Raw genomic sequence first — 115,343 nt, 5'->3', positions numbered from 1 at the left:
CAGGATGGTGCTGGACGTGCCATTCGAGTAGACCACCAACCCATCGTCGTTCGTTGTTCCATCCATATCGACGCTGTAGAGCGCATAGCCCGCATTGTTAAAGGCGGTCGTATGCGGGCCCGTACCGAAGTCCGCGATGAAGCGACCGGCCACGGGCGAGTCGCCTTCCTTGGCATACAAGGTCTCCGTCAGAGAAAGGCCGTTGACCTTGACCAGGGCGCGATCCACGGTGCTGGCGATGGCGGGATCGTCGATGCTGGCGACCATCAGGATGTCGTTGTTGTCGTTGATGTAGGTCTCAAACCAGCCGATGTAGGGCGTGCCCGCCGAGAAGCCCGGCGCCGTGGCGATGGTCCCTTCCTGAATGACGAGGTCGCCGTTGTAGTAGACGCCGGAGTCGTCCGTGGTGCCGGCCGTTCCATCCAGGAAGTTGTTGAAGCTGGCGTTGCCCAGGTTGTTGATGCGAATGGAGTCCCAGGAGTCAATCGAGGCGCCGGGCGGCGATGCGAGCGCCGCGCCCTCCTGCTGATAGAGGGAGAAGGCGCCGTGGCCGTTGCCTGACAGAATGACACCGTCGATGTTGGTATCGGCATTGTTCGTATCCGATTCCACCAGCCAATCGCCGCTGTTGTTGACCGCCATGTTTTCGCAGGCGCCAAACCCGCTGGAGATCGAACCGACGCCGCCGACGACGTCGCCTTCCTTTACGATCATGGTGATCGTGGGAGGGAAGGCGAGGGCCGGCGCCGATGTCAAAACAAGAACGACCAATAGAGCCGAGAAAAGAGAACGCATCTCACTACCTCCAAGACTCGCGCGCATCGACTCAAGCGGCGGTCGATGCCTCAGGTAAACCAAAACGCGCTAACTGACGGGGAACAAGGAACTTTGCAGCCCTTTCCCCTCCGATGATGACGTTATCATACCCGAAAATCCGCACTCATTGCAACGATCAGGACGGTCCATTTCACAAATTCGCTAAGGCCTGTTTTCACAAGCGGTTCCGGGGCGTGGCACGGACTGGCCGCGATGCGGAGAGGCCGTGCTGGCCAGGGCACCACGGCCTCGCTGCTGCGAGACCGTGCCATCCGCAGTGTCAATCGAATCGGATTGCTAGGGAACCAGTTCGTCGGTGAAGCCTTGTACGTCGAGACCGTCCACCTTGCCGTCGAGGTTCATGTCGGTCTCGCAGTTACCGTCGCCGGCGAGCAAGGCGGCCGCGAAGGGCTCGATGTCGTCGAAGTCAGCAGCCCCGCTGTGGTTGACGTCGCCCGGATCGCAAAACGCGCCATTCAAGGCGACGACCTGGTCGCAGCTATTTCCGCCGAGGTCGCTCACCCGGACGGTTCCCCTTCCGCAACCCTGCGGGTCGACGAGCGTGACCTCAAACAGCACGAGCTTGTCGCCGGGTGTGAACGGATCGACGCCCAGGGCGACGTTGCACGAGCCGGGCAGTAGTTCGATCGAGCCGATTCCGAGACCAAGCAATTCGGAGTCCGTGGCTTCGCCGGCAAAGCGCTCCGGGAATCCGGCGGAGCTGATGGTCAGCGACCAGCTTTCGAACGTGCCCACATTGAAGACCGCGTCATCGGCGACATGAAGGCTATACGAACCCGCCGCCGGGCCTCCGTCGAGGACGAAGAGGGCCGGGCCGCCGGCGGGCTGGTACCGGCCGGTGAACGGCGCTTCGGCCGAGGCGTCCGGAATCGGGAAGGGGGCTTCGTCGTCGATCGTCGTGTTGAAGAAATCGTTGCCCGTTAATCCAATGTCGCCGAACAGCGTGATGAACGTGGGGCTGGTCATGGAAAGATCGATGTCGCCGTCGAAGCCGTGCGTGATGTTGATGGTCACGTCGACGTCGCTGATCGGCGCCAGATCGGCGACCGCGATCGTCGAGGAGACACCGCCGGGATTGAGGTCCGGGATTGGCGCGGGCAGGTCGGTGCTGCGATAACGCTTGGAATTGCTGACGGCGCCGGAGCAAAGCGGATCGACGGCGTCAATGTGAATCAGGGCGTGGCGGCGATAGCCCGTGACATCGGTCACGCGGAGGTAGCCGCGACCGTTCACTCCGGGAGTAATCAGGCTCACAACGACGTCAACGCTTCCCGCGCCGGAGGGCGGATCGGGTTCGACCAGGGCGATTTGCAGGTTGTCGGAATAGGGGGCCAGCGTCACGGAGGCGATGCCCGAATCGCCGGGCTGGTTGTCCGTCGCGGCGCCTTCGAACTTCAGCGTCGCGGGATTCACCGCGCCGGTGATGATCGGGAGGTTCTGGTCGGCCAGGGCCGCGGCCAACGCGATTGGCACGACGGTGGTGTTTCCCGCGCAATCCGTGATTTCGACGGTCCCGCTGCCGGGTTGCGATGGGTCGACGAGACTGACGGCGTAGGAGGCTTCGCTGTCGCCCGCGGTGAAGTTGCTGGCGACGGACAGGTTGATGGAGCCGCCTCCCACGGTGATGGAGCAGATGCCGGATTCGGGATACGTATCTCTCGCGGTACCGACATACCGTTCGGGTGCGCCCGGGGCCAGGAGTCGCGCGGCCCAGCGGCGAAATTCCGAGTGGGCTCCGCTGGCGCCCTGCAATCGATTATCCGAAACATAGAGCGACCAGTCGCCGGCGGAATCCAGCCCCTCCAGGGCGAAGAGCATGTTGTCGCGATAGTCACTGGTAATTCCGTTGCCGACGAACTCGCCGCGGCCGTCGGGCTGATGGGCACCGAGGAACTCGATGGTCCCGAGCGCCGGCTCCTCGTGGGCGTCGTCGACCACCGGGGCATCGTCGTCCAGCGTGATCTCAATGTTGTCCTTCGTCAGGCCGACGCTGTCGCGCTCGTCCATGCCGACGCGGTTGATGAGTGATGCAAATGCTCCGCCGTGGCTGACGGTCGAGGCATTGCGGCCGACGTCGAGCGTATCCACCGTGATGTCGACTTCGACCTCGCCGACGACGACGCCATCGGGCACGCTGACGGTCGAGACGACGCCCGCGGGATTGGCCTGCGGAACAGTGGCGAGGACTTCTTGCGAGATTTCGATGTTTCGGCTGATGGCTCCGCTGTTGGCAGGTGGTGTGGAGTCCGTCAGGCCGTTCAAGTTGACGAGCGTCTGGCACTCGTTGTCCGACAAGTCCGTCGCGGTGATCGTACACGAGCCGGGCAGCGACGGATTGATGAGCGTCACGGTGTAGGTCGTCGTCAGATCGCCCGGGACAAAATCCGGATCGAGCGTAAAGGTGACATTCGTGTCCGCGCTCATGACGACCGAGGCGATTCCGCCGTTGACACCGGCGGTGTCGGTGACCGTGCCCTGGAATTCCTGTGGAGCAGCGAAACCGGCCTCGATATCGAGCGACCAGCGGACCAACCGGCAGCCGCCACCCGCGCTGGAGTCATCGTCGCGCACGTTGAGTTTCCACGTGCCCGCGGGGTTCTGCCCGTCGAAGACCGACATTCCTCCGACGCCGTCGGGCAGCCACGAGCCGGTGTAGGGGGCGTCATTACTGTCCGTCGACATCATTTCCGTCGCGTTGTTGGTAAAGGCGGCCAGAGTGATGTCGAAACCGCTGGTCCCGCCGCCGCGGTCCGTGACGATATCCTGGATCGTCCCCATCGGGCTTTCGAGAAAGACGTCGACATCCGCGGGGCGAATGGTCTCGATCGTGATCGTCACGGTGACATCAGTGATCGGCGAACCGGCCGGCACGTCGATGGTGCCGATGACGCCTGGCCCGGTCGGCTGGTTGTTGGGGGCGTGCAGCGGGGCGTGCGTGCTGTGGAAGGTACGGCGCGGCGCCGATCCGGCGCTGCCGCCGCAGACGGGATCATCGGCGTCGATCTGAATGTAGGCACAAGCCGTGTTGCCGGCGCAGTCGGTGACGATCAACTTGCCGTAGCCGCTCATGCCCGGCGTGATCAGTTCCACGTCGAAGGACACGGTCGAGTCGCCGGGCGTGAACGTCGCCGAAATTGCCAGGTTCACGGAATCGGGGGACAGGCTGAGCGCGCAGATGCCGGTATCGCCGCCGGCGTCGTCGGAAGCCACGACGGCGAGCGTGTCGGCACCGAAGTCGGGGGTGATGCTGTCAATAACGGGATCGACGCCCTCGGTCAGGCTGGGCGCGGCGTTGCCGCGGAAGATCGCCAGGCGATAGGTGCGCTCTGCGCCAAAGTCGCTCGCAGCGCCGCCGGAGACCTGCACCTTGTAAGTGCCAGTCGTCGGGGCGCGGAAGGCGAGGGCCTCGGCGGGATAGTCTGGAATCTGCCCCGCGCCGACGAGGTTGGGGTCATCGTGGTCGGTGATGAGTGCGTCGCCGACGGGATCGTAAACGACCAGCGCACCGTCAAGGGACTGCGGATCGTTGTCAGCGTCGCCGCCGCTGTCGCGCTCGGGATCGCCGTCCAGGGCGATAAAGACCTGGTCGCCCGCGGTCGCTTCGAAGGCGAAGTAGTCGACATCGCCGGACGCGGCGATGACGCCGCTGTAGTACGCCTTGCCGCTCCCATCGGCGGACGCGAGGGAGTTGTTCGGCTCGCACTCGGGGCTGGGCGCGCGGCTGCCGGGCTCGATGCCATAGTGGACAAAGTACCGGGCAATCGTATCGATCGCCGAGCCGGCATTGGCGCGGAGGAAATAGGTTCCGCCGGCCGGGAGGATCGCGCCGGCGATGGCCGCGCTGAAGGCGGAGCTGCGCTGCACCAGCGTATTGACGGACGCACTGGAACCCTCGCCATCGTCGTCGTCCAATTCCATGACGGTCGATCCATTGGTGTTGACGAGGCGCAGTTCGATGTCGATGGACGACAGGAACACGTTGCCGTTGTCCAGAAAGGCGTACAGGCGATCCTGTGCAGCGGCCGTGAAGGAATACAAGTCTACGTCATTGGCGCCGGCGATCTGGCCGCCATTGCGTTGTCCCGTGACCAGCGGGCTGGCGAACGCCGACGTGTCGTTCGGCTCAACTTCCGTGATGCCGTGACCTTCCGCTCGATCCACGAGCAGGACATATTTGCCATCGGTGGTACTCGCGGCCGCCGCGTCCACAACGACGTAATAGGTTTTATCAAAGTCCAGCGTGACGACGATTGTTTCGGATTGGCGCGTCGCGGACGAGGTATGGCTCGCCGCACCCAAACACCCCAAGGGAAGAAACGGCGGACAGGAATCGGCCAGGTAAATGTAGCCATTCCACGCCGCGCCTGCGGGCATAAGATTGAAGACGTATTCCCCGGCATCGGAGGGATCAGGGCCGGTGGTGAATTCATATACGTGATCCGGGCCGGCGCTGGCTAAGCCACTGGTGTTGGACACGTCGCAACGGCCGGACCCTTCACTAAAGGTCACGTCGTTGACCGCTCCGGTGAGCGTGCCTACCGCGGCGTAGGGGAGGTTGGCGGACGGGATGACGCCGATGTTGGTGCAATCCTCGGTCGGGCCGCTTGGCGCCTCGGCGACGACGAGCATGAATTCGAATTCGCTGATCCGTGTGATGTCGGATGTGCTGTCGATGACGATCTCGTATTCGACGCCACTGGTCAGCCCTGCTATGACCGTATCGACTTGATCGCGCGGATTGGCGTCGCTTCCGCCGATGAAGACGCCGTCGGATTTTCGGCGGACATAAAGGCAAAGATTCGGGGCCGGAACGGTCGCACCGGAACTTCCGTATACTGGAACCTGGTCCCATGGGATCATCATCAGCCAATAGGAACCGGTCAGTCCGGGAGTGAAACTATAAAAGACGTCCGGGCCCGGGACCGAGTCGAGTCCGCCGATGGTCGTTGCGCTTATGGAGTCGTTTCCGCGCACATTGGAGCCGTGGAGGATGGCGGGCAGCGCGCCGACGGTTTCCGCGGTCGCGGAGGTGTCGTTGGGAGGCGGGGGATATGCCGCGCGAACCTGAGACGCCCCGGCGACGACAAAAAGGCAAACGGTAGCGATGACAGTCCATGCCGCGCGATGGTTCTTCCGAATGGTCACGTGAATTACTCCCTTACCCCGAAACAACAGCCAGACACCCCCGCCGCGATTCCGGCAGGCAGGCGGAGTCGAGGCGATTCCCCTAGCATGTTAACGTTATATTGAATTTACCAGTTCGCGGCGTTACACTCAACGCTTGCGAGCCAAAAACTCAAAAAGTCCGCTCCTTCTGACCCCAAGAACTGAAGGACTGGACGGGGGGCCCGCCTTAATTGGTTCGTTTCTTGCCCCCTTGGTGGCGACCGGAGGTATTCCGTGAAGTTGAATTCCACTCCGCGATGGGCGTTTATCACTGCCTATGTTGCAATGACCTGTGCGTCCACGGTCGGCGCCGGCGAGCCGTCGCCGGTCGAGACTCCGGCCGCCGCAGCCTACTATTATGACGCGGGAGGGATTCATTTCGTCAACGTGGCGGAGAGCGAATTCCTGGTGAAACCCAGGATCTCGGCCCGGCGCGCAGCCGGGAGTCGCCCGAGTCAATGGCCGGCGAAGGTTGCACCCGCGAACGCCGAAGAATTCGTGGTCCGGATGGAAGAGCGCCTGGAGCGCCGCGATCTGCACGTTGTGCGCGGACTCTCCGCGGCGCAGATCGAACAACTGTCCGACGTGGAATACGCACTACCCGTCGTGTATCGCGCGGAGAGCGACGTCCCGCTTTATCAAACCAATCGGATCATCGCGCGCCTGCGCGACGGCGCGGATGAACGATCCCTGCGGGCGTTTGCCGACGCGAACGGCTGCGATATCCAGAAAGCCGCGCGCGGAGAGGGGCGGTATTACATTACGTTGCGAACGGCCCGCGCTGTACAACCATTGACCGTCGCGGCGGCGTTGCACGAGAAACAAGAGCTTGTCGTGTACGCTGAGCCCGACTTCTTCGCGCCGATGGTGACGTATTCGCCCCCCGTCATTAATGATCCGCTCTACCTATCGATGCAATGGCATTTGGACGGCGATGTCAGCAAGGGCGCTTTGGCCAACTCCGACATCAACGCCGAGGCGGCGTGGGACAGCGATCACGGGGCCGACGCCGAGGGCGTTTCCAGCGTTCGCGTATCAGTTCTGGACGAATGCGTGGAGAAATTGCACCCCGACCTGTTTCCCAATTGGGCGGCGGGTCTCGATCTCGACCCCGTCCCGCCGGACGACGATCCCAGCCCGGACGCCGGTCAGCGGCACGGAACGGCCTGCGCCGGCGTGGCGGTGGCGAAGGGCAACAGCATCGGCGTGCGCGGGGCGTGCCCGAACTGCGGCCTGATCGGCGTGAAGTTCTTCGGTGCGACGGTGTCGGAGACGGCGGACGGTTTCTACTTCAGCGTGGACCCCGACGACAACGGCGATCACAGCGACGGCGCTGCGATCATGTCCAACAGTTGGGGCTATGGGGACGGTGTCTTTCAACCGGCCGACGTCGTCGCCTCGATCAACTACGCGGCCACGAACGGGCGCAACGGGCTGGGCTGCCTGGTCCTCTTCGCGTCGGCCAACAGCGACCACACCGTCAACGGCGTTACCGCCATGGCCCAGCTTCCGACGGTCATGGCCGTCGGCGGCACGAACAGCAACGGCGTTCATACCGAGTTCAGCGACATCGGGCCTGAGGTCGGCATCGCTACGCCAACCAACGATCGCGGCGATGACGGCGTGCGCTTCAGTTGGATCGATATTACGACCGTCGATAACACCGGCACCAGTGGCTACAACGGTATCGCGGGCGAACCGGACTATACCAATGCGTTCGGCGGCACCAGCTCGGCTACGCCGCTCGCGGCCGGCGTGCTCGGCCTGATCATCTCGCAGGATCCGACGATGACCGCCGCGCAGGCCCGCGCGATCCTCCAGCACACTGCGGTCCGAATCGACGAGCCGTATGGCCGCTTCGACGGCGTCACCGGCCACAGCCATCGTCTGGGTTTTGGTCGGGCGGACGCGGGATTGGCCGTTGCCGCGGCGAACGCCGGGACGCGCTGGCCGGATCGCATCAAGACCATGTCGGCAACACCGATTGGCAGCGACATCACCTTGACCTGGAGCACGCCGCTCAACGACTACGCCGACAGCATCCTGGTCAAATCCGACAAGCCGTTCAACTGGATGCCCACGGACGGCGCGACGTACAACGTGAGCGATGTCGTGACACCGGTCGTGACGGTCGTGTACATCGGCGCGGCGGGCGTCTACGTTGACGCGGGCGCTGCCTCGGGGGCGTTCTTTTACGCCGCGTATCCGCGGAGCGCCCTCAACCGCTACGGCTTCGGGGCGAAGACGCACCTGATCCGCGACGGCATCGACCTGCTCTTCGACAACAGCGAGGGCGCCGATCCCGGCTGGACGCATGGCGGGACCAACGACGAGTGGCAGCGCGGCACGCCGACGGCCGTCAACGCCGCGTTCAGCCAGGCCGTCGCCGGGAGCGGGCCCATGGCCGGCACGCGCGGGGTTCGCGCCATCGGCGGAAACAAGTGCTGGGGCACCGATCTGACCTACACCTACGACGCCGGCACGGACGCCTACCTCCAGACGCCGCTCCTCAATCTCACGGGCGTTACGGCTCCGGTTATTCTCGATTACCACGACTGGTGTTTGCTCGAGACGTATTACGATTCCTGCCGGGTCGAAGTCGTCGATAGCGGCGGCAATCTCCTGGGACTCGTCGATGGCGATACGGGGGGCGACTACGACTGGACGCGGCGAGCGTATGACCTGACGCCCTTTGCAGGACGGCCGATTTACGTTCGCTTTCGGTTGACCAGCGACGGCATCTACCAGCGCGACGGATGGTTTATCGATGACGTGCGCATCACCGTCGCGGCGCAGGGGCCGCTCCCGCCCGTCGCGAAGGACCGATCGTTCGATACTGCCGAGAACGTCACGGCCGTCGTGACGCTGCTGGCGACCGATCCGAACCCGGCGACGACCTTGTCGATGGTCATCACGTCGCTGCCGTCGCACGGTCAACTGGTTGACCCTAATTCCGGCCCGATCGCCAGCGTGCCGCATACCGTCGCGAGCAACGGCAACATCCTCCAATACAACCCGGCGACGAATTACCAGGGACCGGATTCTTTCACATACAAGGCCAACGACGGTGCGCTCGATTCGAACACTGCCACGGTCAAGCTGACCATCGGTACGCCGGTTCCGATCTACAACTACCCGCTGGACGTCGACCCGGGCTGGATCGCCGAAGGGCAATGGGCCTTTGGGCAACCGGGCGGCGCGGACGGTGATCCGACGACCGGCTTCACCGGCCTGAGTGTCTATGGTTACAACCTCGCCGGGGCCTATCCGGACTTATTGCCGGCGCAGTACCTGACGATGCCGCCGCTCAATTGCACGGGTCTCACGCGCGTCACGCTCAAATTCGCCCGCTGGCTGGGCGTCGAGAACGCCGCATTCGACAAGGCCACCATTCAGGTCTCGACGGACGGCGACAACTGGACGACGGTCTTTACCAACGGCACGAGCGATCTTGAGGAGGCGGCGTGGAGCCAGCAGTCCTACATCATCGGCGCCGTCGCCGACGACGAGCCGTTCGTATTGGTCCGTTGGGGAATGGGACCTACTGACTCGAACACCAATTTCAGCGGCTGGAACATCGACGACGTGGCGATCTGGGCCATCGGCTCGATCCCGACTAACCAGCCGCCGTTCGCGCAGAACATCGTTGCCACCACGGCAACGGGCAATGCCGTTAATCTCGCACTGCCGGCGAGCGATCCCGAATTGGATCCTCTAGCGTACAGGATCGTCTCATTACCGGCCGATGGCTCGCTCAGCGATCCGAATGGCGGGGCGATTGTCAGCGTACCCTATACGCTTTTGGCAGGCGGCAACGTCGTCACCTATACGCCCGACATCAGCTTCGGCGGCGTGGATACGTTCCTGTTCCGCGCGGACGACGGGCAGATCGAATCGAACGCCGCAACGGCGAGCATTACGGTCCTGAACCCCGCCGCGTTCCCGTTCACGGAAGATTTCGAGGGCGGCTCGCCGCTGGTGAACCACTGGACGCTGAAATCGACCTCCACCGGGCGGATTCGCATTGCGACGTCGGACGGCCCGATCGGTACCTACCACGCGCTCCTGGATTCGGCGGCCAGTTCGTCGTTTGGGAACAATGAATTGACGCTGGTCGTCAATCTCACCGGACAGTCCAACGTCCTGCTCCAATACTCGTGGAAGGAATTCGGCGACGAGTCGAATACCCTTCCCGCGACCTTTACGACGTCGGCGAACGGCGACGGCGTGGCGATCAGCGCCGACGGCGTGGCGTGGCATCGGATCGCCCATCTCACCGAGGGAACGGGCACGTATCAGACGGTCTTGCTGGACCTGGACGCGGCGGCCGCCGGCGCTGGTATTGCGTACAACACGACTTTCCGCATTCGTTTCCAGCAGTACGACAACAATCCCGTCCCCACCGACGGCATCGCCCTCGACAACATCATGGTGCTTCAGGGAACCGGCGATCCGGAGATCACGACCGCCACGTTGCCGGACGGCGAACTCAAAGTGTCGTACGGGCCGGAGCAACTCGAAGCCGTTGGTGGAGACTTGCCCCTGACGTGGACATTGTTGGACGATGAGTACGGCGAAGAGTCGTTAGGCGCGAGCCAATTCGCCGCCGTCGGCACGGGCCAGGGCTGGCAGGCCGACGACGCCGCCTTTGACTATGTCTTGCCGTTTGCATTCCCCTTTTATGGGCAACCCTACACCAATGTGAAGATCGCGACGGACGGCTGGATCAACTTCGGCCCGTATGACGGGGCGACGTACACCAACAGCACTACCCTGCTCGCCGCGAACAAGCGCATCGCGGTCATGTGGGACGACCTCAAAACTAACGTGGTCGGCGGTGACATCTTCATTGACACGACGGTCACCGGCCAGGTGACGATCCGCTGGCAGGGGACGGTCCGGGCGGGCGGCGCGCCAGCCAATTGCAGCGCGATCCTTTTCGACGACGGCCGGATTCAGATGCACTATGGTGCCGGCAATACGGGCATGACCCCGACCGTCGGCGTATCGCTGGGCGACAACGCGACCTACACTCTGTTCAACTACGACGGTGATGCGGCCTTGACCAACGCGGACTCGGTCGAAGTACAACTCTCGGAACTGCCGCCGGGAATCTCGCTGAGCAGCAGCGGCCTCGTCTCCGGAACGCCGACGGCGACCGGGCTCTTCAAGCCGATCTTCCACATCGTGGATCAGTCCGCGCGGACGGATACGCGGAAGATTCCGCTCAACATCCCGGTCCTGATGTTCGGCGATTTCGACGGCGATTTCGATGTCGACGCGCCGGACTTCGATCAGTTCCGCCTGTGCTTCACCGGTCCGGAGGGCGTCATCGGACCGGAATGTGAGCGTGGAGACTCCGATGGCGACGGCGACGTGGATTGCGAAGACTGGCGGGAGTTTCGCGATGCGTTTTTCGCGAGTTCGGGCTATACGCCGGCGCTACCGATCGACGATTTCGTTGCGGTCCTCCTGGAGGACATGGACGCCACGGACGCGGATCGGTGTTTGGCCGACACGAACGACGACGACATCAATGATGGGGAGGATATTCAACCGCACACCGACGCGTTACTAAGTCAGCCCTAAGTACTCACCATGCGTCCCCAATTCCACACCTGCACTCTCTGTGGATGTTCCCTAGTCCCAGGCCTGTTAGGGGCTCCTATGCGACGCTTCAAGCCTTCCTTCTCATCGCTTTCTTAATCGCCCCCGCCGCCCGCTTCGCATCCCCCGCCGAGGAAAACGCGATGTAGCACACGTTCTTCTTCGCAATCGATCCTGACGACAGGCCACGGATGTTGATCCCCGCCGCCGAGATCCCCCGCGTGATCGCCGCGCCCAGCCCCGCTTTGTCCGGCCCGGTCACGCGGATCGCGTACATTCCCCTGGCCTTGGTCAGGCCGACATCGGCCGCGGCGCGAAGCTGCTTCGCTCCTTTCAGCGGCGCAACGAACACCCGCGAGGTGTTGTCGTTCACCTGCCGGGCGATGACGAAATCCAGGTTCGCCCCGCCCGCCGCCAGCGCCTCCAGCACGCGGGCCAACGTGCCCGGCCGGTTCATGATGTCCACCGCGTACACATCCACGCTCTTGATTGCCTGCGCCATGGGATTCTCCTGTTAGATGTAAAGCAGCCGCCCTCGGCTGCCAGACCTAATGGCATAACCGCCACATAGGTTACCACTGACCTGCCAAAGCGAAAGACAGGCAACTGCCCGACCGCGCGCAAGGGCATCAGCAAACAAGGGTTACGGCCGGTACGTTCCCCCCTGTCCTTTGGCGCCTCCGCACTTTTATGCGTTTTCCCAGTGTCCCCCGCATCTTGCATGTCTCCCCAATTTCCACTATCTTTTGGGGCTCGCCATGTGGCGCTGAAAACATCTACTGGAGCACCCGCTATGCCGAAAATGAAACGCCACAAAGGCCTCGCCAAGCGCGTCCGCGTCACGGCAAACGGCAAGGTCAAATACAAGCAAGGCAACGCCGGTCACCTGATGAGCGGCAAGTCGGGCAATCGCAAACAGAAGCTGCGCGGTCGGGCGACCCTCAACAACCCGCCGCTGGCGAAGAGGATCATTCGCGCTTTGCAGGCGTAGGAGCACCACCATGCCACGCACCAAGGGACACGTCGCACATAAAAAGAAGGTCAACCGCATCCTCAAGGCGGCCAAGGGCTACTACGGCGCGCGGAGCAAGCTGCTCAAGTCCGCCCGCGACACGGTTACCCGCGCCGGTGTCTATGCCTATCGCGACCGCCGCGCCCGCAAGCGAGACTTCCGCTCGCTGTGGATCACGCGGATTACCGCCGCCTGCCGCGCCCGCGACATCTCCTACAGCCGCTTCATCGCCGGTCTCAAGCAGGCCAGCGTGGATCTGAACCGCAAGATGCTCAGCGAGATCGCGATACATGACTCGGCCGCGTTCGACTCCCTCGTCGAAATGGCCCGCGGTGCCAAGGCCGCCCACGCCGCGTAGATTCCGGCTTCTATCTTTGCGGCACAGGCTCTTAGCCTGTGTCCGTACGCGCCGCGGCGGGTGCCACAAACCATGCCCCCCATTGGAATCATCTTCGACATGGACGGCGTGCTGGTCGATAGCGGGGCCGCGCACCTCGAAAGCTGGCAACGCCTTGCGCGGGAGATCGGCGCGGGCGACATCCCTGACGAACGCTTCACCGCCGTCTTCGGCCGCACCAGCGCCGATATCATCTCCGCGGTGCTCGGCCCCAAGACGCCCGACGAAATCAGACGCCTCGACGATCGCAAGGAGGCGATCTACCGCGATCTCATTCGCGGCCATGTCCCTGTCATGCCCGGCGCGCACGATGCCGTGCGCCGCCTGCATTCGGCCGGCATGCGCATCGCCGTCGGCTCCTCCGGACCGCGGGAGAATATCGAACTCGTCTGCGCGGAGATGGGATTGCATCCCTACCTCAGCGGAATCGTAACCGGTCGAGACGTGCAGCGCGGCAAGCCCGATCCGCAAGTCTTTCAACTTGCGGCCGAGCGAATGCACCTCGAGCCGTCGCGCTGCATCGTCATCGAAGACGCGCCATCAGGGATCGAGGCCGCGCACCGCGCGGGCATGTCCTGCATCGCCCTGACCGGCTCGCACCCCGCCGAGCGACTGGACCATGCCGACAAGGTTATCGAATCATTAAGCGCCCTCACCCCCGACGTCGTTCATGCCGTTAAGGTGCCCGATAATACTCACGACCGGTAACTTCACTAATCCGAGAAGAAAATTGGGGGATGTCTTGGGCAATTACTGGGTAACATTTACCGAAATGCCTTGGTAACAATTTTTTCGGGGTAATCTTAGGGACTTGGCCATTGAGCGTAAATATAGGTAATTAATGGCTTTATGGAAATGTGGCCTGCCTCCGATTCCAATTCGCCATGGCTGACGGCACAGTAATTGCCACCCGGGGGGGTGAAGGACTGCATAGTCCACGCTTGCCTGGGGGTTTGGATCGTCTTTTTCAATTACTACGACTAACGCGGGGCCCTCTCTTGGACGTGACCAACGAGCCCGGGTCCACTCCAGCGCGGGCCCCGCTCTTTTTTCCCCTTAACCTCTAAGATTCCTTCTTCAGTCTTCCTACAAAATCGAATGGCGCCTCCGACGCGGCATCCTCGCGCGGAACGCGAGTAGGTCTCCCAATCATCTCTGGTATTGGCAAACTGCCGGCCTGCGTTTATGTGAAAGTGACGAATACCTAATGACCGACGAATTGAAGGCTGGCATGATTCCAGGTGGATAAGCGTTGATCCATTAGGGCCCAGTGGAGTTTGGCCGTATGCGAACGCAGGCTCAACAATTCCCACGTACAGCAAGAAGGATATTGCTTCAGGCAGTCGCTGCCTCAATCGGAATGCTGTCCGCCGCGTGCAATCCGCCGCTGCCCTCTCCCCAACTCTTCGATCCCGCGGACCCCGCGGCCGATGTGCAACCATCCACCATCCACGCGGGTGATTACAACGGTGTTCTACCCTTTGAGGACGTCGACCGAACCTTCATCCTGCATGTTCCCCCACGGCACGATGGGCAAACGCCCCTGCCCCTGGTCATCATGTTGCACGGCGGTTTCGGCAGTGCGGTCAATGCGGCCCGCGACTACCACTGGCCCGCCAAGGCCGACGCGGAAGGCTTCTACGCCATCTTTCCTGACGGCCTCGGGACCGTACAGACTTGGCACGCGACGCACTGCTGCGGATTTGCCCTGCGCAATAACGTGAACGACGTGGAATTCATCCGGGCATTGGTCGCCGGGCTCAGGACCATCCTCCCCATCGATTCGCGGATGGTCTTCGCAACGGGAATGTCCAATGGGGCCATGCTCGCCCACCGTCTCGGCGCGGAGGCCGCCGACCTCTTTGCGGCGATTGCGCCGGTCGCCGGCGCCATCGGCGGCCCGGTGGACGCCAATTCACCCGTCGTCATGCCCGCCACGCCCGGCGGGCCGGTCTCAGTCATCATCTTTCACGGCACCGCGGACATGAGCGTGCTGTACGAGGGCGGCCCGAGTCAATCGCCGGTCGCCGACGGGCGAATCGATCTGGCGGTGGACGACGCCGTGCAATTCTGGGTAAGCGCGAATCAAACAGCAGCAACCCCGGTCACGACGACCAGCGGCAATGTCATCCAAAATCACTTCGCCCGCCAAGGGACATTTGCGGAGGTCGTGCTCTACACCATTGTCGACCAGGGCCACGCCTGGCCGGGCAGTCTCCAGCCGTTTGCCGGCGCCGACCCGCCGAGCACGGAAATTTCCGCGACGGACACGATCTGGGAATTCTTCCGAAATCACCCCAAGTCCTGAGCGCGGGCGCGTTTGGCGACGGGCGCGATCGCGACCTGCGGCGTCGTCGGATTGCCCCGACTTCTTGGAAGCACTCTTAGGTCACAAGTAGGGCGCGACCAGCATTCCCACTACTGCTATCCACACGAACAGGCTCGCAGTCTGGTAGCGTCGAAGTGTCCGCTGAGCGGGGGAGGGTAGGCTCTCCAACAACACGGGTAGCGGTGGCGAGTTAAACCATACCAGCCGAATGGTGTCACCCGTCAGGACCAAGGCGATAAAGGTCCCGACCGTCGGCAAAAGTGTCACGACCATCGCCGGCCCTATCAGCAAGACAGTGCGGAACAGGAGCCACCAGGCATCTTCGAGCCACGACCGATCGTTGGCAAACGCGCAGGCCTTCCGAATCATCCCCGCCACGCACAGTCCCAACATCACGGCGATGAAGATCGCGATCGGCGGGACATGCAGTTTCCAGCACACGGCGGACAGTGCCAATGAAATCGCATAGCCGCCGCGTACCAGCGCCGCCGCACGGGCCTGGTGCTGTGCGGCAAACTCGCTTTCGACGAAATCGAGCAGGGCCGGGCGATCGTAGCGGAACCCGCATTCCGGGCATCGTCGTGCCGGAATGCCGTAAAGGTTGTAGGCACAAGCAGGGCAGAAAAGGTCGAACTCCTCCGCCGGTCGGTGCGAGATCGGGTGTACCTGTTGGAGGGTCGCCATGCCGCCATGCTCCCTTGCCTCAGTTTGTACTCCGCAGATGGATGGCGGTGGCAGCACGAACGCGGACCGACTTGCCGAAGCTTAGTTTACAAGATCGCTTTCCGCGAACGGTCGCCTGCTATAACCTCTAGCCGATTAAAGCACGGGGCCCGTAGCTCAATGGTTAGAGCAGGGGACTCATAATCTCCTGGTTCTCGGTTCGAGTCCGAGCGGGCCCAGTACATCCCTTTGGCCGAGGCGATCGCCTGGATCGCTGCCGTTATGCCTTGTCGCTGAGATGACGAGTTGTTACAATCGCCCTTGGGCCGGATTTCTTGCGTCATCCATGAACAAGCGCCGATCATATTTGGAAGTCGATACCCATCGCAAATCAATATCACAACGCGCATTCATCATTGGCGTCATCGTATTTGTATTCTCCGACGCTCTTCAAGCTGAATGTCCTCCGCCGTGGTCGGATCAGTTTGGGTTTTCCATCGTGAGCGGCGGTGAAGTTCGCGCCATGGCCGTGTTTGATGAGGATGGAACCGGTCCTCTTCCCCCCATGCTGTTTGCTGGCGGGTCGTTCACGAACATGGGAGGCGTAAGCGCGAGCGGAATCGCACGATGGGATGGCAGAAAATGGTCACCTGTCGGCGGTGGAATCTCGGTGACACTCTTTCAAGCGGTCTATTGCCTTAAGGTATATGACGAAGACGGTGAGGGTCCGGGCCGCGCCAAACTCGTTGTCGGAGGAGGGTTCTTATCAGCCGGGGGCACGAATATCAAGTACCTCGCCCAATGGGACGGCGAGTCTTGGGCTCCCCTGGGGAACGGCCCAGAGGGCTTCGTCTATGCCCTCGAGATATTCGACGACGACGGCGACGGACCTAACAAACCGGCGCTGTTTGTTGGAGGATCGTTTACCGTGGTTGACGGCGAGCCCACTCTACGTGTCGCGAAATACTTCGCGGGCAACTGGGAGAGTCTGGGGGGCGGTGTCGGCGACACCGTGCGGGCCTTGGCGACGCATGATGAGGATGGCGATGGCCCCGTACCGCCCCGGCTTTTTGCAGGCGGTAGTTTTCACATGGCTGGCTCCGTTCCAGCGACAAAGATCGCCCGCTGGGACGGCACTGCTTGGTCGGCAGTCGGCAGCGGGTTAACCTCGTGGGTGTATTGCTTGACGGTCCACGACGACGATGGCGTGGGGCCGCATCGACCGGAACTTTATGCCGGCGGGGAGTTCAATTCCGGTTCATTGAGTCATATCGCCAAATGGAACGGCACCGCCTGGTCCGGAGTTGGAACGGGCACCAGCGGTCGTGTCAATGCGATGTTGTCATTTGACGCCGATGGAGTGGGTCCAGATCCGGCGACCCTCTATGTCACTGGATCATTCTCTGACGCAGGCGGGCTGAATGCATGGCACGTGGCTGAATGGGATGGACTGAATTGGTTATCGATTGGAAGTCCTTCCCGGCTCCGCGAGGGGTTTGCATGGGCGGAGTTTAAGGATCCCTACTGCCATTCCGAGCTGAGACCTTATTTGGGCGGGAGCTTCACCCAAGACCAATATAATTTCGGACCGGTCGCCCGATTGAATGGTCCGACCTGGGAGCCATTACGTGCCAGTATGAATGAATTCGTGAAATCGCTGATTACTCTGGATGCTGACGGGGACGGTCCCGCACCCCCGTCGCTCTACGCGGCTGGCCGCTTTTCTCTGGCCGGATCCGAGCCAGGGCAAGTTGCCCGCTGGGACGGACGCTGTTGGGAGGGCATGCCGGGACCGTTTAGCACGATTTGGATAAATGCCATGGCGGGATTTGACGAGGACGGTCCGGGGCCCGCGCCGACATCGCTCTTCGTCGGTGATCCGACAATCCTGGCAAGGTGGGATGGAAACACCTGGTCCACAGTGGATAATACGATAACGGGGGTTACCGCACTGTGCGTATTCGATGACGATGCGAATGGGCCGAACCGAGAGGCATTGTATATCGCCTGTTTTTCTTCGTCCTTGCGTTTTGCGAAATGGGATGGCGACTCGCTTACATCAGTGTCACATGTGTCGCCAGAGATTGACGCGCTATGCGTCTTCGATGAAGACGGATCCGGCCCCTTGCGGCCGGCCCTTTTTGTAGGAGGGGACTTCTCCGTTTATCAGGAAGGACCCGACGAAGACGGAGACGGCGAGCCAGATCTGGAGTATTTTCGATGCTTTGCAAAGTGGGATGGAACACGCTGGTCTGCACTTGGTGCCGCCCCAACCGGATCGTCGCCTCATATCCGGGCCATGATAGTTTTCGACCCTGATGGCATCGGACCCACCGTTCAGAGACTGATCGTTGCCGGTCAATTTACTGGCATAGGCGGTATTTCGGCTGCCAACATTGCCCAGTGGGATGGCCTTGAATGGTCACCCCTCGGAGCGGGCGCTAATGGGGAAGTGTATGCTCTTGCCGTCTTTGATCAGGATGATGATGGCCCGAACCCTCCCGTGCTCTATGCCGGGGGCCAATTCTCGGGTGCGGGCGGGCGGGCCGCGAACAGAATTGCAAAGTGGGATGGCGCCGCTTGGACTGCTCTTGGCTCAGGTTTAGACGGATTGGCGTACGCCGTATTGCCATTCGATGATGATGGTGACGGCCCGATTCCTCCTGCACTCTACGTGGGCGGTGGCTTCACGACCGCCGGTGGCCTATCCTCCGGCCGAATTGCCCGCTGGGACCCGCAGTACGAAGCACCGGCGTGGTATGAGGAACCGCTTGATCGAAGCGCTCCAGTCGGTAGCCGAGTCCTCTTTACGGGATCCGCCACGAGCGGTCAGGATCTGACGTATCGCTGGCGAAAGGACGGCGTCCCCCTTTCGGACGACGCACGCATCTATGGGACGAACACGCCGCTCCTGACTATTCAATCGGTCAGCGCGCTCGACGAAGGGGATTATGACCTAGAGACAAACAATGAATGCGCGTCGGTGATCAGCCAGTCGGCACACTTGACGGTGTGCGAAAACGACCCAAATGGGGACGTCAACGACGATGGAGTAATCGACGGCCGAGATATTCGAGTATTCGTCCAGCAAGCCTTCGCGGCCAACCCTTCATCCGCCGGAATTTGCGCGGGAGACGCCGATCGCGACGGAAGTCTCGATGCTGGCGACCTCTCGTATTTTGTAAGTACGCTGCTGGCCGACTAACGTCGGCGGCCCTTACGGCGTCAGAACTCCGCTCGTTTCAAGATACTCCGCCAGCTTCGCCACACACTCTTCCAGCTTGCACTCGGCGGTCTTCAGCACCATTTCCGGCTTGAGCGGCGCTTCGTAGGGGTCGGAAATGCCCGTGAAGTTCTTGATCTCCCCGGCCTTGGCCTTCTTGTACAGCCCCTTGGGGTCGCGCTTCTCGCACTCATCGACTGGCGTGTCGATGAAGACCTCGACGAACGGGACCTTCGCGTCGTCGTGCAGCTTGCGCACGATGTCGCGGTCGGCGCGATAGGGGCTCACAAACGACGTGATCGTGACGACGCCCGCGTCGGCGAAGAGCTTGGCGACCTCGCCGATGCGGCGGATGTTCTCCGCGCGATCTTCCGCCGAAAAGCCCAGGTTCTTGTTCAGGCCGTGACGGATGTTGTCCCCGTCGAGGACATAGGCCAGCCGCCCCTGCTGGATCAGCGCGTGCTCCAGCGAAAACCCGATCGTGCTTTTGCCGCTCGAAGGCAGCCCCGTCAACCAGATGGTGCAGCCCTTTTGTTTGAGCAGCTTTTCGCGCCCCTCGCGCGATACGTGCCCTTCGTGCCAGACAATGTTCGTCGCCTTTATGACAGTCATTCGTGTTTATCCAAACCTTTCGTTTCTTTCCCCGACGCGGCTCTTGCAAGTCCGCGTTCCAAAGTTTAGTCGCCGAGGCGACCATTCCAACTTCCCTCTTTATCCTTCCGCAAACATCGCCGAGCTGAGATACCGCTCGCCTGACGACGGAATAATCACAATGATCATCTTCCCCGCGCTGTCCGGCCGCTGGGCGACTTGGTTCGCGACGCACAGCGCCGCCCCGGACGAAATGCCCACGAGCAGCCCCTCCTCCTTCGCCGCGCGGCGGCCCCAGGCCATCGCGTCGGTCGAGTTCACGCGGATGATCTCGTCGTAGACCTTCGTGTTCAGGATCGACGGTACGAATCCCGCGCCGATGCCCTGAATCATGTGCTTACCGGGTTTGAGCGGTTGACCTTCCTTCGTCTGCGTCAGCACCGGCGATTCCTCCGGCTCGACGGCGATGACCTTGAAGCTCGGCTTCTTCGCCTTGATGACCTCGCCAACGCCGGTGATCGTCCCGCCGGTGCCGATTCCGGAAATCAGGATATCCGCCTTGCCGTCGGTGTCCTCCCAGATCTCCACGGCCGTCGTCTCGCGATGGATCTTTGGATTCGCCGGGTTGTCGAACTGCTGCGGCATGAACGACCCCGGTGTCTGCTCAACGAGTTCCTTCGCCTTGCGGATCGCCCCGGGCATCCCCTCCGTCGCGGGCGTCAGCACCAGCTTCGCCCCCAGCGCCTTGAGCAGACCGCGACGCTCCAGGCTCATCGACTCCGGCATGGTCAGCGTCAGCTTGTATCCCTTGGCCGCGCAGACGAACGCCAGGGCGATCCCCGTATTCCCGCTCGTCGGCTCGATGATCTCCGTATTCTTGTTGATCAGCCCGGCCGACTCGGCCGCCTCGATCATCGACATGCCGATGCGATCCTTCACGCTCGACAGCGGGTTGAAAAACTCGAGCTTGCCATAGACCTCCGCCTTGGACTGGATGATGCGGTTGATTCGGACGAGCGGGGTCCGACCGACGGTCTCCACGATGTTTTTGTACAAGCGCGCCATGTGAATTCTCCGTGCCAATACCGCAGGCGGCGGGCGAAAACCCGCCCTGCAACGCGATGGACAACTGATCCGGAACCGGACCCCATGATAATTGGCCGCCGTCGGGTTCGTCAAACCGGGAGGGGCATCCCAACACCCGCCGCGGACGGGTTTATTCGTATAAAATCCCCCTTTCGCCCGGGGGGCGGTCGGGAAACAGAATGGAACCCACGACAATCGAAATCAAGGGGGCGCGGGCTCACAACCTGCGTTCGGTCTCGCTCTCGCTGCCGAGGAACAAGCTGATCGTCTTCACCGGCGTCTCCGGCAGCGGCAAGAGTTCGCTGGCCTTCGACACGCTCTACGCCGAGGGGCAGCGCCGCTACATCGAATCGCTCTCGTCTTACGCGCGGCAGTTCATGGGCCAGCTCGAAAAGCCCGATTGCGACATGATCACGGGGCTCTCCCCCTCCATCGCCATCGAGCAGAAATCGACCGGCTGGAACCCCCGCTCGACCGTCGGCACGGTCACGGCGATCTACGATTTTTTGCGCGTGCTCTACGCGCGGATTGGTACCCAGCATTGTACAAAGTGCGGCCGGCCGATCTCGGCGCAGTCCCGCGAGCAAATCGTCGCGGGTATCCTCGCCGCGTTCGTCGCTCAGAGCCGCAACCGTAAGGGAGCGCCGAGTGGCTCTCGAGTTTTGGTCCTCGCCCCCGTCGCGCGCGGGCAGAAAGGCGAGTTCCGCGACCTCTTCGACGATCTCATGCGCGCCGGATATGTGCGCGCCCGCGTGGACGGCGAAATCGTCGAACTCCGGCAGGACCTCGCCCTTGTCAAAAACCAGCGGCACGACATCGAGGTGGTGATCGATCGGCTCATCGTCGACCCCAATGTGCGTTCACGGCTGGCGGAAGCGGTCGAAGGCGCACTTCGCGTAGGCGAGGGCACACTGATCATCTCGCCGGACCTGAGCGGTGAGCCGAGGAAGCGAACCGCGGGCGAAAAAGTCTTCTCCTCGAAATACGCCTGCACGAATTGCTCGATCTCCTTCGAACCGCCGACGCCGCAGCTCTTCTCTTTCAACTCGCCCCAGGGCATGTGCCTGAAATGCGACGGTCTGGGCGAGTTGATGGACTTCGACCCCGACCTGCTCATCCCCGACCCGTCACTGCCGTTCTACGCGCCGTGCGTCGCACCGATGCGGACCAAGGTCGGTCGCTGGAGGCGGCACATCTATGACGCCGTGGCCCGCACCGTCGGCTTCGACATCCGCAAGCCATGGAAAGAACTCCCGGAAAAAGCGCGGGCGGCGCTCTTGTACGGCACCGGCGACCGCCACATCACGTACGAATGGCGCTGGTCCGGCGGCGTGTGGAAGCACGGGGGGCCGTTCGCGGGCGTCATCGAGGAATTGCGCGACAAATATCGCAAGGCGAAGGCGAACTTCGTCCGCGAGTATTACGAGAAGTTCATGCGCCGGGGCGATTGCCCAGAGTGCCGCGGTGCAAGATTGAACCCGGCGGCACTGGGCGTGCGCTTGCCGGTGGATGGCCGCGCGCCTGGCCCGAACATCTGCGAACTCTGCGCGATGTCCATCGCCGACGCCCAAACGACGCTGGCGAAATTGAAACTGACACCCGTTCAGCAGATCGTCGCCGAGGAAGTGCTGAAGGAACTGCGGACGCGAATCGATTTCCTTCTCAAGGTCGGCCTGGAATACCTGACGCTCGACCGCACCGCCCCCACGCTCTCCGGCGGCGAGTTGCAGCGCATCCGCCTCGCCGGCCAGATCGGCGCCGGCCTCGTGGGTGTCCTTTACGTTTTGGACGAGCCGTCCATTGGCCTGCACGCCCGCGACAACGAAAAGCTCCTGGAAAGCCTCCTGGCCCTCCGCGACATGGGCAACACCGTCATCGTCGTCGAGCACGACGAGGCGACCATGCGCGCCGCGGACCACATCGTCGACTTCGGCCCCGGCCCCGGCGTCCGCGGCGGGGAGATCGTCGCCGCAGGCGATTTCGCGGATATTATGAAGTCCCAAGCGTCACTCACTGGACAGTACCTTGCAGGCCACAAGTCCATTGAGATACCAAAGCAACGTCGGCCGATTTCGAGGACCAACGAGCGAAACCGGAATCGAAAATGAACGCATCCACTGTTGAACAGGGTATCTCGGATCGTCTAGCTCGCCTGGATCGAATGACGAGCGATCTCCTGCAGAACGAGAGTCCGGCACAACGGGACCGTCGAGTGCAGCGGGACATGGCGAAGGCAACGAGCGTGCGAATCCGCCTGGAGCGAGTGGGCCAGCTCACGGATTTCATCATTGCAGCCCAAAGGGCCAATCGAGGCGAGATTCAATGAGTGAGCTTTTCGAATTGATTGAGTCCGTGTGCGATCTGCTTGAGCAGGCGAATGCTACGTATGCAATCACGGGTTCGGTGGCAAGCGCTGTTTATTCAGAACCGTACGCAAGCTGGGATGTTGATTTATGTTTGCAAGTATCGCCTGTCGTGCTCGATCGTTTTCTGAACTTGCTTCCGCCTCGGTACTATCGGGATGACGTTGCCGTTCGCGCGGCGGCGGCAGAGCATTCCATGATTAATCTGGTCGACAACAAGACGGGCCTTAAGATCGATCTGTCATTTCTGCCGCCCGGCGGTTATCTCGGAGGTGTTCTTGCCCGGCGGAAAAAAATCACATACGGAGAAAACAAGGCTTTTTGGACCGTCTCGCCGGAGGACGCGATCTTGATGAAGCTCCTTTGGAGGATGGAGACGGAATCGCAGAAGCAGTGGGACAACGCGCTGGCAGTTGTGCGGTTTCAGAACGTGCGCCTCGATTGGCCATATTTGCATCAATGGGCCGACCAGCTTGGCTTACGCAAGGACTTGGAGTTACTCAAACGAGACGCTGGAATCTGACGCCGATGGTCCGTGCTTCAATCGTAGCCCCAACTTCACTGAAAGTGCCCCGTCAGGATTGGCTCACTGTCCTCGGCGCGCGCCACAACAACCTCAAGAACATCGATGTCTCCATCCCCCTCGGCCGCTTCGTCTGCATCACCGGCGTCTCGGGCAGCGGCAAGAGTTCGCTCGTCAACGACATCCTTCGCGAAAAACTCGTCGTAGAGTTGAACGAAGCCGAGATCGCGCAGCCCGGCGCGCACGACCGCATCGACGGGACCGAGCATCTCGACAAAGTCATCGACATCGACCAGTCGCCCATCGGCCGCACGCCGCGGAGCAACCCCGCGACCTACATCAAGCTCTTCGACGAGATTCGCGACCTCTACGCCAAGCTGCCGGACAGCAAGGTCCGCGGCTATGCCCCCGGTCGCTTCTCCTTCAACGTCCCCAGCGGCGAAAAGGCAGGCGGTCGCTGCGAGGCCTGCGAGGGCAATGGCGCGAATCGCGTGGAGATGGATTTCCTCGCCGACGTCTGGGTGCAATGCCCCGTCTGTCAGGGCAAGCGCTTCAACCGCGAGACGCTGCAAATCCTCTACAAGGGCAATAGCATCCACGACGTGCTCGAAATGGACGTGCAGCAGGCCCTCGCGCACTTCGAGCCGATCCCGAAGGTTCGCACGATGCTCGCGACGCTGCACGACGTGGGGCTCGACTACCTCAAGCTCGGCCAATCCAGCACGACACTCTCCGGCGGAGAGGCGCAGCGGATCAAACTCGCCCGCGAATTGGTGAAACGCTCGACCGGCCGCACGCTTTACCTCCTCGACGAGCCCACCACCGGCCTGCACTTCGAGGACATCCGCCGCCTGCTCGCGGTCCTGCACGGCTTCGTCGACGTCGGCAACACCGTCCTCGTCGTCGAACACAACCTCGACGTCATCAAGACCGCCGACTGGATCATCGACCTCGGCCCCGAAGGTGGCGAAGCGGGCGGATACATCGTCGCGGAAGGCACGCCGGAACAAGTCGCGGCGTGCGACAATTCCTACACGGGGCAGTCCCTCCGCGCGGTGCTCGGAAATGGGTCGGGCAAAGTCAAAAAAAAGCGCAATAGCGAATGGCGAATAGCGAATAGCGAAAAACGGAAGCGGTCGCAGCATTTCGCTATTCGCTCTTCGCCATTCGACATTCCTGCTATCACCGTCGTCGGCGCAAAAGAACACAACCTGAAGGACATCACCGTCTCCATTCCGCGCGGCGCCATGACCGTCTGCTCCGGCGTCTCCGGCAGCGGCAAGACGAGCTTCGCCATCGACACCGTCTATACCGAAGGCCAGCGCCGCTACGTCGAGTCCCTCTCGGCATACGCCCGCCAGTTCCTCGGCCAGTTGCAGAAGCCCAAGGTCGATCACGTTCACGGCCTTTCGCCCGCCATCGCCATCGAGCAGCAGGCGGCCAGCAAGAGCCCGCGCTCGACGGTCGGCACGGTCACCGAGATCTACGACTACATGCGCGTCCTCTGGGCGCGCGTCGGCGAGCCCCATTGCCCGAAGTGCAATCTGCGGATCGGCACGCAGACCAGCGACGAAATCGTGGACCGCGTCATGGCGACGGGCGAAGGCTCGCGCTGGTCGCTCTGCGCCCCTGTGGAGCCTGCACAGGGCGAAACCTGGCCCGCGCTGCTCGCTCGAAGCAAGTCGCAGGGCTACATCCGCGCCCGCATCGACGGGGAGATCGTCGAGCTGACTGATAATGCGCGAATCGACGCCAAACGGCGCCATACCGTCGAACTCGTCGTCGATCGCATTGTCGTAAGCGCCAAGTCGCGCGGCCGCATTGCGGAATCGGTGGAGCATTGCCTGGCGCTGGGCCAGGGCGTCATGGTCGTCGCGGGCGAGAGCGACGGCACGCGAAAACAAGAACTGCGGTTCTCGCAACACCTCTCCTGCGAAAAGTGCGGCACCAGCTACGACGAACTGACGCCGCACCATTTCAGTTTCAACTCCCGTCTCGGCTGGTGTTCGCGTTGCGAAGGACTGGGCGTCCAGCGCGGCACCAGCGACCAGGCCGTCATCGTCAAACCCGGTGAGTCGATCCTGTCGGGCGCGATCGCGGGTTGGGACGCCGTAGACAAACGACCGCTCCTCCGTGCGATGTTGGTCGCCCTCGCCAACTCAATCGGCTTCGACGCTGATACGCCCGTTGCGAAGTTGACGGCCACGCACCGCCACGCGCTTTTGTGGGGCCTCGGGGAACGCTGGATCGATGTTGCAGAGCAGGGCCGCACCGATCAGAACCACGCCCGCAAGGGCGTGCCAAGTGCCGCGCCATTAGCCGCGCGGCGCAAGAATTCACGCGCGGTTACGCCAAGCCAGCTCCGCTTCCAATGGAAAGGCTTCTTCCCCGCCATCGACGAAGCTACGCGAATCTCCTGGCAATATCGCTACGGAATGGAAGAAATGGTGACCGATGTGCCCTGCCAGACCTGTGGCGGGGCGCGGATTCGACCGGAACCCGCTGCTGCGCGACTTTCCGGCCGCACCATCACGGATATCTGCGCCGCTTCACTAGCGGACGCGGCGGAGTACTTCGCCAACCTCAAACTTGGCCGGCGACAATCGAAGATCGCCGGCGAACTCCTCCACGAAATCCGCTCCCGCCTGCGCTTTCTTCTCGACGTCGGCCTCGGCTACCTCTCCCTCGGCCGGGCCGCGCCCACGCTTTCCGGCGGCGAGTCGCAGCGCATACGCCTCGCCTCGCAGATCGGCAGCGGCCTGACCGGCGTGCTCTATGTCCTCGACGAGCCGACGATTGGCCTCCACCCGCGCGACAACGACCGCCTCATCGCCGCGCTCCATCGCCTTCGCGACTTGGGGAATACGCTCTTGATGGTCGAGCACGATCGAGAGGTGATCGGTTCGGCGGACCACCTGATCGACTTCGGCCCCGGCGCGGGGGCCCATGGCGGCCACGTCGTCGCCGAGGGCGCGCCAAAACAGGTCCAGAAGAAAAGCGAATCGCTGACAGGGCAATATCTCTCCGGCAAAACAGCCATCCCCGTGCCGACCAACCGACGGAAAGCGGCAGCGAACGCTGAAGAGCGGCAACTCGTGGTCCACGGCGCACGCCAGAACAACCTCCAAGGCATCGACGCCGCCTTCCCTCTCAGCCGCTTCGTCTGTGTCACCGGCGTCTCCGGCTCCGGCAAATCGTCGCTGATTACGGAGATTCTCTATCCCGCCCTTGCCGCCCGCATCCACCGCGCGCGACTCACGCCCGGCGCGTACGACGAAATCCGCGGTCTCGACTTCGTCGACAAGGTCATCAACGTCGATCAGCAGCCCATTGGCAACTCTCCGCTCTCCAGCCCGGCGACCTACAGCGGCGTCTTCGATCTGGTCCGCGAGGTCTTCGCCAAACTGCCCGACAGCAAGATTCGCGGCTACACCGTCAACCGCTTCAGCTTCAACCGTCCCGGCGGCCGCTGCGACGACTGCGAGGGGCTGGGGCAAGTCTGCTACGAGATGCACTTCCTACCGGATGTGTGGGTGCCGTGCGAAACCTGCGGCGGCAAGCGCTATCAGCGCGAGACGCTCGACGTGCGTTACAAGGGCAAGAACATCGCCGAAATCCTGGAGATGCCGGTCAGCGAGGCGCTCGCGCATTTCATCAACGTGCCGAAGGTCCGGCGGCTTTTGCAAACGCTCGACGACGTCGGCCTCGGTTACCTCCCGCTCGGTCAAAGCGCCCCCACGCTCTCCGGCGGCGAGGCGCAGCGCCTGAAACTCGCCGCGGAACTGGGCCGCCCCTCGACGGGTAAGACGATCTACATCCTCGACGAGCCGACGACGGGCCTGCACTTCGACGACCTGCGCAAGCTCCTCGACGTCCTGCACCGCCTCGTCGACCTCGGCAACACCGTCATCTGCATCGAGCACAACTTCGATGTCATCAAAACCGCGGATTGGGTGATCGATCTCGGCCCGGAGGCGGGCGAAGAGGGCGGCCGGATCGTCGCTGAGGGAACACCCGAAGACATCGCCAAAGTCGCCGCCTCGCATACCGGCCGCTTGCTCGGCCCGATCCTCAAGGCGGGGCCGCATCAGGCGCGCACGGTGTTTGACCCGAAGAAAGCGGCCGCCGCAGCGCTGGCCCAGGCCTCAGTAGCGTCCCCCCTTCCAGCTGTAGCGTCCCCCCTTGTGGCGGACGAGCCCATCAAGATGCCCTGGCAGCGCGACGGCCTGCGCTGGCATACAAAAGACCGCCTGAGCCGCGACGGTAAACCCGTCGAGTGGGAAGGTGCCGCGCTCACTTTCATCGTCGATTACCTTGAGCGGAATGGCAGCGCCCGACTTCTGCCGACGGACTGGAACGACCGCGCCCGCGTGGAAATCACTGCGAAAGCGCCGCCCGGTCTCGCTCAAAGCGCCACACCGTGGCTGGCTCATTTCCTGACCGGCGGCCGCTGGCTTCTCGACGTCATCTTCCGGGTGCCGAATGGCACGTTCTCGGAGAAGACGCTGGCGTCCAGGCTCGCGCTCAAGACGCTTGACGACCGCGACGACATCGAGGCCTACGGCCAACGTGCCCGCGTGAGCATCCGTCCGGCGCAGCAGGGCATGGATCAAGTCCGCATCCTCGTCCACGACAAGAAGGAAATTTCCACGCCGGCATTCCGCGAATTCCTCGCCAGGGCCCTCGTCAACTATCTCCACCGTGTAGCGAACTTGGCCAGGGATGAATCGAAGGCGACGCCTTGGAAAACCGACGCCAAGGCGTGGCATCTGTCGCAGAAATCAATCCCCCTGACACAGAACAAACTGTGGCGCCCGCTGGAATTGATCGCGTTCCTCGGCCGCGCGGCCAAGGCCCTGCCCAAGCTCAAGGTCAACTGGGATGCGGGCAAAGTCTTCGTTGAACTCGCCACGAATAATAATAAGCGGATCGGCCGCATCATCACCCACCAGGGCGAGGCCCTCCGCGTCGATCTGCAAGTGCCGCCCGGCCGGTTCACGCCGACGCAGGTCGAGCATCTCGGCATGCAACAGGAATTCGGCAGACGGGGAAGCGACCGCGCGGAATTGACATTCTGGTTCCAATCGAACGACCAGGTCCACGCCGGTCAGTTGGCGGAAGTACTCAGGGCAGCGGCGGATTCCAACGCCTCATAACAACTGTGGTGGCCGTCAGCGTCCCTCCGCTGTTATAATAGAGAGAAGGTCACGAGGACGATTCGGCGTCCCTCAAGAGGATTCACGAGATGGATCGACTAGTTCCTGGAGTCTATCGCAACGGCAAGGTCGAGTTGCTGGAGCCGGCCCCCACCACGGCGGAAACGCCCGTGGTCGTGAGCTTCCCGGAGAATGGCAAATCGGCGGAGTTGGCGTCCCGTGGATTGACACCGGAACAGGCCGCCGATCTGCGCCGGCGGCTTGGTGCCTTCGTCGACGATTGGGACCGGGGGGACATGGACGTCTACGATGCCTTATAGCCGCGGCGAAGTCGTCTTGGTCTTGTTTCCTGACTCCAATCTCCGCACAGTCAAGCGCCGACCTGCCCTGATCGTTCAATCCGATCAACTGCATACGGGACTTCCCCAAACAATCGTCGCAATGATCACCAGCAACCTGCACCGCGCCGGCCCTCCGAGTAGAATTGTGGTTCAAATGGGATCGCCAATCGGGCGGCAGGCCGGATTGCTTACCGACTCGGTCATCGTTGCCGACAATCTTGCGACCGTGCTCAACAGTGAAATCGACCGCGCAATTGGACGAATAGACGATATGAAGGTCATTGACGGGGCCCTCCGCGCGACACTTGGCTTGTGACGGCAAAGCGAGACAACGCATATGGGACTTAACATGCCACAAGAGACTCGCATCGAAAAAGACTCCATGGGACCGATGACCGTGCCCGCGCATGCCCTCTGGGGCGCCTCCACGCAGCGGGCAGTCGAGAACTTCCCCATCTCCGGCTACCGCCTCGGCCGCCGCTTCATCAAGGCGATGGGGCTGATCAAACTCTGCGCCGCCGAGGTCAACGCCAGGCTCGGCGCCGTCCCGAAGGATAAGACCGACCTGATCGCCAGGGCGGCGGCGGAAGTCATCGACGGCAAGCTCGACGAGCACTTCGTCGTCGACGTCTTCCAGACCGGCTCGGGCACCTCCACAAACATGAACGCCAACGAAGTGATCGCCAACCGCGCGGCCCAGATCGCCGGCGGTCAGATCGGCTCAAAGGAATTGATCCATCCCAACGACCACGTCAATCAGTCGCAAAGCTCCAACGATGTGATCCCCACGGCGATGCACGTCTCGGCGGCGATGGCCCTCAAGGAAGAATTGATCCCCGCGCTCGAACACTTGGCGGGTAAGCTCGAAGAAAAGACCAGGGCCTTCGACAAGATCGTCAAGATCGGCCGAACGCACTTGCAGGACGCGACGCCGATCCGCCTCGGTCAGGAGTTCTCCGGCTACGCGGCGCAGATGCGCCAGTCAGCACAGCGCGCCAAAAAGGCGATCGCCGCCCTCCGCGAACTCGCCATCGGCGGCACGGCCGTCGGCACCGGCATCAACACGCACAAAGACTTCGGCCGCGAGGTCGCTGCCCTGCTCTCCAGGAAGACCGGAATCGAGTTCGTCGAGGCCGCCAACCACTTCGAGGCCCAGCATGCCAAGGATGGCTTCGTCGAGGCCTCGGGCTTCCTCCGCACGATCGCCGTCAGCCTCATCAAGGTCGCCAACGACATTCGCCACCTCGGCTCCGGACCGCGCTGCGGCATCGGCGAGGTCAGGCTCCCCGCTACCCAGCCCGGCAGCTCCATCATGCCGGGCAAGGTGAATCCTGTCATGTGCGAGATGGTCATGCAGTCGGCCGCGCACGCTATCGGCGCGGACGCGACGATCAATCAGGCCGCCGTCCTGCTCGGCAACTTCGACCTCCACGTCGGCATGCCCGTCATGATCCACCACTTCCTCGAAGCGACGCGGATCCTCTCCAACGCCGCGCGGGTCTTCGCCGACCGCTGCGTCGCGGGCATCGAGGCCGACGTCGAACGGGCCGAGGCCCTCGTGGAGCAAAGCCTGGCGATGTGTACGTCGCTTGCCCCGGTCATCGGCTACGATAAGGCGGCGGCCCTGGCGAAGAAGGCGTACGAGACGGGCAAGACCGTGCGGCAGATCGCGCTGGATGAAAAGGTGCTCCCCGCCGGCGACCTCGACAAACTCCTCAACCCGCGGGCGATGACCGAGCCCGGCGCGTCGGCCGGTCCCGCCAGTGCCTGACAACACGCAAAAACTGTGCAAGAGAACAGTCGCCGTCCTAACCCTCGACTGAACAGCCTTATAGCAACGGATTCTCTTTATAATTGCCGCCGTTCGTTCCTGTGGTATATTTGAATCTGCCGAGTGTTGCCCGGTTGATGGGCAGCAGCGGGGGAACCAAACGCGCCGTCGCTTTGTTGCGATGTCGCAGGGGCGAATTCACCGGATTCGGTGGACGCGGATTCAGCGCTCGCGAGCCCGTCAGCTAACCCCGTAGGCGTACGCTGGAGCCGTCAATGTCTCCTCCTTAACAGCAAACAATCTGCACAGCCGGAATATTTTCTGTGCAAGAGAGCGGCATTCCGTAAGAAGACCGCGCTCGATCCCATCGCCGGATCGCGCGACTTGCCATAGAGTAACCGAATAACGGGAGGTCAAAACATGTTTACATCAATTGCATCAGTATCGTTGATGGGCTACGTCATCGCCGCCGCGATCGCGGCATTTGTCATCCTGATCCTGGCCGGCATTCGCTACATCCCCAATAAGCGTGTCGGCATCGTCGAGAAGCGCTGGAGCCGCAAGGGCTCCGTGCCCCACGGCTTGATCGCCCTCCACGGCGAGGCGGGCTTTCAGCCGGACGTCCTGCGCGGCGGTCTGCACGTTCTGACGCCCCTGCAATTCAAGGTCCACAGCATTCCGCTCGTAACAATTCCGCAGGGAAAGGTCGGCTACGTCTTCGCCCGCGACGGCACCGCATTGCAGCCGATGCAGGCCCTGGCCTCAAACATGGAGGCGAGCACTTTCGAGGACGTGCGTCATTTCCTGACGAACGGCGGCCAACGCGGACCCCAGCGCAAGATCCTCCGCGAAGGAACCTACGCCATTAACCTCGCCCAATTCGTCGTCATCACCGAGGAACAGGTCTATTACCTCCCCTTGGAGGACGACGACGATATCAAATTCAAACGAATGGCGGAGCTGATCGACGAGCGTGACGGCTTTGAACCCCTGGTCATCAAGGGCTCCGACGACCTCTTGGGCATCGTGACGATTCACGACGGCCCCGGATTGGCCGACGGAGAGATCATCGCTCCGATCGTCGGAGGCGACCCGGCGAACAAAGACCTCTTCCACAATAGCTTTCAGGACCCCGAACGGTTTCTTCGGGCGGGCGGCCGCCGCGGCCGGCAACTTCAGGTGCTGGTCGAAGGTACCTACTACCTCAACCGCCTCTTCGCGACGATCGAGATGATTCCCAAGACGGTCGTCGAGGTCGGGCAGGTCGGCGTCGTCGTGTCCTACACCGGCGAGATCGGCGCGGACCTCTCTGGTACTGAGTACAAGCACGGCGAACTGGTCAAACAGGGCCAGCGCGGCGTATGGAACGTCGCCCTCCTGCCCGGCAAGTACGCCTTCAACACCTGTGCCGGCAAGATCATCATGGTCCCGACGACGAATTTCATCCTGAAATGGATTCGCAACGAAAGCGGGATGCACAAGTACGATGAAAACCTTACCGAAGTGTCGCTCATCACCAAGGACGCATTCGAGCCGACGCTGCCGCTGTCTGTCGTCGTGCACATCGACTATCGCAAGGCGCCGCTCGTCATTCAGCGCTTCGGGGACGTCAAGCGCCTCGTCGAGCAGACCCTCGACCCGATGGTCTCCGCCTATTTCAAGAACACGGCCCAGACGCGGACGATCATCCAGCTCATCCAGGACCGCGCGATGATCCAAAAACTCGCCGGCGAGGAAATGGCCGAGAAATTTGCCCATTACAATCTCGAACTGGAAGAAGTCTTGATCGGAACGCCCGGTTCCTCCGAAGGCGACAACAAGATCGAGAACATTCTTACGCAGCTTCGCACGCGGCAGATCGCCGAAGAGCAAATCGAGACGTATGCCCGCCAGGAAAAAGCTGCGGTCAAGGAGCGCGAACTGCGCGAGGCCGAGGCCCGTGCCAAGCAGCAGCAGAACCTGACCGAAAGCGAGGTCTCCATCACCGTGCAGAGCAACCAGGGTAAGGCCGACTACCAGCGGTCGCTGCAACAGGCGGCCCAGATTCGCGCCCTGGCTGAGGCGGAGGCCGAGAAGGCTGCCCGCATCGGCATCGCCACGGCGATCGCCATCGAGGAACAGGTCCGCGCGTACGGCGGCCCGCAGTTCCAGTTGACCAAGGAAGTAATGTCCCGTTTCGCCGAGGCCGTGCAACAGTCGAAGATCGACCTCGTGCCGAAGATCATGATGGGCGGCCAAAACGGCGGCGGGACCGGCAATGCGTTGGAAGCGCTGCTCGGAATGATGCTGTCCGAACGGTTGAGCAACGGGGATGGTATCTTGAAGGAACAGAAGGCCAACCCCGAAGCGCTGCGAATCCGCGAAGAGATTCGTGGCGCTCTGGTAGAGCGAAAGTCATGAGAACTGACGTACAACCCCTGACGCGATGCGGCTCCTGCGGCCTGGAGAGTGCGGCGGCGGCAAGATTTTGTGCCCGATGCGGGCAATCGTTGCCGCCGAGTGGCGGGCCGAACGCGGCCGACGAGGTGCTCCTTTGTTCCGCCACGCGGCTGACGCCGCTCCTGGCGCAATGGCGCAAATTGACGACGCGAATGACGCGCAAGGACGTTCGGCACACGCTCGGCGAGCCGCTCCGCCTGCAACGGACGGAGAATTCCGAACAGTGGGCGTATGTCTATGAAACCGTTTCCGACAAAGGCCAGGCCGTCGAAGGCATGGTGAAGTTCGATCCGTCAGACGGTCGAGTGCTGTCGTGGACGGAACCGGATTGGGAAGTGTTGAATCGGGCAGGAAACGGCGAATCGTGATTATTCGTGCGCTCGCCGCCGGCCTTCCAAATATAGCAGTACCACCGCGATATCCGCCGGGCTGATGCCGCTGATCCGCTGCGCCTGACCGATCGAGCGTGGGGCCACGCGGGTCAGCTTCTCGCGCGCCTCGTGGCGAAGCTGAGCAATCGACGAGTAATCAAAATCCTCGGGGATGCGCCGAGATTCCGCGCGGCGGTGTTTCTCCACCTCCCGCTCCTGCCGGCGAATGTAGCCGCCGTATTTGGCCTCGATTCGCATGGCCGTCAGTGATTCGTCCAGCAACGCCTCTCCGTAAACGGCCATTTCCGCCGGAAGCGCGCCGCGCCACTGACTCCAGTCGATCGTCGATTCGCCTTCCAGGTCCGTCCGCGCAAGCCACTCGGCCATCGACTGCCCATTGTGCCGCTGCGTGCGCGACCACTCGCCGAGCCGGCGGATCGCCTCCTGCTTTTGCGTAAACCGCCGCCACCGGGCGTCATCGACCAGACCGACGTCCCGGCCGATCGGCGTGAGTCGTGCGTCGGCGTTGTCGCTCCGCAACAGCAGCCGATACTCCGCCCGTGACGTAAACATCCGATAGGGCTCGATCGTTCCCTTTGTCACCAGATCGTCGATCATGACGGCGATGTAGCTCTGGTCGCGCCCCAGCACGACTGGATCGCGCCCCAGCACGCTGCACGCGGCGTTAATCCCCGCGATGACCCCCTGCCCTGCCGCCTCCTCATAACCGCTGGTGCCGTTGATCTGCCCGGCGAGGTACAGACCACCGATCCGCTTCGTATCCAGCGTCGGCTGCGTCTGGTGCGGCGGAACGTAGTCGTACTCCACGGCGTAGCCCCACTGCAATACTCGGGCCTTCTCCAGACCGGGGATGGCATGCAGCATGGGCTCCTGCACGTCCGGCGGCAGCGACGTGCTGATCCCGTTGCAGTAAATTCGTTCGCTGTCGTAGCCCTCCGGCTCCAGAAAAATCTGGTGCTTGTCCTTGTCCGCGAAACGCACGACCTTGTCCTCGATGCTCGGACAATAGCGCGGGCCTGTCGATGTAATCTGCCCGCTGTACATCGGCGCGCGGTGCAGATTCGCCCGGATCAATTCGTGCGATGCGGGATTCGTCCAGGTGATCCAGCAGTTTATCTGTCGCTGCGGGATTCGCTCGTTCATGAACGAAAACGGCGCGGGCACCTCATCCGCCGCCTGAATCTCCAGCCGGTCATAATCAATGGAATCTTTGTGTAACCGCGGAGGCGTGCCGGTCTTGAGGCGACCAAGCTCCAGCCCGAGCGACGCCAATGTCGCGCTCAATCCGACGGCGCTGCCCTCGCCGATCCGCCCTCCCTCAGTCTTCGCCTCGCCGCAATGCATGAGCGCGCGGAGAAAGGTGCCGGTTGTGACAATAACGCAGGAGCAGGGGACTATTCGGCCGTCCTTAAGGCGCACCGACTCGACTTCGGAGTGGTGGGCATGGCCCACCCTACGAGTTTCGATCGTCTCAACGACGCCCTCCGTGATCGTCAGATTCGGCGACTCTTCCAGCAGATCCCGCACTGCCGCCGCATAAAGATCGCGATCGCACTGTGCCCGCGGCGCCCAGACCGCCGGCCCCTTGCGGCGATTGAGCATCCGAAACTGAATCCCCGCCCGGTCTGTTGCCAAACCCATCAGCCCGCCGAGCGCGTCGATCTCGCGGACCATCTGCCCCTTGCCGATCCCGCCGATCGCCGGATTGCAGCTCATCCGCCCGATCGCCGCGCGGTCCATCGTGACCATCAGCGTCGGCACGCCCATCCGCGCCGCCGCCCAGGCCGCCTCCGCCCCGGCGTGGCCACCGCCGACAACGATGATTTCAAACCTTCGGTTCATTTCGTGATTCTGTTGCGCCCGCTTTTGCTCCCGGCGCGCCCCGTCGCCAGACTCACTCCTCAACTCCGCCGCCGAATCCTTCGAGCGACGATGAGCCCCACCACGGCCAACGGCATCAGCGGCGTCAATCCCGCGCCGCAGGCGCCGCAGGCGGGCGGCAGGCCGCCGCCGCCGGTGGCGTCGTAGCGGAGGACGCGGTTGTTCAGCCGGTCGGCCGCATACAAATTGCCCTCGTCATCCAACACAACGCCCGTCGGGCCGTTCACCGTATCGGCCATCGTGTCGCCGCCTTTGTTCGCCACGCCGGTGGTAAAGATGATCTGACCGAAGACGCGATCCGCCTCCGTGTCGCCCGCGACCGGGTCTTCATATTCCAGGATGCGATGATTGCCGGTGTCGGCGATGTACAGCCGGTCGGTCACGGGGTCGATCGCCGCGGCGATGGGACCGAAGAGGCTGGTCGCGCTCAGACTGCCGAAGTTGGGGAGTTCGGTGATGAAATTGGGCTGGCCGAAGACCTTGACGGCCTCCTCGTTGTTGACGAACGGCGGCGTGAAGAGCAGCACGCGGTTATTCCCCTGATCGCAGACGTACAGATTGCCCGCCGCGTCGACGGCCACGCCGACAGGGGTGTTGAAAGTTGTCTCCCCGGGGTCTCCCAGGCCGGCGTTTACGTCGTTGTTCGTGAAGTTCACCTGGCCAAGAACCGTGTCAGCGACCGTGTCATCCGCGGCCGGGGTGTTGAAGATGAGGACGCGATGGTTGGCGCCGTCGGCGAGGTACAGGTTGCCGATCGCATCGACGGCTACACCGTCCGCGCTGCCGATGCTCTCATCGCTGGGCCCGTTGAAGTTCTGCAGCGCCGTGCCGAAGTCGGGCTGGCCGAAGACCTGCACCGCGTCTTCGGCGGAGAGGATCGGCGGGTCGTAGCGAAGGATGCGGAAGTTGCCGGTATCGGCGACATAAAGCCGACCAGCCGCATCGAGGGCGAGTGTCTTGGGCGAGTTCAAGGTGTCGGCCAGTGGACCGGCCATGCCCTTGTTGGCCAGATTAGTAAAGAAGCCCTCCTGGCCGAGGACGATGTCGGCGGCCTCGCGATTGACGAATGACGCCGGGTCCGGCCAGGACAGGACGCGATGGTTCTCCCGGTCGGCGACCCAGAGGCGACCGTCGGACGGTGAAATGGCGACGCCGTACGGCTCATTGAGACTGAATTGCAGGGAGAGACCGCCTTGGTTGGGGACATTGTCGTCCAGGCGGAACTGGCCGAGGACGGCGTCGGCGATGGTATCGCCGGGGGCGGCGAAGGATGGCGTTGCGGCGACTGATGCACTGAGCAGCGCGAACGCAATGACACGAATGTCGTTGAACGGCATGTGTTGATCCTCTGATACGGCGACAAGGAGCCAACCTCGGCTGCAAACTTAGTCCGCGCCCGATCGTTTGCGTCGTACGCGCCGCCAGGCGGCCAGTCCCACCAGTGTCATCGGCATCATCGCCGCCATGCCCGGGCCCAGTTGACCGCAGGCGCCACACGCGTCAGCCGCAGGCGGCGGCGGCGGGGGCGGCGGCGGAGGTTCTGCCGGCGGCGGCGCGTCGTAGCGCAGTATTCTGTGATTGAGTCGATCGCCGGCATAGAGACGACCGGCGGCGTCGAAGGCCACGCCACCCACGTCGTTGAGCGTATCGGCTGAGGCCTGACCGGCCGGCGCGCCTTTGTTGGCGGTGCCGGTCGTGAAGTCACCGCCCTGGCCGAAGACGCGATCGGCGGTGCTGTCGTTTTTGGGATCGGCAAATTCGAGGATACGACTGTTCCCCGCGTCGGCGACGAAAAGATTTCCCGTGATCGGATCGATCGCGACGCCGACGGGCCCGCTCATACTGGTGGCGGTGAGTCCGCCCTGATTAGCACCGTTCGTGGAGAAGTTGGGCTGGCCGTAGACGCGCGTGGCGGACATGTCGGTGGCCAGCGGGGCCAGATAAAGGAGCACGCGATTGTTCTGGTTGTCCGCCACATACATGTTACCTTCAGCGTCGAAACAACTCGTCTCCGGGCGTTGAAGCGTCTTCTCCCCGGGATTGCCGCCTCTGTTGGCCATGCCGGACGTGAAGTTCGCCTGTCCGAAGACCGCGTCGGCGGTCGTGTCCTCGGTGGGCAGTGCGGGCTGATTGAAACCGAGGACGCGACTATTGAACAAGTCGGTGATGAACAGGTTGTCCTCGCCATCGACGGCGACGCCCTCAGCGTTGCCGAGATTGTCGGCGGTCGGGACGATTCCTTGATTCTTGGTGACAAAGCTGCCGGCCTGACCGAAGACCTGATCGGCGTCCATTTTGCTGACGATGGGAGGATCAAATCGCAGGACGCGATGGTTGCCGAAGTCCGCGACGTAGAGGCGGCCCGCCGAATCTACCGCGACGCTTCGCGGCTCGCAGAGGGTATTTCGGGCTGGGGGATCCAGGACGTTGGCGCTGCGATTGCAGAGGTTCAGAACGAAGTTCACCTGGCCGATTACGAGGTCGGCGTTTTTGCCGTTCGTGAACGACTCAGGAGTCTGCCAGCTCAGGACGCGATTATTGAGCGCATCGGCGACAAAAAGACGGCCGGTCACGGGATCAATGGCGACACCGCGGGGTTCGTTCAGCGTCACGTTGCTCGCCGCGGCGCCTCCCCGGTTAGCCAGTTTGCCGGCGAAATCCGCCTGGCCGACGACGGCGTCGGCTGTCGTATCGATGGGGGCGGCCGAAGCGGTGGGCGCAAAGGTGGCGAGAACGGTCGACAGGGTCATGCTGAGAGCGAACGAGCGCCGGATTTTCATGGCACGGGTCCTTAGATAAGCGAGGTGTCTGGTCGAACACGGGCGGGGGCAGGCCGCACACGGCGACGAGCCCCACGGCAGGTAATTATGCGATACGGCCGGAAAAAGGCAAATTGGGGTGATCTTTAGCTGGGTTTCGACGGGTAAAGCGGCAAAAAGGCGAAGGCGACGGCGGCGACGAGCAGGACGAAGGCGACCCAATGGTTCCAGCGCGGGGTTTCGTGAAGGTAGAAGAAGCAGAAGCCGCTGAAGACGAGCAGGGTAATGACCTCCTGCATGATCTTCAGCTCGGTCGCGGTCCAGCGGCCATGGCCCCAGCGATTGGCGGGGACTTGGAGGCAATATTCAAAGAAGGCGATTCCCCAGCTGATAAGCACGACCTTCCAGAGGGCGGAGGATTTGTACTTGAGGTGACCGTACCAGGCGATGGTCATGAAGAGGTTGGAGGCGGTGAGGAGGAGGATGGTGCGCATAGTTGGGTATGGAGGACGTCCGCCCTTGGCTGTTGATTCTCTCTGCTACTTGATCGCACAAATTGGGGTGCGGGCTTGAAAAGGTAAGCGTTCAATGAAGATGTTGTGTGAGGGCAACGCCTACGAGTAGCTCCTCCACCGTAGCTCCTTCTCCACGCCGTTCTCAAGTTCCTTTCCGGTAATGCCATGAAAGGTCAGCCAGGCACGGTCGGGCTCCACGTTGGCGGCCATCCAGCCCAATGAGGTGAGCGGTCGCAGGCGGAAGCCGATGGCGGGGAGGTTGACGAAATGCAGGCCGTCGGTCTGCCACGTGCGGAAGATATGCGTGTGACCGAAGAGGACGAGCTTGACCTGTCGGCGCGGCAGAACGAGGCGCTCGAACTCGTCGTAGTCGGTCAGGCCCACGGGCGAGAGGTCGGGGTTGTGGTGGAGGCAGAGGATCGTCGGCGTGTGCGGGTCGTCGTTGAGGCAGTTTTCGAGCCACGCGCGCTGGGCCGGGCCGAGGCTGCCGCGGACGGAGTGCGTCTCGTCGAGCGAGTCGAGGAAGAGCCAGCGATGATCGTTGATGCGCTGTGACGAGACGGCTTTTTCGCTGACCGCGACGTCGTGGGCGACGGGTAGCGATTGCACGAAGCGTCCGCGATGGTCGTGATTGCCGAGCGTCAGGTGGGTCGGGATGGCTCGCAGGGGCGAGACCAATTCGAGGAACGCGGCGTAGTCCTCGGTGCGACCGTGCATGTAGCCGATGTCGCCGTTGACGAGGAGCTGGTCGGGGGCGAGCGGGCCGACTTCGTCGACGACGCGGCGGAGGTTGTCGGCCATACAGGACAGGCCGAACTTGCGATCGAGCTTGCGGCTGATGTGCGGGTCGGCGAGCAGGGCCCATGTCTCGCCTCGGCGCTCGGGTTTCTTGGCGAGCGGTTCGGGAGCCATTGGCGGCACGCTCGGCAGCGCGGCCTGGCTGCAACCGGCCAGGCAGGCGGCGATGAAGGAGCGGCGGGAGAGTTTGGCGAGGTCGATGGGGCGATCAGCGGTATCGAGGGGACTGGTTGGCTGTGATTCGGTCGTGTTCTGGCCATTGAGATGAACGGGCATGGCTGACCCCGATTGTCTCTATCAGAACTGGCGACGTGTTCGCCTAGTCGTCAAACGGACCGGCGGGATCGCGCTCACGTCTGCAACGGCGATCTTCATCGCCTCCGATTCGATCGGCGCAGACTTTTTTCAAGGGAAGGTGCGAGCTTGATAGGACGGAAGAGCTGCTTGGGAAAGAGATAGTCTTCGCCGGATTCGTCCGTGACCCGAACCATTCCGATTCTCGCACCAGAAGGATCGGATAAAGATTGATAGACCTTCGCGCGTTCAAGGGATGCCGGGTAGCCCTTGTTGGAGATGCAGATAACCCATCCAGCCCGGTTCTTCAACCTCCTTTTCATTGATAGCGGCCTAATCGACATCACAAGTGCATTTCTTCGTGTCGCATCCAATCCGGTTGAACTTGCTCGGCCACAGTACGCGTTGCCAGAGTCGCGTCAAACATTGAGCGCGTGCGGTGATCTTTCCTGCTCGTCCAGTTCCGATCCATGTATAATGATATATTCGTCCGGAGACCTTAGTCCTGAATCGAGGACATACATGCTTTCCTAAGCCATCCGGGCCTTCCTTGATACAACGATCAAGCAAGTCTCGCAGTTCGTGGAACTCTTCTGTAGGCACGTCGACGCGGCCCTGGCGAACTTCGAGTCCCGGCAACTGCCAGATTTCGGAACGACTGACTGATGATCGTTTGCCGGATCGACTCTTGAAACCAGATTGACGCACGATGTTTAGAAACGTTTTGCCATAATGTTTCACATGCGGCGGACCAGAAATGCAAATATTATCACCGTAAATAGTGATCTTTGCATCGATTTGCCTACAAAGTTCCCCGATCCGACGAGATGCATCGAGCAAAGCTACTACAGCCACTATGGGGCTCGTAGGCGCTCCCTGTGGCACATGACCTTTGATGGTTGTTAGTCGGGTCAGTAATCTAGCAACGTCAGGAGAGCATCCGAGTTCGCGGAACGCCCCATAGACTTGGGAGTAATGGATATTGTAGTAGTAATTGGTCAGGTCGATTTGTTCGAGTTGCTTCGCTCGAAGATGTGGAGACGCATTTGTTTTTACGTGTGTTCCCTCATAGCAGCCATGAAAAATATCTGGGAGTACGAGCTTTTGAAATAATCTGTTAAGCCGGCCTTGAATGTTCTTCAACTCGCCAAGCGGTTCTTCTATCAGCCTAGAGCCCTTCCCGGATCTTTTAGGTTCTCGCCACGAATGGTAGGGATAGTCCTTCTTACAGTTTTCGGCCGCAGAAACCAATTTGTTCGTTTCTATTCTTGTGGCCGCCCCGAGCGAAACAATGGTCTTAAACCCAAGGCTCTGTAGCTTTTCCCTTATGGGTCGCTCAAGGACTATCGCGCTCATCAGGCCTCCTTAGAACGTGTTGCGGTATCTTCAAGGATTCCGATCAAGAGGTTTCTTAGATCGGCGCCGATTTGATCATCTTCCTTTCCCTTACCAATGGCAGGCCCTTGCATTCCCGGTAATACCAACAAGTCGATGGAAACGCCAAGTACCTTGGCGAGAGCTAGAAGTAAAAGAATGCCCGGCTCACGTTTCCCCATTTCAACATTGCAAATGTGGTTTTGGCTCGCACCTACCTTGCGCGCAAGGTCGCCTTGGGTCCACCCTCGAATCGCTCGAACGGCCTTAATCGTCCTTCCGATTCGCTTGAGTGACTCTTTATCATCTAGCCCCGTACGGGACCTACCATTCCGGGTTGCGATGCGTGTTTCTTTTTTCATCGATAGCCTCCGCATTCGAATGAGTCGCTATGCGACTCATTCGAAAAAGCAGTCCTTAACAAACTTTGCAATCGTTCCCAGGCTGTTGAGGAGTTTGCCAATCTGGCCTTTGGCCGATTGGCGACGGCTCTCGCCGCTAATTCCTCTGCAAAGCTTGTCGAGTTCAGCTACCGCGTTTTCAAAGAGCACGTCATCGCGGGGGTTCAACTTCAATCGGGTTCTCACCTTTTTTAGAGATGAGCGAACCGAGCGAAGTTTCCGCAGAACGGTCTTTTCCTTCACGCAAACTCCTTAGTTCGGTGCCCCGAGATGCGGTTCCAAACCGTTCGGAACGGCATCGCAACCCGGCGTCCGTCTTCGCTCTGACGCGTGGGGGCAGTACCCCGGAAATCAATTCTGATTCCGAGGCGCCTCCCTAAGGAGGCTTCAGGGTCGCTTTCGCGACCTAGGGCTATCGCCCTGTTTCTAAGGAGTGAACGTGCGACCGTTCGACGTCCGATGTTGAAATAATATCACATTAACTGGAATAGTCAAATAAAATCTCCGTAAGAGATATTTTTAACCTCTTCAGTGGATAGCTGGCTTGCAAGTTAATGTAAATACGAAGCTTACGGGGGCCGCGATACTCGGCGATTATCTCGTCACGACCGTTAGCGGCAGGCTCCCATCCGCCCTTGGCAGCGGGTCAGGGGGTTTGATCGAGACCGTGCCGCCGCGAAGAGTGGCCTCGCCGCGTTCGACGCGCTGGGCGAAGGCTACGGATTCTTCGTAAAGCGCTTCGAGCATGTCGGCCTCGCTGACGGTCCGCTTCTGCTCGCCCTGGACGTAGATGATGCCCTTGCCCTTGCCGGCGAAGACCGCCACGTCGGCGCCTTCGGCCTCGCCGGGGCCGTTGACGACGCAGCCCATGACCGCAACCTTGACCGGCGTCTTGATCGTCGCGAGGCGCTGCCGCACCTCCTGCACGAGCTTGATCAGGTCGATCTCGATGCGACCACAGGTGGGGCAGGCGATCAACTCCGGCTCGACGCGGGCCCGCAGACCGAGGCAGCTCAGCATCTCCTTGGCGTCGTCGACCTCGAGCACGGGGTCGCTGGCGTAGCTGATCCGCACGGTGTCGCCGATGCCGTTGGACAGCAGCGTGCCGAGGGCGACGACACTGCGGATGCAGCCGGTCTCCTTCGGGCCGGCGTGGGTGACGCCGAGGTGCAGCGGGAAGTCGTAGCGCTCGCTGATCGCCGCGTAGGCCTTAATGCAGATCCGCGGGTCGATGGACTTGGCGGAGATGACCACATCGGCGAAGTCGTTCTCCTCGAAGATGCGGAGGTACTCGGCGAGCTTGTCGAGCATGATGCCGACGAGCTGGTCTTCGTAGTTCTGCTCCAGGCGGCCCATCTCCTCGGCCCGCTTGGACTTGTCCTTGCGCTCGACGATCCCGCCTTCGTTGACGCCGACGCGGATGGGGATGCCGCGCTCGCGGCAGGCGCGGATGACGCGATCGACTTGTTTACGGTCCTGGAGGTTGCCGGGGTTCAGGCGGATCTTGTGGACGCCGGCCTCGACGGACTCGAGGGCCCGCTGGAAGTGAAAGTGCACGTCGGCGACGATGGGGACGGGAACTTGAGGGAGGATGTGCTTCAGCGCTTCCGTGTCGCGCGGCTCGGGCACGGCGACGCGGACGATGTCGCAACCGGCCTGGGCGAGGGCGTGAATCTGCGCAACGGTCTTGTCGATCTCGTAGGTGTATGTGCTCGTCATCGACTGGATCGAGACAGGCGCATCGCCGCCGATGAGGACGGGGCCGACACGGACCTGGCGGGTTTTACGGCGGGGGGGCAAGAATCGCTCCGTTTGATTACGGAGGCATTCTAGGTGAGCGCGCGCCGGGTGTCGAAGTTAGAACGCGGGCAGGGACGCCCGCTCTACTTTGCACCGGTTAGGAATGAACGGCGGCTGAAACCCGCCCTACAGGCTTACGGGCATGGCCCCGAACCGTTCAGCAACGCGTCGGCGAAGGCGTCGATGTCCTCCTGAGTCAGCGGCGGGCCGCTGGTGTTCATGTCGGCGCAGGGGCTGAAGGTTCCCATCAATGCGTCGGTGAAGTACTGCACGTCGCCGCCATCCATGTACCCGTCGCCGTTGACATCGCCGCCGCACGTCGGGCATTCGCACTCGTCGGGGATGTTGTTGGCGTTTACGTCCTGGCTGACCGGCGGCTGCGTGGGCGTCTCGATGAAGAGCCGCCAGGAAATAAGCGTTCCGGTGTCTTGCGAGGCCGTATCCTGCACCGTCAGCGTCCAGTTTCCGCCGGCCAGCTGTCCATCAAACGCAGACAGTAACTGCTCCGGTCGATAGGTTCCGGCATAGGGCGGGCTGCCCGAAGTAATTGCCGTCGCGGCCTCGTCGTCAAAGATCGTGTTGTTGAAGTTATTTCCGCTGCCGCCGCGATTCATGCAGAGATTGACCGTTGTCGCGCCGTGGGCGAGCTTCAGGCGCAGGTCGCCGTCGTAGCTGTGGGTAATGTCCACCTGGACGTTGACGTCCACCACCGCCCCGCCGGCCGTCGCCGACTGGATGCTGGTCGTCGTCTGGTTATCGAGGATCGGCAGGTTGATCGTTCCGCTATAGTAGGTCGTCACGCCCCCGGCCAGGCCGTTGACGTCGCAGCTATCCGGGACGGCGTTCGCGTTGCAATCCGGCTCGCCCTCGCAGGGATCGATCGTCCCGTCGCGATCGCAGTCCGGCTGGCAGTCGTCGGGCACGAGATTGCCGTCGCAGTCGTTGCCGACCAACTCGCAGGCGTCAAAGACTCCGTTGCTGTTGCAATCGTTTCCGGCCATCTCGCAAATGTCGGGAATCTGATTGGTGTTACAGTCGTTACCGGTCAGTTCGCATGCGTCCAGGACCTGGTTGGAGTTGCAGTCGTTTCCGACGAGTTCGCAATCATCCGGAACCTGGCTGGAGTTGCAGTCGTTGCCATCGAGTTCGCACTCGTCGGGGATCGTGTTCGAGTTGCAATCCTGGCTGCCGCCGCCGGGGGCCACGTCCTGATCGTCCGGTATGCTGTTGTTGTTGCAGTCGCTGGGGGCGGGAGCTTGCACGGCGCCGAGGATGACTGCCGCGCCGGCTCCCGGCTTGAATCGGCCAAGGGACGCGGTGCTGCCGATCGGCGCGACATCGGCGTCGAACCAGAAGTTGTACATCGTCCCCCAGCGAATGGCGTTGGCGTCAGGGTCGGTGGCGTACGTATCGGTAGACCAGGTGAGGTTCCCGCCGGAATTCGAGGAGGCCCATGCCGCGTTCGAAAATCCTTCATCGTGCGAGAGAGGGGCGGAAAATCCAATGTTCGAGATGGTCGCGGCGCCGACCGGAACGGAAAAGGAGCGGATGCCCCGTTCGCCGTTCATGTTGTAGACTGCGTAGTCGTAGCGATGCAGAGTCCCGCCCAGTGGGGTCACCTTCGTGGCGACGATGATTCGACCATCGACGGGCCAACTGTCGAGGGTGGTAAAGGTCGCGCCAGGCCAAACGTTGATGGCCGGTTGTTCGCGTACCGTCGAACCGACAGCCGTAAATGTCCAATTGGAGGAGTTTCCCGTGACCGTGTACTGGCGGTAGGAGGCGTTGTTATTGCCGTTGCCGCTCGTGGCGTCGTCCGGGGCGATGTATTGTCCCTCGATGAAATACAGCGCGCCAGCGTTGCCAAGGTCGGCGTGCTTGACCTGAAGACCGTGGCTGATGGCGGTGTGGGTGTGGCCGCTGTGATTGTTGGCGGTCGAGCCGTTGTAGTAGCCAATGACAGGATTCACTTCGCTGCGCGGCCCGAGGTCCGGCCCGCTGTTGAGGCTGGGACCATAGGGATCGGAGCAGTGGACCCCGAGCCGGGTGCCAGTGCCGCTTGATTGACAATCGGAATAACAGGTCGTCTGTTGCAAGGCGGTGAATCCATGCTTGAGCCACGCCTGGCCGAGTTGTTGCAGCCGACCATCCTTGAGGCGATAGAAGTTTTGACCGATGACCGGGTGGCGATTGTCGGGTAACTGGTACCAGTTCAACTCCTGATCGCCCGCGTTGCACGAGACGGTGCCGACGGCGAGGGCGGCCGTATCGCCGAGCCTGGCATAATCGGTGAGGCTGTAAAGATCGCCGACGATGACGTCCGGCCCGGCAAGGGACGGCGAAACTCGAGCACCGAACAAGAGTACGACGACGAGCAGATACGACGAATTTGAACGAACCATACGGAGGGTTCCCCCCTGACAAGACAAGGGGCCGATCGCAATGAACGGCCCCGATCCACGATTGATATCTGTTTCCCGCTCCAGCCAGTATAAGGAAACTCCGCCACGAATAAAAGCCCGGGTTGGCCCTTGACGCAGGGGCCTGGAAGGGGAACATGAGCCGCGATGTCGTTATCGCCTGCCGCACCTGCCAGACGGTCCATTTCGGCCTTTCGTTCGGTCCTTGTGACGTTCCTCGCCGCGGGGACCGGTGTCGCCTGCCGGCCGCCGGAGGATGGGGTTCGGACCGGAGCGGGCGGGAAGGGGAAAATATCGCCGGCGCGATCCGTCATCGGAAATTCCGTCGAAGGCCGGCCGATCGAGTGTCTGAGCTTTGGCGACGGCGCCGACAGTATTCTCGTTATCGCGACGATTCATGGCAATGAATCGGCGGGCACGCCGCTGCTCGAGCGGCTGGTCGAGCATATTTCCTATCGGCCGGAATTGATGGCCGGGCGTCGGATCATGCTGGTACCGGTCACCAATCCCGACGGTTATGCGCATCGAACGCGCCACAACGTCCGCGGGGTCGATCTGAACCGAAACTTTCCGGCGTCGAACTGGCAGAATTCGAGTCAGCATGGTGACAGCGCGCTGTCGGAGCCGGAAAGCGTCGCGCTTCACGGCTTGCTTCAGTCCGCGCGGCCGTCGCGTATTGTGAGCCTGCACGAGCCTTACGGGTGCATCGATTACGACGGGCCGGGGGAAGGGCTGGCGCGGGCGATGGCGGCGGCATGCGACCTGCCGGTCAAGAAGCTCGGCGGCCGGCCGGGCTCGCTGGGATCGTATGCGGGTGAATCGCTGGGGATTCCCATCATTACCGTGGAGTTTCCGGAATACGTCGCGCGCTGGGATGGCGCGGCCATGTGGGACCGGTATGGGAAGATGCTCCTGGCGGCGATTGAGTACGCACAGCCATCGGCACAGTAGATTGTCGGGGGCGCTGACAGAAGACATCACATGCAATTGACCGGCGAGTCCTGACCGATTGCGCGTATGGAAAACGGCACATCCCATCCGGTCTGCCGCAGGATCCAGGCGATGTAGGTGCTGCTGTTGGGGCCGAGGAGTTCATAGGCGAACCGGCACGGGTACGTGGGCGATTGGGTCTGAATGAACTCGGCGACGGCCTGGGCCTGATCGTCGAAGAGTTCGGCGATGACAAAGGCCCGATCGAAATAGTCGGGGCGATTCACATCGGGCGACTCGATGACGCGCACGTGGCCGTAAGGCCCGTTTTCCGACGGCTGGAGCTCCCACAGCTCGAGACGAGCAGTCCCAGCCGTCTTGAAGACGAAGGCTCGATGGATCGCAATGAACTCAACGGGGACGATGCCGCTACCGTACAATCGGACAAAAGCTCGATCGTTCGCGGCGAGTTCGGCGAGCGGAGCGAATTGGGACTGGTCGGGAACATCGGAGGGGCCGAAGGCGCCGCAACCGGCCATGCACCCCACCAACACTAGGCAAACGCAATTCCTGATCACGCCAGATTCATCGTCATCAGGAACTCGGCGTTGGACTTGACCTTCTTCAGGCGCGTGATGAGCAGTTCCATCGCCTCGACAGGGTTCATGTCCACGAGGACGCGGCGGAGCTTGTAGACCAGCTCCAGCTCCTTAGGGTCGAGCAGCAGCTCTTCCTTGCGCGTGCCGGACGCGGCGATGTCAATCGCGGGCCAGACGCGCTTGTCCACCAAACGCCGGTCGAGGTGCAACTCGCTGTTACCGGTACCCTTGAACTCCTCAAAAATGACTTCATCCATCTTGGAGCCGGTGTCGACAAGGGCGGTGCCAATAATCGTCAGGCTGCCGCCCTCTTCAATGTTGCGGGCGGCGCCGAAGAAGCGCTTGGGCTTTTGCAGGGCGTTGGCATCCACGCCGCCGGTCAGGATCTTGCCGGAGTGCGGCACTTCGGTGTTGTAGGCGCGGGCCAGGCGGGTAATCGAGTCGAGCAGGATTACCACGTCGCGGCCGTACTCGGTCAGGCGCTTGGCCTTCTCGATGACCATTTCGGCGACCTGTACGTGGCGGCTGGCGGGCTCGTCGAAGGTCGAGGAGATGACTTCGGCCTTGGTGTGTCGCTGCATTTCCGTCACTTCCTCGGGGCGCTCGTCGACCAGGAGGATGATCACGTAGGCGTCGGGATGGTTGGTGGTGATGGCGTTGGCCATCTTCTGCAGCAGGACCGTCTTGCCGGTGCGCGGCGGAGCGACAATCAACATGCGCTGACCCATGCCGATGGGCGTGACGATATCGATGACACGCATGTTCACTTCGTCGTTCGTCGTCTCCATGATGAGGCGGCGCGTCGGGTGGTGCGGCGTCAGGTCTTCAAAGACGGCTTTCTCGGTGACCTTGTCGGGTTCCTCGAAGCAAATCGCCTCGACGCGAAGGAGCGCGAAATACTTCTCGCTCTCCTTGGGTGGGCGGATCTGACCGGCGATGATGTGGCCGCTGCGCAGTCCGAAGCGGCGGATCTGCGAGGGGCTGATGTAGATGTCGTCCGGGCACGGGACGTAGTTGTACTCGGGGCTGCGCAAGAAACCGAAGCCGTCGGGCAGGATTTCCAGGACGCCCTCGCCGTACATGAGGCCGTTCTTGTTGATTCGCTCTTTCAGTATCTTGAAGATGAGATCCTGTTTCTTGAGGGCGGCGTAGTCAACGACGCCCTCGGCCTTGGCGACCTCGTGCAGGTCCGGGATGCTCATCCGCTGCAATTCGGTGATGTGCAGATCGCCGCGCTTGATCTTTTCGTAGCGTTCGTGCGTCTCGCGGTCGATGGTGCCGCGCGCTTCGACGGCTTCAGGAGTCTCGGGCGCCACGGGGGCACTGGCGGGGACGGGCGCCGGAGCGGCGTCGGGCGCATCGCCGTTGGCGACGGCGACGGCCGTCGTGTCTTCGTCGTCATCATAGGAGGACGGCAGGACGGCGGGACGCTTGATATGGGCGTCGTGCGGTCGCTTGTGCTTTTTGTGGAATTGTCGGGGTCCTTGCGGCCTAGGCATGATGACGGCCTCCAATCAGATATGATTCTGTGTTCAAAGGTAGGTTTGTTTCCTGGACAAGATTATGGTCGTTCAATGGTAGCGGCTGCTGCAGAATGGCCGCGGCGGCGAGCGGGGCCTGTTGCGCCCGCGATCACCGAGGAACAACTCACGGAGCGCCGTAATCCGAGACGATTCTGGAAAAAATGGTTTCTACTTGTTTTCGAAGGTCACTCAAGGTGGAGTTGTTGTCACAGATATAATCGGCCCTGGCACGCTTCGTGTCCAGGGGTTGTTGTAATTTTTCCCGCCGCTCTCCTTCTCCCTCGGGCCATTGCCGGGATTTTTCGGACCTCGCCCGGCGTTTGTCGGTTCCGGCGTCTACAAATATCACCGCGTCGCACATCAGATCCAAATCGGCCTCGTAGAGCAGGGGACTGTCCAAGACCATCATCCTGATTCGCGGCTGTTTCTCCAACTCTGCCATCACGTCGGCGCGACGAACTTCGATACGGGGGTGCAAGAGCGCTTCCAGCCGATGCCGCTGCCCGGGGTCGGCGAACACAATGGAGGCGACCTTCTGACGATCCACGGCGCCGTCGGCCGCGAGAATCCCGTTTCCCCACCATTTCAAGAGGACGTCCTTGACCTCCCGATGGTTGATTTCCTGATGGCTCAGCGCGTCAGAGTCGATGATGCCCGCGCCCAATTCCTCAAGGATCCTGGCCACGGTGGTCTTACCGGAACCGACGCCTCCGGCCAGGCCAACGACCGGTTTACGATATCGAGTTGTCGGTTGTTGATACTCCGTGTGCGGTTCTCCATCACTCCGGGTGAACCGTGCGGGTCATCGCCATCGTCGTCGGGCTCAAATCATCGGCGTTGCAGACTGCCGTCATATTTGGTATCGAATCCGGCGGGCCGCGCCGAAATCAGCGATGAAAGGAGTCCCTTTGGAAGCATCGGGGAGATTAAGGCGGCCTCAGCGTAATTGCAAGGTTACTGAAAAGAGCCCCAATCCCTCAGACATTCCTATCTTAACGGCCCCGCGCGGAAAAGTCACGTGCTTTTTTTGGGAAATCCGACGGGCCGGAACCCTCGCTCCCGTGGGTCGTCGCGGCCCCCTTTAATCCCCAAGCGTTTCAGACGTTAGAAACGATGCTATGCGCCCGGTTCCCGCGTATCCAGAAGGATATTGATAGGGCCGTCGTTGGTGGAGCGAACGGCCATGTATTCGCGAAAACGACCGGTTTGGACCGACCTCCCAAAGTCCCGGAGTTTCTGGCAGAGCAGTTGGTAGAGGGGATCGGCGGTGTCGGGCTTGGCGGCGGCGATAAAGGAGGGGCGACGGCCCTGCCGCGTATCGGCGAGGAGGGTGAAGTTGCTGACAACGAGGATTTCGCCGCCGACGTCGGCCACGTCGCGATTCATCTTTCTGGCGTCATCCTCAAAAATGCGAAGATGAGCGATCTTCGTGGCGAGCTGTTCGGCATCTTTTGGGACGTCGTCTGCCGCCACACCCAGATAGACGAGCAGGCCGCGATCGATTCGGGCAACGACCTCGCCGGCTATCTCCACCGAGGCGTTACTCACGCGTTGAACGATGGCTCGCATTCGTCGGCGCCTCCCACGACTCGAATCATACGGGAGCGAGAGGAAGCGGTCAGGGGCTGTTAGCAGCGGAGGCACCGGCCCCGGCGGAGGCTGGCCGCCTCGCCGTCGTCAGCGTCTCGACGACGTCGCGCATCGCCCGGGACATGGGCAGCGACGCCATCTGCGCTATTGTCAACCAACGCGAATTTCCGGATCGCCCTCGGCGGAGCGACGATCGCGCCGTCGCCCGGCATCGATGGCCGAGGAATTGAATCGAACGGTGCGACAACTGTCGTGTGACGTCGCAAAACCCCTTCGGCGACGCGCGACACCTCGCGCCGAGGATGTTCGTCGCCAGTATCATCGCCGCCTGCGGAGGCGCTTCGCCGTTCAGCACCGCCGTCGGCAATTCCCATAAGCCACCCCATAGACCATCGTCCGGTCGCCGCACGACGAGCCAGCGGCCGTCTCGCTCGATGGCCGCGACGACATGCCGTTCTTTCGTGACGACGACCCGCGCGGCCTTTACCGGTCGCCGCGCGACGGTCCCCGCAGCGAGAGCCTTGCAGCCGCTTCGCAGCGGGCACACTTCGCAGTGCGCCGCCCCCCTGGGCAGGCAGACTCGGGCGCCGAACTCCATCATTGCCTGGTTGAAGTCACCGCAACGCTTGGACGGCATAAGGGCCTCGGCGAAGTCCCACGCCTTCTTGTTGCCGGCTCCGCGGCGCACGTCGTGGCGAATATCGGCCAGTCGTGCGACCACCCGAGCGACGTTTCCATCGACGACCGCCGACCGCGTGCCGTAGGCGATGGAAGCGATGGCTGCGGCGCTGTAGCGGCCGATGCCGGGCAACGACCGCAATTCTTCGACGCTCGAGGGAAATCGCCCGCCGAATTCGGCGACGACTTTTTTCGCGGCGCGGTGCATATTCCGCGCCCGCGCGTAATAGCCGAGCCCCGCCCACATGCGCAGGACCTCGTCCAGCTTTGCCGCGGCCAGCGACCGCACCGTCGGAAATCGCTTTAGGAACCGTTCGTAATATGGCAGGGCCGTCGCTACCTGCGTCTGCTGGAGCATGATCTCGCTCAGCCAGATCGCGTACGGATCGCGCGTGCCGCGCCACGGCAGATCGCGCTTGTGGCGGTCATACCATGCAAGCAGCCGCCGGCGAATGTGTCTGATGTTCACTTGCGAGAATTCTGTCGCCATGTTTGCGAATTCTAATCCGCTTTGGCGCGCGGTTGAATTGGCTCAATCTTCGTCGGATAGCCCCTGTTCCTGAACGAGCGACTTCGGCGCGACGTTGCGCCAGGCCGTGATCATCGCGTCGCGCAGGATTGGTACGCGGGCGCGCTCGAGGCGGACTTGTGTGGCCCCCTGCCTGCCCCAGCCACCGGGGACGGGCTGGAAGACGTCCGAATGGGCTTTGACAAGCACGCGCTGCTGATCGGGCTTCAGCTTGAGCACGCCCCACGTCCTTTTGTCGCGCGGGAACAGCGTCGCAAAGATTTTTTCCTTTACCCGGAAGTCCGGATGGCCCATGTGCGCGCGTTCCTCGGCCTCAGGCAGGGAGAGCGCGAGGCGGCGGAATTGGGCAATCGTCATGTTGATCATCCTATGACCGGCAGTGCGGTCGCGACAAGCTCATCCATCCAGTTTCAAGATCCACTCCTCCACCTTTTCGCCGCCGGTTTCCGCTGCGGTCTTGTCTTCGCCGCAGATTGAAAAGCCGCACTTTACGAGGACGCGAATCGACGCGACGTTGTGCTTGGCCACCCGGGCATGCAGCGGCCGAGTTGTATCGCACTTCAGAAATTCCGCCAGTGCCCTGCTCGTAATGCCATTGCCCCAAAAGCCTCGATCGATCCAATATCCAACGAGACGTTCTCCGTTGTGCTCGAAGCTCCCGATCCTGCCGACCACCTGACCGTCAAAGAGGATCGTCTTCGTCGTCACCGTCGGGTCGACGAGGATCTTGGCCCAGTGCGCGAAAAACGCGTCCCGATCCCGTGCCGGGAATGCGGCCATCAGATTGGCGATCGGGTCGCACTGATGTTCGTATAGAATCGGCAGGTCCGCGTCGATGACATCCCGCAACCGGACAAGTTCTCCACCGGAGCTCGGTTCGGCACGCAACATCTACCACCCGGTTTCGCTTACGCCCGACTCAAACGAGGGGCCCAGCATAAACAGAGATGAGCGGCACGGCCAATTTCTATTCGCGGCCTGAAGAGCGAAATGGGCAAACCCCCGCGGCCTATAGCGCCGCCGCCAGATATTCCGCGATATCCAGCCCGTCGGTCTCTCCGTCGGCATTCACATCGCTGCGAATGACGTGCAAGGGGCCGAGTGGCATGTCCAGCAGAACAGCAACGAACTCCTCCACATCCAGATCATCGACATCACCGTCGAGATCGATGTCCGCCTTTGAAAACGGAACGATATTGCCGGCGACCAGATAGGCCTTGCCGGTCGCGCTGGTGTCGTTTGCGGCAGTCAAAAGATAATCCGTCATTCCGTCGGCGTTGACGTCGCCCATCGCGTTGGCGTCAAACCCAAGCTGGGCGTTGGCGACGTTGTGCGTGTAAGTCTGCAATACCGCCGAGGTCCGCCCCGAATACACGAATCCCTTGCCGGCCCCCGATGCCCCTGCATTGCTGATCCATGCCGCCAGCAGGAGATCGCCCCAGCCGTCCTGGTCCACGTCGCCCGCCATCCGACCAATTCCAAATCCGCCGTTGCCGTCGCCCATGAAGGTGCGAATCTCCAGGCCGGTCGCCCCCGAAAACACCCGAGCGCGATTTGCGTTGTAATCGGAGACGTACACATCAAAGACTCCGTCGTTATCCACGTCAGAATTTCCATCCGCGAACCATTGACCGAACACCGCGGCCGGAGCCCCGGGTGTCAGCGTCCACACCGGCGTCGGCGTCGCGGGTAGCAGGCAATCGGCCCCGGAATAGACATAGGCCTGACCGGACCCCGAGCCGACTCCCGCGCCGAAACTCTCCGCCCCAATGACGAAGTCATCAAGTCCGTCGCCGGTGATATCGCCCACGGAGGCAACGGCGCTGCCGAACCGATCCGCCCCGCTCAAACCGTTGATGGCGATCAGGAGCGGGCCGCCGACGGCACCGGAATAAACATACACTCGCCCGGCGTTCGTTCCCCCGGCATCGTTGTTCGGTGCGCCGACGAGCACCTCGCTTCTGCCGTCGCCGGTAATATCTCCCAGCGTGGCCACGTCGTAGCCGAACTGGTCTCCCGTTGCCGCGCCCGTCCATGCCATAATCAGACTACCATCGACGCCCGAGTGGACCGCCGCCCGACCGGTGGACGTCGTTTGAGTCGGTGATCCCACGATAACATCGCGCACGCCGTCTCCGTTGAAATCCCCCGCCGCGCTCGCCGCCGCGCCCAAGCGCCCCCCATTGACCAAACCCGTGATGGCCGGAAACACCAGCGCGCCCGTCGCACCGTTGTAAACATAGGCCCGACCGCGACCGGCGCCGCCGGTGTCGTTTCCCGGCGAGGTGATCACCAGATCGTGAACGCCGTCTCCGGTAATGTCGCCGAGGTCTTCCGAGACCCAGCCGAACTGATCGCCCAGGGCCTCTCCGGTGAACGTGTGGATCACGACGGTGCCGGGTTCCACGAACTGGCCCTGGGCCGGCCGGATTTGGACGTACGCAAGAACACACGCGACCGCGGCCACGACTCGCGTGGGAATCAGGGACCTTTGAGCGTTCATAATACGTTCCTTTCGTTTGACGGACTGGTGTGAGGTTGCGGGGTGCGACCCCGGGGCGGGACCCACGCGCGCACCCTCCACGGCATCGCGATGTCAGTGGAAAACGTTCGGATTCCGTGCCATCGCGACCGGCTTATGGGGCTCGCGCGTGCGCAACGCCCTGCTGAAAGCCGCGAAAAGCGTCGTTCGGGGCCAGGAGCGTTGTATAATGAGTGATGCGCCAACGGAGGCGGAAGACCGACACGGTTTTTTTGAGGTGAGGGGAATGATCCCGCATCAGGCAGTGGAGCCTTCGGTGGAGGAATCGTCCGATTCGCAGCAGCCATCCGCCTTCGACGAACTCGTTGCCGTCCTGTACGGCGAACTTCGACGAATGGCCCGCCGCCACTTGATGAAAGAGCGATCGGACCACCCGCTCCAGACGACGGCGCTGGTCCACGAGGCCTACTTGCGTCTCGCCCGGAGCGGTCAGGCGGCCGGCGCAGGCCGCACCCAATGTCTGGCCGCAGCCGCGGTGGCCATGCGTCACATTCTCGTTGAAGAAGCCCGCTCCATGAAACGGGCCAAGCGCGGCGGCGGCTGGTCGCGTGTGCAACTGGACGGCGTCGCGGATGACCCGATGGCGAATTCGTTGGATCTGCTGGCGTTGAGCGATGCCTTGGAGAAACTCGCTGCACATGATGAGCGAAAGTGCATGGTCATCCAGATGCGGTTCTTCGCCGGCCTGACGAATGATGAAATCGCCGAAGCGCTGGACACGACGACGCGGACGGTCGAGCGTGATTGGCGCTACGCGCGGGCCTGGCTCTATCGCGAACTGGCCTCCGACCGTCGCGCCGACGGCAATGGACGCGCTGATGTCAACTGAGAACCTGCCCCATCCAGACGATTTGTTCAACGACGCGTTGGAGGTGGCGCCTGCGCAGCGCGAGCGGTTCTTGTCGGCGGCCTGCGGCGACAACGATCGTCTTCGATCCGAAGTACGCTCGCTACTGTCGGCGCACGATAGCGCCGATCGATTTCTCAACGAGCCCGGTCTGAGCCACCGAGGCTCGATTTCCGATCCGTCGCCCCAGGAGTACCTCGGACGACAAGTTGGGCCCTTCCGGCTCGAAGAGCTCATCGCCGTCGGCGGGATGGGGATGGTCTTTCGCGCGGTTCGCACCGGAGACGAGTTTCGCCAGCAGGTTGCCGTCAAGATTATTCACCGCGATTTGGCCTCGCCTCTGCTCGTCAGGAAATTCCGCCAGGAACGGCAGGCCCTGGCGGATTTGAATCATCCCGGCATCGCCCGCCTGCTCGACGGCGGCGCGACGACCGATGGGATGCCCTACCTGGCGATGGAATTCATCGCCGGCACACCCATCGACCGCTATTGCGACGAAGCCCGGCTGAGCCTGCGGGAACGGCTCGAGTTGTTCTTGAAGGTGTGCGACGCCGTCGGTCACGCGCATCGCCACTTGATTGTGCATCGCGACCTTAAGCCCGCGAACATCCTGGTCTCGAACGACGGCCAGCCGAAGTTGCTCGACTTCGGAATCGCCAAGCTCCTTCAGTCGGAGTCGACGGGGTCCGCCGACGATCGCACCTTGCATTGCATCCGCCTCGTCACGCCGCGTTATGCCAGCCCGGAACAGCTCCTGGATCAGCGCGTCACGATTTCCTGCGATGTTTTTTCGCTGGGGCTGATTCTGTACGAATTGCTGACCGGACTGCCCGCGCGAGCGGCTCCCACTTCGGAACGCGACTCGCATTATCTCTTGGAAGAGATCGCCGCGCCCAGTGCGGCATTCGGTCGAAATCGAACGAGAACGACGGTTGTTTCTGACGATCGCGGGCCAAGAGCCACCGTCCGCGGCGCCACACCCGCACAGCTTTGTCGCCTACTCCGGGGAGACCTGGACGCGATCGTCGCGAAGGCGACGCGACAGCGCGCCGACGATCGCTACCAATCCGTGGAACAACTCGAGAGCGACCTCCAGCGCTACCTCAACGGCCACCCGGTCGTCGCCCGGTCCGCGACGTCCGTCTACCGGGCCGCCAAATTCGTACGGCGCAACGCCGCCGCTGTCTCAATGTTGACGGTGACGATCCTGGCCCTTTCCGCGGCGGTGGTGGTGTCAAACGTGATGCGCGTGCGCGCCCGCGATGCCGAGGCCCGCGCCCAATCGGATCGCCACGATGCCATCCTCGCCTCGACCCGCGCCGGTCGAATCAGCCGCCTGCTGGAGGAGACCATTCTCTCCGCCAATCCCTATCGAAACGGAAGCGCCATCAACATCATCGACGTCCTGAATGACATCGCGCAGCGTGTCTCGGGGGAGTTGACGGACGAACCGGCACTCGCCGCCGAGCTTCACTACAAGCTCGGACAGGCCTATGCCAATCTCTGGAAATGGGAGGAATCGCTGGCGCACGCGGAAACAGCGGCCAAGCTGACACGGGGCCTCCCGGAAATGGATGAACTCGTGCTCGCGGAGCGATTGGTGCTGTTGGGCCGGGCCATGACGTTTCTGAAACGGACGGGCGCTGAGATCATCCAGCAGGAAGCCCTCAACATCCGAATGCGTCGGCTCGGAGGGGAGCACTTCGACGTCGGCGATTCAAAGATCTGTCTGGCGTTTGCGCTGCGCTCCGCGGCCAGGCCCCCTCAATTCGAGCGGGCCGAACAGCTTTACAAGGACGGAATCGAGACACTGCGCCGCGCTTCTCCGGCGCCCACGCAGCGATTGGCGATCGGCCTCCTGAGTTACGCGTCGATGTTGTCCGGACAAGGGCGCCATGATGAAGCGATAGTGTTATTGAAGGGGGCGTGGGATACGTATGGCGGTCTCCCCGCACAGGAAGACCGTTACAGGATCGCCTGTCAAATCGGTTACGCCTCGGCGCTCGAACGGGCCGGTCGATTCAAGGAGGCTCGCGAGGTACTGTCAGACGCCCTTCGCCGCGTACCCGACGGATTGGAGGATACCTTTGGGGATGGCGAATACCAACGGCTCATTCAGCTAAACCGTCGGACCGGCCCAGGCGAAAAAACCGCTGCCCCCTAAAACGGGGCTCTGCCGGTTCCCCCTTAACCAAAACCGGCGCCGCTAGTTAGAGAGGCCCTCGCCCGTCGATATAGGGAGAGAGGCGGTCCGCCGTTTCGCCGGTCTTGGTGCGTTGCGAGGCCCGGCAACTTTCGATATAGTGCGGCCCCGCTCGCAGAAGACCATTGGAGACCACCACGATGACCTCTTTCATCACTCGACTTTATCGCCGACGGAAGGGACTGCTCATGGCCGTTGCCGCGCTGCCGCTCTTTCAAACGACCGGCACCTGCGATCCTTTTGCCCTGAATTCGTACCTGGGTCAGCAGATCACCAGCACGGTCTTCAGTCTATTTGTCGGCTCGGTCCAGCAGGTGTTGTTCCAGAACTTCCCCGGATCGGACGTCATTCAAACTTTTCTCGGCGGCAACCCGTATCCGATCATCAATTAGGCGATTCTGCTGACGAAGCGGCCGCAGCGCCCCATTGCTCGACAGTGCGAGGATCATCACATGACCCAGCGAACTTGGAAACGCTTCCGATGGACGCGCCGCGTCGCGATCGTTATGGCCGCCGCGCCCCTCTTTCAGCTTTCCCAATGTGGCCACGGACTGACGCAAGTCGTGGCGACCTCCCTCAACCAGGCCCCGTCGGCGTTCTTTCAACTCGTAAACGGCGTGATGCTCCTGCCCATTCAACTGCTCCTTGGCGGCGGCACCGGCACCGACACCGGGACCGGCGGCGGCCTGGGCAACGATACTGGAAACGGCGGCTTCGGTTTCTAAGAGTCGGTTAACGTGCCTGCTCGACGGCCATCCTCGGCACGATATCAGCCAAAACCTGTGCGTCGCAATACGCCCCCTGACGAATCAGGAATAAGCAGGCTTTCATCACGCTGACTTCGTCCATCCCCGATTCGGCCAGCAGTCGCCTGGACACGACAAAATCGTCCGCCGACGGCATCGCGTTGCGCGCGCTGAGCGCTGCCTGCAGGCGCGCATAGAAATCGATCGCCCTCAGGCGATGACCAATCGTCGCTTCATCGGCCTCGATGTCTTCCGAACGCGGCATCTTCATGTAGGCCGCAGGGCTTTCCCCCGGGGCCAGTTCGAACCACACCACGCCCTGCCGCAGATGGCGCTCGTAAAAGTCCGCGGGGATCGCCCGCACGATGTGGTGAAAGCGCTGCTCCGGCAGCCAGGCCGCGAAGGCCGGACAGGTAATGACGATGTTCGTTCCTTTGTAGTGAATGTTGTCGCCGATGCGAACGGTCACGCCATCAAAGCGCTCGGCGAGATGCTCCTCGAGCGCCGCGGCCACCTGAGCATGTTGTTTCAACGGGATCATCCTTGCTCGCTAGCGCTCAGGCGGCCTCATGCCCCCAACCCGCGTACATTTTGCCAACCGCCGCCCGCTGCGCCAATCAAAAGTACGCCGCTTGGCGAAAAATTTATCCGGCCGCAACGCCCGATATTGTTTTGCGCCTCAGAGAGGGACAAGACTGCACAATACAAGGACACGCAGGTACGATAACCTGACGCCGCGAAATGCTCCGGTCTTGTAGATTGCTCACGAAGGCCTTTGACGTGCATCGTCCGCCGCCCATATCGATGACCCTTTGTCGACCTCGATCATGGCGTGCCCGTCTTTTGGTTCTGCCGACCATTGTTCTCGCGAGCGGGTCGGGATGCCCCCCGCCCCGGGGCGACCCGCCGTCCGCAATCAGCGCCAGTCTGACCCGCGCCGACGAAATCCTCGACAAATGCATCACCGCTCACAACCGGCTGAGCACGCTGCAGGTCAAGGGGGTCCTGTCGGATTTTCGGCACGGAACGCGCCGCGTCGTCCCCCTCTCGTGGGATTTGTCCCGACCGTCCCGCTGCCGTTTACAGATCGACCGGGACGTGGCCATCGTTTCGGGTGCGGAGTGCTGGACTTATCGTTCAGCGACCGGTCGCTTTCAGGGCGGCCGCTCGCCGCGGGCCGCGCCGATTGAGGCCGCCGCCATGGCACTTTCCGATGACGTCCCCTTCCTGCTGCCGGCCTTATGGGAGGACCGTTCGTCGGCCCTGGGAAAGGATCAAACGGGCGGGTTTCCCGCGTGGCGATTGCAGGGCGTTGCGTGGTCCGGCGACCGCCCCTGTTATGTGTTCGCCCGGAGGATCGTCTGGCCGGTTCGGAAAAACGTCCAGCGCCTGTGGATCGATCAGGACGAGCTGTTGATCCGGAGGTGGTCGGTCGTCGATGCGTCGGAGGATGGCCGGGAAAGAACTATTGTCGAGTGCGCTTACCATGAGGTCGTTGCCAACGGCCGGTTGCGCCCCGATTGCTTCCAAATTCAGCCGCCCGATCCGATTGCCATGCCTGGCTCCCCCGGAATAACGGGCGGTCTCACCGATCGAAACTCCGGTGGCCCTTCGTGATGAACCCACGGCCCGACGACGCACTGCCCAACCGGCGCCGATCGTGGACGCTACTGCTTATCGTGCTGCTCGCGGCCGCATTGCGCTTTTACCGGTTGGACAATGTGCCGCCGGCGATCAACCAGGACGAGGCCGTTCACGCCTATGACGCGTGGTGCCTGCTGGAGACGGGTAAGGACCACCGCGGCGAAGCGTGGCCGATCTTCTTCCGCGCGTTTCGGGACTACCACCCCGGAGTATTTGTCTATTTGTTAATGCCGCTGCAGGCGCTGTTCGGCATGAACGTGTGGACGACGCGGCTGCCGGGCGCGCTGATCGGCGTCGTCGGTGTCTGGCTTCTTTATGAACTCCTTCGCCGCGTGTACAACGATCGGGCTGCGGCGATGGCCGCGCTCTTCCTGGCGGTCTCGCCCTGGCATGTCCATGTCACGCGGCTCGCGTTCGAGGCGGGGACCTGTCCCACGCTGATGGTGCTGGCCATGCTGCTCTTGCTCCTCGCGGTGCGACGGCAGAACTCTGCAATCTGGCTCGCCTCGGGACTTATCTTCGGGCTGACCGCGTGGACGTATCACGCCATGCGCGTATTTGTGCCTTTGCTGTTGTTGGCGATTGTCGTTGTCTATCGCGACCGGCTTCGTCAACTTTTGGTCGACCGCCGGACACGGCGATTCCCAATGGTCTGGGGCGTCGGGCTGTTTATTGGCCTCCTGCCGTTCTTGTGGGCGTGGTTCAGGAACCCTGAGGCGGTCTGGACGCGGGCGGCGAGTGTCTCGGTTTTCCACAAGACGACGGGACTTGCCGACGGCGTCATGGCGTTTGTCCGCAACTATCTGCAAAACCTCTCGCCCGACTTTTTTTTCATCGGTGGCGATCATTCGCTCGTTCAGTCGATCGCCGGGTACGGTCAGTTGCACTACTTCTGCGCGATCCTGATTCCCGTTGGACTCTATCGCGCGGTGCGAAGATGGCGACAGGAACCATTCACACAATTGGTCATTTGGTGGATCCTCCTCTCGCCGGTTCCGGCGGCCGCCGCCAATTGGGAGGGCGGCCATGCCCTGCGTTCAATCGGCGGTCTGCCGGCGTATCAGATATTGGCGGCGCTCGGGGGGGACTTCATCCTTGCCGCCGTGGGTGCGCGCTCGGCCGCGTCGGTGCGGCGCTTCCTCATCGCCGGCGCGGCGGTCCTAGCCCTGAACGTCGGCTATTTCCTGAAGCTGTTTTTTGCGGATTACCCGATCGCGGCCGCGCAGGCCTTTCAATCCGAATGGCGCGAGGTCTTCGCGGAGGTCGACCGCCGGAAGGCCGATTACGACGCCTTCCTGTTCACCTCCATGAAGACCAATCAGCTTGGCATCCTCTATCTTTACTGGACGCGGATGCCGCCTCGGGAGTATTTCGCCCAGTCGCCGCAATACCTGCCCGGCCCGACCTTCGACCGGCTGCTCCAAATCGGCCCGGTCGTCTTTGCGCGGAGCGAGGAGCTGCCCGGGATGCTCCCGCTGCTGGGGCATCATCGCCGGCTACTGGTCGCCGAACGGCCCGACATCCCCGTCCCTGGACGTGAGCTGCGCCGCTTTCCCTACCCCGACGGCCGCGTGGGCGTGATCCTCTATGAAGTTCGTCAAGAAGACATCCCCGCGCGGGCGACGACATCACCCGCGTCCCATTGAGTGTCTCTTAGCATTTCAAATTTCGATTTGCGGCGAATTTGCCGGCACAACGGAGGATTCTCGGCGCGGGGGGTCGGTCTCTTGAGTGTGCGTGCGTCAGATCAGCACCCCGGCGATGCAGCCCGTCATCCAGCAGGCCATGGCTCCGGCGAGCATGGCGCGGGGGCCGTAGTGGAGGAGGTCGGGGCGGCGCTCAGGGGCGAGGGCGCCGATGCCGCCGATTTGGATTCCGATTGAGCTGATGTTCGCAAAGCCGCACAGCGAGTACATCGCGATCGTGATCGAGCGCTCGGAGAGTGCCCCGCTCTTGATAATCTCGCCGAGCGACATGTAGGCGATGAGTTCGTTCGTCGCCATCGCCTTGCCGAGCAGGCTGCCGAACGTGCGGCAGTCAGAGGACTGCACGCCATTGAGCCAGGCCACCGGCGCGAAGACGAGACCGAGGATCTCGTCGAGGTTCAACTCTTTCATTCCCATCGCACTAACGGCGGGCGCGATGAAGGAGACGCGACCAAAGGCGGTCAGGCCGTAGTCGAGGATGGCGATCAATGCGACGAAGGCGATGAGCATGGCGAGGACGTTGATGGCCAGCTTCATGCCCTCGGAGGCGCCGCTCGTTGCCGCGTCCATGAAGCTGTGCGTGTCCCGCGCGACCGTCACCTTCGTCGGGCCGCCAGTGACCGGCTTTTCGCGCTCGGGGACCATGATTTTGGCGAGGACAAAGGCCGCGGGGGCGGACATGAGCGAGGCGGTGAGCAGGTGGCGGGCGGTCTGTGCCATGCGCTCGGGGTCATTGCCGCCCAGCAGGCTAACGTAATAGGCCATGACACCCGCGGCGACCGTCGCGAAGCCGCCGGTCATCATGGCCATGATCTCTGAGCGGGTCATCGTGGGCAGATAGGGGCGGATGAGCAGCGGGGCTTCGGTCTGACCGAGAAAGACGTTGGCCGCGCCGGAGAGGGATTCCGCGCCGCTGACGCCGAGGGCCCGCGTCATGATCCAGGCCATTCCCGCGACGACGCGCTGGAGGATGCCGTAGTGATAGCCGAGTGCCGAGAGCGTGGCGACGATGATAATCGTGGTCATGATCTTGATGCCGACGATCGCGCCCCAGGAGACGGCAGCGTGGCTCCCGGCAAGCGGACCGAAGACGAAGGCGGCGCCCTGGTCCGCGCCGATGAGGATGACCGCGACGACGCTGCCGAGGGCGTCGAAGATCGCACGGCCGGGCTCGGTCTTGAGGACGAGAAGGGCGAGGAGCCATTGAAGGACCATGCCGCCGATGACCGTCTTGAAAGGGAAGCGGCGGCGGTCGGTGGAAAGGAGCCAGGCGATGAACAGGAGCGCGAGGATGCCGAGGATGCCGCGAGCCTGCATCATCTAGCGATTCTCCGGAGGCAGGGCGAGCGGCGTAAAATGTTCGGGGCAGCGGGGCTCGTAGTCGTCAAGACCGCCGACCATGTGAAGGGTGTCGATGGGGGTGTTGCGCTGCGTGTAGGGCGAGGGCTTGCCGCAGACGCGGCATGGGGATTGCTTGGTCACGACTTCGTCGGCGATGGCGCAGAGCTGCGGCATGGGATCGAAGGGGCGGCCCCACGCGTCGTTGCTGATCCCGGCGACAAGTACGGTCACACCGCGGGCAACGAGTTTTTCCACGACAGGGATAAGTGGTAGCTTGAAAAAATGCCCCTCATCCACGGCGACGACGTCCGCGCCTTCTGATTCTCTTAGTACGGTCTCGGCGTCAGGGACGGGCTGGGCGTCGAAGCGATCCTGCGTGTGCGTGACGAGGTGGGTCGGGTCGTAGCGATTGTCGATTGAGTGCTTGAAGGCTTTGACGATGAGACCATCGGCGCGGGCGCGGCGGAGGCGGGCGATGAGGGTCTCGGTCTTCCCGGCGAACATGGAGCCATGGACGACGATGAGGCGGCCTTTGGGCGGTCCGGTTTCCACGGGGCCGGATTGTGACGGAGCGGCGGCGAATAGCAAGGCGGGTGAATCAAGGGGGGCCCGGGATCACTTCGACGTTGATGTGGAAGTCGGTGACGGCGGACGAATGATCGAAGGTAAAGACGATCGTATCACCGCAGTCGAAATCGCCATCGTCGCGGAGGACGTTGGTATCGGCGTCGGGTTCGAAGAAGCCGGAGTCGCGAAGGTTGGCGTCGTCGATGACGACGGCCTGGAGATCGTCGCAATCGCGCATAAAGGAAGTGGATTCGCCGGGGGCCAGCGTGAATTCGAGCTTGTCGCCCAGGACAGTCAGTACCTCGCGGGGAATGTCCTGCTCGTTGGAGATGTAAAGATCGACCTCCACAGTGAAGTCGGCATTGTTCACCAATCGGACGCTGGTCCGGTTCTGACCCAGATTGAAAAATAATTCACAACCGCCGACGGCGATCACCAGCGCGGCGAACATGCATGTCTGAACTTTGCGATTCATGTGATTCGTCCTCATTGATCGACATGTCCCGGTTAATGCGATGAAACCACCTTTCCTGGCGCCGAGGGGCCGCGTTGCACGCGACGCCGGAGGCCGGCCCACAGGCCGGACCGGGGCGCGGCGGGCTCAGGAGGGACCGCGCCAGGGCTTCGATGGATCGTACTGCGCAACTCCGCCAGCGTCGCGGCGAAGTGGGCGGAACACCGTACGCGTCGAAAGCGGCTGAAACGCCGGCTGAGCCGGGCCGCGTTGCACCTGGGATCCCAAACCCCCACCACCAGGGTGATGTCGGGTTTCGCTTCGGTGATCCGGCGACAGAGCGGCTCGATCCAGGCGATGTTGCGGGCGTGGACGGTGACGAGACACACAACTTTGGGTTGGTCGGCCTCGATTCGCTTTAGAAGCTCGGCGACGAGCAGGTGGGAAGAGGCGACGGATATCCAACCGCCCGCGGCTTCAAACAGGCGGGCCAGCAGCGGCGCGGCAATCTCGTCGTAGGGCCCCGGCGCCGGAATGAGAAACACCTGTGTGTCGCGCGCGGGTGGCAATGCGGCGTCCGCATCGGCGGCACGGTTTGGAACGCGAGGAGTGAGACGCTCGATCAAATCGTCGACGGCCCTCCGCGTGAGGTCCCGTCGCACGGGACCCAATGACGCGTCATTGTCGTCGTCGGCCAGCAAATGGAGCGCGGGGACGAGAACGTGGGAAAACGCGGCTTCGGGGGTCGAGTCCTTTGCGGCCAGTTCGACGATTTTCACGGCCTCCTTTTCCTCCATCGCCAGCACGCGTTGGTAGATGCGCAAGGGAGGCTGCAGGGCCGGTTGATCGCCGAGCAGGATGTACAACTTCTGAAATTGCGGCACATATTTTCCGAGCACGACCAGAAAGACGGTGATCGGCGTGGCGAGGAGAAGCCCGAACGCGCCCCAGAGCCAGGTCCAGACCACCATGGACAGGATAATGGCGGTCGGAGAGGCGCCGACGCGCGAACCATAAAGCCACGGCTCCAGCAGATTGGCGCTCAACTGGTCGACCACGACAAATAGGCCGGCGACGAGGAGCGGGATCGTCCACCCCTGTTCGATCGCCAAGGCATAGGCGATGGGGAGGAGGGCGGCGATCCAGGTGCCGAGGAAGGGCACGAAGCGCAGCACGGCCGCAAGGACGGCGAACAAAATGGCATCGGGTATGCCGATCAGGGCGAGCCCCACTCCGATCGCGATGCCATTCAGGATATTCGTCAGCACCAGTCCGTCGAAGTACCGGCTGATCCGCTCGCCGACATCGGAAAACGCGGTCGTGGTCGCGCCGATCCGCCCATCGCCGCACACTTCGATGATCCGGTCGCGCAGATCCTCGCGGTAGACGAGGAAAAAGAGAGTGAAGACCGCGGCGAGGGCAAACATCACGACGGGGTGAAGCAGGGGGACGAGCATGGTCCGCAGCAGGCGAATGATCGCCGCAACCGGCGTGACGGGAGCGGGCGCTGCCGAAGCCGGTTCCTTTTCGGAAACGTCGGCGGTTTGCGGGGTCGTTGGAAGTTGTTCCGGCCCGACCAGTCCGTTTTCGTTTGGCCGGGCGGATTCGTTTTTCTTGGGCGGCGGGCCGGCAATCTCGCGGGCGATTTCATCCACGGTTTGAGAGACCGGCTGTAAGGTTCCGCCGATCGATTCGCGCAGCGCGCGGGCCTTGACGATGATATTGTGGCGGTATTTGGGCAATTGCTCGACGAGAGACATCGCGCGGGAGCCGACAAAGAGGCTGCCCACGGTCAGGAGCGACACAGTAAAAGCGACGACGGCAAAGACGGCGGGAATTCGCGGGATGCCCCATCTTTGAAGCCGGCGAATAGGCGGCGCGAGGAGAAACGCCAGGAAGATGGCTAGCGCGAAGGGGATCAACACGTCGCGCGCCAAATACAGTACCACGAGAACGGCGAACGTGGCCACGATCGTGCCGGCTCGGGGTACGGAGGGCTGTCTGTCGGCGTCGGTCATGCTTTTCGCCGCTTTCCGGCATTTCTAGCCGCCCGGAGTTTCAATTCCACTTCGCGGAGGAACGATCGGGTCGGTACCGCCGAAAGGCGGCCGGGGCCGGCGGTCGGGGGTTCCCGGGCGAAGCGGGTCGTACGTCATCCCAGATGCGCCACACGATGCGCGTCATTAATCCGCTGATGGCCGCGCGGCGGAGCAGCGCAAAGCCCGCTTTCCTGAGCGCGGTGCGAATTCCCGGTGGAGGCGGAGGTTCCTTCCTTTTCATTCCGCAGATCGCGCCGACGGCGCCGGCCGCGACGACAGAACCCAGGGGGTGACGCTGTATCCATGTGCGGGGATCAACGGCACGCGCCGACGCATGGCGGACATCGTCCCAGGCGCGAAGAACGCCGATTTCATAGCGGAAGGCCACCTGGGCGAGCAATCGCTCTTCCGGGGTCGGCGCTGAACGAGGGGTTCTCCAGCGATGCGTCTCAGGCCTGCGTCGGGGCATACTTCTCCTCCAGGCGGCGGCGATGCCGCTGGCGCGCGCGGATGTGGAGGGCGTAAGCCGAGCTGAGAAATACGGCCAGGACCAATACCCCGGTCAACAGGAAGCCCAGCCAGGGCCGATCTCCGCACAGGCGGGTCATTCCCAGCGCCGCGGCATATAGGACAAAGCCGGCGGCGGCAGCGACGAAGGAAAGGACCGTTACGCCCAGCACGCCGTAAAAGGGAAGCTTGCTCGCGCGGCTGCGGACCGCGAGGTCGAGCTGATCGACCTTGACCTGGGCGAGACCCTTAATTTGGTCGCGCAGTTCGGCGACGCTGCTTGCGAGCGCATCCATCGGGTCGTCCGCCAAATCGACAGACTTTCGTCGCGAGCGGGGCACGTCCGCCGTCGACCGTGCCGTCGTTCTCCGGCGGCCGTTGTGCGACAGACGTTTGGCAACCACGAGAGGATCTCCCTACCGACGGCGGAACAAGAAGCCGACGCAGGCGCCGATTCCTGCGGCAAGGAGCAGGGCCTTCATGGGTTTGGCCAGGACGTATTTTTCCAGCGGATCCAACTGATCGAGGGCCATGTCGCCCGCCGCCGAGGCGAGGTCGCGCAAGTCCCGCCGGACCGCGTTCACCTGAGAGCGCAGTTCGGCGGCGCCTTGTCTGTGGTTTCCACTTGTCGAGCGTCGGTTATGCGTCTTGTGCCTCGTCGTCATCGGTTTACTCCCCATTACGTTTGGATGGATTGTGTGGACTTCCTTCTTGTCATTTCAATCTACGGGTCGACGTCCCTGGATGATTCGCACCAGGACGGAGACGACGGCGAGAAAAAGCAAAAGGTGAATGAATCCGTACAGGGTGACGCTCGTCACCACTCCCAGGATCCACATCACGATGAGCAAGATCGCGATCGTCCAAAGCATCGGCCGAATCTCCTTTCAATCTCGTCCCCGGGGACTTCGAGTCCGTTCCGAGGATGGGGGGAGAGGCGCCTCCAGCGCCCCGGACTTCTGGTTGCCCGAGGCGTCCTGCGCCTTAAGAACGCCGCGGGCCGTTACGCCGCGAGCATCTCGCCATCGAGCCGAAAACCAACCATCGGCGACGGCGTAGGAATATAAAAAAACGGGGCGCCCGCGCGGAGCGGGAGGGGTGACAGCGGGCGCCCCCAGTCGGGCCTAGGGAAAGAACTCTTCATCGTCTTCATCTCTATACGGTCGGCACTCTTCGCAGCGCCGTGATCGATCGTTCAAGGCGGACAACTCGCCCGCCGACAGCGGAATCAGGACTTCCAGCGGAGCCGGGACCACTCCGGCCACGCGCCGCGCCAGCGATCGCGATCGCCCCACCAGGTAGGCGAGCAACTTGTCATCGGTCGCAAGGCATTTTCGAGTCATGGTCCCGTCCACCTGGTCTTCAATTCCTCTTGCTTTACAATCCACCGCGCGGCGCTTCGTCGTCACGCGTGTCGTCGGAGAATTTCCAATAGCACGCCCTCGTCGGATGGCCGACCATCGGGAATTCGTCGCCCGACATGAGGATGATCCGCATGTCGTCGGGCGAAGGCAGCGGATTCGAGGCGCCGTCGGCGTAACCGTCAAAGTCGTACGTCCCGCTTTCGCCGCAGGTGTCGCCTGACTTGAAACGTTGATTGATCGTCGTTGCCATCATCGCCACCGGCACGAGTTCGGATTACGCAAGCTGGGAGGGAGGGGCGTCCCACACGCCCTCGCCCGACCACTGCCAGATACTAGCGGCATGGGGGGCTGCAATAATATTGGAACTCATCCCAATGTGGGTCGGCATTTGAGGGACTGACCCCCCGGTCTGCGGACAAAATCCAACGAAGTTCTCTGCGCGTGCGGCCGTCGACTTCCAAATCGCAGCGACGGGCCGTCGTCATAGCTCACGACGTCCACGCTTGCACGGAATTGAGCGTCTGGAGTTTGACGCTCGCAAAGAGAGGTTAGTGCACCGTGACAATGGTGCCGGGGGACGCGCGAAGTTGGGAAGCGGCGTGGCCCTGGTTAACAGCGACTTCCAACATGCCCGTCGAGCCCAGGATAGCGACGATCTCGCCGGGGTTGACGTCGGCATAGGTGATCCGCAATGGGCCGACGCGAAGGGGACCGACGTGAACCGTGAGATCGGTCGCGCTGCCGACGGCGGCGGCGAGGTCGGCTTCGCTGATGTTGGTGATGAGGTTGCCGAAGTGGTCGACGTAGAGCACCTGTCCCTGGATGCCGCCGCGCGGGAGCAGCACGGGTTGTTCGAGATTGAGGATCTCGAGTTGGTCGATAATGGGGCCGACGTTGACGAGGCCGGTGCCGCGGGCCAAATGGCCAGCGACGGGGGCGAGGATATCGCGGCCGTGAAAAGTCGGGCTGACGTCTTGGCGAAAGAGGCGGGAATTGGCAATTTGGCGAAGTTCGTCCAGGGCGAAGTCGCGGTGGACGAGACTGACGATGCCGTTATCGGGGGCGAGGATGATCTGACCATCGTACGAGGCGGCAAGGAGTCGGCGGGTGGTGCCGACGCCGGGATCGATGACGACGACGTGGATGGTTCCGTCGGCGAAATAGTCAAAGGCCTGGCGCAGGACGAAGGCGCCGTGAACGACGTCGTGGGCGCCGATGGCGTGGGTGATGTCGACGATCTGAACGTCAGGAGCCTGCTGAAGGATGACGCCCTTCATGCAGGCGACGTAGTGGTCGGCCGAGCCGAAGTCCGTCGTGAGGGTGATAATGGCCATGGGCGTTTGATTGTACGGCGTTCGAGTGCGCGTGCTTCACTGGGAACCGCGGGTCGTCCAGGCAAGACCAACGCCGCTGATGTGGCCCTCGTCTTACTCCACATCCAGCGCGGCGGTCGCTTCGCCGGTCGTAACGGCCGGTTTTCCGAAAGATCCAGTCGCGATCGTCGCAAGACCGCGCCAGGATGATACGGCGAGAAGCAGGCCGAAAAGACCAACGGCCCAAACGCTTAGGCGTTGAGTAGCCGGCGGTTTACGGAGGTTCTTGGGGATAACAGTTGGCATCTTCTCCCTGCCGACAAAATTCGCTGTCAAAGGGTCCGCCTCCGACGTGGATTGGTAGCAAAAGGCGTGCTTGGATATACCCGCAACCCGTCGAATTCACACGATGGCCCGGCCGGCGCGACGCATCGCTACGATTTCAGGACGCGGCTTAGGAATCACTTGGATGTTTGACGGTACTGATTGTGCAGGGGAGATGTGCGGAAGCCACGCGAGCTGGAGTGAAAAAGTGTAAGTAGTGTATTAATAACTAGTTAAAGAAATTCTTGAGATCAATCAGCCTGCCATTAGTTTTCGGACGTTAGTTCGTTTTTTCTCACCCAGGGAGGGAACACTTGCGATAGTCCAAGCGGGGAGTCGTCCGGTTATAATCTTGTAACGAGGTCAGCCCAAAAGATCCGACTTGGCACGCGGTCTAAGCGGCTTGGGCAAACTGATCGGGGCGCAAACCCCGGAAGTAGAGACGCTTGGGAATCGCCCGTCCTTCACGTCAATCCGAGGCCCGACGCCAGCTAGGCGAGAGCTGGGGTGGGTGGTGGCCGCGCCTGCGAAGCCTGCCGGGGATACCGATTGCGATTGCCGTGGCATTCGTTGGCGGGGCGTTCGTCATCGCCCTGTCGGGTCAGGAGCGATCGCCCTATTTCCTTGGCCAGACACTGACACAGCCGGTCCTCTCCCGCGTGCGATTTGAGCGGGTCAACCAGCTCCGCACCGCCGAGGTCCGCAAGCAGGCCCAACAGGACGTCCCGAACTATTTTCGACTTAACCAGGGCCTCCTCGACGTCGTCAAATCGGAAATGAATGATCTCCGGGCGGCCGTGAACTCGACCGAGTCCTTTGAGAAGTTCGCTGCGACGGGAACGAATCCATGGTCGCTCGATGAGGCGTCGTTTGAGGCACTGCACCGACTGGGCAGCGACGAGGAGGCCGCGGCCAAGTTCAAGAAGGAATGCGATGCCATCCTGCACCGTCTGGCCGGATCCAATATGGTCGAGCGGGCAGACCTGTCGCGCGAGATTCGCAGCACGGCCAGCGTCGTGCAACTCGACCGCGGGAGCGGCGTCTTCGAGGCCGTGCCGAAGGAGCGGCTGACCTATGCGGTGAACAGCGAGCACGTCGAGCGCCTCGCCGAGCGCGTCGTGCCGCGCGACTTTGCGGGGGCGGCGCGGCCGGTGTTCGTCGCGGTCGTTAAGAAGGCAATTACCCCGGCGCCGGATGAATTCCGACCGGTCAACGTCTTCGATCAGGATTACACAAAAAAGAAGATTGAAGAGGCCGGCGGGCTCGATCCGGTCAAGGATAGTTACCAGGTCGGCGATCGACTGGTACAGGCCGGCGTCATTGACGGGGAAGCCCTGGCGCTGCTGAAGGCGGAGCATGAAGAATACCTTCGCCAGCGGCATGTCGAACCGCTTCTCAAGACGCAGTGGATCAAGGAGACCATCGGTCTCTTCGGTTTGATCGTGCTCATCACGGGGGGGCTGGCGGTGTTCACGCACCTGGCGCATCCGCGAATTACCGAGCGGCCGCTTCGGGCGCTGGGGCTCGCGGCCCTTTTGCTCGTGATGTTGCTGTGCGAGCGCGTGGTGCTCGTCGGCATGAGCACGTCGCCCATCTGGAGCGTCGCCACCATCGCCATGACCGCGGCGATCCTGACGATCGCCTATTCGCAGCGCTTCGCAATCGGAGCGACCGCGGCGCTGGCGCTGTTGACGGTCCTGACGCTGGAGGCGCCGTTCGGTCTGTTCCTCGTGCATCTCGTGGTGATCACGGTGACCGCGCTGATGCTGGAAGACGTCCGAACACGGCTCAAGATGGTGGAATTGGGCGGGATTACGGCGTTCGCGGCGGCTACAGCGGCGCTGTTTGTCGGATTGATGATGCAGGAGGGGCTTCAATACGTCGCCAAACAGGCGGCCTTCGCGGCGCTGGCGGCCTTTGCGGGGATCAGCGTCGTGCTGGTATTGCTGCCGGTGATCGAGCGGGCGTTTCGCATGACGACCAGCCTGACGCTGCTGGAGTGGGCGGATACAAGTAATCCGCTCCTGCGGCACCTTATTGAAAAGGCGCCGGGCACCTGGCAGCACAGCCATTTGCTCGGCAGCATGGCCGAGGCGGCGGCGGAGGAGATCGGGGCGAACGGCCTGCTGGTCCGCGTGGGCGCGTATTACCATGATATTGGCAAGACCTGCAAGCCGCACTACTTTGTTGAGAATCAGTCCAGCAAGACCAGCGCCCACCAGAACCTCGCGCCGTCGATGAGCCTGCTGGTCATCCTGGCGCATATCAAGGATGGAATCGCGATGGCCCGGGAGCACGGTTTGCCGCGCGTCCTGCACCAGTTCATCGCTGAGCATCATGGGACGACGCTGGTTCGCTATTTCCATGCCCGCGCCACGCAGGAAGCCCGAGCCAGCGGCCGGGAAGAAGAAGTCAGCGAGACGGAGTTTCGCTATCCGGGCCCCAAGCCGCACTCGCGCGAAGCGGCGATCCTGATGCTCTGCGACAGCGTCGAGGGTGCGGTTCGCGCGCTCCAGGAGCCGACGGCGGGGCGGATCGAAAGCGTGGTTCACGAGATCGCCATGGCCCGGCTGATGGACGGCCAGTTCGAGGACTGCGATATTACGCTGAAAGAGCTGGCCCGCGTGGAGCAGAGCATCGTGAAGAGCCTGCAGGCGTTTCATCACGGGCGCATCGCCTATCCGCGCGGGCCGGAGGAGCCCGTGTCCCACGTCGTACGCAGCGCATGACGCGACGCAAGAAGCGAAAACCTGCTTCGTCGCGGCGACCGCGACCGGGCGCGTCGATTACCATCGATGTGTGCGGCGGCGATCCGGGGCTGCGGCGTCTCATCCGCCGGACGGTGCGCGCAGCGCTCCTGTCCGAAGGTCGCGACAGCGGACGGCTGGAGGTGGCCGTAGTAGACGAGCGGGACATGAAGCGGCTGCACCGGCGGTGGATGGGCGACCCGCGGCCAACCGACGTGCTCACTTTCGATTTCAGCAGTAAGAAAAGCAAGGGGGCAAGGCGCCCGCCGGTGGACGGACAACTCGTGGTGTGCGAGTCCGTGGCGCAGCGTCGGGCCGAGTCGGATCGGCGGGATTGGCGGAACGAAGTACTGCTGTACGTCGTGCACGGATGCCTTCACCTCTGCGGCTATAATGATCGGCAACCGGGCGATGCGGCCCGGATGCACCGGCGCGAAGACGAAATCCTGTTGCGGTTGGGGCGCGGCCCGATCTTCTTCGACGCGCGGGTGATGCGTTGATCGCTGTTCATGACTATTGCCGCTCTGCTCATCCTCTGGACTCTGTTGACGCTCTTTGCGGGCACGGCCGCAAACGCCGTTCAAGTTGCCTCGCGCAGCCGGCTGCAGGAAGGGCTGGAGCGGCTGGGACGAAGCGAGCGGCTGGAATCCTTCGATCACTATCACCATGAATACGCACTGACCGGCCTGATCTTCCGGCAGCTTGGGATCGTGCTTTTCGTCCTGACAGTGGCCGTCGCGTCGCCGTCGCGGGCGGTTTGGTATCGGCAGCCGCTGGAGGTCTTCCTCTACTCCGCGCCTTGGTTTCTGGTCTTTGGAGTAGCCGTCCCCGCCGCATGGGCGCGCCATACCGGCGATCGTTATTTGGCGCGGGTACTTCCTGTCCTTGAGTGGACCCGGAGAATCACCTCGCCGGTCCTGACCGTGGTTCGACTGATCGATGAGATCGTGCGCCGGCTGGCGGGCGTGCCGCGCCGTCCGGCCGATGCGACGGAGCAGGTCGAGCAGGAGATCCTCGACGCCCTGAGCGAGGGCGAAAGCCGCGGCGATGTGAACGAGCAGGAAAAGAAGATGATCCGCTCGGTGATCAACCTCGACGAGACGTCGGTCGGGGAGATCATGACGCCGCGAACGGACATCGTCGCCCTCGAACATTCGGCCGGGCACGCCGAAGTGCTGGAGTTGGTCCGAAATACGGGCCATTCGCGTATCCCCGTGTACGAAGAGACGATCGATCACGTGATCGGCGTGCTTTATACGAAGGACCTGCTCAACGTGGACAAGCCCGAGGCCTTTTCGCTGAAGACGATGATGCGGCCGGTCCCTTTTGTACCGGTGACGAAAGATGTCGCGTCGTGCCTGCACGAGTTCCAGACCGGCCGCGTGCATATCGCGATCGTGCTGGATGAATACGGCGGAACGTCGGGGTTGGTAACGATCGAAGATCTTCTGGAGGAGCTGGTCGGCGAGATCGCCGATGAGCATGACGAGCCGCCGGTCCAACCGATCAGAAAGATCGACGCGCAGACGGCGGAAGTGGATGCCCGCGTCAATGTGGAGGAGGTCAACCAGGCGCTGGAACTGTCGCTGCCGGTCGACGAGGCGTATGACACGATCGGCGGCTTCGTGCTGAGCCGGCTGGGGCGGATTCCCACGCCGGGCGAGAGCTTTATGGAAGATCGCGTGCGTATCGAGGTCCTGGAGGCCCGGCCCCGGTCGGTGCAGCGCGTGCGCGTCTCCATCCACGACGGCGCGGCGGCCTCCTGACTCATGTCGCTTTTTTCCGATATCGCCGTCGTCCTTCGCCGACTCGATTACAGCGAGACGTCACAGGTGCTGGTGCTGCTGACGCGCGAGCACGGCCAGCAGCGGATAATCGCCAAGGGCGTGAAGCGGGCCACGAAGACGAGGGCCTCCGTCGGGATCGATCTTCTGGAGGTGGGGCGGCTGGTCTTTTCCCGTCGGCCGGGCAAGGAGGAGACGCTCGCGACGTTGACGGAATGGCGGCAGGAGGAGACATTTCCGCACCTGCGCACCGACCTGGTTCGCAATTACGCCGCGCAATACGCCGCCGAGGTCACGTCGCACCTGATGGAAGTGCACGACCCCCACCCGGAGCTTTTCGACGGACTGCGCAAATTCTTTCGCGCGCTGAAAGACGGACCGGCGATCGGGCTCCTGGCGCGATACCTGTGGTTCATGTTGACGCAAATCGGCCTGCGACCGGAGTTGTCGCGCTGCATGGGCTGCGGGCGCTCGGTCGAAAAAGACGCGACCGTTTATTTCAGCTCGCACCAGGGCGGGGCGATCTGCCGGGACTGCGAGCCGGCGATCGTGGAGAAGCGGCGCATGAGCGTGGCGCTGGCGCGAGCGCTGGGAGTGATCGGCTCTCCGCATCCGCTGGACGATACGAAGCTGGCACGCGAGGCATTCGACCTGTTGGATTATCACCTGACGGAACTGCTCGCTCGCCCACCGAAGCTGTCCGGGCCGTTACGGGCTGCGTTGAAATAGGGGGGAGCCATTGACAACTGGCGACTATCTCAGTCAACGATCTCCCAAGCGTCGGCATTCAGCGCCGCGGCGATCCGTCGAAGCGTCACCACCATTGAGCGATCCGGTCTCTTGAGGACACGGTTTACCACCGCCAGGGATACGCCGAGACTGCGGGCGAGCGCGGCCTGGGTAATGCCTTTTTTCTTTAATAAATGTCGAAGTCGTTGGCCTGCTTGTTGCTCAGAGGTCTCGGCCAGCGGCCACGTTTCCAGTTGGCCGTCTTTGAGGCGCTGGCGGGCGTTGGCGACGGCCCGCGCGGCGAGCGGCCGTTGATTGAGCGAAAGGACTAGCTCGGGGTTGACCGGGTTGAGCATAGCGGTCATCCAGTCGGCTCGCACTCTGATTCCATAACGTAGCCGGCGGCCCGAATCACCTCACGCATCGTCGATTCATCGACCTGTCCGATAAGGCCTTTGGTAAGATCGATCTGAGACCGCTCAATGCTGAGAATCGCTTCGCATTGGGCCGCACAATCCACAGTCAGTCCAAATTGACCTGCGCGAAATGGGACGCAATTGGGCAGACGGCTTCGGCGTTCGAAGTGCGATGACGTAAGCGGAATAGCGACCGCGTAACCACCGCGATTGAGAGACTCACGCGAGACGATCAACACCGGGCGGACACCCGCCTCATACAGATCCGCGTAATACAACTCGCCGGGGTTCATGCCGACTCGTCCGCGAGCCTCTTGGCCAGTGTTTTCGCGCCGGCGCGCCGCAGGGCGCGTTGCTCGACGTCATCTTCGATGACTTCCAGCATCTGTTCGTACTGCTCTGCAGGCACTAGTACGTAATCCGACTGGTCTCTGGGGTCACAGACGCTTACCGGAAGTTCGTCGGCGCGATCGAGCTGTTCCTGCTGACCGGGGGTCAATTCGATCTTCATAAACACCATTATACCATCATCGCGCTGATATTCCGTAAGAGTCGTACCCTTTGGTTCGGCGGGCAGAGCCCGCCCTATGCGCGGCGGTTCACGATAAATTCGGCGGCAGCGATGAGGCTTTTCTTCGCGTCGGTCATCGGAAGCTCGGCCAATTGGCGGAGTGCCGATTGGACGTAAGAACGGGCCATGCCCATCGCGTAGTCCATGGCGTCTGACCCGGCGAGGATAGAGCGGATGCTCTCAGACTTGTCCGGGCTGCCGTTGGAAAGCGCGTCGACCAAACGCCGGCGGTCTGCGGCGTCGGCTCGGTCACGAAAGCGGATCGCCGGAAGGGTCCATTTGCCCAGGTCTGCGTCGCGGCCGGCGGTCTTGCCGAGTTCGTTTTCCGTACCCGTGAGGTCGAGCAGGTCGTCCACGATCTGGAAGGCCATGCCCAGGTCGACGCCGAACGCCGCCATGCTCTGCACAATCCGCCGGTCGGCCCCCGCCGCGGCCGCGCCGAGTTCGCAGCACACGCCGGTCAGGGCGGCGGTCTTGCGGCGAATGATCTCCAGATAACGAGCCTCGCTCAGGTCCGTATCGCCGCGATGCTCGATCTGCATCAATTCACCTTCGCAGACCGTGTTGGTGACGTCGGCGATGCGGCGGGCGTATTCAACGGAGCCGAGGCTCGTGCAGAGGTGATAGGCGTGTGAGATGAGGTAGTCGCCGAGCAGGACCGCGCCCTCGTTGCCGACAAGGCGATTGATCGTCGGGCGGCGGCGGCGGACGTCGGATTCATCGAGGACGTCGTCGTGGACGAGCGTGGCCATGTGGACCATCTCGACGACGGCGGCGAGCACGATGTGTTCGCGACGGATGTCGCCGACGGCCTTAGCGGTCAGCAGGAGCAGCTTGGGCCGGAGCAACTTGCCGCGAAACTGCCGGACCTGATCTACAAGCTTCTCGACGAAGGGCAGGTCACCGCACAGTTCCTCGTCGAAGGTGTTCATCACCTGATCGAGGGCGGCGGCGACGGGAGCGGCCAGGTCGAGGGTTGGTTTTTCAATAACGGCGTTCATTTGCAATGTCATTTATCTTATTGGCCGAGGCGGCGGGACGACAACGACCCGCCTGGGCTTTCACAAGATTTGAAAAAAGCGCCATCCCCTTTGCATCTAGCGCTTGCGGCGTGAGGGGGTACGCCGCCACGGACCGGATCGGCCCCCCGATTTTTCCTGTAGCGCTATCGGGCCGATGCGGATGCCCCGATCGACGGCCTTGCACATGTCGTAGATCGTCAGCGCCGCGATCGACGCGGCCACGAGGGCCTCCATCTCCACGCCGGTCCGCGCGGCGACAGCGGCTTCGGCACGAATGACGACGCGTCGGGGCGGGCGCGCTTGAATCTGCACGTCGATATGATCGATGGGCAGCGGATGACAGAGCGGAATTAGCCGCGACGTCTCCTTTGCCGCATTGATCCCCGCGAGCCGCGCGACGGCGAAGACATCGCCCTTCGGGACGCCACCTTTTTGGATCAGCTTCATGGTCGCCGCACTGACCGTCACCTCCGCGGTCGCGACTGCACGGCGATGCGTTACGGCCTTGGCAGAGACGTCCACCATCCGCGCCGCTCCCTTGCGGTCGAGATGAGATAGTCGTTTTCTTTTTCGGGCAGCCATGCGTGTTCGAGCCCTCACTCCAGCCCTCTCCCAGAGGGAGTTGGAGTTATAACGCCTCTTCGGAGAATTCAAACGGCTTGCGGGCGATTTCGATGGGTCGCCGCCGGGCGACATCGATCAGGAGACCGATGCACAGGTAATTCGCCACCAGCGCACTGCCGCCCATGCTGACAAACGGCAGCGTCATACCGGTGATGGGCATGATTCCGATGGTCATGCCGATGTTGATTGTCGCCTGGGCCAGGATTAGCGCGCACACCCCCACGGCCATCAAACGTCCGAGCGGATCGGCCGTCATGGACGCGATGGTCAGCCCCGCTGCGACGAGCACCAGGTACGCGAGGATGACCGCAAGGCAGCCGATGAATCCCCACTGATGGCCGATGACGGCGAAGATGAAATCGTTGTGCTCCTCGGGCAGCAGGTCGTGCTGAAAAAACGCGCCTTCGGTCAAACCCCGGCCCAGGGCCTGACCGCTGCCGAGGGCGATCTTGGATTGGTTGAGTTGATATCCGGCCGCGAGCCGCCAGCGGTCGTCGCTGTCGTCCTGGCGAAAGAGCGAAGTAATCCGGTCGCGCTGGTAGGGGTTCATGAGCGGGGATAAATAGAAAGCGGGCGCGGCCGCGAGGCCCATCCCACCGATGAGCAGCAGATGACGGAGTTTTGCCCCGGCGGCGTAGAGCATGACGAAGAGCGTGGGCAGGAGCAGAAGGCTCGTACCCAAGTCGGGCTCCTTCAAGATGAGTCCGAGGGGCACCAGGGTCAGGACGAAGGGCCACAACAGGCCGCGGAGCGTGCGGTAATTCGTTCGGAATCGAAGATACGCGGCGAGGGCGATGATGAATACGATCTTCGCGTATTCGGAGACCTGGATGTTGATCGGTCCGAGCACGATCCAGCGAAAGGTCTTCCGCCGTTCGGGAATGATCGGGGCCATCGGAATCTTGCGGGCAATGACCAGGAGGACGAGCAGGACGAGGATGAGACCAAAGAGCGGATAAGCCCAGCCGCCGATTCGCTTGTAGCCCACGATCTGAATGGCGAGGACGCCGCAGAGGCCGACGGCGAGATACCCGGATTGGCGCATCGTCTGCGTCGCGGATTCCCCGGCGGCCGCCTCACTGACGTACACTCCGACGAGCCCCAGCGCCGTCAGCATCAGGGCCGTTAGAAGCACGACCCAACCGAGCGGCGGAACAGCGCGGACCACGGCGGCGATCATGGTTCGGAACCGCCTTGAAGATCGTCTCGATCATTGATCGGAGATGCGATCGCCATGCCCGACGCCGAAAGATAGCCGCGCGGGCTGTCGAGCAGCGCCTGGAAGATCGCCTGCGCGGCGGGTCCGGCGGCGCTGCCTCCTCCGCCTCCGTGCTCGATGATGATCGCGAGGGCGATCTGCGGATTCTCATAAGGCGCGAAGCCGGCGAACCAGGCGTGAGTAGGCACGTCGCTTTTCTCGGGGTCGCGCGGGGGCCAGCGGCTGACGATCTCGCGCCGCATACATTTCGCATCGCGATCCAGGTTGAGCCGCTCCCGGGCCGCTTCGATCGTCGGGGCCACAACCGACACCTTTTTGCCACCTTCGACAAACCAATATCGCCAATGAGTGACCCGTGAGACGCATTGCGCGCTGCCGGTCTTTCCGCAGATCGCCAGGTTGTCCAGGCGGGCGTACTGATAGGCCGTGCCGCCGTCCTCGTTGACGCAGCGATAGAGTCCGCGGCGGATCATTTGCCACGCCGACTTGGGGATATTCGGAAACGCGACGAGCGGGCGGTCGCGGCCGTCGTTGGCGATCAGCGTCGGCGCCTGGTATTCGCCCTCCGCCAGCGTGGCGAAGAAATTGGCGGCTTGCAGGGGTGTGATCTGAATCTCGCCCTGGCCGATGGCATAGTTCCGGCCGTCGGCCGGATTGAATTCGCGCCGGCGATGGTTCTTCATCCACTCGCGCGTGGGGATGATGCCCGTACGCTCCTCAATCAGGCCGGTGCTGGTGCGAATGCCTTCGTCTCCCGGCGCGCCGGGGCAGCCGTCGACGATCCGCCGATAGAAGTCGGTCAATCGGCGGGCGCCGATCTTCTGCCCCAGACTGTAGAAGAAGACGTTGCAACTGTGCTGGATCGCCTCCTCGGCGTTGAGATCGCCGTGGCCGGGCATTCCCCGCCAGTGGGTCCAGCAGTGCCATTTCTGCGAGCCGGGGATGAAATGGCCGTCGCAATGGACGCGGTGCAGCGGATCGAGGAGGTCGTTGTAAAAACCAGCCAGCAGTGCGGCGGGCTTGAGGATCGAACCGGGTTGATATTCGTCGCCCACGGCGCGGAAGCGCAGCGGCGTGTACTTTGAATCGTCTCGCAGAGCGGCGTAATTGTCCGCGAGCGCGGACGGGTCGTAGGTCGGTACACTGACCAGCGCGAGAATCTCGCGGGTCCGCACGTCGATCACCACGCCGCTCGCGCCGGTTGAGGCGGGATGTTGGGCGACGGCGTCCTCCAGAATCTGGGCGACTCGCTCCTGCAACTCGACATCGAGGGTCAGTTGGACATCGGGCCCGTCGATGGGCGGCGCGCGGTCTTCGACGTGGCCATCCCGATGACGATCTTCGTAGCCCCGTTTACCGCGCAACATCGGCTCGGCCAGCCGCTCGATGCCGCTGACGCCGACGAGATCGCTGGGCCGATAGCCGGCCAGTGCGTCGCCGCGCAGGGGATCATTCTCAATGTCGTCGGAAGAAACCTGCCCGAGGCGGCCAAGGACATGGCAAAGCGATCGGGCCTCCGTGTTCCACACGCGGCGGACGGAGGGCTCGATGCGGACGAAGGGCGAGCGGGACATTTCCAACTCAATCCGCGTGCGGACCTGCGGCGGGATGTTGCGAAGGATCGGGTGAAAGGCCTCCTCTTCCTTAAGGTGGACCTTATCAAACGGCTCGTCGTAGCCGCTCTCCTTCCGGACGGTCCACAAGTGCCGGCGGAGCGTCTCAATGGACTGGCAGACGGCGTCGCGCCGCTGTCGGAGCTGCGGGAGCGGAGTGCCGCTGATACGTTCAAGGGCCAGCCACATCGCGGCGATGCGTTCCTGGACTTCCGCGCGAAGTTCATGGCGGGTCGCCTTCGCCCAGCGCGGCTCCTTTTGCCGAAGGTAGTCGGCCACGCGAAGGAGATAGGTTTCGTTCATGGATAGCGTGCCATAGTGGACGGTCACATCGTGGGCGGGCTCGTCGCTAACCAAAACGTGGCCGAAGCGATCGTTAATCCGTCCGCGAAGCGGCGGCAGGTACTGTCTCGGGACGAGCAGTGCAGCTTCCACCTTTTCCGAAAAATCCGCACCGTGGACGATCTGGAGTTGATAGAGCCGCCAGGCCAGCACAGCGCTGCACGCGATCGCCAGGGCCAATACGGTTTTCAGGCGGCGTTCAAACATGGAAATCGGCTCGTCATCTTACGCCCCAGCGATACGACACTCCAACGCCCAACAGACCGCGTAATTGTTTCAGCATCCAATGGCCATACGGCGCGAGAACTGCCGTATAGGCGGCCGAATAGATGCCGACCGTCGCGACCTCGCCGAACCGGCCTTCGCTCCGCGTCACGTACAACATGTGTACGCCGACCAGGAGCGAAAGGGCCAACTTGGCGATGAAACTAAAGACGAGGGCCGTCCAGACACTATCGCGAAAGGTCAGGTCCCGGGCCTTGATCAGCGGGACCGCGATCAGGCCCAGGCTCAGGGCGCACACTCCCACGTTTCCCGATGCGTGATAGCTTGCACCGGTCAGGTCCATCGCCAGACCGACGACCCAGCAGGCGAGCATCGCGTCGGCGGGGGCGGCGGCCAGGGCGTAATAGACCGCGACGATGACCATGAAATCCGGCCAGACCGAATGCAGCTTCAACAGTGGCGCAATCGTCGTCTGGGCGACGGCTACGCAATAGAGCAGAATGGCAAAGGCGATCCAACGCATGGCGAGAAAAGTCAAAAAGTCAAAATAAGAGGGACCTATCCGGCGCTGGGCGGCGCTCGATCGATGATCGCCACGGCGGCGCGGGCGATCGCCAGACGCACCAAATCGGACTGGCCGGCCTGATTGAAGGCCCGATGCAGCGCGGCCAGGGCCTGGGGGCTGCCGATCGCTTCGAGGGCCAGCGCGGCCAGGGCGCGAATGCGTACGATCTGTTGTTCGGGCGGATCGTTCTTCCGCCGTCGATCGGGAGAATTGAAGTACAGGTAGGCCAATGCCAGGTCCAAACCGTCATCCTGGCCAAGCTTGCCCAGCCCGCGCGCCGCCTGGAGCTTGATCTCCGGCTGGTCGGCCACATCCAGCCGATAGCGAAACAGTTCCTCGGCCTCCTCCGCTCCCGCGTTCGCCAGAAACATGAGCGCCAGCGCCGATTGATCCGGGGCCGCGCTATGGCCGGCGAACAGGAGCCGCTCGATCCCCACGGAATCGCCAAGCAGGGCCAGCGCTTCCATGATCTGCAGCTTGACAGCGTCCTTTTGCTCGCGCCGCAGCGCCAGGTTCAGGACATGCGCCGAGCCCGGCTCCTTCAATCGACCAATGGCCAGGGCGGCGTTGGCCCGTACGCGGGCATCGCGATGTTTGAGCAGGAAATCGGACAGTTCGCCCGTTCGTTTCTGATCGCCGAGCCGGTGCAGGGCATAGAGAGCGGCGATGCGTACATTGGGATCAGAATCCTCGGCCAGGGTCCGTACTCGATCGAGCACCGACGCCTCGCGCAGCGTGCCGACGGCCATCAAGGCCGCGAAACAGACGCCGGCGTAACCATTATTGATGTTGCCTTCGATGTACTGGAAGCCCTCGCGCGGGGCGACCTCCTGCATCGCCTCGATGGCCTGCATCCGCATGACGGGTTCGTCGCTGAACGCGGCGCGCTTGAGAAAGTCCATCGCTTCGTCGCGAAAGCCGCGCTGGTCCTCGGCGGGGAGCGGGCCTCGAAGCGTGCCGGCGCATCCCGCCAGCGCGAACGCCGATGACATCAAACTAATCATCCGGACCCTTTGCGTGGTCCGGTCCGCCGCCCCAGCCTTATCCATGGCTCGTTCCTCGTTCCGTCTTTCTTCGGAAGATCCGCCGCAGGGTCCAGTCCAGCAGCATGAGCGCGAAGAGTCCCACGCAGCCTTGCGCGAACCAATCGCCCCATCGTGTATACAACGTCGCCCGCCGATCGCACTTCACCTCTTCAACGCTGTAACCCGGGGCCGTGTCGGGTTTTTCCTTCCATCGCGCGATCGTGGCGCGATCCTCGTCGAGTTGGCCGCGCAGTTCGACCAGCGCGGCCCTCCGCTTCGCAGCATCCTGCGGGGTCAGCGCCAGCATCATGCTGTCCAGCCGATCGGCGATAAAGTCGTATTCCTTGCCGACGGCCCCCAACGCCGCGCGAAGCGGCCCGGCCAGGGTCTTTCGCAGCTCCGTCCACGCCTTCATGTATTCCTGCTGCTGCTCGGCGACCGTATCCATAGCTTGCACGGCCTCGTCCAGTTGTTTCAAAACAGCATCGACCGGATCGAGGAGCGCCAGTTTCTCCAGAGAGAGTCTCACGCGATCGTGGATCTTTCCATTGGGGTGGATGATGGCGCTCGCCCCCGTGTTGACGCTCCGCGCGACGGCAATGCGGTGCTCGACAGCGCGAAAGACCGCCGCGGCGAGGTGCTGCTCCAGTTCGGCGGAGTGCAGGAACCAGCCGTCGTTACTGATGGTCAGGAGCATATCGATGTCCTTGGCCTCGCCGTCCCGGCGCGCCGGGACGCCCCGGACGAACGCCCGCGTAACGTAGGGCATGATTTCTTCATAACAGATGGGCGTGGCGGCGCGATAGGCCCGGTCGCCGCGCGAGGCGGCGTTGAATTCAAAGGCTCGAAACTCCGTACCCTCGCTTAAGGAGTATTCGATGCCCATCTTGCCCCAGGGCGTGATGCCGTTGAGCCAATCATAGAGCCAGCGATAGCTGAACCGAAACGGAACGTACTCGCCGAACAGCACGAGGTGAACCTTGTCGTAGCGGTCGGCGGGCGTGGCGCGGCCGGGCTTGAGGAGAAAGGCGGAATTGTATGCGTCGACCCGCGGAGGAATCGCCGTCGGTTTCCATTCGATGGACGACGAGCCGATCACGATTGGCACGCCCGATTCCGTGCTGAGCTGCTGAAACGCGTCGCGGACGCGGCGGCTCCAACCCTGCATCGCCGCCATGGCCCCCTGGGAAACGTGGGGCGGATAGCGACGGCGCTGGATCTCGTCCAGTTCCCCCGGTGTTGCCTCCAAGAACTGGTCGTTGATGTAGCCCTGCATGGCGGTCTCCGGGAGCACGATGAGGTCGGGCTTTTCGGCGGCGGCTTGCCGCGCCAGCTCCAGAAAACCATTGAACACCGATACGTGCGACGTGCGATTGGCGCGGTCGGAATCGACGTACATCGGAAAATCGTGCTGGACGATCGCCACGCGCGGACCCGGTTCGAGGTGGCGGCCGGAGCGCTGGGTGCTCCCGTAGATCATCGTCCCCAGGACAATGAGTAGCGTCGTCAGCGATCCAATCGGCAGTCGCGTTGAACGGTCCGTGCGCCAAAGAAGGATGGGCTGAATGAGCAGGTCGGTCAGCCATCCGTTGACCATCGCCAGTACGAAACTGACCCCGTACACCCCGGCCAGATCGCTGATCTGGATGATGTTTACGACCGTGTACTGGCTCTGGCCGAGCAGGACCCACGGAAATCCCAAGGGTGTAATAGAACGAAGATACTCCATCGCGACCCACGCGACCGGGGCCGTTAACGCGACGGGGAAGTTATGCCGTTTATAGAGATGGCGGATCGGCCACGCGGCGAGGGGGAAATAGGCCGCCTGATAGACGACGAGGGCCAGATAACCGGGAAGCGTGACGGCGATCATCCAGCGGATATTGAAGGCGAAGTACCCCAGGCCCAGGAGCCAGCTCATCAGATAAACAAGCTTGCCGCGCTGCGCCGTGCAGACACAGACGAGCCAGGGAACCAGGCAGACGTACCCGAGCGGCCACCAGCCGACGTCGGGAAAAAGCAGGCAGGTCGCCAGAAACGTGACCGCGCAGAGCAGAAACATTGCGCGGGCCTTTTCGATCCGGGTCTGCGCCCCGACGAGGCGCGATGGAGTCCGGAGAGTCTGGCCGGCCGGCGAATTCGAGGGCTCGGGAATGCGACCAGCCGGGTCCGGCTCCGGTGGGCGTTTTGACGGACGTGAACGGGCGGATCGCTCGGATGTTTCCTGTCTCATTGGCGCGAGAGAGTGTAACCGAGGAATGTGAACCGCGGCAGGAGGCTCCGCTTGGCCGCATTTACGCGGAAAGCGTCGTGCTATATCCGCTCAATGGACTGGAGATCTCTACATTCAAGGAATAATTTCAGGGAAGTCGATGGGCATAGGGAAGAATCCGCTACAATATGCGGACAGTTAGCGGGAGGACAATCCTAATGCGACGAAACCGACTTGCGGCGTGTTCTCTATTCATCGGCATCGTTCTACCCTGCGCGGCTGCGCGGGCGAAGCCCATCATCCACCTTCAGGACTGCATCGCGGCGCCGGACGGCACCACGACGCTGGTGGCGGATTTGAAGAAACCCACGGTGTTCGGAATCGACCGCGACATCGAGAATCTCCCGGTCCGCTTTACCTGCGGCGGAAAGGAAGTGGGCCGGATCCGAAGTGATAATGACGGCCGGGCCGTCCTGGAGTGCAAACTTCCCGATTCTCAGGGGATGGCGATCGAAGCGGCGGCGTCCGTGAACGGCGTCGAGATTCGGGCCGAGGCCAGGGTGTATCGATGCAAACCGGATCGCGTAATCGTCGTCGTGGACATCGATGATACGATCTCCGACACCCATTTCAACGATGCCTGGTACGGCAAGGAGGATCGCGACTCGATGCCCATCCGGCATTCCCGCGAAACGCTCGTCGACGTGGCCCGCGACTTCCAGATCCTCTATCTGACCGCCCGGCCCTGTTCTCTCCTGGGCAAGACGCAGCGTTGGCTGGCCACGCACGGCTTTCCGGCCGCGCCGGTGCTGGTCTCCTATCGCAAGGCCGATTTGCTGGACCAGGGCAAATTCAAGCAGCGGCAACTCAAGCGGCTCAAAGGGGCTTGGCCGAATGTGCTGATTGGCATCGGCGATCGGTCCCGGGATGCCCGAGCATATGGCGGCTCGGGTATGCTCTCGCTGATTGTGAACCGCAGCGGCGATTTCGGGCCCCGCAGCCTGGCCATGGCGGATTGGAATGTCCTGCACGCTTTCTTCCGCAACAACCGGGCGACACTGGCCGATCCGGACCAATGCCGGCGGCTCATTGCCGGCGAGCGGCCGCGGCAACGGATAGCCAGGTCCAACGACGACCGGAAGAGGGACGCCGCACCGCCCCTCCTCTCTGAAACGCGATAGTTGAAGATGGGCCGGTGAGGCTATCATCGGCGCCCGTGAACCCGCGCCATCAAACGACCAAGTCGAAGCGCGCCACGAATGCACCCTCCCCAGTGACGATGCGGCGGCACCTTGCGCTGGGCGTCGGCTGCGCCTTGCTGGTTGGATGGACGCTCATCATTTTCCTCCCGGCGGTCCGCTACGACTTTGTCGACTACGACGACCGCGAAGCTTTCCTCGACAATCCGTATTTTCGCGGGCTCGGCCCGGAGCAGCTTCGCTGGATGTTCACCACATTCCACATGGGCCACTACCAGCCGCTCGCGTGGATGACGCTGGGGCTGGATTCGATGATCGCCCGTGTGTGGTTCGGCGATGTTCTGGATCCCCGTCCCTACCACACGACAAATATCATCCTTCACGTCCTTTCCGTCCTTGTGGTGTTTCTCTTGGCTCGCAAACTATTTGCAATAGCCATGTCGGCCCAGGGGTGGGAACAGAACGTTGCCGCCACGCTGGCGGCGCTTTTTTTCGCGGTCCATCCGCTCCGCGCCGAATCAGTCGCGTGGGTCACCGAGCGGCGGGATGTACTCAGTTCCTTTTTTCTGCTGGTGACCGTCTGGCTATACCTGGCGGCCCATGAAAGCGTCCGGCCACGCTCCAAATTTCCCTTTATTGGATGCGTTCTGGCGTATCTTTTGTCGCTCTTGAGTCGGGCGATGGGCGTCACATTGCCCGTCATCCTGCTTTTGCTTGACGTCTTCGTGCTGCGCCGACTGGGCGGCAACCGCGGCGACCGACCGGCGACATTGCGCGGGCTTCTGGTTGAAAAAATCCCGTTCCTGTTGCTGGCGATTCCTTTCATAGTCGTCGCGCCCCTCGCGCAGCGAGAGGTCGGCGCCGCATGGTCGTTGCAGGAGCACGGGGCCACCGCACGTCTCGCCCAGGCATCTTTCGGGCTCGTTCACTACATCTGGAAAACCGTCGTGCCGACCGGCCTTTCTCCCATCTATGAACTAAACAGGCCCATCAATCCATTCACGCCGAAATATCTGGCGTCCTTCGCCGTGCTTGGCGCGTTGACGGTGCTCGTGTGGACTTTTCGTCGCAAGTTTCCGGCGTTGGTTTGCGCGGCGGCCTGTTACGTCGTGCTGCTCTTGCCCGTACTGGGGTTCTTTCAAAGCGGCGATCAGGAGGTGGCGGATCGATACAGCTATCTACCCGGCGTTGTGTTGGCACTGGCGGCCGCCGGAGCGGTTCTGCACGCATGGGAGAGGCGACCGAGTTGGAAAATCCCCGGCACGCTACTGGGCATCGCCGTCGCAACGGCGCTTTCTGTCCTGACCTCCCGGCAATTAGGTGTCTGGAAGGAATCCGCCGCGCTCTGGACTTACGGCCAGCGCGTCGCGCCCAATTCCGCGATCGCCCAGGCGGGATACTCGACGGTGCTCCTCGCACAGGAACGGAACGCCGAGGCGGAGGCGGCCGCGCGGCGGGCGCTGCACATCGTCCCGCGAAACTGGCAGGCGCATCAGAATCTGTGGAAAGCGCTGTTGGCGCTCGGGAAGAACGACGAACTGATCGCCGCATTGAAGGAGTCGATCCGGCTGGGGGTCACGCCCGAGGAGGCTCACAACAATCTCGGGAACGCCTACGTTCGCCGATCGGCGTTTGAACTGGCGGCGGCGGAGTATCGAGCGGCGATCGCCCTGCGCCCCGGAAATGCCAAGGCCCATGCGAATCTGGCGTTCGCGCTGTTGCGACTCGGCGATGCGCGGAGCGCCGAGCATCACGGTCGCGCGGCCGTCGCAGCGGACCCGGACTTCGCGCTCGCCCGATTCCACCTCGCGGCGGCGCTCGAACGGCTGGGCAAGCTGGACGAGGCCAAGGTGAATTATCGCGAGGCGCTACGGCTGGACCCGAACTTCGCCGAGGCCCGGCGGGCGATCGAGCGTTTGGGCGGCTGACGGCCGCGGATTGCATTTGCCCGGTGGTCGCCGACAATGGAATTCGTCGCCACGGTGGCTTCGGCCGTTTTATTTGGAGGGCGTATACGATGAAGCTCCGCAAACTCGGCAACACCGGCGTCTATGTCTCCGAACTGTGCCTCGGCACGATGAATTTCGGCATGGCCGATTGGGGCATCGACGCGGCGGCAAGCCTGCCGATCTTCAAGGCCTACTTCGACGCGGGCGGCAATTTCATCGACACGGCCGACGTGTACAGCAAGGGCGTCAGCGAGGAAATCTGCGCGCAGGCCATCGCCGGTCGGCGCGACCGCGTCATTGTCGCGACCAAGGGGCATTTCCCCGTCGTCAAGAAGTTCGGCGATCCGCCGGAGCATGAGAACGCGACGGGCTCGTCGCGGCGGCACCTGACGGCGGCGCTGCACGATAGCCTCCGCCGGCTCAAGACGGACTATATCGACCTGTACCAGGTGCACTGCTGGGACAACGTGACGCCGATCGAAGAGACGCTCAGTACGCTGAACGACTTCGTCCGCAGCGGCAAGGTCCGCTACGTCGGCTTGTCCAACTTCGACGCCTGGCACATCGCCGAATCGCGGCAGCTCTGCATCCGCCATCAGTGGGAGCCGTTCGTCACGGCGCAGATGCAGTACAGCCTCATCTGCCGCGACATCGAGCGCGCCGTCGTGCCGGTCTGCGAGAAATACGGCATCGGCCTGCTGCCCTGGAGCCCGCTGGGCGGCGGCGTGCTCTCCGGCAAGTACGGCCGCGACCTAAAGGGGCCGAGGGATTCGCGCTTCGGCGAAACGGCCGACGCGGCCAATGCCTGGCGGAAGCAGTTCGTGAACGAGCGGAACCTGGACATCGTCGATGCAGTGAAGGCGGTCGCGCGGGAGTGCGAGACGACGCCCGCGACGCTGGCGACGGCGTGGGTGCTGGGCCGACCGATGGTGAGCAGCGTGATCATCGGCCCGAAGTCGCTGGAACAGTGGAAGTCGGCCCTCGCGGCATGCGCGGTGAAGGTCTCGCCGGAACAGTGGAAGCGCCTGGACGAAGTGAGCGAGCCGTTGCCGACGTATCCGCATCAGTTTATTGCGAAGACGGCGCGGAACAGCGTGACGTAATCGCATTTTCTACTGTAAGCACCAAGCCGTTGTCCCGTTAATCATGATGACACATGATTACCCGAGGGCGAATTCGTAGGGCAGCCGTTTTGGCGGCAGGAATAATTCTGCTAGCGACCGCTTCATCCTGTGTCCGGCCGTTGAGTTTTGGGGTTGCACCATTCATAATTGCGCCGTCTTTCGATCCACTTCACGAGCTTCTTCGTAACCGTTTGGCCATCTTTTTGGTTGCAAATCAGTGCGCGTACCTTTCAGAAAATGAGATCCAGGCTTTGCCAGGCGTAACGTTTGTCATCGATGATACGCTCGATTGTGACTCGGTGGTTCCACACGGCGCGATTCCCCGCTACTGCCTGACGGGTATCTCGGAATCTCATTCATCATTACGGAAAGCGACAATTGACTTCGACGATATTGTCGCACAACGTGATTGCGTGAAACTTTGCTCCGAACTCGTGAAAGTACAATCTGATAGACGGTATAGCTACGATGCCGTTGAACCGATCGGGATTTATCTATCGTTGTATCCAGATTCGAAGAAACCGCTTTTCGAGCTTGACTTTGTTGCATACCCACCCGGCCCAAATCGCACGGGTATGGTGGTGCAGTGCATCGCGGTTTCACGCGTCAGTTCAATCTGAACTGTGAGCGAACGCCCACTTGCTACTCAACATGCGGAATGTCCACGTCGAGGTTGATCTGTTCGAGGATAAAGTCGCGCTCCGGGCGTCGCCTTAGGGCTTGATCGTGAGCCTGCGCGACCGTGTCGCCAACGCCGATAACCTCGCCGTCGCGAACGGCAATCCATTTATTCGGATAGAGGGCGGAAAGTTCCAGCCCATGTTCGGCCAACCAATCACAATCTTTCGTGTTGATCATGGTCCAAGCTCCTCAACCACCATGATATCGTAGATCGTTACCTCTTAGCAGGCAACCCCTCGCTCCGAATATGCCTCCGGAGTTTGAAGAGTTCGCGGAATGCGCGGAGGATGACCTTGATGTTCGCGCCCGTCTGTTGGCCGGCGACGCGGGGATAGTGGTTCACGCCGACCTCGGCGATCCGCAGCCCGCGATATTTCGCGCGGGCGAGCAGCTCCGTGCTGATGAGTGCGCCCGTGCTTTTCAGTTCGATCGAGTCGATCAGCGACTTGGGCAGGAGCTTGAACGCGCAGTCGATGTCGCGGACCTTCAGACCGAAGACCATGCGGACCAGCGTCCCCCAGCAGAACGCGTTCACCTTGCGAACGAACGGGTCCGCCCGCTTGATGCGATAGCCGACCGCGAAGTCGCACCGCTCCAACAGCTCCACCAGCTTGCCGATCTCGTTCACGTCGAACTGCCCGTCGCCGTCGGTGAAAAAGATCCACTGCATCCGCGCCTCGCGCAGCCCTCGCGCGACCGCTCCGCCGTAGCCGAGGTTGGGGTTGTTGTGGACCGCCCGGACCTCCGGGGTCTCCGCCGCGAGCCGCTCCGCGAGGGCGGCCGTGCCGTCCTTGCTGCCGTCGTTGACGATGATGATCTCGAACGTCTCGGCGTATTTCCGCGCCGCCTCCACGCTCGCGCGGGTCAGCCGCTCGACGTTGGCCTCCTCGTTGTAGCAAGGAAAGAAAATGGACAGGGCCGGCAGTCGATTCATGACCCCCCAGTAGGCGCGGCCCCCCCCACGGCGTCAAGCCCGCGAATGCTCGCAACGGGACGGATAGCCCGCAGATTCGGAATAATCCCTGCGCCCGGCCCGCTTCTACATGTTATACTATGCGAAAGGTCGGACGTCGCCTTTTTATTGGTTCACATGGGGTTATTCGTGCCACACTCCGCGCCGATCAAGGCCATTGTCTTTTGCCTGTTACTGGCGACCGGTCTTGGGTCGCCCGGGTGCGAAACCGCGCCGCCCGCAATCCCCGGAAGCAACACCGTCGGCGGGGCCACCGATCAAAACGCGGGTCAGCAGACTTCCGGCACCCCCACCGCGTCGGTCAGCGTTTCAATACTGGAACAGCTTTCGCTCGAGCGGATCAACCGCGCCCGCCTTCGCCCGGCAGCCGAGGCGCAATCCTCGGGCATCGCGCTGGACGAAGGCGTGCCGGGACAGATCGACGCCACGCCCAAGCAGCCTTTGGCGATGAACGCGGCGCTCGTGCAATCCGCCCGGTCGCACAGCCAGGACATGATCGCGCGGGACTATTTCGCGCATAACTCGCCGGAGGGGGTCACGCCGTTTACGCGGATGGACGATGCGGGATATCTGTTCGTCAGTGCCAGTGAAAACCTGGCCTGGCGCGGCTCGACCGGCAGCATCGACGAGGTACAGGTCGTCGAGCAGGAGCACACAGATTTGTTCGTGGACGAGGACATCGACGGTCGCGGGCATCGGGTAACCATGCTCAGCGGCGTATTTCGCGAGGTGGGCGTGGGAATTGTCCGGGGGATCTTCACGAAAGACGGCCAGAACTTCGACTCGATCATGCAGACGCAAGACTATGGCACTCCCCAGGGTTCGCCTACTTTTGTGCTCGGCGTCGTATACAACGATTCCAATTCCAACGGCCGGTACGACGCGGGGGAGGGCGCGAACGGGTCGGTCGTAACGCTCGACGCCGTGTCCAAGACCACGAATTCGGCGGGGGGCTACTCGTTCGTGGTGGGCCAGGCCGGCACCTATACGCTCCGTTTTTCCGCCAATCGTTCGCAGGAGCTGGACATCAACGCCGGTTCGCCGAACATCAAGGTGGACTTTGTCGGCGGATCGCAGATCGTCGTCAATCTTGGATTGGGACCGTTGAATTGATCATTGCTGGGCTGGGATGATCTCGCGATGGGTGGCACGGTCTGGCAGCAGCCAGGCCTTGCGCATCGGAACCACTGCTACCCCAAGTTCTGTTTAATTGCCGCTCGATATCCCCTTCCTTATGATCGCGGGCGATGAGCCCGATCTTCATGGGATTCTTGCTGCTGGCGGGCTGGGGCCTGTTCGCCGCGCAGATGCGCCGCCGCTGGCGGTTGATGACACTCGGGCCGGGGCAGAATCGGCTCGATCAAATCGGCGAACGATTGCGCCGCACTTGGGAATACGCCTTCGCGCAGAAGCGCATGCGCCGCTACTGGTGGGCGGGCATCGCTCATCAACTCATATTCCTCGGATTCATGGTTCTGTTGTTGCGGACTTTGATCCTCTGGGGGCGGGGATTCGACGAGGGTTTTGATTTCTGGCTCTTCGGCGCGGACCAGCCGCTCGGGATGATCTACTCCGTCCTGAAAGACATCTTCGCCGTGCTCGTCCTCGCAGGCACGGTCGTGTTCTTCTATTACCGTCTCGTCGTCAAACCCCCGCGGCTCTCCAAGGGTTTCGAGGGCATCCTGATCCTGCTCATCATCGCCACGATGATGCTGGCGGACATCCTCTACGACGGCGCGTCGCTGGCCCTGACCGCCCCGGTGGGGGCGAATTCCGTCCCGTTTCATTTCGCCGAACCCGCCGGTTCGATCGTGGCCAAACCGCTCGTCGGAATGTCGGACGACGCGCTCGATTTTCTGCGCCACCTGGGCTTCTGGACGCATGGCATTCTCGTACTCGTCTTTTTGAACCTGTTGCCCGTTTCCAAACACTTCCACGTCATCACGGCCATCCCCAACGTCTTCACCCAAAGCCTCGCGCCCCGCGGCCGGCTGCCCCACCTTCCGGACATCGAGGGCAAGCTCGAACGCGAAGAGACGCTCGGCGTCAAACGCATCGAGCAATGGTCGTGGAAGGCCGTGCTGGATTTCTACACCTGCACCGAGTGCGGCCGGTGCAGCGACCACTGCCCGGCAACGAACACGGGCAAGCTGCTGTCGCCGAAGCACCTGACCCTCGATCTGCGGGATTTTCTCTACAAGAACGAGAAAAAATTGACCGGCGCCGGGGGACCGAGCGCTGTAGGGCGGGTTCCACCCGCCGATTCGACGAGCCAAGTGGTCGACGGCGCGGAAGGCGGCAATGGCAACGGGGAATTGCCGGAGTTGGTCCCCGACGTGATCAAGCCGGAGGTAATCTGGGCGTGCACCACCTGCGGAGCGTGCGAAACCGAATGCCCGGTATTCATCACGTACGTCGACAAGATCATCGAAATGCGCCGAAATCTGGTGATGGAAAAGTCCGAGTTCCCCGGCGAGTTGCAGAACGCGTTTCGCGGCATGGAGACGAATTCCAATCCGTGGAACTTCCCGTCCTCCGACCGCGCGGGTTGGGCGGCGGATTTGAACATCCCGCGAATGAGCGAGAAGCCCGACGCGGCCGTGCTCTTCTGGGTCGGCTGCTCGGCGTCATTCGATGATCGCGCCAAGAAGATCGCCCGCGCGACGGCGCAGCTCCTCAAGACGGCGGGGGTGGATTTCGCCATTCTCGCTGAGCAGGAACAATGCACCGGCGACCCCGCTCGCCGCGCGGGCAACGAATTTCTCTTCCAGATGCTCGCCCAGGCCAACGTCGAGACGCTCAACGGCTACAAGCCCAAAACCATCGTCACAACCTGCCCGCACTGCTTCAACACGCTGCTCAACGAATACCCCGACTTCGGCGGTCACTTCAACGTCGTGCATCATTCGACCTATTTGTCGCAGCTCGTGGCCGAGGGGAAGCTGAAGCCGTCCCATCGCGTCGATGCGAAGGTGGCCTATCACGACTCGTGCTATCTCGGCCGCTACAACGAAGTCTATGAGCCGCCTCGCGACGTGCTCCGCGCGATTCCCGGCCTGACGGTCCTGGAGCCGAAGGAGACTCGCGACCGCGGGATGTGCTGCGGAGCCGGCGGCGCGCAGATGTTCAAGGAGGAGGAACACGCCCGGCCCGGCGCGACCGGCGAGCGCGTGAACGAGCGGCGCACCGATCAACTCCTGGAGACAAAGCCCGACATGGTCGCCTCGGCCTGCCCCTTCTGCCAGCGGATGCTCATCGACGGGTTGGCGGGTCGGCAGCGCGCGGAGGTGCAGCAGTACGACGTGGCGGAATTGCTGTGGAAGGCTGTTGGGGAAAACACAATTCAGTGAAACGTGCAAAGTGGGCTTGGTATCACATCGAAACACGCTGATCGGACTGGCGATTATCGTAGCGGCATTGCTCGCCGTCGCGGGGTTATTTCTCAACTTCGAATATGAATTGCTGTTGACTTTGGCGGCTGCTGTCGCCGGAGCCATCCTCTTTGGAAAGCACCAAAGAAGACGTCGAGAATGGCTTGCCATCTACACGGGAGGCTCTTTGTCCGCCATCTTTGCGTTTTTCTTTCTAACCTCGCATGCAATTACGCTTGAAAACCAGTCTAGACAAAAGATAAGGTACATTGAATTGAATATGGAGGTTTTCGACCCACTTGGAGGCGGTCTATACTCACCGCAACTCTTGTTCCACAATGTCGGGCCTGGTCTAACAATTACGAAACGGGTCCGCGGCCTCCTTGGACTAAGCGCTGTGTCCGCACAGGGCTTCCTCGATCGAAATACAGAGTTATCCGTTCATTACGAAGGTGATCGATCCGAATTGAAGTGCGGTTTTATTGCACGAATCCAGGATAAAGGTCGCGTAGAGATTTCCACTCGGTGAGCATGATCCGTAACGTCGCCCGGAACGTCTGGCAGATATGCACTTTCCCGCCCAACGCGATCAACGCCTATCTCGTCGAAGATGTGCTGATCGACTGCGGTACGCGGTGGGACGCCAAGCGGCTGCTTCGCGCGGTCGATGGTGTTGACCTCAAGCTCGTCGCGCTGACGCACGTTCACCCGGATCACCAGGGCAGCGCCAAGGCGATCTGCGAAACGCGCCGCTGCCTGCTCGCCTGCCACGAGGCCGACCGCGCGGCGATGGAGGGTCGCGAGCCGATGGGGCCGCCCGGCCGGGCGATTCGATTCTCCAGCAACATGATGGCCGGTCCGCCCCACCCGGTCGACCGCGTCCTCAAGGACGGCGATGAGATTGCCGGCTTTCGCGTTATCGAGACGCCCGGTCACACCATGGGCCACGTCATCTTCTTCCGCGAGTTCGACCGCGTGGCCATCGCCGGCGACGTAGCAACGAGCATGAACCTCTTTACGACGCTGCCCGGTCTGCATGAGCCGCCCAAGTTCTTCTGCGTCGATGCGGCCCTCAACCGCCACGCGATCCGCAGGCTCGCGGCGTTAAACCCCGAGACGGTCCTCTTCGGCCACGGGCCTCCTTGGCGCGATCCCGACAAGCTCAATCGCTTCGCGGGACGATTGACGTAGCATCTTGCGGCCCGTCGTGCCGGACCCGAACTCCAAGGGACTCCTCCTATGGTGGAATTCCCCCCTCGACGCGGCCTTTGGACCCTCTTTTCCTCCGCTGGACAAGTGTTACACTTCCCATCGCGAGTCAGCCGTTTGCAAAGGACGGACAGCGATTTCGACCCCGACAATGCCCTCAATGACGACCGGCGCCGTGACGCGGAGTCCCGGGCGCTCAGTCAAACCATCTTTTTAAGGAGTTACCCCCATGACGCGAAGTTGGCGAATCCTTACGGTCGGCTTATGTGCTGCCGCCGCGGCGGTCGGTTGCGCGAAGCCTCAAAACATGGACCCCTCGGCCATGAAGATGCCGTCCCGCCCGGCGGAGCTCGACCGGCTCGAGTCGTGGGTGGGAACCTGGCAATCGACCGGCGAGATGAAAGGCGCCGACGGCAAGACCATGCACATCACCGGCAATTCCACGATCGGCTGGGAATGCGACCGCACCGTACTCGTTGAGAAGATGGAGGGGACTTGCGAGGAAATGAAAGAAATGAAGATGATGGGCATGGGCGTCTATACCTGGGATGCGCATGAGAAGGAGTACGAGACCGCCTATTATGACAATATGGGGACGGCCGCCGATGGCGACATGACGTACAACGAGTCCACCAAGACCTGGAAGATGACCGGCGAGGGTTACAACCCCATGCACGGCCAAAACACGCACTGGGTCGGCGAAGTGAAGTTCCCCGACAGCAGCACGATGGAATGGACCTGGGCGACGTATGACGCCTGGAAAATGAAGAAGCTCGAAGAAGGCAAGGGCACCGCCAAGCGGATGTAACGCGGTCAATGCCGCCTTTAGCCCCCGGTGAATCACCGGGGGCTAAGGGGCTGGCACGCCGTCCCGCACTCCGGGCATCGCCCGCTGACGTTTCCCGTCAGATCGTACCCACACGCGACGCACAAATTAGCGTCCTCCAATCTTCGCCAGCGCACCTTGTGATGCACATATCGCGCGACGAGATAGGGGACAAACAGCACCACGAACATGGTGACCGCCAGGCTCAGCATCCCCACGCGCCCGCTGGGGATATACCAGCCGAAGTAGCTTGCCATGACATCGAGCAGCCAGGATAGACCGACGATCGAAACCAGATAAATGGGCGCCGCCACCAAGAGACTGACTTGCATCGAATGCCGCCGCATCGTGATCGCCGACGCGGTTCGCCTGCGCACCAGAACCTTTCGTATTGTCGCTATCCCCAACGGCAGCGAGACCGCCGTCCACGGCAGCCAAAGGGGGATCGCAACACCGCGGTAGGTTCCAGTGGAGATTCGTTCCGGAAATCGCAATCCCAGCGCCCGCGAAACGGGGATCCGACGCGCCGGGTGCCAACCAAACAAGAAATCCGATTCGACTCTCAGGGGGCCGGATCCCGATCCCGGGACCTCCTCGTACCACCATGAAAAAAAGCCGCGTCCGACGTAGCCGCTCCATTCTGAGGTTTTCGAAACATGGTCATATCGAATAAAGCCAAGGATGCTGAAGCACCAGGCCACAAGGAGGACCAGGCTGACGCTCGTCGCCATCCAATATAGGAATCGAGATCGCAGGGCGCCGTCGCTGCCCGGGTAAGGTCGAACCAGCGTCGATTCGCGGGGGGTCATGGGTTAAAGATTCTCAGCGGCGACGTGATGGGCCGCATCCACTAAGCGCGCCCCGGTCTGTTCCATCGGGGCATCGAGTGTGTACCAGTTCACCAGCACCGCGCGGCACTCCTCAACCCCCTCGCCGGTCTTCCCAACGATCGCAAGGCACGGCACGTCCGCCGCATTGCACATCCGCCCGACCGCTCCCACGACTTTGCCCATCATCGATTGCCGATCCAGGCAGCCCTCGCCCGTAATCACCAGGTCCGCCTCAGCAATCTTCGCCGCCAGTCCCGTCGCCTCGGCGACCAGATCGACGCCGGGCACGATCATCGCGCTCGTCAGGGCGAGCAGCGGCAGGGCCACGCCGCCCGCCGCTCCCGTCCCCGGCTCGTCGCGGATTCTTCGTCGGCAAATCCCCTCGAGGAGTTCCGCCCAGTTCGAGAGCCCCGCTTCGAGTACCCGCACCCCGTTTGCATCCGCGCCCTTCTGAGGCCCGAACACCGCGGCGGCACCGTTGGAGCCGCAGACCGGATTCAACACATCCGTTGCTATGGTAAACTGCACGTTTTCCATGTTCGCCGGCGGGTGGTCCCAACTGATTCGCCCGATCCGCTCCAGATCGCCGCCCGTAATTGGCGGCTCCATCAACCGGCCCTCCCGATCGAAGAAGATCATCCCCAGGGCCTGCATCATCCCCGCCCCGCCCTCGACCGTCGCGCTGCCGCCGAGCGTCAGGATGATCTCGTCGATTTCGCTCTCGACGGCCGCGCGGATGACCTCGCCGACGCCGATGGTGCTCGTCTTCAAGGGATCTCGCCGCTCCGGCGGCACCATCGCATACCCCGCGATGCTCGCCAATTCGATGACGGCGCTCGTGGCATGGCGAATCAGCCCGACCGGCGCCTCGATCGGCTCGCCCAGCGGCCCATGCGCCGCGACGCGTCGCCGATTGCCTTTATGGGCATCGACCAGGACGTCCAGCGTGCCCTCGCCGCCATCCGCCATCGGTACGACGTCGATCCGCGCTTCCGGCCGCGCCCGGCGAATCCCTCCAGCCATCGCTTCCGCCGCCTCCCGAGCGCTCAACACGCCTTTGAAGCTGCACGGAGCAACGACGACTCTCCTTCCACTATTCGCCATGCGCTCTGGTAGAGTGGACCATGCCCACCCATCTCCGATGGGGATGATTCATAAGGTCAATGGTGGGCACGGCCCACCCTACTTCGCTCGCAGCCCCAACTCGAACCGCGTAAAACTCTCGCCCCGAACGCGCAGCAACTGAAACGGGATCCGATCGCGCGGCGTAACCTGCTCGATGAGCTGCCCCAGCGACTCCAGCGACGTCACCGGCCAGCCGCCGAACATTGTGATGATATCGCCGCGTTCGACGCCGCCCTCCGCCGCGCTCGTCCCGCGCTGAACGTCCGTCACCAGCAGCCCGACCGGCCGGCGAAGCCCGATGCGCTTCAGATCCGCCGCGGTCAGATCGCGAACGGTCAGGCCGAAGTGCGCCTTCATGCGCTCGGCGTTGTCGGCCACGGGCACTTCTGCCAACAATACTTCCACTTTTCGGCGTTTACCGCCTTCCCGCGCCACTTCGAGATCGAGCCGCCGACCTGTCTTTGCCCCGCTCAGGATGCCGAACGCGTCCATGAATTGGCCCGTCGGTTTCCCTTCGATCGCCGTCACGATGTCCCCGGGAAGGACCCCAGCCGCGGCCGCCGGCGAATCCTGGTCGACCGATTTCACCCGGACGCCGGCGACCGACCCATGGTCCCCGTCGCTGTCGAAGTGCAGGCCGAACCGCACCCGCCGCAGGCGCTCCAAGTCGAGCATCGACGGAAGCAAATCGTGCAGCCGGTCGACCGGGATGGCGAACCCGATGTTCTGCGCATCGCCGCGAATCGCCGAATTGATGCCGATCAGCTCTCCGAAGATATTGAGCAGCGGCCCCCCGGAATTGCCCGGGTTGATCGACGCGTCCGTCTGGATCAGCCCCGAATACACCCGATCGCTGCTGAACCGCAGCTCCCGGTTGATCGCGCTGATCACCCCCGACGTCACCGTGTGCTGGTATCCCAGCGGATTGCCGATGGCGATGACCGTCTCACCGGGCATCAAATCGTCGCTCTTCCCCATTTTCAGAAACGGCAGCGGCTTGGGCGCATCCACCTTCAGCACCGCCAGATCGCTCGCCGGATCGCTGGCCACCGCGATGGCCGAAAGTTCCGTCCCATCCGCAAAGACTGCCTTGCATTCCGCCGCGCGCTCGACGACGTGGGCGTTCGTCACGAGGTACCCGTCCTCATGAATGAGAAACCCCGACCCCACACTGTGTGTGGTATAGCTGCGCGGCCGGATCGTCGGAAAGTCGAACATCTCGTGGAACATGTCCGGAATGCCGATCCGCGGCTGCACCGTCACCACCGCCGTTGTGGACAGGTTGACGACGGCAGGGCTGCACTCCTTGAACACGCGAACGACCGGAGTCACGCGCTCCGCCCGGGGAGCGGCCAGCACCGTCTCCGCAATCAAACCGAGAGCGACCAAGCCCCCGAAGAAGTACCGAATCGTCATTTCGCAATCCCCAATTCACCTTCCGGTATCAGGTAACGTCGACCACCTCATATTGTTTCTCCCGGTAGGTCGAACCAATGCTCGTACAGACGAAACCCCCCTTCCGGCAGGTCCGCCGCCGATGCGAGTGGCCGCAAAGCACATGGCTGACCTTGGGGAATTCTAGGATCGTCTCGCCCAATAGTTCGCTCCCCAGAAAGCCCGCCGCAAAGGCCCAGTTCGGCACGATCGTCGGCGGCACCAATTCCGCAAAGGGCAGGTGATGCACCGCCACGACGACGCGTTCCGCCGTCGCGCTGACTTTTTCGAGATCGCGGCGGAGCCGATCGGCCAAATGCCGCGTGAAATCCACGTCCCCTATCGGCAGCCGCACCCGCTCACCGTCCATCCACCGCGTCGTCACTTGTCGGGCCCGCTCCGACACGTCGCCGTCCTCCTCCAGTAAATGTCGGTGCTTTTCATAGTACGCGGCCGCCCCCGGCGCCACCTTGTGTTGGTAAAACCGCAAGGGGATTTCCATCCCCGACCGCCGAAACGAGAAATCGTACCATCCCACGTTGCCGACGATGGCAACGCCGTTGTCCTGGTAGGGCTCCGCGTCCAGATAGTGTACGCCGCTCTTTCGACAGGCCTCCGCCAGATCCCGCTCATACCGCGCCAGCGAATCCACCCCGCCCGTCGTCCATAACTCATGATTACCCGCCACCGCCAGCCGTGGACCGCGGAAAGATTCGAAAAGCCCGAAGACCTCCTCCAGCATCGCCAGGTCGGTCGATGCCGAATCGCCCACGAACAACAGACAATCGCCCCCGCGCCGGCAGACCTCCTTCGCCAGCTCCCGCGTCGGACCCTGGCTCCGGGCAATGTTGTAGTGAAGATCGCTGGTCGCGAGGATTCGCATGGTGAGTGAGAATAATAGTGCACATTTAGCCCCCGGTCATTGACCGGGGGTGATCGAGTAACGCAGCCGCCAATTTCCTCCGCGTGAGGGCTCCTCCCATTTTGACGTTTTGACTTTTCGGTGTTTTGTCTTTTTGATGGCCCCTCATCCATGCCCACCGCTACTCTCATCGATGACCTGCACAAGACCTATCACCTCGGCGACGAGACCATCCACGCCCTCAACGGCGTCAGCCTCTGCGTCGAGCCCGGTCAGTTCGTCGCCATCATGGGGGCCAGCGGTTCCGGCAAAACCACGCTCATGCACCTCATCGGCGGCCTCGACAAACCCGACAGCGGCCGCGTCACCATCGACGGCCGCGAAATGACCGCCCTCTCCGACGACGAGCGCACGCTCTTCCGCCGCCGCCGCCTCGGCATCATCTTCCAATCGTACAACCTCCTGCCCACGCTGACGGCCCTCGAAAACGTCATGCTCCCGCTCCTCGTCGACGGTCGCCCGCACGGCGAGGCCCAGCGCCGCGCCGACGAGCTTATCGCCACCGTCAAGCTGCAACATCGCACGCGGCATCGTCCCGCTTTGATGTCCGGCGGCGAGCAGCAGCGCGTCGCCATCGCCCGCGCGCTAATGAACAATCCCGCCCTGATCCTCGCCGACGAACCGACCGGCAACCTCGACCCAACATCCTCCCTGCAAATCTGGCGGCTGCTTCGCGAACTGACGCAAAGCGCGGGCGCCAGCGTCCTCATGGTTACGCACGAAGCCAACGCCGCCGCCCACGCCGACCTCGTCTACGTCCTCAAGCAAGGCCGGTTTGCCGGCATCATCGAATCCAAGGGATGCGCCGATGCGACACTGGTATCAACTCGCTACGCGGAACTGGCGGACTAGGCCGGGCCGCTCCGCGCTCGCCGCCCTCTCCGTCACGCTCGGCGTCGCCGTCGTCGTCTGGGTCACCTGCTGTTACGAATCCGTCCGCCAGGGCATCACCCGCGTTGTGCTCGAGTGGATCGGCTCCGCGCATATCATCATCGAGCCCGTCGAGGGCGTCTGGGCCGTCTTCGACGAAAGCCTGGAATCCGAGATTGCCAAATCTCCGGGTGTCGTCCACACGACGACGCGCACCCGCGAGTACGTCGACGCCGCCTCCGGCACAGAAGTTCTCACGCAGAGGCGCAGAGACGCTGAGGAACAATCAACCCTCCGTCCCTCTGCACCTCTGCGTGACAAGTTCCACCTCATCGAAATGACCGGCGTGGTCCCGGAGAAAGAAAAGATCTTCCGCACCTATCGAATGTCGGCCGGTCGCTTCATCGAGCCCGGCGACCAGGACGCTATTGTCGTTGAGTCGCTGTTGGCCGACGAATTGAAATTGAAAGTCGGCGATGACATGCTGATCCGCTCGCTCAAGTCGCCGGAGCAGGTTCGCACATTCAAAATTGTCGGCATCCTCGATCGCCGCCGCGCCAGCGTGAACCAGGCGCCGATGACCTGGGCCAAATTGGCCGACGTCCAGTCCGTCGTAGCTCTGCCCGGCCGCGTCAAGGGCATCGATATCATCCTCGCCGATTCGAGTGTGGCGAACATCCAAAAGACCGCCGCGACGATCCGCGAACTCATCGACCGGCGAAACCAACAGCGCGTCGCCGCCGATCACGAGGCCGAGGGACTGCAAGTCAAGACGACCGAGACGCAGCATCAAAAACTCGGCGCCGCCCAGGGCCTGCTCCAGTTCATCATGCTCCTGCTCTCCTGCGTCGTCCTCCTCACGGCCTTCTTCATCATCCTCGCCTCCATGAACATGGGCGTCGTCGAGCGCATCGCCGAACTCGGGCTCCTCCGCTGCGTCGGCGTCACCCGCCGGCAACTGGGAGGTCTCATCCTCCTCCAGACCTTTCCCCTCGGGCTCATCGGCACGCTCTTCGGCCTGCCCCTCGGCATTGCCCTGCTTTGGCTCACGGTCACCAGCGTCCCCGATTACCTCGGCGAAATGACCATCAGCCGCTGGGGCATGGCCCTCGCGACGATCGGCGGTATCGGCACCACGCTCCTCGGCGCGGCTATCCCTGCCGCCAGCGCACTCTCCGTCTCGCCCGTGCAGGCCGCTCGCTCCGAGCCGAGTCAGCATCTATCACGCTGGATCTGGCTTTCCACCGCGACCGGTCTCGTCTTCATCGCCGCACACGAATTGCTTAAGCGCTATATCAGTACTTCCGGCACTTCCTCGTTTGACGCCGCCGGCGTCACTCTCGTCTTACTGCTCTACGGCGGCTGCGCCCTGCTCGCACCCGGTGTGGTCGTCCTCCTCGGCCGCGCCGCCGTCCTCATCGCCGCCCTCGTCCTCCGCCTCGCCCCGCAACTGCTCGGCGAGGAAATCGACAAAGCCCCCTTCCGCTGCGCCGCCGTCTGTTCCGGTCTCATGGTCGGTCTCTCCCTCATCGTCGGCCTCGTCGTCTGGGCCGAGTCCGTCAAGGAAGGCTGGCAGTTCCCCAAGGAATTCCCCGACGCCTTGCTTTACAGTTACGCCGCACTTCCCCTCGACGAAGTCGATGCGCTCCGCCACACCCCCGGCGTCGGTCAGTTCACCGTCGCCGACGACTTCGCCTTTTCACTGACCAAGCCCAGCAAGCTCGGCATCTTTCGCACCCTCTCCATGCTCGAGCAATCCTCTCGGTTCCTCGCCATCGACCCCGATGAGGGACTGGGCATCATCAAGCTCGCCTTCCTCGAAGGGAATCAGGCCGACGCCGTGGCCAAACTCAAGCAGGGCCATCACGTCCTCGTCACCCGCGAGTTCGCCAACGCCCGCAAAGTCCATCTCGGCGACAGCTTCGACATCTGGGTCGACGAAAAGAGCGCCCGTTTCACGATCGCCGGTGTCATCGGCTCGCCCGGTGTCGACATCGCCATCAGCTTTTTCAACGCCTCCGACTACTTCCAGTTTTACGCGGTCGGCGCGATCGTCGGCGCCCGCGCCGACGCCGAGCGCCTTTTCGGCCGCCGATACGGAAAACTCATGCTCTTCAACTTCGACCTCCCCGCGACCGACGCCTCGCGGATCGTCAGCACCGCCGATCAGGCCATCGCCCGCCGCCCCGGCGCCAAACCCGGCGAGCGCCGCTCCCTCGCCCTCGGCCCCGGCCCGGTCCCGGAAGCCGGTCCCGAAGAGCGGATCGTGAACACGATGCTAAAGAAGCTCGACTACCCCCCCAAGGCATTCGTGACGGCCCGCGAACTCAAGCAGCAGATCGACCGCAACATCAATCGCGTCACGCTGCTGCTCTCCGCCGCGCCATTCGTCGCGCTGCTCATCAGCGCGCTGGGCCTGGCGAACCTGATGGCCGCCAACGTCGCCAGCCGCTCCAAACAGATCGCCGTCCTCCGCGCCATCGGCGTCACCCGCAACCAGGTCTCGCGCATGGTCCTCGGCGAGGCCCTCGTCGTCGGCCTGCTCGGCAGCGGCCTCGGATTGACGCTGGGCCTGATGCTTGCGCGAACCAGCAACTTCATGACGCGGCTGCTCTCCGGCTTCGAGCCCGCCTTCACGATCCCCTGGGGCCTCGTCACGGCCGGCGCCGGTCTGGCCACGCTCATGTGCATCCTCGCCGCCCTCATCCCCGCGGCCCGCGCCAGCCGCGCCAACATCGTCGCGGTGCTTTCAAGCCTGTAACTCCCTCTCCCTTCCAGGAAAGGGCCGGGGTGAGGGTTCGAACACCAACGGTTCAACTGCGTCATTCTGCGTTCATCTGTGGTTCGTTTTGACTTTTCGACGTTTTGACTTTCTGATGTGTTCATGTCCTCCCCCCAGGACCTCTGGTCCAACGAAGAAACCTGGCTCGTCCAGCTCTGGCTGATGGACAATCCCGGCGCGAACGAGATCGCCAAAAAGGCCGCCCGCGAAGCCTGGGAGTCCGCTAAGGATGACAGTGGGGCGGGCGTCCCTGCCCGCCATTCTGCCAGCACAAGCGCACCGTTGTCCCGCATCGACAACGCGACGATCGCCCTCGCCCACTGGCTCAAGGACTCTATCGAATCCAACAACCCGCTTAAAGGCCGCGAACGCGACATGTACAGCGAGTTAATGACGCACACCCTCGATCAAGTGAATTGGCGCGAAATCGCCCGCCACTGGATCGACGAATTGGCCAAATGATTGCCTCCCCTTACGAAGGGGAGGGTTTGGAAGGGGGGTAGCCCAATTCGGCGCTTTATTCGCCAACCACGCCTGATCTTTTTTGAACCGCCGTTCGACGGTACAATAGTACTGCCGATCATAAGCGCCTTCGCGAACATGGGCGCGTAATTCAACCGTCCGTACCGGAGAGGGACGCATGAGGCCGGCGATCATCCCCCGAGACATCGGCACCCTATTAAGCAGTAGGTCGCTTATTCGATTAGTAGCGATGCTCTTAAGTCACTGCATGCCAACCATGGGGCAAGTACCTGACTGGAGTTCCCCTATTGTCCTCACTCCCATGTCTAGACACGCATTGGCTTTCGACAGCGCCAGAAGTGTCACTGTGTTGTTCGCGGGTACTCGAACTTTTGAATGGAACGGCAATACATGGGCGTTTCGCTCAAGCACTGGACCTTCGGGCAGGATCGATCACGCGATGGCGTACGACTCCACTCGTGGTGTGACGGTGCTATTCGGAGGCGCGAGTGGTTTTTTCAGCGGGCTTAACAACGAGACATGGGAATGGAACGGAACCGCCTGGACGCTGCGTTCGACCAGCGGCCCACCACCACGTCGGGGACACGCCATGGCCTATGATACTCTTCGTGGCGTAACGGTTTTGTTTGGCGGATCAAATGCGAATTTTTCTGCGATGGCCGATACTTGGGAATGGAATGGTAATACGTGGACCTTCCGCGGCGCGGGCGGCATTTCCAATCGAGTCAACCATGCCATGGCATACGATGTTGATCGAGGCGTAACTGTACTCTTTGGCGGTGGCACAAGTGGAACTCCAAGCATCAACAACGGGCAGACCTGGGAATGGAATGGCAGTGCGTGGACGTTGCGATCCAGCGTTGGACCATCGCCGCGCCACTACCATGCGATGAATTTCGATACCGCGCGTCACGTCGCTGTGCTTTTTGGGGGCGAGACTTCGTCGTCAGTTTTTAGCAGTGAGACGTGGGAATGGAACGGATCCGCTTGGAGCCTACGTTCGAATAGCGGCCCTTCGGCCCGTCAACAACACGCAATGGCGTATGATTTGGCACGCGGCCAGACACTGCTCTTCGGAGGATTCGCGCTCTCGTCCGGAACGAGCGGTGAAACGTGGGAATGGGATGGCGCGAACTGGAGCCTCCGCCAGAGTGTCCCCGCAGGCCAGGGTCTTGCAATGGCCTTTGATCGTGGCCGAAGAGCCATGCTCCTCTTCGGCGGATACAACGGTGGCTATGTCGGTCATACCTGGGAAAGGACTGACGGCAATTGGGAATTGCGTTCTGCGTCCGGGCCGTCTCCGCGAAGTTACTCCGCGTTAGCCCACGACACAGCGCGGGGTGTGACCGTGTTGTTCGGAGGAGAAACCGGCGAAGGAACCTACAGTCGAGAGACATGGGAGTGGAACGGAAATACATGGACACAACGGTTCCCCGGTCTCGGCCCCGGGGCCAGTCATGGTCATGCGATGGCGTACGACGCCTACCGAGCGGTTACCGTATGCTTTGGTGGCTTGACGAATAACGAAGCCACAACTTCCCAAACAATCGAGTGGAATGGTAACAATTGGATTATTCGCTCTGGTACCGGACCTTTAGGTCGCGCAGGACATGCGATGGCTTTTGACACCGGGCGGCGGGTTACAGTGCTTTTTGGCGGTTTCTACTTTGGGGAGAATTTCTCCGAACCCTTGCTGGGCGATACGTGGGAATGGAATGGAAGCACTTGGAGTCTGCGCACGACGAGCGGACCCCCATCACGACGCTACGCTGCAATGGCCTACGATACTGCGCGTGGGGTTACGGTGTTGTTTGGCGGTGAAAAGTCAAGCGGTAGCGATCTCAACGATACGTGGGAGTGGGACGGTAACAGTTGGTCGATTCGAACCATTGTTCAACCTCCGGCCCGGCGTCACCATGCGGTAGCGTACGATTCCGCGCGAGGGATTATCGAACTTTTTGGAGGAAACTCCGTATTCGGAAGTTTCACGGATACATGGGAATACGGGATTCCATGCAATCTCTGCGGCGACCTTGACAACGACGCCGACGTCGACGCCGACGACTTCTCGAGATTCCTCCTCACCTTCGGGCTCGAAGGCGGCCAATTCGGCTACCGCGCCTGCGCCGACTCCGACGCCGACGCGGCGATCACACTCGTCGACTACCAGGACTGGCTCGCCTGCTACCGTGACTTCGTCGGCAACCCCGCCGCCCCTGCCCCCCAACCCTCCGACCTCGGCGACCTAAACGCCGATCGTCTCCTCGACGCCCGCGACATCCAGCCCTTCATCGATACCCTGCTCGCCCCCTCCGCCGCAGGCCTCCGCGCCAGACTCGTCGCCGACCTCGACGCCTCCGGCCAGCTCGACGCCGCCGACATCGAACCCCTCGCCACCCGCCTGCTTCAAGGCGAGTGAGCCTCGCGATGCGCATCAGGACGCCGAGCGTGCATCGCCCCACCCGGCGCAACTTCGCGGCGCTCCGCCCGAACCGCCCGCCAACGGCCGGTGTTGTGTAGGAGTTGAACGGAGAGGGAGGGATTCGAACCCCCGCTGCAGTTACCCGCAGACCGCATTTCGAATGCGGCTCCTTCAGCCACTCGGACACCTCTCCAGGGGACGGGAATCGTAGCGAGGCGGGCGGCGTTCCTCAAGTTTCCCGGCGTGGGGTTCGCACCGCCCGTGCAAAAAAAGAGCCCCGCGTGTGCTGCGCGGGGCCTGGTGTTAAATACGTTCGCGACGTGATTTCGCCCTAAGACTCCGAGCCGCCGTCACTCAGGTCGAGCGCGATCAACTCGTTCTGATCACGGACGTACAGCGTCGTGCCGGCCAGCGTCGGGACCGTCCACGAAACCTTCGAGAGCAGCGGCACCTGGGCGATGATCTTGAACTTCTCCGGAGACGGATCGACCAGGCCGAGATTGCCGTCCTCGTCGAGGACGATCAGCTTGCCGTCGGCGTAAATGCAGTTGGCCTTGGCGAAACCGCGCTCTTTCCATTTCACCTCGCCCGTCTTGACATCGACGGCGTAAAAGAGCCCCGGCCCGCGCTGGGCGGCGGAGGTATAAATCGTGTCGCCGATCTGGATCGCGTTCGAGTGATGCACACCGACACGTTTGTTGGCCCACACCTCTGACACTTCCGTCTTCTTGCCGTTCTTGGTCAGCTTCAGCCCTTTGCTCCCGGCTTCCGGCGAGGACGTGATGAACAGCAGATGTTCCTTGTCGTCCCAGATGGGTAGCGTGACATTCTGCTTCCAGCGGTTCTGGTGCGGGAAGCTCCACTTCAGCGCGCCCTTGACCGGGTCGATCGCCACCAGCTCCGTCGCCATGAAGCAAAGGACCTGATCCTCACCGTCGACATTGATGAGCTTGGGCGTCGAGTAGCTGTTGACGAAATCGTGCCGCTTCCAGGCCGGCTTGCCGGTCTTCTTGTCGAAGGCGACGATGCTGTGGCCTTTGCCGCCGACCATCGCGATCACGAGATTCTTGTAACCGAAGGGGCTGGACGAGTAGCCGTGGTTGAGGACGGTCCCGTCAAACTCCTCCCAGAGATCGTGCGACCAGACCTTCTTGCCGGTCTTGCGGCTGAGGCAGTGCATCTGTCCGGAGACGCCGATCGTATAGACGCGCTTGTCGAAGACGAGCGGCGTGGCCCGCGGACCGGTGCCGAATTCGGCGGCATGGCCTTCTTTAATGGGCGCAATGTATTTGAAATCCCAGATCTTTTTTCCGGTCTTAGCGTCCAGACAAAGAACGACCTCCTGGTCATCCTCGCGATACATGGTGAACAGCCGGTCGTCGTCCACGACGATCGCCGAGTAGCCCTGGCCGAGCTTCTGCGACCACAGCTTCTTCGGACCTTCATCCGGCCATTCATCCGCCAGCCCTTTGCAATCCGCCTTGAAGTCCTGGTGCGGGCCGCCCCATTGCTTCCATTGTGCGGCCGCAGGCGTGGGTGCGCCGGCGAGCGCTGTAACGGCAGCGACCAATCCGCACGCGATGGACAATCTCCGACCGAGCGTGTTTTCTGCAATGTACATAGGTTCCTCCGAACAGCCCGCCAAGTTTTGATTATACCCTATTCGCCGGTGCGGCGGGTAAGTTCCGCCCGACGACAAGACAGTGCGGCACAAACACCGCAATATCCCGTCTGGTCTCATTCATCGGCATCGGCATCGTCATCCGATTCGTCATCCGAATCCGCCTCATCCTCTTTGGGTTCGGCCTTCGCCTTGGCGCGTCTTTCCTCGCCCGCCTTTTTTCGCGCCGCCTTCTTTTCGGCCGCGGCCTTTTGGGCCGCCTCGGTGACTTTCGCGTTCTCCGCCTTGATCTTCTCCCGCTCGGCCACTGGCATCACCGTCCAGGTCGTCTTGATCTCCATATCGATGTTCATACCGCTCTTCGACTCCTTACCCTCCTCATCCAGGGTGCGGAGCTTGGTTTTTCCTTCCAGGCTGGTCTTCACAATGAGGCCTTGATCGATATCAAATGTCCCCGTCCCCGTGGATTGGCCGTCGACCTTCATGGGGTCGGTCTCATCGGACGCGCCGGCGGCGGACGGCTTATTGGCGACCGTTCCCTCGAACGTGATGATCGCGACCTTTCTCCCGCCCTCCTCGCTGATCCGGTCCAGTTTGCAGTGATACGTATGAAGCGCCACCCCGATTTGCGGATGCTGGTCCGTAAACGTCCGGGTCCATTCGTCTCCCACCTTGACTTCCTTGTTGGGATAAAGGGCGAAACGCGATTCGCCGTACATCACTTTCGCCCGCGCGTCGTCCAACTCCTGCCACAGAATCTGTCGCAGCAGCATGTTCTGTCCCAGGGCCTTGCCGACCTTTTCGCGCAGCGGAATCATGCCCGACGCCGTGGTGACGTGAAAATCCTTGTCGAATTCCAACTGGAGCGTCATGCCCAGCATCGGCGACATCGCCTCCGCCACCTGCTCGTCCGTGTCCTCGTGCGCCGGTGCATCGGAATCGAAATAAAAATCCGCCATCGGCCCGGCGTCGAATTTCTGCGAGACCCGATCGAACGTGAGGTTCAGATAAGTCTTCGAGGCGCTGACTGCCTTGACCTCCTGAATAAACCCATAAGTACGGCGCGTGTGGATGGTCATCGACCCGCCGGGTATCCCCCGACCCGACTGGTCCCGGGCAATCTGCTGATCCAATTCAATGTATATTGAATCCCCTTGCTTGAACTTCGGCCGCAACATCACGGACTCGTCCGCCGCAGCGATCCCGCTCATCCAGCAACTAATGCCGATGAGGGGAAGTGCCGTTTTCCAGGTGGTCATCGATGTCTCCGATTCTGGGGGTTGACCGATGGCAGCCGACCCAAAGAGCGCCTCTCGGCCTCCGCCGGCCGCATTCTAATCGCCGAATGGGATTGCCACTATTCCGTCAGCGCAGTCCGATTCCCTGGGCCCGAACCCACCTTTACGAACGGTCCGCCACAGCGGCATTCACGCCCCATGCGGTTTGATCGCGTTTCGAGAGCCCGGCAAATCACGAACAGCCAAACGAGATGCCCGGCATCCTGGGAAATGAAGCGGAATGGACCGGAGCCGCTACCGTTCGATGACGTCGGCCCGGTATAGATCGAACGCCAACCAGCCCAGCGCCAGGAAAACGAACCCCATCCCGAAGGCGGCATGTTGCCAACTCTCCAGTACAGCCGAGACCACTGTGCAATAGACCGCCAGCGACTGCAGGCCGATCACGCCGATACAGCGCATCTGTTCATAGGTAGGCAGCGGCAGGTACTTCCGGCCTTTGGTCAGCAGGCAGTCCGCGCAGTACTTCCGCCCATCCAGCCCGCGAAACAGCTCCTTGATCCGCTCACACTTGGGGCATGGCCCGGCGAACTTGGAGACCTCCCGCAACGCGAAGGCTCGCTTCAGCATCGCGTACGCCTCCGTCGCCTCGCAAAAAGCAGCGAGGCTGGCCGCATCGCCCGCCGTCCGATCAGGATGATGCAAGAGCACCAGCCGCTTGTACGACCGATGCACCTGACGAAGCGTCGCCCCCGGCGAAAGGCCGAGAACTTGATAGCACTTCAGATAGCTCAATTCCCCGCCGCTCCCATCGTCCGGTACAGAGGCCGGACGCTACTTCCCGCTCCCGATCCGCTTTCCCATCCTGTCCGCCGGTCGCCTATTGTACGAAATCGCTGGGCCCCGGGTAAAGGGGCCGATCGAAGACCTCCCCGTGGCAGGCCCGGCCCTGTGCTACACTCGACGCCCCATGCGTTCTCGGTCTCAATGTGAGTCGCCTTGCACCGCCCTGCACGATATTACGCGGCGATTGGTCGCGGACCTTCGTGGTCTGCGATTCGGCCCGCTCGTCGCCTGCGTCTATAACCCGCTCGAATATGCTGCGGGGTCATACAGGAGTTACTTGGACCAGTATGCTCGCATCGGCGTGGAAGCGGTCTTCATGGGTATGAACCCCGGCCCGTGGGGCATGGCGCAGACGGGCGTGCCATTCGGCGAAGTCACGCACGTACGCGACTGGCTCGGCATCGACGAGCCCGTCGGTCAACCCGCGCGGCTGCACCCCAAGCGGCCGGTCGCCGGGTTCGCCTGTCATCGCCGCGAAGTCAGCGGCGCGCGGCTCTGGGGATGGGTGAAGGAGACCTTCGGCATGCCCGAGCGATTCTTCGCGCGCTTCTTCATCGCCAACTACTGCCCGCTATGTTTCATGGAAAAGAGCGGCCGCAACTTGACGCCCGACAAACTGCCGCCGCGGCAGCGAGCGCGCCTCCTCGCCGCCTGCGATCGCGCCCTTCGCGACACGATTCAGGTTCTTCAACCGCGCCGCATCATCGGCATCGGCGCCTTCGCGGAAAAACGCGCCCGCCTCGCGCTCGCCGATCTCGACATTCCCATCGGTCGCATCGCTCACCCCAGCCCCGCGAGTCCGGTTGCGAACAACGGCTGGCGGAAACGGATCGAAGGCGAGCTGAAGAAAATGGGAATCAAACTGCCAGGCTGAAGTTCTTAACGCAACGTCCGCACAACAGACTAGCTCACATTAACGAGCCTCCCGTGGGGCTTACGTCGTTTTCCAATGGTCCTCGAGAATGCGTTGAATGACCGTCTTGGAGATTCGAAAGTTTGTCCGGCGAAGTCTCGACAAGGCATCGGCAAGGTCGAGCAAGCCCTTATTCGCAGCCTCCTTCAGTACGCCGATCGTACCGGTCACGCGCACGCTCCGCCGCAGCGCGGCTTCGCGAGCATCCTTGTCATCGCAGAGCAGCAGGTCGGCGTTGAGCGACTGGGCGAGCATGATTGCTTCCTGCTCGCCATCTCCCAGATCCGCCAGGACCGGATCTCGTCGCGGCGGCTTTTCAATCTTAAGCCAGGACGGCCGCGATCGGATCAACACCTGAACCGCTTCCGGGCTCGAAGCTCGGGACAACTCCTCCGCAACGGCCTGGGGGATGACCACCTCGCCGTAGAGCCTGGGCAGCGTTTCGAAATGACCAAGGATGACAAGATAGTTCAGCGGTCCGGTGTCGGAGACGACGATCATCGCGATGTTGGGCCCCGAAGCTCCTCCAGTGATCGCACGTCCGCCTGGAAGTCCTCGAAGGTGTAGTTGAGCGGCACGCCGCGATCGGCGAGCCACTGATCCGCTTCAATAACGCCCATGCCCAGCGTCCGCGCCAGTCGCCCGACGCTGAGCTTGCCCTTGCGATAGGCTTCGATGAGAAGAGCCTCTCTGGCTGCCTGGCCGAGATCACCCAGGTCACGTCGCAATTGCTCTTCGAGTTCGCCTTCCAGTTGAAATGAGATCGCCATCGTGGTTGCCTCTACAGGCATTTTAGGTCATTTTTCCGCAAGACTCCACACTGAATCCTTGGATTTTCTTTGTTCCGAAGCTACGCGACGGCCGGCCGGAAGATCGGTTCCCCGCACTCCGGACAGACCGACGACTCAATCTTGTAAAGGGGATACCCGCACTTCCTGCAGTTCTCCTCCTCGATCTCGATGGAGAACCCCAGCCCGCATTGCGCACACTTCGAACGTCCGACTGCCAGCGTCTGGTTCTTGGCACATCGCGGGCAGGTGATCTCAACGGCCAGCTCGGTCGTTCGCACGGCCTCGCGGAGTCGAATCGCCGAGACCCTGTGCAGGATCGGCACGGCAATGGTTCCGCAGGCGACGCCGATGGACAGGACGCCCATGCCTCGATACCACTCATCCGCGTTCATGTGGTACCAGACGCTCACGCTGATCTGCAGCGCCAGGAGCCCAATGGCGACGGCCGTCAGGGTTCGCACCCAGTTCCACTGTGTCTTCAGGCGAGCGAGCGACAGCAAACCCACGTGCGGAAAGGCCACGGCGAAGACCCAGCAGATTCCGAGACACTCCCAAAACGCGTTCTGCCAACCCGGCTCGACCCAAATGCCCACGAGCGACATGACCAGCGCCACCGCCGCAGAGAGCAAACCCAAGGGACCGATCGGCGGCCAGCGCCGAAGTTCCGTCGGGATCGCCGCGATAAGCGCGAGGATGGACGTGGCCGCGACCGCGCCAGCCGTCGTCATGACCTGGCCAACAAAGGAGGACATTTGCCCGACCAGCAGACAATAGATGCCCACCGCGGCGCAAAAGACAATGGAAGCAATGAACCCCAGGAGAAGACTGCGCTGGGTCTGTGAGCGCATGGCCATAGGGGCATATTACTCCGATGCGACGGACCCGCCCACACGACTCCGACGCCTGACGAGCCGGATGGCCCAAACGACTAACCCCGCATTGACGGCCGCAAAAAACACGAAGATCCACCAACCCCCGATCTGAGCAGCCTCGGCATGCTGTTCGTAAAGTTTGGAGATGTCGATGGCATGCAACCGAATCGCCTCGCGCTCAACGGTCACGCCAAGGAGCGTTGCGAGCAGTCCGACGGACGCCAAACCCAGCGTCCACCATGAGAATCGTCCGCAGCGTAGCGCGTAGCGCCAGCACAGAAGTTGCAGCAGTCCGCCAGCGACGGCGAGGAATGAATAGGGTGGCGAAAGGGCATCGGCCTGCAATGGCGTCAAGCGCCGGCCGCCGATGTCCGATCTCTCGAGAAAGAAATAGGCATTCCCCGTAACAAGGCTGATGACGATCCCCGCCAGCGCCAGTTTCGCCAATCGTCTTACCACCGGCGAAGGGAATGACGAATTGGGTTCGGAATCTTCCCTTAATCCCTTAATCCCCGCTCCCTTAATCCCTGTTCCGATCAGTTGCCATCCCAGAATCGTCGCCATCGTCGCGACCGATCCCGCCGCCCACATCAGGAACCGCGCCGCGACGAGTGGGTTGCGATACACCATCGCCCGTGACTCGTAATGGCCGGGCCAACTCGCGCGATCCAGCGAGAGGAGGTGATTCTCCGTCCACGCATAGCCCGTGAAGGCAAAGCAGGCCAGCGCGCCGAGCGCGGCGCAGGCCGGCGCGACCGCCGAGCGCTTCGCCATCCATTTCGAGCGGATCAAATAGAGCAGATAGAACCCCACGATGAGCACCGGCAGGATCGACATCCATCGATGGAAGAGGAGCAGATTCGCCGTGTAGAACGGTTCCCGATAGAGAATTTGCAGGAAAAGCAGCGGCGCGATCGCCGCCGTGATCGCCGCGCCGAGCGCAAACGGCATCCAGTCGCGCAAGGTTTCGTACAAATCGTCCGGACCGGTCTCGCTGCCGGTTCGACGCCGTAGCCACCGACCCACTCCGACGAAGGCCAGATAACCCGTCCCCGCAAGGACGTAGTTCATGAACAGGACATGGCCGATCAGGGTCAAGACGTACAGCGTCAGGTAAAAGGCCGTTGGGCCGGGAAATCCGAATGGAAACACGCGGTCCATTAATCTCCCTTTTTGTCACGCCGTTCGAGGACACGTTCGACCTGTGCCGCCTTGTCTTGGACGGTGTTGGGATGCGGGCCGGCAGCGTCCAATGCCTCCTGAATTTCCCGCAGCGCGGCCGGATCACTCGTTTCTTCCCACCATTGCGGTCTTCCCGCCGCCAGCCATCCGATCAATTGCCCCACCGCTTCGACTTCGGGGGCGGTGCCCGCAAACGGCGGCATGAACGGCTTGGTCTGTTGCAACCGGGCGATGTTCACGCGCCGCTGCTCCTGCGACCACGTCCCGGCAAGATGCGCCAGGCCGTTGACGCCATCGTAGGTGTGGCACACGCTGCATTGAACCCGAAACACGCGGGCGCCCAATCGCACCTGGTCATTGGGATATTTCTGGGCGTCGCGGAGGGGATACGGATCGCGCGCGACGCATCCAATCCGTCGAAGTTCCGCGACTTCGGTCCGCGGAATCGAGTTGGAGTAAAGGTATTCTCGTATGGTGAAGGGCTTCCGCACGCCCTCGCGGACAAACTCCCCGCCCGCCGTCGCGCCGAAGGCGAGGACACACAGGAGCGACGCCGTGGTCACGTTGAAATAAAGCCGCTTCCCGATGATCCCCACGATGGCGTAAATCCCGATGACCAGCGACGCCGCGACGGCGAGACCCATGAACATCGTCATGGCCGGGCTGCCCCCCAGGACCCACGACCGGCTGTCCGGCGGGATGACCGCTAAGTACCACAGTCCCAGCGCCGGCATCAAGACCATCGGTGCCAGCCCCAGTGCCGCCTGATGGATCAACCGCTTGCGCGTCTCCGGCGCGAAGTCCTTCACCAGGTTGATCACCAGGCACGCCGCCAACGAGGCAATGGTCAGCGCGCTGACCGTCCGGTAGGCGAGCGACGGCCAGAAGCTCGGGTTGAAGAAACCCGACCACATCCGCCGCGTCTGGCTCCACTCCCCCGGCGTCAACTGCCACGACAAAATCCCGTTGATCCAGAAGAGGCTCATCCACGCGGCGACGGAA

At 62.3% G+C, this 115,343-nt stretch carries 99 protein-coding genes, 2 tRNA genes and 1 riboswitch (2 of these 102 running past the window's edge); of the genes, 40 read left to right on the top strand and 61 right to left on the bottom strand.

The features are described 5' to 3' along the window. Both VJZ71_21075 and VJZ71_21070 read right to left on the bottom strand, forming a co-directional pair. Nucleotides 1-795 carry the 5' portion of a PEP-CTERM sorting domain-containing protein gene (locus VJZ71_21075; protein ID HKQ50577.1) on the bottom strand. Its footprint begins 555 nt before the window's first position, so only the first 795 of its 1,350 coding nucleotides appear in the window; the start codon lies at nt 793-795; its stop codon lies off the left edge, out of view. Between the two features lie 318 nt (nt 796-1,113). Further along, nucleotides 1,114-5,982: a proprotein convertase P-domain-containing protein gene (locus VJZ71_21070; GenBank protein ID HKQ50576.1), complete on the bottom strand. Its 4,869-nt coding sequence runs from the start codon at nt 5,980-5,982 to the stop codon at nt 1,114-1,116. A 255-nt stretch (nt 5,983-6,237) separates the two neighbouring features. On the opposite strand from VJZ71_21070, the gene VJZ71_21065 reads away from it, so the two are divergent. Then, nucleotides 6,238-11,592: a S8 family serine peptidase gene (locus VJZ71_21065; GenBank protein HKQ50575.1), complete on the top strand. Its 5,355-nt coding sequence runs from the start codon at nt 6,238-6,240 to the stop codon at nt 11,590-11,592. Nucleotides 11,593-11,680: 88 nt separating this feature from the next. Here the strand turns inward: VJZ71_21065 and VJZ71_21060 are convergent, their stop codons facing one another. Then, nucleotides 11,681-12,112 (bottom strand): hypothetical protein, encoded by a 432-nt coding sequence (locus VJZ71_21060; protein HKQ50574.1) that lies wholly within the window; start codon nt 12,110-12,112, stop codon nt 11,681-11,683. A gap of 291 nt (nt 12,113-12,403) precedes the next feature. Between VJZ71_21060 and rpmI the strand changes: the two genes are divergently transcribed. From rpmI to VJZ71_21040, 4 genes are all read left to right on the top strand, one after another. Continuing rightward, the gene (rpmI, locus tag VJZ71_21055; GenBank protein ID HKQ50573.1) at nt 12,404-12,601 is read left to right on the top strand and encodes a 50S ribosomal protein L35; all 198 of its coding nucleotides are present in this window, start codon (nt 12,404-12,406) and stop codon (nt 12,599-12,601) included. Nucleotides 12,602-12,611: 10 nt separating this feature from the next. Further along, the gene (rplT, locus tag VJZ71_21050; GenBank protein HKQ50572.1) at nt 12,612-12,980 is read left to right on the top strand and encodes a 50S ribosomal protein L20; all 369 of its coding nucleotides are present in this window, start codon (nt 12,612-12,614) and stop codon (nt 12,978-12,980) included. A gap of 72 nt (nt 12,981-13,052) precedes the next feature. After that, nucleotides 13,053-13,727 carry an HAD family phosphatase gene (locus tag VJZ71_21045; protein HKQ50571.1) on the top strand — a complete coding sequence of 225 codons (675 nt, stop codon included), beginning with the start codon at nt 13,053-13,055 and terminating at the stop codon, nt 13,725-13,727. 577 nt (nt 13,728-14,304) lie between these two features. After that, on the top strand, nt 14,305-15,327 hold the full coding sequence (locus tag VJZ71_21040; GenBank protein ID HKQ50570.1) for a PHB depolymerase family esterase: 1,023 nt from the start codon (nt 14,305-14,307) through the stop codon (nt 15,325-15,327). Between the two features lie 81 nt (nt 15,328-15,408). Here the strand turns inward: VJZ71_21040 and VJZ71_21035 are convergent, their stop codons facing one another. Further along, nucleotides 15,409-16,032, bottom strand: coding sequence for a hypothetical protein (locus tag VJZ71_21035; protein HKQ50569.1), 624 nt, complete (start codon nt 16,030-16,032; stop codon nt 15,409-15,411). Nucleotides 16,033-16,177: 145 nt separating this feature from the next. On the opposite strand from VJZ71_21035, the gene VJZ71_21030 reads away from it, so the two are divergent. Continuing rightward, a tRNA-Ile gene (locus tag VJZ71_21030) sits at nt 16,178-16,250 on the top strand. Between the two features lie 107 nt (nt 16,251-16,357). Further along, complete coding sequence (locus VJZ71_21025; protein HKQ50568.1) at nt 16,358-19,216, top strand: dockerin type I domain-containing protein; 2,859 nt, start codon at nt 16,358-16,360, stop codon at nt 19,214-19,216. A 12-nt stretch (nt 19,217-19,228) separates the two neighbouring features. Here VJZ71_21025 and cysC read toward each other — a convergent pair whose 3' ends face one another. Then, nucleotides 19,229-19,846: an adenylyl-sulfate kinase gene (gene cysC, locus VJZ71_21020; GenBank protein HKQ50567.1), complete on the bottom strand. Its 618-nt coding sequence runs from the start codon at nt 19,844-19,846 to the stop codon at nt 19,229-19,231. 99 nt (nt 19,847-19,945) lie between these two features. Continuing rightward, nucleotides 19,946-20,890 (bottom strand): cysteine synthase A, encoded by a 945-nt coding sequence (cysK, locus tag VJZ71_21015; GenBank protein HKQ50566.1) that lies wholly within the window; start codon nt 20,888-20,890, stop codon nt 19,946-19,948. Nucleotides 20,891-21,090: 200 nt separating this feature from the next. On the opposite strand from cysK, the gene uvrA (VJZ71_21010) reads away from it, so the two are divergent. From uvrA (VJZ71_21010) to bamE, 9 genes are all read left to right on the top strand, one after another. Beyond that, on the top strand, nt 21,091-23,019 hold the full coding sequence (uvrA, locus tag VJZ71_21010; GenBank protein HKQ50565.1) for an excinuclease ABC subunit UvrA: 1,929 nt from the start codon (nt 21,091-21,093) through the stop codon (nt 23,017-23,019). Continuing rightward, entirely contained in the window at nt 23,016-23,237 is a 222-nt protein-coding gene (locus tag VJZ71_21005; GenBank protein ID HKQ50564.1) for a hypothetical protein, read from the top strand. The genes uvrA (VJZ71_21010) and VJZ71_21005 overlap by 4 nt, the downstream gene beginning before the upstream one ends. Continuing rightward, nucleotides 23,234-23,797, top strand: a complete 564-nt coding sequence (locus VJZ71_21000) for a hypothetical protein (protein ID HKQ50563.1) — start codon at nt 23,234-23,236, stop codon at nt 23,795-23,797. The genes VJZ71_21005 and VJZ71_21000 overlap by 4 nt, the downstream gene beginning before the upstream one ends. A gap of 5 nt (nt 23,798-23,802) precedes the next feature. Continuing rightward, nucleotides 23,803-28,953: an excinuclease ABC subunit UvrA gene (uvrA, locus tag VJZ71_20995; GenBank protein ID HKQ50562.1), complete on the top strand. Its 5,151-nt coding sequence runs from the start codon at nt 23,803-23,805 to the stop codon at nt 28,951-28,953. 89 nt (nt 28,954-29,042) lie between these two features. After that, nucleotides 29,043-29,273 (top strand): hypothetical protein, encoded by a 231-nt coding sequence (locus VJZ71_20990; GenBank protein ID HKQ50561.1) that lies wholly within the window; start codon nt 29,043-29,045, stop codon nt 29,271-29,273. Beyond that, on the top strand, nt 29,263-29,610 hold the full coding sequence (locus VJZ71_20985) for a type II toxin-antitoxin system PemK/MazF family toxin (protein ID HKQ50560.1): 348 nt from the start codon (nt 29,263-29,265) through the stop codon (nt 29,608-29,610). The genes VJZ71_20990 and VJZ71_20985 overlap by 11 nt, the downstream gene beginning before the upstream one ends. Nucleotides 29,611-29,643: 33 nt before the next feature. Next, complete coding sequence (locus tag VJZ71_20980) at nt 29,644-31,065, top strand: class II fumarate hydratase (GenBank protein ID HKQ50559.1); 1,422 nt, start codon at nt 29,644-29,646, stop codon at nt 31,063-31,065. 107 nt (nt 31,066-31,172) lie between these two features. Next, nucleotides 31,173-31,339, top strand: a riboswitch (cyclic di-AMP (ydaO/yuaA leader). A gap of 176 nt (nt 31,340-31,515) precedes the next feature. Then, nucleotides 31,516-33,465 (top strand): SPFH domain-containing protein, encoded by a 1,950-nt coding sequence (locus tag VJZ71_20975; GenBank protein ID HKQ50558.1) that lies wholly within the window; start codon nt 31,516-31,518, stop codon nt 33,463-33,465. Further along, a complete protein-coding gene (gene bamE / locus VJZ71_20970) occupies nt 33,462-33,872 on the top strand; it encodes an outer membrane protein assembly factor BamE (GenBank protein HKQ50557.1) in 411 nt (136 codons plus the stop codon). The genes VJZ71_20975 and bamE overlap by 4 nt, the downstream gene beginning before the upstream one ends. Here the strand turns inward: bamE and mnmG are convergent, their stop codons facing one another. The 10 genes from mnmG to VJZ71_20920 all read right to left on the bottom strand — a co-directional run bounded on the left by mnmG (nt 33,873) and on the right by VJZ71_20920 (nt 46,120). After that, a complete protein-coding gene (mnmG, locus tag VJZ71_20965) occupies nt 33,873-35,738 on the bottom strand; it encodes a tRNA uridine-5-carboxymethylaminomethyl(34) synthesis enzyme MnmG (protein HKQ50556.1) in 1,866 nt (621 codons plus the stop codon). Between the two features lie 59 nt (nt 35,739-35,797). Then, nucleotides 35,798-37,114 carry an NHL repeat-containing protein gene (locus tag VJZ71_20960; GenBank protein HKQ50555.1) on the bottom strand — a complete coding sequence of 439 codons (1,317 nt, stop codon included), beginning with the start codon at nt 37,112-37,114 and terminating at the stop codon, nt 35,798-35,800. 48 nt (nt 37,115-37,162) lie between these two features. Further along, nucleotides 37,163-38,557 carry an NHL repeat-containing protein gene (locus tag VJZ71_20955; GenBank protein ID HKQ50554.1) on the bottom strand — a complete coding sequence of 465 codons (1,395 nt, stop codon included), beginning with the start codon at nt 38,555-38,557 and terminating at the stop codon, nt 37,163-37,165. Nucleotides 38,558-38,682: 125 nt separating this feature from the next. Further along, nucleotides 38,683-39,030 carry a DMT family protein gene (locus VJZ71_20950; protein ID HKQ50553.1) on the bottom strand — a complete coding sequence of 116 codons (348 nt, stop codon included), beginning with the start codon at nt 39,028-39,030 and terminating at the stop codon, nt 38,683-38,685. 120 nt (nt 39,031-39,150) lie between these two features. Then, nucleotides 39,151-40,125, bottom strand: coding sequence for a metallophosphoesterase (locus VJZ71_20945; GenBank protein HKQ50552.1), 975 nt, complete (start codon nt 40,123-40,125; stop codon nt 39,151-39,153). A gap of 351 nt (nt 40,126-40,476) precedes the next feature. Next, nucleotides 40,477-41,499 (bottom strand): reverse transcriptase family protein, encoded by a 1,023-nt coding sequence (locus VJZ71_20940; protein HKQ50551.1) that lies wholly within the window; start codon nt 41,497-41,499, stop codon nt 40,477-40,479. Next, the gene (locus VJZ71_20935) at nt 41,499-41,879 is read right to left on the bottom strand and encodes a helix-turn-helix transcriptional regulator (GenBank protein HKQ50550.1); all 381 of its coding nucleotides are present in this window, start codon (nt 41,877-41,879) and stop codon (nt 41,499-41,501) included. Before VJZ71_20935 ends, VJZ71_20940 begins: the two co-directional genes overlap by 1 nt. Nucleotides 41,880-41,915: 36 nt before the next feature. Continuing rightward, nucleotides 41,916-42,161, bottom strand: coding sequence for a hypothetical protein (locus VJZ71_20930; GenBank protein HKQ50549.1), 246 nt, complete (start codon nt 42,159-42,161; stop codon nt 41,916-41,918). 351 nt (nt 42,162-42,512) lie between these two features. Beyond that, complete coding sequence (ispG, locus tag VJZ71_20925; GenBank protein ID HKQ50548.1) at nt 42,513-43,718, bottom strand: flavodoxin-dependent (E)-4-hydroxy-3-methylbut-2-enyl-diphosphate synthase; 1,206 nt, start codon at nt 43,716-43,718, stop codon at nt 42,513-42,515. Between the two features lie 134 nt (nt 43,719-43,852). Next, nucleotides 43,853-46,120, bottom strand: a complete 2,268-nt coding sequence (locus VJZ71_20920; protein ID HKQ50547.1) for a proprotein convertase P-domain-containing protein — start codon at nt 46,118-46,120, stop codon at nt 43,853-43,855. Nucleotides 46,121-46,285: 165 nt separating this feature from the next. Here VJZ71_20920 and VJZ71_20915 point away from each other — a divergent pair, with 165 nt between their 5' ends. Continuing rightward, the gene (locus VJZ71_20915) at nt 46,286-47,089 is read left to right on the top strand and encodes a DUF2817 domain-containing protein (protein ID HKQ50546.1); all 804 of its coding nucleotides are present in this window, start codon (nt 46,286-46,288) and stop codon (nt 47,087-47,089) included. Nucleotides 47,090-47,115: 26 nt separating this feature from the next. On the opposite strand, the gene VJZ71_20910 is transcribed toward VJZ71_20915, so the two are convergent. The 8 genes from VJZ71_20910 to VJZ71_20875 form a co-directional block, all read right to left on the bottom strand. After that, nucleotides 47,116-47,607, bottom strand: coding sequence for a DUF3750 domain-containing protein (locus tag VJZ71_20910; protein HKQ50545.1), 492 nt, complete (start codon nt 47,605-47,607; stop codon nt 47,116-47,118). Nucleotides 47,608-47,642: 35 nt separating this feature from the next. Beyond that, nucleotides 47,643-49,166, bottom strand: coding sequence for a transcription termination factor Rho (rho, locus tag VJZ71_20905; protein ID HKQ50544.1), 1,524 nt, complete (start codon nt 49,164-49,166; stop codon nt 47,643-47,645). A 148-nt stretch (nt 49,167-49,314) separates the two neighbouring features. After that, nucleotides 49,315-49,908 carry a dephospho-CoA kinase gene (gene coaE, locus VJZ71_20900; protein ID HKQ50543.1) on the bottom strand — a complete coding sequence of 198 codons (594 nt, stop codon included), beginning with the start codon at nt 49,906-49,908 and terminating at the stop codon, nt 49,315-49,317. 398 nt (nt 49,909-50,306) lie between these two features. Next, complete coding sequence (gene dtd, locus VJZ71_20895) at nt 50,307-50,759, bottom strand: D-aminoacyl-tRNA deacylase (GenBank protein HKQ50542.1); 453 nt, start codon at nt 50,757-50,759, stop codon at nt 50,307-50,309. A 49-nt stretch (nt 50,760-50,808) separates the two neighbouring features. Next, nucleotides 50,809-51,948: an A/G-specific adenine glycosylase gene (gene mutY, locus VJZ71_20890; protein HKQ50541.1), complete on the bottom strand. Its 1,140-nt coding sequence runs from the start codon at nt 51,946-51,948 to the stop codon at nt 50,809-50,811. A gap of 42 nt (nt 51,949-51,990) precedes the next feature. Then, nucleotides 51,991-52,344: an MmcQ/YjbR family DNA-binding protein gene (locus tag VJZ71_20885; GenBank protein HKQ50540.1), complete on the bottom strand. Its 354-nt coding sequence runs from the start codon at nt 52,342-52,344 to the stop codon at nt 51,991-51,993. A gap of 39 nt (nt 52,345-52,383) precedes the next feature. After that, nucleotides 52,384-52,878 carry a GNAT family protein gene (locus tag VJZ71_20880; protein ID HKQ50539.1) on the bottom strand — a complete coding sequence of 165 codons (495 nt, stop codon included), beginning with the start codon at nt 52,876-52,878 and terminating at the stop codon, nt 52,384-52,386. A gap of 118 nt (nt 52,879-52,996) precedes the next feature. Continuing rightward, the gene (locus VJZ71_20875; GenBank protein ID HKQ50538.1) at nt 52,997-54,490 is read right to left on the bottom strand and encodes a VCBS repeat-containing protein; all 1,494 of its coding nucleotides are present in this window, start codon (nt 54,488-54,490) and stop codon (nt 52,997-52,999) included. Between the two features lie 208 nt (nt 54,491-54,698). On the opposite strand from VJZ71_20875, the gene VJZ71_20870 reads away from it, so the two are divergent. From VJZ71_20870 to VJZ71_20855, 4 genes are all read left to right on the top strand, one after another. Further along, nucleotides 54,699-55,358, top strand: coding sequence for an ECF-type sigma factor (locus tag VJZ71_20870; protein HKQ50537.1), 660 nt, complete (start codon nt 54,699-54,701; stop codon nt 55,356-55,358). Continuing rightward, nucleotides 55,348-57,540: a serine/threonine-protein kinase gene (locus tag VJZ71_20865; protein ID HKQ50536.1), complete on the top strand. Its 2,193-nt coding sequence runs from the start codon at nt 55,348-55,350 to the stop codon at nt 57,538-57,540. The genes VJZ71_20870 and VJZ71_20865 overlap by 11 nt, the downstream gene beginning before the upstream one ends. 179 nt (nt 57,541-57,719) lie before the next feature. Then, nucleotides 57,720-57,971: a hypothetical protein gene (locus VJZ71_20860; protein HKQ50535.1), complete on the top strand. Its 252-nt coding sequence runs from the start codon at nt 57,720-57,722 to the stop codon at nt 57,969-57,971. A gap of 60 nt (nt 57,972-58,031) precedes the next feature. Further along, on the top strand, nt 58,032-58,304 hold the full coding sequence (locus tag VJZ71_20855; protein HKQ50534.1) for a hypothetical protein: 273 nt from the start codon (nt 58,032-58,034) through the stop codon (nt 58,302-58,304). A gap of 7 nt (nt 58,305-58,311) precedes the next feature. Here VJZ71_20855 and VJZ71_20850 read toward each other — a convergent pair whose 3' ends face one another. Continuing rightward, nucleotides 58,312-58,866 carry a hypothetical protein gene (locus VJZ71_20850; protein ID HKQ50533.1) on the bottom strand — a complete coding sequence of 185 codons (555 nt, stop codon included), beginning with the start codon at nt 58,864-58,866 and terminating at the stop codon, nt 58,312-58,314. Between the two features lie 302 nt (nt 58,867-59,168). Here VJZ71_20850 and VJZ71_20845 point away from each other — a divergent pair, with 302 nt between their 5' ends. Both VJZ71_20845 and VJZ71_20840 read left to right on the top strand, forming a co-directional pair. Continuing rightward, nucleotides 59,169-59,942 carry a hypothetical protein gene (locus VJZ71_20845; GenBank protein HKQ50532.1) on the top strand — a complete coding sequence of 258 codons (774 nt, stop codon included), beginning with the start codon at nt 59,169-59,171 and terminating at the stop codon, nt 59,940-59,942. Then, nucleotides 59,942-61,615, top strand: a complete 1,674-nt coding sequence (locus tag VJZ71_20840; protein ID HKQ50531.1) for a glycosyltransferase family 39 protein — start codon at nt 59,942-59,944, stop codon at nt 61,613-61,615. The genes VJZ71_20845 and VJZ71_20840 overlap by 1 nt, the downstream gene beginning before the upstream one ends. 96 nt (nt 61,616-61,711) lie before the next feature. Here VJZ71_20840 and VJZ71_20835 read toward each other — a convergent pair whose 3' ends face one another. From VJZ71_20835 to VJZ71_20785, 11 genes are all read right to left on the bottom strand, one after another. Beyond that, nucleotides 61,712-62,995, bottom strand: a complete 1,284-nt coding sequence (locus VJZ71_20835; protein ID HKQ50530.1) for a nucleoside transporter C-terminal domain-containing protein — start codon at nt 62,993-62,995, stop codon at nt 61,712-61,714. Next, on the bottom strand, nt 62,996-63,568 hold the full coding sequence (locus VJZ71_20830) for a thymidine kinase (GenBank protein ID HKQ50529.1): 573 nt from the start codon (nt 63,566-63,568) through the stop codon (nt 62,996-62,998). A 46-nt stretch (nt 63,569-63,614) separates the two neighbouring features. Further along, nucleotides 63,615-64,058, bottom strand: a complete 444-nt coding sequence (locus VJZ71_20825) for a hypothetical protein (GenBank protein HKQ50528.1) — start codon at nt 64,056-64,058, stop codon at nt 63,615-63,617. 32 nt (nt 64,059-64,090) lie between these two features. Then, complete coding sequence (locus tag VJZ71_20820) at nt 64,091-66,055, bottom strand: AI-2E family transporter (protein HKQ50527.1); 1,965 nt, start codon at nt 66,053-66,055, stop codon at nt 64,091-64,093. A gap of 40 nt (nt 66,056-66,095) precedes the next feature. Beyond that, nucleotides 66,096-66,545: a hypothetical protein gene (locus tag VJZ71_20815; GenBank protein HKQ50526.1), complete on the bottom strand. Its 450-nt coding sequence runs from the start codon at nt 66,543-66,545 to the stop codon at nt 66,096-66,098. After that, nucleotides 66,526-66,987: a hypothetical protein gene (locus VJZ71_20810; GenBank protein HKQ50525.1), complete on the bottom strand. Its 462-nt coding sequence runs from the start codon at nt 66,985-66,987 to the stop codon at nt 66,526-66,528. Before VJZ71_20810 ends, VJZ71_20815 begins: the two co-directional genes overlap by 20 nt. A gap of 12 nt (nt 66,988-66,999) precedes the next feature. After that, nucleotides 67,000-67,248, bottom strand: a complete 249-nt coding sequence (locus tag VJZ71_20805) for a hypothetical protein (protein ID HKQ50524.1) — start codon at nt 67,246-67,248, stop codon at nt 67,000-67,002. A gap of 54 nt (nt 67,249-67,302) precedes the next feature. Continuing rightward, a complete protein-coding gene (locus VJZ71_20800) occupies nt 67,303-67,455 on the bottom strand; it encodes a lmo0937 family membrane protein (GenBank protein ID HKQ50523.1) in 153 nt (50 codons plus the stop codon). A 252-nt stretch (nt 67,456-67,707) separates the two neighbouring features. Beyond that, nucleotides 67,708-67,926, bottom strand: a complete 219-nt coding sequence (locus VJZ71_20795; protein ID HKQ50522.1) for a hypothetical protein — start codon at nt 67,924-67,926, stop codon at nt 67,708-67,710. A 34-nt stretch (nt 67,927-67,960) separates the two neighbouring features. After that, complete coding sequence (locus VJZ71_20790; GenBank protein ID HKQ50521.1) at nt 67,961-68,206, bottom strand: hypothetical protein; 246 nt, start codon at nt 68,204-68,206, stop codon at nt 67,961-67,963. Nucleotides 68,207-68,495: 289 nt separating this feature from the next. Then, complete coding sequence (locus tag VJZ71_20785) at nt 68,496-69,281, bottom strand: SAM-dependent chlorinase/fluorinase (protein ID HKQ50520.1); 786 nt, start codon at nt 69,279-69,281, stop codon at nt 68,496-68,498. An 863-nt stretch (nt 69,282-70,144) separates the two neighbouring features. Between VJZ71_20785 and VJZ71_20780 the strand changes: the two genes are divergently transcribed. From VJZ71_20780 to recO, 4 genes are read left to right on the top strand one after another with little or no spacing between them, the layout of a single operon-like run. Continuing rightward, on the top strand, nt 70,145-72,313 hold the full coding sequence (locus tag VJZ71_20780; GenBank protein ID HKQ50519.1) for an HDIG domain-containing protein: 2,169 nt from the start codon (nt 70,145-70,147) through the stop codon (nt 72,311-72,313). After that, entirely contained in the window at nt 72,310-72,831 is a 522-nt protein-coding gene (ybeY, locus tag VJZ71_20775; protein HKQ50518.1) for an rRNA maturation RNase YbeY, read from the top strand. Before VJZ71_20780 ends, ybeY begins: the two co-directional genes overlap by 4 nt. Nucleotides 72,832-72,840: 9 nt before the next feature. After that, nucleotides 72,841-74,097, top strand: coding sequence for a hemolysin family protein (locus tag VJZ71_20770; protein HKQ50517.1), 1,257 nt, complete (start codon nt 72,841-72,843; stop codon nt 74,095-74,097). 3 nt (nt 74,098-74,100) lie between these two features. Further along, nucleotides 74,101-74,844 (top strand): DNA repair protein RecO, encoded by a 744-nt coding sequence (gene recO / locus VJZ71_20765; GenBank protein ID HKQ50516.1) that lies wholly within the window; start codon nt 74,101-74,103, stop codon nt 74,842-74,844. A 29-nt stretch (nt 74,845-74,873) separates the two neighbouring features. On the opposite strand, the gene VJZ71_20760 is transcribed toward recO, so the two are convergent. The 10 genes from VJZ71_20760 to lnt all read right to left on the bottom strand — a co-directional run bounded on the left by VJZ71_20760 (nt 74,874) and on the right by lnt (nt 84,528). Further along, nucleotides 74,874-75,209: a helix-turn-helix transcriptional regulator gene (locus VJZ71_20760; protein ID HKQ50515.1), complete on the bottom strand. Its 336-nt coding sequence runs from the start codon at nt 75,207-75,209 to the stop codon at nt 74,874-74,876. Beyond that, nucleotides 75,206-75,553, bottom strand: coding sequence for a type II toxin-antitoxin system PemK/MazF family toxin (locus VJZ71_20755; GenBank protein ID HKQ50514.1), 348 nt, complete (start codon nt 75,551-75,553; stop codon nt 75,206-75,208). Before VJZ71_20755 ends, VJZ71_20760 begins: the two co-directional genes overlap by 4 nt. After that, a complete protein-coding gene (locus tag VJZ71_20750; protein ID HKQ50513.1) occupies nt 75,550-75,780 on the bottom strand; it encodes a hypothetical protein in 231 nt (76 codons plus the stop codon). The genes VJZ71_20755 and VJZ71_20750 overlap by 4 nt, the downstream gene beginning before the upstream one ends. A 65-nt stretch (nt 75,781-75,845) precedes the next feature. Then, on the bottom strand, nt 75,846-76,832 hold the full coding sequence (locus VJZ71_20745; GenBank protein HKQ50512.1) for a polyprenyl synthetase family protein: 987 nt from the start codon (nt 76,830-76,832) through the stop codon (nt 75,846-75,848). Between the two features lie 96 nt (nt 76,833-76,928). Then, on the bottom strand, nt 76,929-77,435 hold the full coding sequence (moaC, locus tag VJZ71_20740) for a cyclic pyranopterin monophosphate synthase MoaC (GenBank protein HKQ50511.1): 507 nt from the start codon (nt 77,433-77,435) through the stop codon (nt 76,929-76,931). Nucleotides 77,436-77,481: 46 nt separating this feature from the next. Next, the gene (locus tag VJZ71_20735; protein ID HKQ50510.1) at nt 77,482-78,657 is read right to left on the bottom strand and encodes an FtsW/RodA/SpoVE family cell cycle protein; all 1,176 of its coding nucleotides are present in this window, start codon (nt 78,655-78,657) and stop codon (nt 77,482-77,484) included. Continuing rightward, nucleotides 78,654-80,858, bottom strand: a complete 2,205-nt coding sequence (locus tag VJZ71_20730) for a penicillin-binding transpeptidase domain-containing protein (GenBank protein ID HKQ50509.1) — start codon at nt 80,856-80,858, stop codon at nt 78,654-78,656. Before VJZ71_20730 ends, VJZ71_20735 begins: the two co-directional genes overlap by 4 nt. A 13-nt stretch (nt 80,859-80,871) precedes the next feature. Beyond that, a complete protein-coding gene (gene mreD / locus VJZ71_20725) occupies nt 80,872-81,399 on the bottom strand; it encodes a rod shape-determining protein MreD (protein HKQ50508.1) in 528 nt (175 codons plus the stop codon). Nucleotides 81,400-81,434: 35 nt separating this feature from the next. Then, on the bottom strand, nt 81,435-82,433 hold the full coding sequence (locus VJZ71_20720) for a HEAT repeat domain-containing protein (GenBank protein HKQ50507.1): 999 nt from the start codon (nt 82,431-82,433) through the stop codon (nt 81,435-81,437). Between the two features lie 49 nt (nt 82,434-82,482). Beyond that, the gene (gene lnt / locus VJZ71_20715) at nt 82,483-84,528 is read right to left on the bottom strand and encodes an apolipoprotein N-acyltransferase (GenBank protein ID HKQ50506.1); all 2,046 of its coding nucleotides are present in this window, start codon (nt 84,526-84,528) and stop codon (nt 82,483-82,485) included. 368 nt (nt 84,529-84,896) lie between these two features. Between lnt and VJZ71_20710 the strand changes: the two genes are divergently transcribed. The 4 genes from VJZ71_20710 to VJZ71_20695 all read left to right on the top strand — a co-directional run bounded on the left by VJZ71_20710 (nt 84,897) and on the right by VJZ71_20695 (nt 89,570). After that, entirely contained in the window at nt 84,897-85,859 is a 963-nt protein-coding gene (locus tag VJZ71_20710) for a phosphatase domain-containing protein (GenBank protein HKQ50505.1), read from the top strand. Nucleotides 85,860-85,873: 14 nt separating this feature from the next. Further along, nucleotides 85,874-87,805, top strand: coding sequence for a tetratricopeptide repeat protein (locus tag VJZ71_20705; protein HKQ50504.1), 1,932 nt, complete (start codon nt 85,874-85,876; stop codon nt 87,803-87,805). An 89-nt stretch (nt 87,806-87,894) separates the two neighbouring features. After that, the gene (locus VJZ71_20700; GenBank protein HKQ50503.1) at nt 87,895-88,929 is read left to right on the top strand and encodes an aldo/keto reductase; all 1,035 of its coding nucleotides are present in this window, start codon (nt 87,895-87,897) and stop codon (nt 88,927-88,929) included. A 53-nt stretch (nt 88,930-88,982) separates the two neighbouring features. Continuing rightward, on the top strand, nt 88,983-89,570 hold the full coding sequence (locus tag VJZ71_20695) for a hypothetical protein (GenBank protein HKQ50502.1): 588 nt from the start codon (nt 88,983-88,985) through the stop codon (nt 89,568-89,570). Nucleotides 89,571-89,592: 22 nt separating this feature from the next. On the opposite strand, the gene VJZ71_20690 is transcribed toward VJZ71_20695, so the two are convergent. Beyond that, nucleotides 89,593-89,808 carry a DUF5678 domain-containing protein gene (locus VJZ71_20690; GenBank protein HKQ50501.1) on the bottom strand — a complete coding sequence of 72 codons (216 nt, stop codon included), beginning with the start codon at nt 89,806-89,808 and terminating at the stop codon, nt 89,593-89,595. A 37-nt stretch (nt 89,809-89,845) separates the two neighbouring features. Continuing rightward, nucleotides 89,846-90,565, bottom strand: a complete 720-nt coding sequence (locus VJZ71_20685) for a glycosyltransferase family 2 protein (GenBank protein HKQ50500.1) — start codon at nt 90,563-90,565, stop codon at nt 89,846-89,848. Nucleotides 90,566-90,733: 168 nt separating this feature from the next. Between VJZ71_20685 and VJZ71_20680 the strand changes: the two genes are divergently transcribed. The 4 genes from VJZ71_20680 to VJZ71_20665 all read left to right on the top strand — a co-directional run bounded on the left by VJZ71_20680 (nt 90,734) and on the right by VJZ71_20665 (nt 95,992). Continuing rightward, entirely contained in the window at nt 90,734-91,717 is a 984-nt protein-coding gene (locus tag VJZ71_20680; GenBank protein HKQ50499.1) for a CAP domain-containing protein, read from the top strand. 134 nt (nt 91,718-91,851) lie between these two features. Continuing rightward, entirely contained in the window at nt 91,852-93,954 is a 2,103-nt protein-coding gene (locus VJZ71_20675; GenBank protein HKQ50498.1) for a (Fe-S)-binding protein, read from the top strand. A 552-nt stretch (nt 93,955-94,506) separates the two neighbouring features. After that, nucleotides 94,507-95,166 (top strand): MBL fold metallo-hydrolase, encoded by a 660-nt coding sequence (locus tag VJZ71_20670; protein ID HKQ50497.1) that lies wholly within the window; start codon nt 94,507-94,509, stop codon nt 95,164-95,166. Between the two features lie 247 nt (nt 95,167-95,413). Beyond that, nucleotides 95,414-95,992 carry a DUF1579 family protein gene (locus VJZ71_20665; GenBank protein HKQ50496.1) on the top strand — a complete coding sequence of 193 codons (579 nt, stop codon included), beginning with the start codon at nt 95,414-95,416 and terminating at the stop codon, nt 95,990-95,992. 32 nt (nt 95,993-96,024) lie between these two features. On the opposite strand, the gene VJZ71_20660 is transcribed toward VJZ71_20665, so the two are convergent. The 4 genes from VJZ71_20660 to VJZ71_20645 all read right to left on the bottom strand — a co-directional run bounded on the left by VJZ71_20660 (nt 96,025) and on the right by VJZ71_20645 (nt 100,282). Continuing rightward, complete coding sequence (locus VJZ71_20660; protein ID HKQ50495.1) at nt 96,025-96,819, bottom strand: zinc ribbon domain-containing protein; 795 nt, start codon at nt 96,817-96,819, stop codon at nt 96,025-96,027. A 3-nt stretch (nt 96,820-96,822) separates the two neighbouring features. Further along, nucleotides 96,823-97,944, bottom strand: coding sequence for a glycerate kinase (locus VJZ71_20655; protein HKQ50494.1), 1,122 nt, complete (start codon nt 97,942-97,944; stop codon nt 96,823-96,825). 78 nt (nt 97,945-98,022) lie between these two features. Further along, on the bottom strand, nt 98,023-99,381 hold the full coding sequence (locus tag VJZ71_20650) for a trypsin-like peptidase domain-containing protein (GenBank protein HKQ50493.1): 1,359 nt from the start codon (nt 99,379-99,381) through the stop codon (nt 98,023-98,025). A gap of 28 nt (nt 99,382-99,409) precedes the next feature. Beyond that, nucleotides 99,410-100,282: a metallophosphoesterase gene (locus VJZ71_20645; protein HKQ50492.1), complete on the bottom strand. Its 873-nt coding sequence runs from the start codon at nt 100,280-100,282 to the stop codon at nt 99,410-99,412. A 150-nt stretch (nt 100,283-100,432) separates the two neighbouring features. Here VJZ71_20645 and VJZ71_20640 point away from each other — a divergent pair, with 150 nt between their 5' ends. From VJZ71_20640 to VJZ71_20625, 4 genes are all read left to right on the top strand, one after another. After that, the gene (locus VJZ71_20640; protein HKQ50491.1) at nt 100,433-101,173 is read left to right on the top strand and encodes an ABC transporter ATP-binding protein; all 741 of its coding nucleotides are present in this window, start codon (nt 100,433-100,435) and stop codon (nt 101,171-101,173) included. After that, a complete protein-coding gene (locus VJZ71_20635; protein HKQ50490.1) occupies nt 101,130-103,952 on the top strand; it encodes an FtsX-like permease family protein in 2,823 nt (940 codons plus the stop codon). Before VJZ71_20640 ends, VJZ71_20635 begins: the two co-directional genes overlap by 44 nt. Nucleotides 103,953-104,075: 123 nt before the next feature. Next, nucleotides 104,076-104,435, top strand: a complete 360-nt coding sequence (locus VJZ71_20630; protein HKQ50489.1) for a hypothetical protein — start codon at nt 104,076-104,078, stop codon at nt 104,433-104,435. Nucleotides 104,436-106,071: 1,636 nt separating this feature from the next. Beyond that, a complete protein-coding gene (locus VJZ71_20625; GenBank protein HKQ50488.1) occupies nt 106,072-106,875 on the top strand; it encodes a kelch repeat-containing protein in 804 nt (267 codons plus the stop codon). Between the two features lie 109 nt (nt 106,876-106,984). On the opposite strand, the gene VJZ71_20620 is transcribed toward VJZ71_20625, so the two are convergent. The 4 genes from VJZ71_20620 to VJZ71_20605 form a co-directional block, all read right to left on the bottom strand. Further along, nucleotides 106,985-107,071, bottom strand: a tRNA-Ser gene (locus VJZ71_20620). Between the two features lie 138 nt (nt 107,072-107,209). Next, complete coding sequence (locus VJZ71_20615; GenBank protein HKQ50487.1) at nt 107,210-108,499, bottom strand: PQQ-binding-like beta-propeller repeat protein; 1,290 nt, start codon at nt 108,497-108,499, stop codon at nt 107,210-107,212. A gap of 116 nt (nt 108,500-108,615) precedes the next feature. Continuing rightward, on the bottom strand, nt 108,616-109,758 hold the full coding sequence (locus tag VJZ71_20610; GenBank protein ID HKQ50486.1) for a DUF6263 family protein: 1,143 nt from the start codon (nt 109,756-109,758) through the stop codon (nt 108,616-108,618). Nucleotides 109,759-110,031: 273 nt separating this feature from the next. Beyond that, nucleotides 110,032-110,532, bottom strand: coding sequence for a DnaJ domain-containing protein (locus tag VJZ71_20605; GenBank protein HKQ50485.1), 501 nt, complete (start codon nt 110,530-110,532; stop codon nt 110,032-110,034). Between the two features lie 175 nt (nt 110,533-110,707). Between VJZ71_20605 and VJZ71_20600 the strand changes: the two genes are divergently transcribed. After that, the gene (locus VJZ71_20600; protein ID HKQ50484.1) at nt 110,708-111,457 is read left to right on the top strand and encodes a uracil-DNA glycosylase family protein; all 750 of its coding nucleotides are present in this window, start codon (nt 110,708-110,710) and stop codon (nt 111,455-111,457) included. Nucleotides 111,458-111,517: 60 nt separating this feature from the next. Here VJZ71_20600 and VJZ71_20595 read toward each other — a convergent pair whose 3' ends face one another. From VJZ71_20595 to VJZ71_20575, 5 genes are all read right to left on the bottom strand, one after another. Continuing rightward, nucleotides 111,518-111,997 (bottom strand): DUF3368 domain-containing protein, encoded by a 480-nt coding sequence (locus VJZ71_20595; GenBank protein ID HKQ50483.1) that lies wholly within the window; start codon nt 111,995-111,997, stop codon nt 111,518-111,520. Then, nucleotides 111,994-112,266 carry a UPF0175 family protein gene (locus tag VJZ71_20590; protein HKQ50482.1) on the bottom strand — a complete coding sequence of 91 codons (273 nt, stop codon included), beginning with the start codon at nt 112,264-112,266 and terminating at the stop codon, nt 111,994-111,996. Before VJZ71_20590 ends, VJZ71_20595 begins: the two co-directional genes overlap by 4 nt. A gap of 80 nt (nt 112,267-112,346) precedes the next feature. Continuing rightward, complete coding sequence (locus tag VJZ71_20585; protein HKQ50481.1) at nt 112,347-113,141, bottom strand: hypothetical protein; 795 nt, start codon at nt 113,139-113,141, stop codon at nt 112,347-112,349. A 9-nt stretch (nt 113,142-113,150) separates the two neighbouring features. Beyond that, nucleotides 113,151-114,311, bottom strand: coding sequence for a hypothetical protein (locus VJZ71_20580; protein ID HKQ50480.1), 1,161 nt, complete (start codon nt 114,309-114,311; stop codon nt 113,151-113,153). Between the two features lie 8 nt (nt 114,312-114,319). Then, nucleotides 114,320-115,343, bottom strand: the 3' portion of a protein-coding gene (locus VJZ71_20575) for a c-type cytochrome (protein ID HKQ50479.1). 416 nt of this gene lie beyond the right edge of the window; only the last 1,024 of its 1,440 coding nucleotides appear in the window; the start codon falls outside the window, past its right edge; its stop codon occupies nt 114,320-114,322.

It is taken from the genome of Phycisphaerae bacterium, assembly GCA_035275405.1.
GTDB lineage: Bacteria > Planctomycetota > Phycisphaerae > UBA1845 > UTPLA1 > DATEMU01.
This window is presented reverse-complemented; position numbering and strand designations above follow the sequence as displayed.

Bases quoted from the DNA above. Each gene is read 5' to 3' on its own strand.
- VJZ71_21060 (HKQ50574.1), bottom strand. From the start codon at position 12,112: ATGGCGCAGGCAATCAAGAGCGTGGATGTGTACGCGGTGGACATCATG.
- rpmI (HKQ50573.1), top strand. From the start codon at position 12,404: ATGCCGAAAATGAAACGCCACAAAGGCCTCGCCAAGCGCGTCCGCGTC.
- rplT (HKQ50572.1), top strand. From the start codon at position 12,612: ATGCCACGCACCAAGGGACACGTCGCACATAAAAAGAAGGTCAACCGC.
- VJZ71_21045 (HKQ50571.1), top strand. From the start codon at position 13,053: ATGCCCCCCATTGGAATCATCTTCGACATGGACGGCGTGCTGGTCGAT.
- VJZ71_21040 (HKQ50570.1), top strand. From the start codon at position 14,305: ATGCGAACGCAGGCTCAACAATTCCCACGTACAGCAAGAAGGATATTG.
- VJZ71_21035 (HKQ50569.1), bottom strand. From the start codon at position 16,032: ATGGCGACCCTCCAACAGGTACACCCGATCTCGCACCGACCGGCGGAG.
- VJZ71_21025 (HKQ50568.1), top strand. From the start codon at position 16,358: ATGAACAAGCGCCGATCATATTTGGAAGTCGATACCCATCGCAAATCA.
- cysC (HKQ50567.1), bottom strand. From the start codon at position 19,846: ATGACTGTCATAAAGGCGACGAACATTGTCTGGCACGAAGGGCACGTA.
- cysK (HKQ50566.1), bottom strand. From the start codon at position 20,890: ATGGCGCGCTTGTACAAAAACATCGTGGAGACCGTCGGTCGGACCCCG.
- uvrA (HKQ50565.1), top strand. From the start codon at position 21,091: ATGGAACCCACGACAATCGAAATCAAGGGGGCGCGGGCTCACAACCTG.
- VJZ71_21005 (HKQ50564.1), top strand. From the start codon at position 23,016: ATGAACGCATCCACTGTTGAACAGGGTATCTCGGATCGTCTAGCTCGC.
- VJZ71_21000 (HKQ50563.1), top strand. From the start codon at position 23,234: ATGAGTGAGCTTTTCGAATTGATTGAGTCCGTGTGCGATCTGCTTGAG.
- uvrA (HKQ50562.1), top strand. From the start codon at position 23,803: ATGGTCCGTGCTTCAATCGTAGCCCCAACTTCACTGAAAGTGCCCCGT.
- VJZ71_20990 (HKQ50561.1), top strand. From the start codon at position 29,043: ATGGATCGACTAGTTCCTGGAGTCTATCGCAACGGCAAGGTCGAGTTG.
- VJZ71_20985 (HKQ50560.1), top strand. From the start codon at position 29,263: ATGCCTTATAGCCGCGGCGAAGTCGTCTTGGTCTTGTTTCCTGACTCC.
- VJZ71_20980 (HKQ50559.1), top strand. From the start codon at position 29,644: ATGCCACAAGAGACTCGCATCGAAAAAGACTCCATGGGACCGATGACC.
- VJZ71_20975 (HKQ50558.1), top strand. From the start codon at position 31,516: ATGGGCTACGTCATCGCCGCCGCGATCGCGGCATTTGTCATCCTGATC.
- bamE (HKQ50557.1), top strand. From the start codon at position 33,462: ATGAGAACTGACGTACAACCCCTGACGCGATGCGGCTCCTGCGGCCTG.
- mnmG (HKQ50556.1), bottom strand. From the start codon at position 35,738: ATGAACCGAAGGTTTGAAATCATCGTTGTCGGCGGTGGCCACGCCGGG.
- VJZ71_20960 (HKQ50555.1), bottom strand. From the start codon at position 37,114: ATGCCGTTCAACGACATTCGTGTCATTGCGTTCGCGCTGCTCAGTGCA.
- VJZ71_20955 (HKQ50554.1), bottom strand. From the start codon at position 38,557: ATGAAAATCCGGCGCTCGTTCGCTCTCAGCATGACCCTGTCGACCGTT.
- VJZ71_20950 (HKQ50553.1), bottom strand. From the start codon at position 39,030: ATGCGCACCATCCTCCTCCTCACCGCCTCCAACCTCTTCATGACCATC.
- VJZ71_20945 (HKQ50552.1), bottom strand. From the start codon at position 40,125: ATGCCCGTTCATCTCAATGGCCAGAACACGACCGAATCACAGCCAACC.
- VJZ71_20940 (HKQ50551.1), bottom strand. From the start codon at position 41,499: ATGAGCGCGATAGTCCTTGAGCGACCCATAAGGGAAAAGCTACAGAGC.
- VJZ71_20935 (HKQ50550.1), bottom strand. From the start codon at position 41,879: ATGAAAAAAGAAACACGCATCGCAACCCGGAATGGTAGGTCCCGTACG.
- VJZ71_20920 (HKQ50547.1), bottom strand. From the start codon at position 46,120: ATGGTTCGTTCAAATTCGTCGTATCTGCTCGTCGTCGTACTCTTGTTC.
- VJZ71_20915 (HKQ50546.1), top strand. From the start codon at position 46,286: ATGTCGTTATCGCCTGCCGCACCTGCCAGACGGTCCATTTCGGCCTTT.
- VJZ71_20910 (HKQ50545.1), bottom strand. From the start codon at position 47,607: ATGGCCGGTTGCGGCGCCTTCGGCCCCTCCGATGTTCCCGACCAGTCC.
- rho (HKQ50544.1), bottom strand. From the start codon at position 49,166: ATGCCTAGGCCGCAAGGACCCCGACAATTCCACAAAAAGCACAAGCGA.
- dtd (HKQ50542.1), bottom strand. From the start codon at position 50,759: ATGCGAGCCATCGTTCAACGCGTGAGTAACGCCTCGGTGGAGATAGCC.
- mutY (HKQ50541.1), bottom strand. From the start codon at position 51,948: ATGGCGACAGAATTCTCGCAAGTGAACATCAGACACATTCGCCGGCGG.
- VJZ71_20885 (HKQ50540.1), bottom strand. From the start codon at position 52,344: ATGACGATTGCCCAATTCCGCCGCCTCGCGCTCTCCCTGCCTGAGGCC.
- VJZ71_20880 (HKQ50539.1), bottom strand. From the start codon at position 52,878: ATGTTGCGTGCCGAACCGAGCTCCGGTGGAGAACTTGTCCGGTTGCGG.
- VJZ71_20875 (HKQ50538.1), bottom strand. From the start codon at position 54,490: ATGAACGCTCAAAGGTCCCTGATTCCCACGCGAGTCGTGGCCGCGGTC.
- VJZ71_20870 (HKQ50537.1), top strand. From the start codon at position 54,699: ATGAGTGATGCGCCAACGGAGGCGGAAGACCGACACGGTTTTTTTGAG.
- VJZ71_20865 (HKQ50536.1), top strand. From the start codon at position 55,348: ATGTCAACTGAGAACCTGCCCCATCCAGACGATTTGTTCAACGACGCG.
- VJZ71_20860 (HKQ50535.1), top strand. From the start codon at position 57,720: ATGACCTCTTTCATCACTCGACTTTATCGCCGACGGAAGGGACTGCTC.
- VJZ71_20855 (HKQ50534.1), top strand. From the start codon at position 58,032: ATGACCCAGCGAACTTGGAAACGCTTCCGATGGACGCGCCGCGTCGCG.
- VJZ71_20850 (HKQ50533.1), bottom strand. From the start codon at position 58,866: ATGATCCCGTTGAAACAACATGCTCAGGTGGCCGCGGCGCTCGAGGAG.
- VJZ71_20840 (HKQ50531.1), top strand. From the start codon at position 59,942: ATGAACCCACGGCCCGACGACGCACTGCCCAACCGGCGCCGATCGTGG.
- VJZ71_20835 (HKQ50530.1), bottom strand. From the start codon at position 62,995: ATGATGCAGGCTCGCGGCATCCTCGGCATCCTCGCGCTCCTGTTCATC.
- VJZ71_20825 (HKQ50528.1), bottom strand. From the start codon at position 64,058: ATGAATCGCAAAGTTCAGACATGCATGTTCGCCGCGCTGGTGATCGCC.
- VJZ71_20820 (HKQ50527.1), bottom strand. From the start codon at position 66,055: ATGACCGACGCCGACAGACAGCCCTCCGTACCCCGAGCCGGCACGATC.
- VJZ71_20815 (HKQ50526.1), bottom strand. From the start codon at position 66,545: ATGCCCCGACGCAGGCCTGAGACGCATCGCTGGAGAACCCCTCGTTCA.
- VJZ71_20805 (HKQ50524.1), bottom strand. From the start codon at position 67,248: ATGACGACGAGGCACAAGACGCATAACCGACGCTCGACAAGTGGAAAC.
- VJZ71_20800 (HKQ50523.1), bottom strand. From the start codon at position 67,455: ATGCTTTGGACGATCGCGATCTTGCTCATCGTGATGTGGATCCTGGGA.
- VJZ71_20795 (HKQ50522.1), bottom strand. From the start codon at position 67,926: ATGACTCGAAAATGCCTTGCGACCGATGACAAGTTGCTCGCCTACCTG.
- VJZ71_20785 (HKQ50520.1), bottom strand. From the start codon at position 69,281: ATGGCCATTATCACCCTCACGACGGACTTCGGCTCGGCCGACCACTAC.
- ybeY (HKQ50518.1), top strand. From the start codon at position 72,310: ATGACGCGACGCAAGAAGCGAAAACCTGCTTCGTCGCGGCGACCGCGA.
- VJZ71_20770 (HKQ50517.1), top strand. From the start codon at position 72,841: ATGACTATTGCCGCTCTGCTCATCCTCTGGACTCTGTTGACGCTCTTT.
- recO (HKQ50516.1), top strand. From the start codon at position 74,101: ATGTCGCTTTTTTCCGATATCGCCGTCGTCCTTCGCCGACTCGATTAC.
- VJZ71_20760 (HKQ50515.1), bottom strand. From the start codon at position 75,209: ATGACCGCTATGCTCAACCCGGTCAACCCCGAGCTAGTCCTTTCGCTC.
- VJZ71_20755 (HKQ50514.1), bottom strand. From the start codon at position 75,553: ATGAACCCCGGCGAGTTGTATTACGCGGATCTGTATGAGGCGGGTGTC.
- VJZ71_20750 (HKQ50513.1), bottom strand. From the start codon at position 75,780: ATGGTGTTTATGAAGATCGAATTGACCCCCGGTCAGCAGGAACAGCTC.
- VJZ71_20745 (HKQ50512.1), bottom strand. From the start codon at position 76,832: ATGAACGCCGTTATTGAAAAACCAACCCTCGACCTGGCCGCTCCCGTC.
- moaC (HKQ50511.1), bottom strand. From the start codon at position 77,435: ATGGCTGCCCGAAAAAGAAAACGACTATCTCATCTCGACCGCAAGGGA.
- VJZ71_20735 (HKQ50510.1), bottom strand. From the start codon at position 78,657: ATGATCGCCGCCGTGGTCCGCGCTGTTCCGCCGCTCGGTTGGGTCGTG.
- VJZ71_20730 (HKQ50509.1), bottom strand. From the start codon at position 80,858: ATGTTTGAACGCCGCCTGAAAACCGTATTGGCCCTGGCGATCGCGTGC.
- mreD (HKQ50508.1), bottom strand. From the start codon at position 81,399: ATGCGTTGGATCGCCTTTGCCATTCTGCTCTATTGCGTAGCCGTCGCC.
- VJZ71_20720 (HKQ50507.1), bottom strand. From the start codon at position 82,433: ATGTCATCGGCGTTCGCGCTGGCGGGATGCGCCGGCACGCTTCGAGGC.
- lnt (HKQ50506.1), bottom strand. From the start codon at position 84,528: ATGTTTCTGCTCTGCGCGGTCACGTTTCTGGCGACCTGCCTGCTTTTT.
- VJZ71_20710 (HKQ50505.1), top strand. From the start codon at position 84,897: ATGCGACGAAACCGACTTGCGGCGTGTTCTCTATTCATCGGCATCGTT.
- VJZ71_20700 (HKQ50503.1), top strand. From the start codon at position 87,895: ATGAAGCTCCGCAAACTCGGCAACACCGGCGTCTATGTCTCCGAACTG.
- VJZ71_20695 (HKQ50502.1), top strand. From the start codon at position 88,983: ATGATTACCCGAGGGCGAATTCGTAGGGCAGCCGTTTTGGCGGCAGGA.
- VJZ71_20690 (HKQ50501.1), bottom strand. From the start codon at position 89,808: ATGATCAACACGAAAGATTGTGATTGGTTGGCCGAACATGGGCTGGAA.
- VJZ71_20685 (HKQ50500.1), bottom strand. From the start codon at position 90,565: ATGAATCGACTGCCGGCCCTGTCCATTTTCTTTCCTTGCTACAACGAG.
- VJZ71_20675 (HKQ50498.1), top strand. From the start codon at position 91,852: ATGAGCCCGATCTTCATGGGATTCTTGCTGCTGGCGGGCTGGGGCCTG.
- VJZ71_20670 (HKQ50497.1), top strand. From the start codon at position 94,507: ATGATCCGTAACGTCGCCCGGAACGTCTGGCAGATATGCACTTTCCCG.
- VJZ71_20665 (HKQ50496.1), top strand. From the start codon at position 95,414: ATGACGCGAAGTTGGCGAATCCTTACGGTCGGCTTATGTGCTGCCGCC.
- VJZ71_20660 (HKQ50495.1), bottom strand. From the start codon at position 96,819: ATGACCCCCCGCGAATCGACGCTGGTTCGACCTTACCCGGGCAGCGAC.
- VJZ71_20655 (HKQ50494.1), bottom strand. From the start codon at position 97,944: ATGGCGAATAGTGGAAGGAGAGTCGTCGTTGCTCCGTGCAGCTTCAAA.
- VJZ71_20650 (HKQ50493.1), bottom strand. From the start codon at position 99,381: ATGACGATTCGGTACTTCTTCGGGGGCTTGGTCGCTCTCGGTTTGATT.
- VJZ71_20645 (HKQ50492.1), bottom strand. From the start codon at position 100,282: ATGCGAATCCTCGCGACCAGCGATCTTCACTACAACATTGCCCGGAGC.
- VJZ71_20640 (HKQ50491.1), top strand. From the start codon at position 100,433: ATGCCCACCGCTACTCTCATCGATGACCTGCACAAGACCTATCACCTC.
- VJZ71_20635 (HKQ50490.1), top strand. From the start codon at position 101,130: ATGCGACACTGGTATCAACTCGCTACGCGGAACTGGCGGACTAGGCCG.
- VJZ71_20630 (HKQ50489.1), top strand. From the start codon at position 104,076: ATGTCCTCCCCCCAGGACCTCTGGTCCAACGAAGAAACCTGGCTCGTC.
- VJZ71_20625 (HKQ50488.1), top strand. From the start codon at position 106,072: ATGGCTTTTGACACCGGGCGGCGGGTTACAGTGCTTTTTGGCGGTTTC.
- VJZ71_20615 (HKQ50487.1), bottom strand. From the start codon at position 108,499: ATGTACATTGCAGAAAACACGCTCGGTCGGAGATTGTCCATCGCGTGC.
- VJZ71_20610 (HKQ50486.1), bottom strand. From the start codon at position 109,758: ATGACCACCTGGAAAACGGCACTTCCCCTCATCGGCATTAGTTGCTGG.
- VJZ71_20600 (HKQ50484.1), top strand. From the start codon at position 110,708: ATGCGTTCTCGGTCTCAATGTGAGTCGCCTTGCACCGCCCTGCACGAT.
- VJZ71_20595 (HKQ50483.1), bottom strand. From the start codon at position 111,997: ATGATCGTCGTCTCCGACACCGGACCGCTGAACTATCTTGTCATCCTT.
- VJZ71_20590 (HKQ50482.1), bottom strand. From the start codon at position 112,266: ATGGCGATCTCATTTCAACTGGAAGGCGAACTCGAAGAGCAATTGCGA.
- VJZ71_20585 (HKQ50481.1), bottom strand. From the start codon at position 113,141: ATGGCCATGCGCTCACAGACCCAGCGCAGTCTTCTCCTGGGGTTCATT.